Origin of the sequence: Flagellimonas okinawensis (assembly GCF_029194005.1) — a bacterium.
Classification (GTDB): Bacteria; Bacteroidota; Bacteroidia; order Flavobacteriales; family Flavobacteriaceae; genus Flagellimonas; species Flagellimonas okinawensis.
The window spans coordinates 1-115343 of record NZ_JARFVA010000002.1; the positions used below are offsets into that span (position 1 = coordinate 1).

The 115343-nt window shown below is 41.9% G+C and carries 110 protein-coding genes and 3 pseudogenes (1 of these 113 running past the window's edge); 51 read left to right on the forward strand and 62 right to left on the reverse strand.

The features are described 5' to 3' along the window. The 3 genes from PY091_RS05830 to PY091_RS05840 all read left to right on the forward strand — a co-directional run. The coding region (locus PY091_RS05830) for a gluconate 2-dehydrogenase subunit 3 family protein (RefSeq protein ID WP_275648775.1) at window positions 1-486 on the forward strand (486 nt) is incomplete at its 5' end. 1065 nt (window positions 487-1551) lie between these two features. Continuing rightward, a complete protein-coding gene (locus tag PY091_RS05835) occupies window positions 1552-2286 on the forward strand; it encodes a LytR/AlgR family response regulator transcription factor (RefSeq protein ID WP_275648776.1) in 735 nt (244 codons plus the stop codon). Between the two features lie 15 nt (window positions 2287-2301). Continuing rightward, window positions 2302-4269: a tetratricopeptide repeat-containing sensor histidine kinase gene (locus PY091_RS05840; RefSeq protein ID WP_275648777.1), complete on the forward strand. Its 1968-nt coding sequence runs from the start codon at window positions 2302-2304 to the stop codon at window positions 4267-4269. On the opposite strand, the gene PY091_RS05845 is transcribed toward PY091_RS05840, so the two are convergent. Beyond that, entirely contained in the window at window positions 4262-4831 is a 570-nt protein-coding gene (locus PY091_RS05845) for a DUF3109 family protein (protein ID WP_275648778.1), read from the reverse strand. The two genes, PY091_RS05840 and PY091_RS05845, sit on opposite strands and share 8 nt — an antisense overlap. A gap of 122 nt (window positions 4832-4953) precedes the next feature. Here PY091_RS05845 and PY091_RS05850 point away from each other — a divergent pair, with 122 nt between their 5' ends. Continuing rightward, on the forward strand, window positions 4954-5538 hold the full coding sequence (locus PY091_RS05850) for a MarC family protein (RefSeq protein ID WP_275648779.1): 585 nt from the start codon (window positions 4954-4956) through the stop codon (window positions 5536-5538). A gap of 9 nt (window positions 5539-5547) precedes the next feature. Next, window positions 5548-5748, forward strand: a complete 201-nt coding sequence (locus tag PY091_RS05855) for a hypothetical protein (RefSeq protein WP_275648780.1) — start codon at window positions 5548-5550, stop codon at window positions 5746-5748. A 1-nt stretch (window position 5749) separates the two neighbouring features. Here the strand turns inward: PY091_RS05855 and PY091_RS05860 are convergent, their stop codons facing one another. The 3 genes from PY091_RS05860 to PY091_RS05870 all read right to left on the reverse strand — a co-directional run bounded on the left by PY091_RS05860 (window position 5750) and on the right by PY091_RS05870 (window position 8501). Continuing rightward, the gene (locus tag PY091_RS05860) at window positions 5750-7378 is read right to left on the reverse strand and encodes a S41 family peptidase (RefSeq protein ID WP_275648781.1); all 1629 of its coding nucleotides are present in this window, start codon (window positions 7376-7378) and stop codon (window positions 5750-5752) included. A 15-nt stretch (window positions 7379-7393) separates the two neighbouring features. After that, a complete protein-coding gene (locus tag PY091_RS05865; RefSeq protein ID WP_127136188.1) occupies window positions 7394-7831 on the reverse strand; it encodes a deoxycytidylate deaminase in 438 nt (145 codons plus the stop codon). Between the two features lie 85 nt (window positions 7832-7916). Continuing rightward, a complete protein-coding gene (locus PY091_RS05870) occupies window positions 7917-8501 on the reverse strand; it encodes a HupE/UreJ family protein (protein WP_275648782.1) in 585 nt (194 codons plus the stop codon). Window positions 8502-8841: 340 nt separating this feature from the next. On the opposite strand from PY091_RS05870, the gene PY091_RS05875 reads away from it, so the two are divergent. Continuing rightward, window positions 8842-9993: a PepSY-associated TM helix domain-containing protein gene (locus PY091_RS05875; protein WP_275648783.1), complete on the forward strand. Its 1152-nt coding sequence runs from the start codon at window positions 8842-8844 to the stop codon at window positions 9991-9993. On the opposite strand, the gene PY091_RS05880 is transcribed toward PY091_RS05875, so the two are convergent. Then, window positions 9990-10727 carry a TerB family tellurite resistance protein gene (locus PY091_RS05880; RefSeq protein ID WP_275648784.1) on the reverse strand — a complete coding sequence of 246 codons (738 nt, stop codon included), beginning with the start codon at window positions 10725-10727 and terminating at the stop codon, window positions 9990-9992. The genes PY091_RS05875 and PY091_RS05880 overlap by 4 nt on opposite strands. A gap of 122 nt (window positions 10728-10849) precedes the next feature. Between PY091_RS05880 and PY091_RS05885 the strand changes: the two genes are divergently transcribed. From PY091_RS05885 to PY091_RS05895, 3 genes are all read left to right on the forward strand, one after another. Beyond that, on the forward strand, window positions 10850-11260 hold the full coding sequence (locus PY091_RS05885; RefSeq protein WP_275648785.1) for a BrxA/BrxB family bacilliredoxin: 411 nt from the start codon (window positions 10850-10852) through the stop codon (window positions 11258-11260). Between the two features lie 82 nt (window positions 11261-11342). Next, window positions 11343-12080, forward strand: a complete 738-nt coding sequence (locus tag PY091_RS05890) for a lysophospholipid acyltransferase family protein (protein ID WP_275648786.1) — start codon at window positions 11343-11345, stop codon at window positions 12078-12080. After that, window positions 12077-12736: an HD domain-containing protein gene (locus PY091_RS05895; protein ID WP_275648787.1), complete on the forward strand. Its 660-nt coding sequence runs from the start codon at window positions 12077-12079 to the stop codon at window positions 12734-12736. The genes PY091_RS05890 and PY091_RS05895 overlap by 4 nt, the downstream gene beginning before the upstream one ends. Before the next feature lie 11 nt (window positions 12737-12747). Here the strand turns inward: PY091_RS05895 and PY091_RS05900 are convergent, their stop codons facing one another. Further along, a complete protein-coding gene (locus PY091_RS05900; protein ID WP_417956729.1) occupies window positions 12748-14193 on the reverse strand; it encodes a glycosyltransferase family 2 protein in 1446 nt (481 codons plus the stop codon). A 189-nt stretch (window positions 14194-14382) separates the two neighbouring features. Here PY091_RS05900 and PY091_RS05905 point away from each other — a divergent pair, with 189 nt between their 5' ends. Further along, window positions 14383-15807, forward strand: coding sequence for a Gfo/Idh/MocA family protein (locus PY091_RS05905; protein WP_275648788.1), 1425 nt, complete (start codon window positions 14383-14385; stop codon window positions 15805-15807). A gap of 210 nt (window positions 15808-16017) precedes the next feature. Here PY091_RS05905 and PY091_RS05910 read toward each other — a convergent pair whose 3' ends face one another. The 7 genes from PY091_RS05910 to PY091_RS05940 all read right to left on the reverse strand — a co-directional run bounded on the left by PY091_RS05910 (window position 16018) and on the right by PY091_RS05940 (window position 28130). After that, window positions 16018-17091, reverse strand: a complete 1074-nt coding sequence (locus PY091_RS05910; RefSeq protein WP_275648789.1) for a PA0069 family radical SAM protein — start codon at window positions 17089-17091, stop codon at window positions 16018-16020. Between the two features lie 140 nt (window positions 17092-17231). Continuing rightward, window positions 17232-18788: a hypothetical protein gene (locus tag PY091_RS05915; RefSeq protein ID WP_275648790.1), complete on the reverse strand. Its 1557-nt coding sequence runs from the start codon at window positions 18786-18788 to the stop codon at window positions 17232-17234. A 24-nt stretch (window positions 18789-18812) separates the two neighbouring features. Then, window positions 18813-19595 (reverse strand): enoyl-CoA hydratase/isomerase family protein, encoded by a 783-nt coding sequence (locus tag PY091_RS05920; RefSeq protein ID WP_275648791.1) that lies wholly within the window; start codon window positions 19593-19595, stop codon window positions 18813-18815. A 43-nt stretch (window positions 19596-19638) separates the two neighbouring features. Continuing rightward, entirely contained in the window at window positions 19639-21051 is a 1413-nt protein-coding gene (locus PY091_RS05925; RefSeq protein ID WP_275649431.1) for a sensor histidine kinase, read from the reverse strand. Window positions 21052-21229: 178 nt separating this feature from the next. Beyond that, window positions 21230-21775, reverse strand: a complete 546-nt coding sequence (locus PY091_RS05930) for a CopD family protein (protein WP_275648792.1) — start codon at window positions 21773-21775, stop codon at window positions 21230-21232. Between the two features lie 18 nt (window positions 21776-21793). After that, window positions 21794-24919, reverse strand: coding sequence for a VPS10 domain-containing protein (locus PY091_RS05935; RefSeq protein ID WP_275648793.1), 3126 nt, complete (start codon window positions 24917-24919; stop codon window positions 21794-21796). 76 nt (window positions 24920-24995) lie between these two features. Further along, on the reverse strand, window positions 24996-28130 hold the full coding sequence (locus PY091_RS05940; protein ID WP_275648794.1) for a VPS10 domain-containing protein: 3135 nt from the start codon (window positions 28128-28130) through the stop codon (window positions 24996-24998). A 107-nt stretch (window positions 28131-28237) separates the two neighbouring features. On the opposite strand from PY091_RS05940, the gene PY091_RS05945 reads away from it, so the two are divergent. The 7 genes from PY091_RS05945 to PY091_RS05975 all read left to right on the forward strand — a co-directional run bounded on the left by PY091_RS05945 (window position 28238) and on the right by PY091_RS05975 (window position 35514). After that, on the forward strand, window positions 28238-29026 hold the full coding sequence (locus PY091_RS05945) for a 3-keto-disaccharide hydrolase (RefSeq protein WP_275648795.1): 789 nt from the start codon (window positions 28238-28240) through the stop codon (window positions 29024-29026). Window positions 29027-29036: 10 nt separating this feature from the next. Further along, entirely contained in the window at window positions 29037-30458 is a 1422-nt protein-coding gene (locus PY091_RS05950) for a Gfo/Idh/MocA family protein (protein WP_275648796.1), read from the forward strand. A gap of 12 nt (window positions 30459-30470) precedes the next feature. After that, window positions 30471-30977, forward strand: coding sequence for a DinB family protein (locus PY091_RS05955; protein ID WP_275648797.1), 507 nt, complete (start codon window positions 30471-30473; stop codon window positions 30975-30977). 5 nt (window positions 30978-30982) lie between these two features. Continuing rightward, complete coding sequence (locus tag PY091_RS05960) at window positions 30983-32113, forward strand: DmpA family aminopeptidase (protein WP_275648798.1); 1131 nt, start codon at window positions 30983-30985, stop codon at window positions 32111-32113. 61 nt (window positions 32114-32174) lie between these two features. After that, window positions 32175-33011 carry a DUF4328 domain-containing protein gene (locus tag PY091_RS05965; protein WP_275648799.1) on the forward strand — a complete coding sequence of 279 codons (837 nt, stop codon included), beginning with the start codon at window positions 32175-32177 and terminating at the stop codon, window positions 33009-33011. 104 nt (window positions 33012-33115) lie between these two features. Beyond that, window positions 33116-34255, forward strand: a complete 1140-nt coding sequence (locus PY091_RS05970) for an SPFH domain-containing protein (RefSeq protein ID WP_275648800.1) — start codon at window positions 33116-33118, stop codon at window positions 34253-34255. Between the two features lie 164 nt (window positions 34256-34419). Beyond that, window positions 34420-35514: a TFIIB-type zinc ribbon-containing protein gene (locus PY091_RS05975; RefSeq protein WP_275649432.1), complete on the forward strand. Its 1095-nt coding sequence runs from the start codon at window positions 34420-34422 to the stop codon at window positions 35512-35514. Window positions 35515-35518: 4 nt separating this feature from the next. Here PY091_RS05975 and PY091_RS05980 read toward each other — a convergent pair whose 3' ends face one another. The 4 genes from PY091_RS05980 to hemH are packed head-to-tail and all read right to left on the reverse strand — an operon-like array spanning window position 35519 to window position 39974. Beyond that, window positions 35519-36619: a lactonase family protein gene (locus PY091_RS05980; RefSeq protein WP_275648801.1), complete on the reverse strand. Its 1101-nt coding sequence runs from the start codon at window positions 36617-36619 to the stop codon at window positions 35519-35521. 53 nt (window positions 36620-36672) lie between these two features. Beyond that, the gene (locus tag PY091_RS05985) at window positions 36673-38049 is read right to left on the reverse strand and encodes an MATE family efflux transporter (protein ID WP_275648802.1); all 1377 of its coding nucleotides are present in this window, start codon (window positions 38047-38049) and stop codon (window positions 36673-36675) included. Window positions 38050-38104: 55 nt separating this feature from the next. Next, complete coding sequence (locus PY091_RS05990) at window positions 38105-38896, reverse strand: DUF3050 domain-containing protein (protein WP_275648803.1); 792 nt, start codon at window positions 38894-38896, stop codon at window positions 38105-38107. Between the two features lie 31 nt (window positions 38897-38927). Beyond that, a complete protein-coding gene (hemH, locus tag PY091_RS05995; RefSeq protein WP_275648804.1) occupies window positions 38928-39974 on the reverse strand; it encodes a ferrochelatase in 1047 nt (348 codons plus the stop codon). A gap of 147 nt (window positions 39975-40121) precedes the next feature. Here hemH and PY091_RS06000 point away from each other — a divergent pair, with 147 nt between their 5' ends. From PY091_RS06000 to PY091_RS06010, 3 genes are all read left to right on the forward strand, one after another. Next, window positions 40122-41195: a mechanosensitive ion channel family protein gene (locus PY091_RS06000; protein WP_275648805.1), complete on the forward strand. Its 1074-nt coding sequence runs from the start codon at window positions 40122-40124 to the stop codon at window positions 41193-41195. Between the two features lie 85 nt (window positions 41196-41280). Then, window positions 41281-42621 carry a hypothetical protein gene (locus PY091_RS06005; RefSeq protein ID WP_275648806.1) on the forward strand — a complete coding sequence of 447 codons (1341 nt, stop codon included), beginning with the start codon at window positions 41281-41283 and terminating at the stop codon, window positions 42619-42621. Window positions 42622-42736: 115 nt separating this feature from the next. Next, window positions 42737-43477, forward strand: a complete 741-nt coding sequence (locus PY091_RS06010; protein WP_275648807.1) for an N-acetylmuramoyl-L-alanine amidase-like domain-containing protein — start codon at window positions 42737-42739, stop codon at window positions 43475-43477. On the opposite strand, the gene PY091_RS06015 is transcribed toward PY091_RS06010, so the two are convergent. Then, entirely contained in the window at window positions 43463-44221 is a 759-nt protein-coding gene (locus tag PY091_RS06015; RefSeq protein WP_275648808.1) for a ThuA domain-containing protein, read from the reverse strand. The two genes, PY091_RS06010 and PY091_RS06015, sit on opposite strands and share 15 nt — an antisense overlap. A 10-nt stretch (window positions 44222-44231) precedes the next feature. Next, on the reverse strand, window positions 44232-45110 hold the full coding sequence (locus PY091_RS06020; RefSeq protein ID WP_275648809.1) for a helix-turn-helix domain-containing protein: 879 nt from the start codon (window positions 45108-45110) through the stop codon (window positions 44232-44234). A gap of 210 nt (window positions 45111-45320) precedes the next feature. Between PY091_RS06020 and hemA the strand changes: the two genes are divergently transcribed. From hemA to PY091_RS06080, 12 genes and pseudogenes are all read left to right on the forward strand, one after another. After that, window positions 45321-46577 (forward strand): glutamyl-tRNA reductase, encoded by a 1257-nt coding sequence (gene hemA, locus PY091_RS06025; RefSeq protein WP_275649433.1) that lies wholly within the window; start codon window positions 45321-45323, stop codon window positions 46575-46577. Next, window positions 46574-47501: pseudogene (hemC, locus tag PY091_RS06030) on the forward strand (hydroxymethylbilane synthase). The gene hemA and the pseudogene hemC overlap by 4 nt, the downstream one beginning before the upstream one ends. Next, entirely contained in the window at window positions 47479-48135 is a 657-nt protein-coding gene (locus PY091_RS06035; RefSeq protein ID WP_275648810.1) for a uroporphyrinogen-III synthase, read from the forward strand. Before hemC ends, PY091_RS06035 begins: the two are co-directional and overlap by 23 nt. A 2-nt stretch (window positions 48136-48137) precedes the next feature. Then, complete coding sequence (hemE, locus tag PY091_RS06040) at window positions 48138-49163, forward strand: uroporphyrinogen decarboxylase (RefSeq protein WP_275648811.1); 1026 nt, start codon at window positions 48138-48140, stop codon at window positions 49161-49163. Beyond that, complete coding sequence (locus PY091_RS06045; RefSeq protein WP_275648812.1) at window positions 49160-49651, forward strand: DUF6973 domain-containing protein; 492 nt, start codon at window positions 49160-49162, stop codon at window positions 49649-49651. The genes hemE and PY091_RS06045 overlap by 4 nt, the downstream gene beginning before the upstream one ends. Next, entirely contained in the window at window positions 49648-50550 is a 903-nt protein-coding gene (gene hemF / locus PY091_RS06050) for an oxygen-dependent coproporphyrinogen oxidase (protein ID WP_275648813.1), read from the forward strand. Before PY091_RS06045 ends, hemF begins: the two co-directional genes overlap by 4 nt. Window positions 50551-50578: 28 nt before the next feature. Next, window positions 50579-51367 (forward strand): PhzF family phenazine biosynthesis protein, encoded by a 789-nt coding sequence (locus PY091_RS06055; RefSeq protein ID WP_275648814.1) that lies wholly within the window; start codon window positions 50579-50581, stop codon window positions 51365-51367. 19 nt (window positions 51368-51386) lie between these two features. Further along, the gene (hemB, locus tag PY091_RS06060) at window positions 51387-52376 is read left to right on the forward strand and encodes a porphobilinogen synthase (protein WP_275648815.1); all 990 of its coding nucleotides are present in this window, start codon (window positions 51387-51389) and stop codon (window positions 52374-52376) included. Between the two features lie 12 nt (window positions 52377-52388). Next, window positions 52389-53696: a serine hydrolase domain-containing protein gene (locus PY091_RS06065; RefSeq protein WP_275648816.1), complete on the forward strand. Its 1308-nt coding sequence runs from the start codon at window positions 52389-52391 to the stop codon at window positions 53694-53696. A gap of 40 nt (window positions 53697-53736) precedes the next feature. Next, a complete protein-coding gene (locus PY091_RS06070) occupies window positions 53737-54858 on the forward strand; it encodes a CNNM domain-containing protein (RefSeq protein ID WP_275648817.1) in 1122 nt (373 codons plus the stop codon). Next, window positions 54858-55328 carry a methylated-DNA--[protein]-cysteine S-methyltransferase gene (locus PY091_RS06075; RefSeq protein WP_275649434.1) on the forward strand — a complete coding sequence of 157 codons (471 nt, stop codon included), beginning with the start codon at window positions 54858-54860 and terminating at the stop codon, window positions 55326-55328. The genes PY091_RS06070 and PY091_RS06075 overlap by 1 nt, the downstream gene beginning before the upstream one ends. A 9-nt stretch (window positions 55329-55337) precedes the next feature. Further along, window positions 55338-56051: a 3'-5' exonuclease gene (locus PY091_RS06080; protein WP_275648818.1), complete on the forward strand. Its 714-nt coding sequence runs from the start codon at window positions 55338-55340 to the stop codon at window positions 56049-56051. A 210-nt stretch (window positions 56052-56261) separates the two neighbouring features. Here the strand turns inward: PY091_RS06080 and PY091_RS06085 are convergent, their stop codons facing one another. From PY091_RS06085 to PY091_RS06095, 3 genes are all read right to left on the reverse strand, one after another. Continuing rightward, on the reverse strand, window positions 56262-58457 hold the full coding sequence (locus PY091_RS06085) for a S8 family serine peptidase (RefSeq protein ID WP_275648819.1): 2196 nt from the start codon (window positions 58455-58457) through the stop codon (window positions 56262-56264). A gap of 157 nt (window positions 58458-58614) precedes the next feature. Beyond that, a complete protein-coding gene (locus PY091_RS06090; RefSeq protein WP_275648820.1) occupies window positions 58615-59595 on the reverse strand; it encodes an endonuclease/exonuclease/phosphatase family protein in 981 nt (326 codons plus the stop codon). Then, window positions 59582-62233, reverse strand: coding sequence for a M14 family metallopeptidase (locus tag PY091_RS06095; RefSeq protein ID WP_275648821.1), 2652 nt, complete (start codon window positions 62231-62233; stop codon window positions 59582-59584). The genes PY091_RS06090 and PY091_RS06095 overlap by 14 nt, the downstream gene beginning before the upstream one ends. A gap of 237 nt (window positions 62234-62470) precedes the next feature. Here PY091_RS06095 and hflX point away from each other — a divergent pair, with 237 nt between their 5' ends. After that, entirely contained in the window at window positions 62471-63682 is a 1212-nt protein-coding gene (gene hflX / locus PY091_RS06100; protein ID WP_275648822.1) for a GTPase HflX, read from the forward strand. A gap of 265 nt (window positions 63683-63947) precedes the next feature. On the opposite strand, the gene PY091_RS06105 is transcribed toward hflX, so the two are convergent. From PY091_RS06105 to PY091_RS06150, 10 genes are all read right to left on the reverse strand, one after another. After that, window positions 63948-64880: a DUF3078 domain-containing protein gene (locus PY091_RS06105; protein WP_275648823.1), complete on the reverse strand. Its 933-nt coding sequence runs from the start codon at window positions 64878-64880 to the stop codon at window positions 63948-63950. A gap of 570 nt (window positions 64881-65450) precedes the next feature. Next, window positions 65451-65957 carry a DUF2480 family protein gene (locus PY091_RS06110; protein WP_275648824.1) on the reverse strand — a complete coding sequence of 169 codons (507 nt, stop codon included), beginning with the start codon at window positions 65955-65957 and terminating at the stop codon, window positions 65451-65453. A gap of 43 nt (window positions 65958-66000) precedes the next feature. Then, window positions 66001-66234: a TIGR03643 family protein gene (locus PY091_RS06115; protein ID WP_275648825.1), complete on the reverse strand. Its 234-nt coding sequence runs from the start codon at window positions 66232-66234 to the stop codon at window positions 66001-66003. Window positions 66235-66256: 22 nt separating this feature from the next. Beyond that, window positions 66257-66586: an iron-sulfur cluster assembly protein gene (locus PY091_RS06120; protein ID WP_100816841.1), complete on the reverse strand. Its 330-nt coding sequence runs from the start codon at window positions 66584-66586 to the stop codon at window positions 66257-66259. Window positions 66587-66593: 7 nt separating this feature from the next. Next, on the reverse strand, window positions 66594-67016 hold the full coding sequence (locus tag PY091_RS06125) for a SufE family protein (RefSeq protein WP_275648826.1): 423 nt from the start codon (window positions 67014-67016) through the stop codon (window positions 66594-66596). Between the two features lie 72 nt (window positions 67017-67088). Next, complete coding sequence (locus PY091_RS06130; protein ID WP_275648827.1) at window positions 67089-68315, reverse strand: aminotransferase class V-fold PLP-dependent enzyme; 1227 nt, start codon at window positions 68313-68315, stop codon at window positions 67089-67091. A 27-nt stretch (window positions 68316-68342) separates the two neighbouring features. Then, on the reverse strand, window positions 68343-69659 hold the full coding sequence (sufD, locus tag PY091_RS06135; RefSeq protein WP_275648828.1) for a Fe-S cluster assembly protein SufD: 1317 nt from the start codon (window positions 69657-69659) through the stop codon (window positions 68343-68345). Between the two features lie 115 nt (window positions 69660-69774). After that, window positions 69775-70527, reverse strand: coding sequence for a Fe-S cluster assembly ATPase SufC (sufC, locus tag PY091_RS06140; protein WP_275648829.1), 753 nt, complete (start codon window positions 70525-70527; stop codon window positions 69775-69777). A gap of 39 nt (window positions 70528-70566) precedes the next feature. After that, window positions 70567-72012, reverse strand: a complete 1446-nt coding sequence (gene sufB, locus PY091_RS06145) for a Fe-S cluster assembly protein SufB (protein WP_275648830.1) — start codon at window positions 72010-72012, stop codon at window positions 70567-70569. Between the two features lie 40 nt (window positions 72013-72052). Continuing rightward, window positions 72053-72382, reverse strand: coding sequence for a HesB/IscA family protein (locus tag PY091_RS06150; RefSeq protein ID WP_275648831.1), 330 nt, complete (start codon window positions 72380-72382; stop codon window positions 72053-72055). 248 nt (window positions 72383-72630) lie between these two features. Between PY091_RS06150 and thiL the strand changes: the two genes are divergently transcribed. Beyond that, window positions 72631-73677 (forward strand): thiamine-phosphate kinase, encoded by a 1047-nt coding sequence (gene thiL, locus PY091_RS06155; RefSeq protein WP_275648832.1) that lies wholly within the window; start codon window positions 72631-72633, stop codon window positions 73675-73677. 120 nt (window positions 73678-73797) lie between these two features. Here thiL and PY091_RS06160 read toward each other — a convergent pair whose 3' ends face one another. Continuing rightward, window positions 73798-74052 (reverse strand): hypothetical protein, encoded by a 255-nt coding sequence (locus PY091_RS06160; RefSeq protein WP_207028898.1) that lies wholly within the window; start codon window positions 74050-74052, stop codon window positions 73798-73800. 239 nt (window positions 74053-74291) lie between these two features. Between PY091_RS06160 and PY091_RS06165 the strand changes: the two are divergent. Beyond that, window positions 74292-75450: pseudogene (locus tag PY091_RS06165) on the forward strand (branched-chain amino acid transport system II carrier protein). On the opposite strand, the gene PY091_RS06170 reads toward PY091_RS06165, so the two are convergent. The 4 genes from PY091_RS06170 to PY091_RS06185 form a co-directional block, all read right to left on the reverse strand. Then, on the reverse strand, window positions 75447-76055 hold the full coding sequence (locus PY091_RS06170; protein WP_275648833.1) for a class I SAM-dependent methyltransferase: 609 nt from the start codon (window positions 76053-76055) through the stop codon (window positions 75447-75449). The pseudogene PY091_RS06165 and the gene PY091_RS06170 sit on opposite strands and share 4 nt — an antisense overlap. 10 nt (window positions 76056-76065) lie before the next feature. Beyond that, on the reverse strand, window positions 76066-77295 hold the full coding sequence (locus PY091_RS06175; RefSeq protein WP_275648834.1) for an alpha/beta fold hydrolase: 1230 nt from the start codon (window positions 77293-77295) through the stop codon (window positions 76066-76068). Window positions 77296-77508: 213 nt separating this feature from the next. After that, window positions 77509-77685, reverse strand: a complete 177-nt coding sequence (locus tag PY091_RS06180; protein WP_275648835.1) for a hypothetical protein — start codon at window positions 77683-77685, stop codon at window positions 77509-77511. Window positions 77686-77689: 4 nt separating this feature from the next. Continuing rightward, the gene (locus tag PY091_RS06185) at window positions 77690-78982 is read right to left on the reverse strand and encodes an aminopeptidase P family protein (RefSeq protein WP_275648836.1); all 1293 of its coding nucleotides are present in this window, start codon (window positions 78980-78982) and stop codon (window positions 77690-77692) included. Window positions 78983-79061: 79 nt separating this feature from the next. Between PY091_RS06185 and PY091_RS06190 the strand changes: the two genes are divergently transcribed. After that, complete coding sequence (locus PY091_RS06190; protein WP_275648837.1) at window positions 79062-79451, forward strand: DUF2721 domain-containing protein; 390 nt, start codon at window positions 79062-79064, stop codon at window positions 79449-79451. A 5-nt stretch (window positions 79452-79456) separates the two neighbouring features. Next, the gene (locus PY091_RS06195; protein WP_275648838.1) at window positions 79457-79735 is read left to right on the forward strand and encodes a hypothetical protein; all 279 of its coding nucleotides are present in this window, start codon (window positions 79457-79459) and stop codon (window positions 79733-79735) included. Window positions 79736-79743: 8 nt separating this feature from the next. Here PY091_RS06195 and PY091_RS06200 read toward each other — a convergent pair whose 3' ends face one another. After that, entirely contained in the window at window positions 79744-80712 is a 969-nt protein-coding gene (locus PY091_RS06200; RefSeq protein ID WP_275648839.1) for a RimK family alpha-L-glutamate ligase, read from the reverse strand. Window positions 80713-80806: 94 nt separating this feature from the next. On the opposite strand from PY091_RS06200, the gene PY091_RS06205 reads away from it, so the two are divergent. The 5 genes from PY091_RS06205 (at window position 80807) to PY091_RS06225 (ending at window position 85917) form a co-directional block, all read left to right on the forward strand. Then, the gene (locus tag PY091_RS06205) at window positions 80807-81472 is read left to right on the forward strand and encodes a succinate dehydrogenase cytochrome b subunit (RefSeq protein WP_275648840.1); all 666 of its coding nucleotides are present in this window, start codon (window positions 80807-80809) and stop codon (window positions 81470-81472) included. A gap of 2 nt (window positions 81473-81474) precedes the next feature. Then, window positions 81475-83478, forward strand: a complete 2004-nt coding sequence (locus PY091_RS06210; protein ID WP_275648841.1) for a fumarate reductase/succinate dehydrogenase flavoprotein subunit — start codon at window positions 81475-81477, stop codon at window positions 83476-83478. A 6-nt stretch (window positions 83479-83484) separates the two neighbouring features. Beyond that, window positions 83485-84231 (forward strand): succinate dehydrogenase/fumarate reductase iron-sulfur subunit, encoded by a 747-nt coding sequence (locus PY091_RS06215; protein WP_275648842.1) that lies wholly within the window; start codon window positions 83485-83487, stop codon window positions 84229-84231. Window positions 84232-84299: 68 nt separating this feature from the next. After that, a complete protein-coding gene (locus PY091_RS06220) occupies window positions 84300-84779 on the forward strand; it encodes a very short patch repair endonuclease (protein ID WP_275648843.1) in 480 nt (159 codons plus the stop codon). After that, the gene (locus PY091_RS06225; RefSeq protein WP_275648844.1) at window positions 84772-85917 is read left to right on the forward strand and encodes a methionine aminotransferase; all 1146 of its coding nucleotides are present in this window, start codon (window positions 84772-84774) and stop codon (window positions 85915-85917) included. Before PY091_RS06220 ends, PY091_RS06225 begins: the two co-directional genes overlap by 8 nt. On the opposite strand, the gene PY091_RS06230 is transcribed toward PY091_RS06225, so the two are convergent. From PY091_RS06230 to trhO, 8 genes are all read right to left on the reverse strand, one after another. Further along, window positions 85833-86285, reverse strand: a complete 453-nt coding sequence (locus tag PY091_RS06230) for a hypothetical protein (RefSeq protein ID WP_275648845.1) — start codon at window positions 86283-86285, stop codon at window positions 85833-85835. The two genes, PY091_RS06225 and PY091_RS06230, sit on opposite strands and share 85 nt — an antisense overlap. 202 nt (window positions 86286-86487) lie before the next feature. Beyond that, entirely contained in the window at window positions 86488-87006 is a 519-nt protein-coding gene (locus PY091_RS06235) for a GNAT family N-acetyltransferase (protein WP_275648846.1), read from the reverse strand. A 322-nt stretch (window positions 87007-87328) separates the two neighbouring features. Continuing rightward, window positions 87329-87982: a CoA transferase subunit B gene (locus tag PY091_RS06240; RefSeq protein ID WP_275648847.1), complete on the reverse strand. Its 654-nt coding sequence runs from the start codon at window positions 87980-87982 to the stop codon at window positions 87329-87331. A 2-nt stretch (window positions 87983-87984) separates the two neighbouring features. Beyond that, a complete protein-coding gene (locus PY091_RS06245; RefSeq protein WP_275648848.1) occupies window positions 87985-88686 on the reverse strand; it encodes a CoA transferase subunit A in 702 nt (233 codons plus the stop codon). Between the two features lie 98 nt (window positions 88687-88784). Then, on the reverse strand, window positions 88785-91109 hold the full coding sequence (locus PY091_RS06250; RefSeq protein WP_275648849.1) for a penicillin-binding protein 1A: 2325 nt from the start codon (window positions 91107-91109) through the stop codon (window positions 88785-88787). A gap of 2 nt (window positions 91110-91111) precedes the next feature. Next, window positions 91112-91600: a gliding motility lipoprotein GldH gene (locus PY091_RS06255; protein WP_275648850.1), complete on the reverse strand. Its 489-nt coding sequence runs from the start codon at window positions 91598-91600 to the stop codon at window positions 91112-91114. Further along, window positions 91590-92750, reverse strand: a complete 1161-nt coding sequence (locus PY091_RS06260; RefSeq protein WP_275648851.1) for a PSP1 domain-containing protein — start codon at window positions 92748-92750, stop codon at window positions 91590-91592. The genes PY091_RS06255 and PY091_RS06260 overlap by 11 nt, the downstream gene beginning before the upstream one ends. 102 nt (window positions 92751-92852) lie before the next feature. Beyond that, window positions 92853-93884 (reverse strand): oxygen-dependent tRNA uridine(34) hydroxylase TrhO, encoded by a 1032-nt coding sequence (gene trhO / locus PY091_RS06265; protein WP_275648852.1) that lies wholly within the window; start codon window positions 93882-93884, stop codon window positions 92853-92855. A gap of 274 nt (window positions 93885-94158) precedes the next feature. Between trhO and recA the strand changes: the two genes are divergently transcribed. From recA to PY091_RS06295, 6 genes are all read left to right on the forward strand, one after another. After that, window positions 94159-95166, forward strand: coding sequence for a recombinase RecA (recA, locus tag PY091_RS06270; RefSeq protein ID WP_275648853.1), 1008 nt, complete (start codon window positions 94159-94161; stop codon window positions 95164-95166). 95 nt (window positions 95167-95261) lie between these two features. Beyond that, window positions 95262-95702 carry a hypothetical protein gene (locus tag PY091_RS06275; protein WP_275648854.1) on the forward strand — a complete coding sequence of 147 codons (441 nt, stop codon included), beginning with the start codon at window positions 95262-95264 and terminating at the stop codon, window positions 95700-95702. A gap of 26 nt (window positions 95703-95728) precedes the next feature. Next, the gene (locus tag PY091_RS06280) at window positions 95729-96259 is read left to right on the forward strand and encodes an RNA polymerase sigma factor (protein ID WP_275648855.1); all 531 of its coding nucleotides are present in this window, start codon (window positions 95729-95731) and stop codon (window positions 96257-96259) included. Between the two features lie 10 nt (window positions 96260-96269). Continuing rightward, window positions 96270-97727 (forward strand): outer membrane beta-barrel protein, encoded by a 1458-nt coding sequence (locus PY091_RS06285; RefSeq protein ID WP_275648856.1) that lies wholly within the window; start codon window positions 96270-96272, stop codon window positions 97725-97727. Window positions 97728-97869: 142 nt separating this feature from the next. Further along, the gene (locus tag PY091_RS06290; protein WP_275648857.1) at window positions 97870-98160 is read left to right on the forward strand and encodes a hypothetical protein; all 291 of its coding nucleotides are present in this window, start codon (window positions 97870-97872) and stop codon (window positions 98158-98160) included. Further along, window positions 98129-99049 (forward strand): histidine kinase, encoded by a 921-nt coding sequence (locus tag PY091_RS06295; RefSeq protein WP_275648858.1) that lies wholly within the window; start codon window positions 98129-98131, stop codon window positions 99047-99049. The genes PY091_RS06290 and PY091_RS06295 overlap by 32 nt, the downstream gene beginning before the upstream one ends. Here PY091_RS06295 and PY091_RS06300 read toward each other — a convergent pair. Then, window positions 99029-99763, reverse strand: a complete 735-nt coding sequence (locus PY091_RS06300) for a lysophospholipid acyltransferase family protein (protein WP_275648859.1) — start codon at window positions 99761-99763, stop codon at window positions 99029-99031. The genes PY091_RS06295 and PY091_RS06300 overlap by 21 nt on opposite strands. Window positions 99764-99877: 114 nt before the next feature. On the opposite strand from PY091_RS06300, the gene trpS reads away from it, so the two are divergent. Beyond that, on the forward strand, window positions 99878-100846 hold the full coding sequence (gene trpS, locus PY091_RS06305; protein ID WP_275648860.1) for a tryptophan--tRNA ligase: 969 nt from the start codon (window positions 99878-99880) through the stop codon (window positions 100844-100846). Window positions 100847-101223: 377 nt separating this feature from the next. Here trpS and PY091_RS18690 read toward each other — a convergent pair whose 3' ends face one another. Further along, a complete protein-coding gene (locus tag PY091_RS18690) occupies window positions 101224-101424 on the reverse strand; it encodes a DprA-like winged helix domain-containing protein (protein ID WP_417956755.1) in 201 nt (66 codons plus the stop codon). Then, window positions 101393-102067 (reverse strand): annotated as a pseudogene (locus PY091_RS18695) (DNA-processing protein DprA). Before PY091_RS18695 ends, PY091_RS18690 begins: the two are co-directional and overlap by 32 nt. 357 nt (window positions 102068-102424) lie before the next feature. Between PY091_RS18695 and PY091_RS06315 the strand changes: the two are divergent. Together PY091_RS06315 and PY091_RS06320 are read left to right on the forward strand one after the other, a co-directional pair. Continuing rightward, the gene (locus PY091_RS06315; RefSeq protein ID WP_275648861.1) at window positions 102425-103369 is read left to right on the forward strand and encodes an HU domain-containing protein; all 945 of its coding nucleotides are present in this window, start codon (window positions 102425-102427) and stop codon (window positions 103367-103369) included. 58 nt (window positions 103370-103427) lie between these two features. Further along, window positions 103428-103940: an acyl-CoA thioesterase gene (locus tag PY091_RS06320; protein WP_275648862.1), complete on the forward strand. Its 513-nt coding sequence runs from the start codon at window positions 103428-103430 to the stop codon at window positions 103938-103940. A gap of 179 nt (window positions 103941-104119) precedes the next feature. Here PY091_RS06320 and PY091_RS06325 read toward each other — a convergent pair whose 3' ends face one another. The 13 genes from PY091_RS06325 to atpB all read right to left on the reverse strand — a co-directional run. Then, a complete protein-coding gene (locus tag PY091_RS06325) occupies window positions 104120-104956 on the reverse strand; it encodes an aldo/keto reductase (RefSeq protein ID WP_275648863.1) in 837 nt (278 codons plus the stop codon). A 4-nt stretch (window positions 104957-104960) separates the two neighbouring features. Further along, window positions 104961-106187, reverse strand: a complete 1227-nt coding sequence (locus PY091_RS06330) for a murein hydrolase activator EnvC family protein (RefSeq protein WP_275648864.1) — start codon at window positions 106185-106187, stop codon at window positions 104961-104963. A 1-nt stretch (window position 106188) separates the two neighbouring features. Further along, window positions 106189-106968 (reverse strand): lipoprotein insertase outer membrane protein LolB1, encoded by a 780-nt coding sequence (lolB1, locus tag PY091_RS06335; RefSeq protein WP_275648865.1) that lies wholly within the window; start codon window positions 106966-106968, stop codon window positions 106189-106191. Then, a complete protein-coding gene (locus tag PY091_RS06340; protein WP_275648866.1) occupies window positions 106968-107885 on the reverse strand; it encodes a tetratricopeptide repeat protein in 918 nt (305 codons plus the stop codon). Before PY091_RS06340 ends, lolB1 begins: the two co-directional genes overlap by 1 nt. A 40-nt stretch (window positions 107886-107925) precedes the next feature. Continuing rightward, window positions 107926-108942 carry a sugar phosphate nucleotidyltransferase gene (locus tag PY091_RS06345; protein ID WP_275648867.1) on the reverse strand — a complete coding sequence of 339 codons (1017 nt, stop codon included), beginning with the start codon at window positions 108940-108942 and terminating at the stop codon, window positions 107926-107928. Window positions 108943-109022: 80 nt separating this feature from the next. Beyond that, window positions 109023-109457 (reverse strand): dUTP diphosphatase, encoded by a 435-nt coding sequence (gene dut / locus PY091_RS06350; protein WP_275648868.1) that lies wholly within the window; start codon window positions 109455-109457, stop codon window positions 109023-109025. Continuing rightward, on the reverse strand, window positions 109447-110910 hold the full coding sequence (locus tag PY091_RS06355; RefSeq protein ID WP_275648869.1) for a lipopolysaccharide biosynthesis protein: 1464 nt from the start codon (window positions 110908-110910) through the stop codon (window positions 109447-109449). Before PY091_RS06355 ends, dut begins: the two co-directional genes overlap by 11 nt. A gap of 138 nt (window positions 110911-111048) precedes the next feature. After that, the gene (gene atpG, locus PY091_RS06360) at window positions 111049-111909 is read right to left on the reverse strand and encodes an ATP synthase F1 subunit gamma (RefSeq protein WP_275648870.1); all 861 of its coding nucleotides are present in this window, start codon (window positions 111907-111909) and stop codon (window positions 111049-111051) included. A gap of 101 nt (window positions 111910-112010) precedes the next feature. Further along, window positions 112011-113591 (reverse strand): F0F1 ATP synthase subunit alpha, encoded by a 1581-nt coding sequence (atpA, locus tag PY091_RS06365; RefSeq protein ID WP_275648871.1) that lies wholly within the window; start codon window positions 113589-113591, stop codon window positions 112011-112013. 2 nt (window positions 113592-113593) lie between these two features. Further along, window positions 113594-114133 (reverse strand): ATP synthase F1 subunit delta, encoded by a 540-nt coding sequence (atpH, locus tag PY091_RS06370; RefSeq protein WP_275648872.1) that lies wholly within the window; start codon window positions 114131-114133, stop codon window positions 113594-113596. 6 nt (window positions 114134-114139) lie between these two features. Beyond that, entirely contained in the window at window positions 114140-114640 is a 501-nt protein-coding gene (locus tag PY091_RS06375) for a F0F1 ATP synthase subunit B (RefSeq protein ID WP_275648873.1), read from the reverse strand. 95 nt (window positions 114641-114735) lie between these two features. Next, entirely contained in the window at window positions 114736-114927 is a 192-nt protein-coding gene (gene atpE / locus PY091_RS06380; RefSeq protein ID WP_053970734.1) for an ATP synthase F0 subunit C, read from the reverse strand. 31 nt (window positions 114928-114958) lie between these two features. Beyond that, window positions 114959-115343, reverse strand: the 3' end of a protein-coding gene (gene atpB / locus PY091_RS06385) for a F0F1 ATP synthase subunit A (RefSeq protein ID WP_275648874.1). Its footprint extends 755 nt past the window's final position; 385 of the gene's 1140 nt are visible here — the last part of the coding sequence; its start codon lies off the right edge, out of view; its stop codon occupies window positions 114959-114961.

The following is a 115343-nucleotide window of genomic DNA, read 5'->3' on the forward strand; positions in this document are numbered from 1 at the left end:
GATGTGATCCTTCCCAAGACAGATACCCCTTCCGCTACGGAAGTGAACGTGCACACCTTCATCGATGCATACCTCGACGAGGTCATGCCCTTGGAGCAAAGGGAGTTCGTGGTCATGAAAATGAACAAGTTCTACGACAAGGTCCTGGCCGATTCCGGAAAGGAAAGCTTGATGGACATAGAGCCCGCGGACATAGAACCTGCGCTGCAGGCCTATCTGAGGAAACGTTCCGATGAGGAGGAAGAGGCACATTCCGAGGCCATCATGAGCTATATGCAGGCCATTATGCAGGGAGGCGAGGCCAGTCTTGACGACGATATCGCGCGCTTCTCCTTTGCCAACGACCTGAGGGACCTGGCCACTTGGGCCTACAAGTCCTCAGAATATGTGGGCGAAGAGGTACTGGCCTATCTGCCCATACCAGGGGAGTACGTCGCCTGTGGCGACCTACAGACCCTCACCGGTGGAAAGGCATGGTCCCTATAGGCCCAAAGCATACATCAACAAAACAAAGCCTCCTCTACGGGAGGCTTTTTTTGTGCAAAAAAAATACCTCGGAATGTTCGAGCGTGGGGTGAACTTATCCGAGGTACTAAATCAATAAACACTATCACGTATACCGATAAACGGTACGATTGAACTTGCCGAACAACTTAAATCAAAACCATATACATTGTTTCCATTTCCGATTGACCGTCAATATATTGTAATCCCCAAAAATTAATTCTGGAATCAACAAAGCAAAGATTTAAAAAAGCCTTTACATCCTAAAGAAAAACAGGGCGTTGGAATCGCAAAGTTTTTAACATAAAATGTTGATATCTAGACCCAAGACCGACTTAAACAAATTTTTCAAACCTAATTGTAACAAACAAAAAAAGACCAAGAAGTATAACAATAATACTTACATGGTCTTGCTTTTATGATGAACAGGCACGTGGCCAAATATTACCAAAGAGTACGGCCTCTTCAAACATGAGGGTTATAAATCCATATTGTCCTAGGTAGTTCCCCCGAAACCTAAAATCAAATTAGATTTTGTCATGCAGAAGATTAATTGTGCAAGCGGTTAAACAATCGAAAAAGATTGGTTGCTGTGGCCGTACAATTTATCTGGTAATACAAAATTTCTAAGAGCTATTATTTTCTGATAGCAACTTCATTCCATTTGGAACCAAGTTCTTCACTACTTCTTTCAGATACCGCAGCAAAAATCAAAGCCGCTACAAGTATCAAAAATAAAACTGCACATTTTCTCATTTTCTGGCTATTTCAAATTGTGCCCAATTTTTGACAAGCCGAATATAATTAAGATAAGGGCGTGGGAGGAAGCTCTATGTATAAACTGTCCCTTTTTATGTATAATTGGTTTTTCAATTTTCCCATTTTGACGACTGTTTGACCATGAATGGTGTTTAGGTATTGAAAACCAAGTGCTTTTTCTCTTGATTTGACTTTTTATGCAAGTTATACGTACTAAATATCCATTAACACATAATTTTATTACCATCTGCAGAATAATCCTAAATTTGAAATTACCTATACTATATTATGCTAGAAGCCGTAATAGTCGACGATGAGATCAAGGCACTCCAGAGTTTGAGTTGGGAATTGACCAATTTAAGCGATGAAGTGGATATAATTGCATCCTTTACCGATGCACGGGAGGCCTTGGATTATCTTGAAAAAAACACACCGGACTGCTTGTTTTTGGATATTGAGATGCCTGCTATGGACGGTTTTCAATTTATCAAAAACCTTAAGAACAAGGACTTTCCCGTAGTTATTACCACGGCCTACAATCAGTATGCGCTCCAAGCCTTAAAAAATGAGGCCATTGACTATCTTTTAAAGCCCATTGACACGGATGATCTAGAGGAAACGATCGCCAAAATCAAAAAGTTCAATGCCAAAAACCTTACGGTAGAGCGACTCGAAAAAATCTTGCTCAACTTCAATTCGGAATCACAGAGCAAAAAAATCACCATCAATACCGACGGAAAATTGGTCTTTTTAAACAGTGAGGATATATTGTACGCTGAATCGGATGGAAATTACAGCACTATTTTCCTTACCGATGGACAAAAGATCCTGCTCACAAAAAAACTTAAAGAGGTGAATGCACTGTTACCCGAAAACAGCTTTTTTAGGATTCACAATTCGTACATTATCAATCTTAATAAGATAAAAGAGTTCCTTAAGACCGATGGTTATGTGGTCTTGGAATCGAACCATAAAATACCTGTCTCCAGGCAAAAAAAATCCGATTTTTTAGATATGCTCTAATCCCAAAATGTTCCCGTGCCTATAGTAAAGTTCCATCTTATCGAAAACCTGTATCGTAAGCAAAGAACCTTTTTGTTCAGTACTATCTTGTTTTCGTTTTTGGGCATATTATCGGCTCAGGAAATACCGGAAGAGTTTAAAGACAAGGCCGAAACATTGGTTCAGCTTCAACCTCGAACCTATGAATCGCTGGACGCAGAACTTCAAGAGGAAAAAAGGGACACTGTTCTTTTGCGATATTTTGTTAAGCTGAGCGAGGAATACGACTATCTAGAAGGTAAAGCTTATGCCCTGAACCATTTGGGTATGAAATACAGGAACATTTCCCAATACAAAAAGGCAGTCGGCTTCCACGAAGAAGCCCTGGCCGCCTCTGAGGAAGCGAACAATACCGATTTTAAGGTCCTAAGTCTCAATATGCTCGGTGTAGTGTACAGACGGACAGATGCGATAAAAACTGCCTTGGATTACAACCAAAAGGCCCTAGAGCTTGCCGAACAGGTGGAAGATCCATCCAACCACATTAAAAGAAGCATAAATGTGGCCCTGAACGGAATAGGGAATCTATACCAAACGTTGGAGCAATACGATTTGGCCATACTCCAATTCAAAAGAGCCTTGAAGTTGGAGGAAGAACTCGGGAACAAGCTGGGACTGGCAATCAACCACCAAAACATTGGCCATTGCATGGAGGAAAAGGGCGACCTGGAAGGTGCCTTGGAAAACTACCGAAAGTCCTTGGCTTACAATGAGGAAATCGATTCCGATATTGGCCGCGTAATCTGTAAAAACAGCTTGGCACAGATATACCTTAAGCAGGATATGCCCTATTTGGCATTGGTGCTATTAGAACCGCTACAGGAGGAATCCAAAAGAATTGGGGATTACTCAATTACCTCTGTAGTGTACATCAACACTGGTTGGGCACACACGAAATTGGGCAATTTTGATGAAGCCCAGAGCTTTTTGGAGGAAGGCCTGGAAATGGCCCAGAACAGAAACATCCCCAGCAATATCCTTTATGCCTATGAGCGTATGTCCGAACTGGAAAACACAAGGGGTAACTTTAAAAATGCCTATGAGTTATATAAAAAGGCTGACGAATACGACAAGCAAATTTCCAGTGCTACCAACCTTAGGTACATGAACGATATTATCGTTAAGTATGAAAACGACAAAAAAAACAACCAAATCGCTGTTTTGGCCAAGGAGAACGAAATTGTTCGTTTAAGACTAAAAAAGAACCAAACGACATTGTTGGTGAGCGCACTGATCGTAGGCCTTATTTCTTCCATCCTTTACATCCTATACCGCCAGTACCAGAATAAAAACGAAAAAAAGGTGCTTACCCTGGAGCAACAGATGCTTCGTAGCCAAATGAACCCGCATTTCTTGTTCAATTCGTTGAACTCCATAAAGCTTTACATCATCAATAATGAGCAAAAGAATGCAGTCCATTATTTGAACAAATTTTCCAAACTGGTCCGGAAGATTTTGGAAGCTTCCTCACAAAAGGAAATTCCCCTATCCGAAGAACTGGGTACCATGGAACTCTATATGAATATTGAAAATATTCGTTTTTCGAACGAGATCGATTTTAAGATCAATGTAGAAGAGGACATTAACATCGACAATATCAAAATTCCTTCGTTAACATTGCAGCCTTTCCTGGAAAACTCCTTATGGCACGGTCTGTCCCCGAAAGACGGTGACAAGAAAATTCAAATCAATGTAAAACACAAGGACAGAGGCCATGTGACCATTGAAATTGTGGACAATGGCGTTGGGAGGACCATGGCAGAGGTCAATAAGGAAAATAGGGTGCTAAAACGCAAATCGCTTGGTATTCGCATCACCAAGGAACGATTGGCCAATTTTGCCAAGGACTACCAGAACAAGTTCGATGTTGATATATTGGACCTGTTCGATGAGTATGGCAATCCAAACGGAACCAAGGTTGTGCTGGATATTCCTACTATTTAGAATTTTCTGCGGCCACCTCTTCAAGTTCTTGGTACCAGGCCTTTCCAAATTTTTTGATGAGTGCATCCTTCACAAACTTATAAATCGGCACTTTCAGTTCTTCTCCCAGCGCGCAAGCAGGGTCACATATTTCCCATTTATGATAATTTACCGCAGTGAATTCGGAATACTCCCTGGTCCGCACAGGATATAGGTAACAGGATATAGGTTTCTTCCATTTGGTCACACCTGCCTCATAAGCAGCTTCTAACCCGCATTTGGCCACTCCCTTAGCGGTAAATATAACATAGGCACATTCATTGTTGTTTACCAAAGGGGTTTCCCATTCTCCGTCTTCACCCTTCACAAAAGTGCCATGTTCCTCAATGGCCGCGATTCCTTCTGGCCTTAAAAAGGGTTTGACCTTATCATAGATGTTCAGGAGTTTATCGGTTTCGGAGTCCTCCAAAGGAGCTCCATACTCCCCACCTACACAACAAGCACCTTTACAGGCATTGAGGTTGCACACAAAATCGTTCTGCAATATTTCCTCGGACACAATGGTTTTTCCTATCTGGAACATAGTCGACCCTTAGTTTTTGGACAAAGGTAAACCAAAACCAAAAAATTGATGATTTCTAAACATTTTATATAGTCCAAAAGTATTTTTTACACGTAAATTTGCCGTCCGAAAAAAACAAGGGTATGAATTTTAACTTTAAGGAGATAGCTACCGCTGGGATGATATTGTTTGCCGTAATAGATATTTTGGGAAGTATCCCCATTATCTTGTCGTTGCGAAAAAAAGTGGGGCATGTTCAATCGGAAAAAGCTTCGATAGTAGCTACATCGATTATGATCGCTTTCTTATTTGTTGGTGAAAGCATTCTTTCCCTAATTGGTATCGATGTAAACTCATTTGCCGTGGCCGGTGCATTTATTATTTTCTTTTTGGCCATTGAAATGATCTTGGGGATTTCGCTTTATAAGGATGATGAGCCAGAAACAGCCTCCATAGTACCTATTGCTTTTCCTTTGATTGCAGGAGCAGGGACCCTGACCTCCATTTTATCGCTGAGGGCAGAGTATCATGTGGAAAACATTATAGTGGCCATAATTATAAACGTTATCTTTGTGTATATCGTGCTAAAATCGAGCGCTCGTATTGAACGGATTTTGGGCAAAAATGGTCTCAACATCATTAGAAAGGTTTTTGGGGTAATTCTTATGGCGATTGCCGTAAAACTTTTTGCCACCAATGTAAATGAGCTGCTCTCGCATACTGCTTAACATTCAGATATGAACAAGACATTTGCTATAGTTTTAATTATACTTGCCCTGGCACTTATTGCCTATAACGTTACCTTGGTGGATTTTCAGGACCCGATTCAAGGCGATAGCACCATTGCCCTTATCGGAATAGTGGCTTCCTTGTGCGCCATTGTTCTAATGTTGATTTTTATGACTTCTAAAAAAATCGACAAAAAACTAAAAAAGTAAGTTAGGGCTTAATATCTATCACCCCTATTTGTGATTGGTCGATTTCCGCCCTGTCCAAGGCTTTGACCCGTCTTAACATTGCATCAAAATCACCTTTGATCTGAGCGGAAAGATTAGGGGAATACAGCTGCTCGGCGATATTGGCCTTTAAATAAGCCTTTATCTTATCCTCATAGGCATAGAAATCCAACTTTACCTTGCGGTCAAGTACGAACTGGATAAACTTATCGAACAGGATATCATCCACGTGGAATTCATCCAAGAATTCATTTTGTTCATAGTGGTCATAAAGGGTTCTGTCCTCCTCCAAATGTTCAAAAACAAAACGTGCAAAAAACTGATAAGTGTCGTCCATGCTTTCAATGGCTTCTTCCTGATTGCTCCCGATCGGAACGAAAACATCGGGAATAATCCCCCCCCCTCCATAAACCACCTTGCCTTTTGGTGTCACAAATTTTAAGGAGTCGGCCACCTTGATACTGTCCGCTGAGCTAAGCTCACCACTGGCATATCGTTCCATGAACCGTTTATAGTAGTCATGGTTTCCATTCTTGTAGGATTTCTGGATGGATCGCCCCGTTGGTGTATAATACCTAGAAACGGTCAACCGAACGGCAGAGCCATCTCCTAAGTCCATTTCACGTTGCACCAATCCCTTGCCAAAGGAGCGGCGCCCTACAATGGTCCCTATGTCGTTGTCCTGTAGAGCCCCGGCAATAATTTCACTGGCCGATGCAGAACGCTCGTTGATCAGGACATATACGGGCTTATCCTCAAAATCACCTTTTCTTGTCGCATAGGCTTTGCTGATTCTTCCTTTCTTGTTCTTGGTGAACAAAATCAGTTTATCCTCTCCCAAAAATTCATCTGCCAACTTTTCGGCAATTCCCAAATAACCACCGGGATTGTCCCTAAGATCCAATGTCAGTTTCTCTGCACCGCGTAATTTTAATTTTCGGAGGGCATCCTTGAATTCATCAAAAGTGGATTCTGCAAACCGATTGATCTTGATGTAGCCCATGTCCTTGGTAAGCATATAATAGGCTTCCACACTTCTGATCGGCACCCTATCGCGAACAACAGGGACATCCATCATTCTATTATCGGTCTTCCTGAACACCTTTAAATTTACTTTGGTACCTATTTTTCCTTTTAATGTGGACACTACATCATCATTTGCAATTCTTCTGCCAAATAGAGTATCCTTATCGGCCATTAGTATGCGGTCACCCGGTTTTATACCACTGATGTAGCTTGGACCATTTTTAATGGTCCTGATCACGGTAATCGTATCCCTGAACATATAGAAACTTACACCGATTCCTGCAAAATCGCCCTTCATATTCTCAGCAACATCCTTCATTTCATCTTTGGGAATGTATACGGAGTGCGGGTCCAGTTTGCCCAAAATGTTGTTTACGGTAACATCTACAATGCTATCCGTATCCACATCATCAACATATTCATAATCTATATAGTCGATGAGCCTATTGAGCTTGTCCTTTTTTGAGTTGGTGGAGAAGAGTTTCTCAGGAGAATCGTTAAAATGCAGTTTGCCCCCTATAAAAATACCAATGGCTACTGCCAATGCCAGTAGGGTGGGCCAAATATATCCTTTGATCTTTTTCATATAGCAATTATGGTTTTAAACCATTTCTTCCAAAACGGGCATATGGACGATTTCAACTCCTGCCCTTTCTAGAAATTTAATACCAGAGTCATCTTTGTATGCACTTTGGTATACCACACGTTTTATGCCAGCTTGGTGAACAAGCTTACTGCATTCCCTGCATGGGGACAGGGTAATGTACAACGTAGCACCCACGCAAGATTGGGTGGAAGAAGCAACTTTTAGAATGGCATTGGCTTCGGCATGGAGCACATACCATTTGGTATACCCTTCATCGTCCTCACAAAAGTTCTCAAATCCAGTGGGCGTTCCATTGTATCCATCGGAAATGATCATTCTATCCTTAACTATGATTGCGCCCACCTGTCTTCGTTTACAATACGAAAGTTTGCCCCACTCTTGGGCCATTCGTAAGTAAGCCTTATCATATTTTTCTTGTTTGCTTGCCTTCATAAATGCAAAAAACGCTGATAATTAAATAAATATACCTGCTTTGGGAGACCCTTACAACCTTATTCGATAAATTTTAACGAAGGACCTACAATGGGAACGTCGCAATTAGCAAGGGTATTGTAATGGCAATGATCAAAATGGAGACGATCGTAATAAATATTGAACGCTTGACCTTTAATAGGTCCAAAACAACAAATGCTATGGCCAAAACGATCAAAATAATGGTAACCTGAGACAATTCGATACCGGCTGCAAATCCCAAAAGTGGTGTAATCTTGTCCTCCTCTTCCGCCATCAACATCTTAAAATAATTGGAAAAACCGAAACCATGTATCAATCCAAAAAAAGCAGTGGCCAAAATGTGGAGAAATAAACCTACATCCAATGCTTCTTTGTATACATAGGCGAAATTAAAAAGCGCCGTTAGTAAAATGGTGACAGGAATTAGGAATTCAATAAGACCCACATCCACGGTCACTACCTCATAAACCGAAAGAGCCAATGATGTACAATGTGCAATTGTGAAGATTGTGGCCAAGATGACCACTCGTTTCCAATATTTGAAGGTGAAGGGAACCGCTAGGGCGGAAAGGAACAAAATATGGTCGTACGCTCCAAAATCCAACACGTGGTTGAGTCCAAGTTTGATGTAGAACAGAAATTCCTGCATAAGCTTTTGATATCAAATTTAACCATTAAAAACCATTTGCCAGTGTTAAGAATAAAACTCCATTAATTTTATTTATATTTAATCCAAATAATAATTGTAATTTTTAAACCAGCCGTTATATTTGCAGTTCATTATCAAAAAGTGAATTGTTTATTTGGAATTTAGCGGCGTGTTACGATAGGAATCAATCTATTGCCTAACCAAAATTTTGTCGTGAATTCTATGAAAACACCGAACGAATCAACAATTATTAAACGATTCGATAAAAGTGGAGTCGTAATATACAGGATCGATTAAAATAATTTAAAATTGCCCCCACGGAACAGGGCACATAATACATATGGGAAAAAAGAAAAAATACGGTATACGAACTTTTATCAATGATGTACACCTTTGGTTGGGACTAGTGAGCGGAATAATTTTGTTCTTGGTCTGCTTAAGTGGGACCATTCTAACTTTTGAAAAGGAAATTGAAGGATGGTTCAAGGAAAAACTTACTGTGGAGGCTACAGGACCCAAAAAATCACTCAGCAGTTTGGTCAATGATCCTAACATCCGGGCTAAAGGGACCATTACAGGAATGACCATCCCTACCGCTGAAAATTCACCATATCAATTTTCCATCAAAGAAGATCCTAAACAACGTAGGGGAACCACCTATGAAGTGAATCCATATACCGCAGAGGTTTTGGCGCCAAAAGAAACCGGAATGGACAAATTTATGTTCAGCATGTTCCGTATGCACCGATGGTTGATGATGGACATAAAGTGGGGCAGGCCCATTGTTGGAATCGCCACGATTATTTTCCTTATTCTGGCAATTTCTGGAATAGTACTATGGTTCCCAAAAAAAGTAAAATGGAAAACTGTAAAATCTGGTTTTAAAATAAAGACCAATGCAAATTGGAAGCGTATCAACCACGACTTGCACAATACCTTAGGCTTTTATTCCTGTATTTTGATATTGATCATGGGGATCACCGGGCTTTGCTGGTCCTTTGAAGGATATCGTGATGGTCTAAGCGCCATTATGGGCACAAGGGTATTCGGCAATCGTGGTGGCCAGGAGGTAGACTTGGATAGTTTTGACAATGGAAGAACTATCAATCTTGAGGAGGCCATTGCCATAGCCAATAGAGAATTGAACTATGAAGGCACCCTGACCGTTAGTTTACCCAACGAAAAGAACCCCGTTTACGGTTTTAGAAAATTAGCGGACGATTCATGGTCCACCGTGGCACAGGACAGGCTAAACGTGCATCAGTCCGGACAAGTGATCAGCAAGGATATCTACGCGGACAAGCCACTGAACGTTAAAATAGCCTCGGCCATTAAGCCGATCCATACCGGAACTATATATGGGGGATTCAGTAAATGGCTCTATTTCTTAGCTTGCCTTATAGGTACCAGCTTGCCGGTCACCGGCACTATTATCTATATCAACAAACTTAAAAAGAAGAGAAAAAGAAGAAGAAGTTTGGCTACTGCTTAGGAAAGACCTCGCTCCCGCTGTATGGTCTCATAGGCTTTTTGGACCTCTTTGAACTTTTCTTCAGCACCGTTTCTGATGGCTTCGTTTTCGGTTACGACACGATCGGGATGGTACTTTTTGGCCATATTCCTATATGCCTTTTTCACCTCTTCATCGGTGGCACTCTTTTCTATTTCCAATATCTTATAGGCATTGTCGGCCGATTTGATAAACATTGCCATAATACTTTCAAAGTCGTGCCGTCCCACTCTAAAATATCCCGCAATCTCCTTTAATTTCTCCACTTCCGCTTTGCTAACGTTCCCATCCGACTGGGCAATGCCGAACAAAAAGTGAAGCATTTGTAAGCGCACCTCATAACGGGTCCGCTGAACCATAAAGTTGCATATCCGTTGCGTAGATATTTCCCGCTTTTTTATAACATCGTTAAAAGTCCTGAAGATGGCATTGGCCTTTTCCTTGCCGTACGTACTCAAAAAATATTGGCGTACATAATCCAGCTCACGTTGGTTCACCTGACCATCTGCCTTTATTATTATTGAGCAGAGCGACAATAGGTTCAACTCAAAATCAGCCGGTGAAACCGTTTGTTGGGTCACATTTTGAAATATGGAACCCGATCTTTTGCCAGAACTTCCAAAATTATCCAAAAAAGTACCCACTATAAACCCTAAAACAGCACCAGGAAATCTAAATAAAAAATAACCGAGAAAAGCGGCTATCCACTTGATCATATTTCAAAAATTAAAGCTCAAAGATAGGGGTTTGATAGATAAACAAAGCTTTAAGCTATGTTAAGGGTGATGAAAAAAACCCTATAATACATTATCTTTGTACAATAATCAAAAAGAAGTCTATGTACCCAGAAGAATTGGTAAAACCTATGCGCGAAGACTTGGCCGGAGCCGGGTTTGAAGAACTACATACCAGCGAAGCTGTTGATAATGCCCTAAAAAAGGACGGAACCACCTTGGTGGTCGTTAATTCCGTTTGTGGGTGTGCAGCGGCCAACGCTAGACCAGCAGCAAAATTGAGCCTACAGAACAGTAAGACCCCCGATAATTTGGTGACCGTTTTTGCAGGTGTCGACATGGATGCTGTAGCAACTGCTAGAAACCACATGGTGCCATTTCCTCCTTCTTCCCCAAGCATGGCTTTATTTAAGGATGGAGAATTGGTGCACATGATAGAAAGGCACCACATCGAAGGAAGACCTGCGGAACTTATCGCTGAAAACTTGATGGAGGCCTATAATGAGTTTTGCTAACACCAGTAAAATTTAGAATACGGAATACACCACCCAAAAGGGTGGTTTTTTTATTTTTACCCAAACCAATAAACTAGTTTACGTGATCAAACTGCTATCATACCCACTGACCGTCATCTTCTTTTTGCTTTTTGGATTGGTATTGGTCATATTCCATCCCATACAATGGATATGCCTTAATGTTTTTGGATATAATGCCCATAAAAGAAGTGTTTCTGTTCTAAATTGGTTCTTAATGCGATGTACCAATGTATTGGGAACCAGGTACAGTTTTAAGAACAGGCAAGATATTCCTGTGGACAGACCTTTGATCATCGTTACCAATCACCAAAGCATGTACGATATCCCTCCCATTATCTGGTATATGCGCAAGTACCATCCAAAATTTGTGAGCAAAATAGAATTGGGAAAGGGAATACCAAGTGTTTCCTTCAACCTAAGGCATGGCGGTTCTGCTTTGATCGATAGAAAAGATCCCAAGCAATCGATTGCAGAGCTTCAAAAATTGGCAAATTACATAGAGGAGAACAACCGAAGTGCCGTAATTTTTCCAGAAGGAACCCGAAGTCGTAATGGGGTACCTAAACCTTTTAGGACCACTGGAATTAAGGTAATGATGAAAAATGCTCCATCTGCACTAATTGTTCCCATCAGCATAAACAATTCCTGGAAATTACTACGTTATGGTAAATTTCCAATGGGATTGGGCTCACATGTAACATTTGAAGTACATCCCCCGATGGAAAACAACGGAAATGCCGATGACCTTATATCCAAAATTGAGAGCAAAATAGTATCTGGGGTGAAAACTGAGCAATGAAAGAAGAGCAACTACTACAAAATACCATAGATTTTGTCAAGAGCGAACTTAAAAACGCGGAAGGCGGGCATGATTGGTTCCATATAGATCGTGTTTACCGTACATCGCAACTATTATTGAAACATGAAAATGCGGATGGCATGGTCGTCCTATTGGCTGCACTGCTACATGATATTGCAGATCCAAAATTTCATGACGGGGATGAGCATATCGGGCCTGAAACGGCGAAAAAATTCCTGGTTTCACAAGGTGTTGAACAGGAAACCATTGACCACGTTGTTCTGATCATTGAACATATGTCCTTTAAGAACAGTTTGGATAAAAACAGGGCGTCCTTCAGCTCCAAAGAACTTGAAATAGTGCAAGATGCCGACCGATTGGATGCTATCGGCGCCGTAGGGATTGCCAGGGCATTTAATTATGGTGGTTTCAAGAACAGGGAACTCTATGATCCAAATGTGCCTCCCAACCTTAATATGAGCAAGGAGGAATACAAAAAATCATCTGCCCCGACCATTAACCATTTCTATGAAAAATTACTGTTGCTCAAGGATAAAATGAATACCGATACTGGTAAAAAATTGGCTCAAGAAAGGCATCGGTTTATGGAGCTTTTTCTTGAGCGATTCTTTAAAGAGACCGGTATTCAAAAATAGGTTGACCACTTTTATTTTTTATTCGACAGACTACGTGTCAGCCAACCTCTTTTATTGGCAGTCGCAATGGCATATGGTGTAATCCAAAATAGCCCGAACGTATAAAGGATACTGTAGGAATAGGCCCAGAAAGATTCTGACAATTCGTATCGTCTAGCATAAAAAATTACTGGAAATGAGGTAACCACCAAAATACTCAGTAAAGTGGAACTGATAAACAATAACGGATGTGTAAAAATAAAAAATAACATAAAGATCAAAAGTGGATAGCTCATGATAATTCTTAGAAACTGGCTCATGAACAAAAATCTTGTACCTGCTTTGGGTCCTTTCCGAAAATTCCGAAAAACATATTTAGACATTTCAATATTCTCCCTTACATTACTTCTTCCCCACCTGATAAACATTTTGTAGAGTCCTTTATATTTTTCCGGGACATTGGTATAGCAATATGCATTTCTTTGGAACAGTACATGGCAACCTTGTTTGAGGATCATATTGGTCATGGCCCTATCCTCCCCGATATCGGAAGGTTTGCCCATGAATGTTTGATTTATCCAATCCGGCAAACACGCAAAAACAGCGGTTCTTCTATAGGCTGCCAATGCACCCGGAGTACAAAGAACCGACTTTAGACTGCTCTCCGCAGACCTTACAAACTCAAAACTAAGCACAAAGCTCACATCCAACATTTTTGGCAACAAGGCCTTTTCATTGTTCAGGACGCGAATATTTCCGGCCACCGCACCACACTTTGGATCGGAAACAAAAGGACTTACCAAGCTCCTAAGTGTATCCGCTTTAACAATGGAGTCACTGTCAACTGTGACAAAAATTTCTCCCGAACCTTCATTGAAACCACGATAAAGGGCATGTCTTTTACCCATGTTTTTAGGCTGTCTATAAATAGATACACTTTCTCCCAGCTCTTTTTTTGCTTCCTGTATCCAATCCCAAGTATCATCTTGACTCCCATCATCTATTGCAAGAAGTTCCAACTTTGCCACGGGATAATCACTTTCTGCAAGGCTGATCAATGTATGATAGACCTGCTTGCCCTCATTATATGCCGGTACTATCACAGTACAACTAGGGAGTTGCTCGTCCGAAACGGAAGAAATCGGCTTATACTTAAAATACCTATAGATGGTATAAATAAAGAAGCTTATCTTAAAAACAAACAAGATAGCAGCCAAAATCATGAACGACCATCCAAATGTTGTCCTCATTCTTTCAATCTTGAACTGTTCAAAATCGACTTGTAAAATATAAACGAGATAGGCGGAACCGAGCATTGAAACAAAAGTACTGCCCATCACAAAGACCCCCCAAGCATCAGCTGTCTCAAAAAAGTTGCGTATGTAATTAAATAAGTTGACCTTGTTTTCAGCACCCATGGTCTTTGATCTAAGATTGTAGTTATTCCCCTTATTTTGACGCGAGTCTTTGTTTTTCATATAATTTAAATTCTAATCAGTGTTCTGGTCATTTACGATCAAAAAGGCTTTTTAGATTTGATTTAAAAATACTTTAACGCAATTCAAGATTAACTGGATAGAATGGTGCAACCGAATAGAAAAGTTTGAATGTTCCTTCTCCTTGAGTTTTTTGTATCTTGTGGTTTCACATAAATCAAACTAAACAAAATGCAAAGAAGAAAGTTCATCAAAAATGCCGCTGCTGCCTCAGCCGCATTTTCCATTGTTCCCAGCCACGTATTGGGCAAAAACCATATTGCGCCCAGCGATACATTGTATGTAGCCGGTTTTGGCGTTGGTGGAAGGGGAAACAATGTAATAAATGGCCTAAACGATACGGGAAGGGTAAAATTTGTGGCCTTTTGTGATGTGGATGATCGCAGGGCCCAACAAACCTATGAACAATTTCCGGATGTAAAACGTTATAAGGACTTTAGAAAAGTTTTTGATGCACATTTAAACGATATAGATGCCATAGCCGTCGCGACCCCGGACCATACACACGCAACGATTTCCCTGCCTTTTATGCGAGAAAAAAAGCATGCCTATGTGGAAAAACCATTGACCCACAATATTTATGAGGCACGATTGATGACCCAGGTCGCAAGGGAAAAAGGAATCGTGACACAAATGGGCAACCAAGGTGCTTCCAGTGATGGTAGCCGTATTGCACGCGAATGGGTCGAATCCGGAATCATTGGTAAAGTACATACCATAGATTGTTGGACCAACCGCCCAGTTTGGCCACAAGGCGTTCCTATGCCCACAAAAAAAGACCGTATACCGAGAGAATTGGATTGGGACCTATGGTTGGGGCCTGCAAAAATGAGAGATTACAACGACGCTTACCTTCCTTTTAAATGGAGGGGCTTTTGGGATTTTGGTACCGGCGCCTTAGGTGATATGGGATGTCATATCATGGAAACCCCGTTCAGTGTTCTGGACCTTGGTTATCCAAAAGAAGCTGAGGCAAGCTGCACTACTGTTTGGGTAGATGATTTTGTGGAAGCGGATTACAGTCATTCTTGTCCTCCCTCGTCCAAAATACATTTGAAGTTCGAGCATGAAGAGCATGGAGACATTGCACTTAATTGGTACGATGGCGGTTTAAAACCAGACCTTCCGGACGAACTTAAGGATGATGAGTCCATCGGAGACACGGGCGGTGGTACCGTAATGTATGGAGAAAAAGGAATTTTGGTATGTGATACCTATTCCCAAAATGCAAGATTGTTGCCATCAGAAATGATGGGCCTCTATAAATCACCAGCCCCCAAATACGACAGGGTTCCTGGAGGGATAGAGGGACATTTCGCCAACTTTGTAGATGGATGCCAGAACGGAACTCCGACTTCGTCCAACTTTGAAAAAGCAGGAAGACTAACTGAAACAGTACTTATGGGGAACTTGGCCGTGAAAGCTTATCAGTATAAGGAATTGAAAGAAGGGAAAAAGGTCGGCGATTGGGCACCCTATGCATTTCCTGGAAGAAGAAAACTGCTTTGGGACGGTGACCATATGAAAATTACCAACTATGACAAAGCGAACGATTGGGTGACCAGAGACTACCGTGAAGGTTGGGAACTGAAATAATCCTTGCTCGCTAATTAAAAAATGGCCCTAAAAAGGGCCATTTTTTATATTGATTCTTGGTTCGGCCTGAATTACAAATGATTTTCAGAAAGAACGACCATTTTATTCCAGATGGAATGAAGAATCTACTTATTGATATTTAAGATGGAAAGTTGATCGGTATTAAGCTTCTTGTAATGATGTACCTTGATCAATTATTGCCTTGGTAATTTAGAACAATTTCATCTGTCCATCCTTATATTCCTGATGAAGTCCGGTATTTAAGTCAGGGAAACTACGGTCTTTAAAATACCGCTTCCTTGCAATTTGGGCCATTTCGTGAATCTGTTGCGCTATTTTCCCTTCACCTCGGGTCCTTGTACCAAAACGACTATCGTTTAGGCTACCCCCATGGCAATCCTGTATTTGATGTAACACTTTCTCTGCCCGGTCGGGCATGGTCTTTTGCAACCAGTCCGAAAATATTTGCCCTATTGCTCCATTGAGCCTTACGACGGTTATGCCAAAAGAAAGCGCACCATGATCTGCCGCTGCCTTTGCCAACGAGAATATTTCATGAGAATTGATTCCTGGGATTATAGGTGCCAACATTGCATTTACCGGGATGTTATTTTCTGATAGTATCTCAATCGCCCGTAATCTTTTGTCTATGGAGGCGGTCCTGGGTTCCAGTTGTCTCCTCGTAGTTTCGGAAAGTGTCGTAATCGAAATATTTACACCGATCAATCCATATTTGTTCAACTCCTTTAAAATATCCAAATCACGCAACAGCAAAGAATTCTTGGTAATCAATCCAACTGGATGACGGTACTTAAAAAAAACTTTGAGGCATTCTCTGGTCAATTGGAATTTTTGCTCAGCAGGTTGATAACAATCCGTATTCCCGGACAAAACGATTGTTTGCGCTTTCCATTTTTTATGCTTGATCTTGGTCGCCAAAAGCTCGGGAGCTGATTTTTTGACCAATATCCTGCGTTCGAAATCCAAACCTGCATTGTAGCCCCAATATTCATGGCTATTGCGGGCATAGCAATATACGCAGCCGTGTTCGCAACCTTGGTAAGGATTCATAGAATATCCCATTCCCACATCTGGGCTATCCACTTTATTGACTATGGATTTTGGAAATATGGTGATATATTCTGTACGGTTACTTTCCGCTTCTTCACCTTCCAAACGGCAGAATTCCAAAAAATCTTCCCTCATTTCAAACACATGCCTTAAAAACCTATTGCTTGTGTTTTGTTGTGCCCCTCTACCTTTTAAAAATTCACCGGATTCCACAATATTGGATTTATTCCAAATATATGGATTTTTTCCTGTTTAGCTTTGCGATAAAATTGGAGTTATTGTGGCAGGATTAATCCCTGTCAAAAAGAAAAAGCCTCTGAAAAATAGGGGCCTCCAATTTTGTATCTAAGGGATTAACGCTTAAAATCAACTTTTACGAGCTGTTTACGACTGCCCCTTTTTGCATAAAACAACATTTTTTCATCCTTTTCGTCCTTGAGTGGCTTGGATACCATAAGAGGCAATCTTGCCTCTTGTTGATCAATGATTTTTTCGTAATCCATTATCCCGTTTTCATCCAACGAAATCATGAACACATTTCGGTTTCTACTAAAACCTTGTTTGAAGATCAAGCGTTCGTTGTTGATCAGTTGTGGGTTCTCTGCAGCAGTGCAGATAAAAAAGTATGTAGTACCATCTTTGCAAAAGGAACTGTAAGAAGCATAAGCCCCATCGCCTTGGGTCACCTCGGTCTTGTTGATATTTCTGGCCCACTCCATATTTCCATTGCCATCCAGTTTCACACTCACAATATCGTTATGGTGGAAACGCTCGATCTTTACCCTTTGACCCGCACCTGTGGTCTCCAATCCGATGCTCACGAAATATTCCTCGGCGTTGAAAAAGATTTGTTCATCATCGGTCACCTCAACATTTTTAAACACCAAGTTTTTGATGTCCTTGTCCTCTTCGCGTCCGAATTTATCATCCATGAATTGTTGTGAGAAGGGATTATATTTTTGAGAACGGATAGCCAAAGATCCAGGATCTACATTGAAATAAGCAATCCCATTATATCTATTGTCCTTTCTATCGGCGTAAAACCCAACACAGACCAATTTATCATCAACCATAACCGGGTATAGTGCTTCTGGATACTTCCCCGGGTCCACAAACGATTGCGTTACGTTGCCGAATTGGGACACTTTGATAAGTTCGTACTGAAATTTTCTTTCATCGACCCTAAAACGTCTCTTTTTAAAATAGGCCTTACCCACAATATAGGCTGTTTGCAAGTCCGTTGAAAATGCGACATTTTCAAAAGCATAGTTCTTCTCTTCGATTTCATCTGAGAAATCGTATTCAAACTTTTTATTGAGAGCCGTATCGAACATATGGATCATATGCTTGTTGCTTTTCCCCTTTTTGTGATGAGTACTGATCACAAATCCTTTCTTATCCTCATCAAAGAGAATTGCAGTAGTGAAACCACGGGAAAAATCCCGGTTATAATAATTTTTTCCTACGGGATCGTCCACTGCTTCCGAAGCTATGGACAACAACTTTTTCTCTTTAAAATTGAAATCTATAATTGGACTGGAATGTGCCCAATATTCATATTCACCTCTACCATCATTGTAGTTGAGGAACAATAGGTGCAATTGACCATTTTTTAGAAATCCATTTACAAAATCGAGACCTTTTATCTTATAATTATATTCGGAGACCAGTTCCAAATCCTTATTATATCTTTCTATGAGATAGCCCTTTGGTCTTAAAATCAAACCTTGATAATAGGCACGGACCAAAACATAACCACCGGAATCATCCTCATCGATGGCCATAAGATTGGAATATCGGTAACGGTCTTTATATTTTTCTCCAAAATCGTAGGAGACAGGCATTTTTTGTGCTGTAACCGACATACCGATGAGCACAAGACAAAATAGGAACAAGAGGTTTTTTTTCATGATTTGGCTTGGTTAAGCCGATGGTCATGACCCGGGGAAATCAGCTTTGCGTTTCTCCAAAAATGCAGAGGTACCCTCTTTAAAGTCATCAGTACCAAAGCAGCTGCCAAAAGCATCAATCTCCACCGAATAGCCATCAGCGTCATACATAAAACCAGCATTTACGGCTTTTATTGCATGCTTGATCGCCACAGTGGAATTATTCGATATCCTGCCTGCTATTTTAATACAAAAGGGCAACAGTTCCTCCTGGGAAACTACATGGTTGACCAATCCATAGCCAAAAGCCTTATCTGAATCGATCATTCCGGCTGTCATGATCATTTCCATGGCACGTCCCTTTCCAATTAATTGCGGCAGCCTTTGTGTACCACCATAACCAGGGATTACACCCAAGGAAACTTCCGGAAGTCCCATTCTGGCATTGCTACTGGCAACCCTAAAGTGGCAGGCCATGGCAAGTTCCAGACCACCGCCTAGAGCAAACCCATTGATAGCCGCGATCACTGGGGTCGAAAGGTTTTCCACAAAATCGAAAAGGTTGCGCTGCCCAGCAGCGGCCAACTGTCTGCCCTCCTTTACGGAATAATTCGAAAATTCAGAGATATCCGCACCTGCCACAAACGCCTTTTCCCCACTTCCGGTAATAATGATCACTTTGGTATCCTCGTCTTCGTCCAGTTCCTTGAAAGCAACGTGCAGTTCCTCTATGGTTCTCTTGTTGAGGGCATTCAGTTTTTTGGGTCTGTTTATGGTGATGGTGGCCAAATTGTTCTCCTCTTCAATGTAAATGTTCTCGAAATCCATATATACTGATGTTTGAGACGGTTTCCATGATCGTCCGCCATTATTATTTTAGTTCTTTAGGAAATTGGATACAAAACACCGTACCCTTCCCAACTTGAGAAGTAAAGTTAATGGTTCCTCCGTAGTTTTCCACAATGTTCTTTACCATTCCCAAGCCCAAACCGGTACCACTCGATTTTGTGGTAAACTTAGGTTCAAAAATTCTACTTTTATTTTCATCCGATATGCCCATTCCGTTATCGGCTATTGAAATTTTCACTTGGTCATCGGCCGAGGCGACCGTTACCAGAATTCGAGGTGATTCCACATCGGGCACGGCCTGTATTGCATTTTTGACCAAATTGGTAATAACCCTAATGAGCTGCGTACGATCCAGCTTTGCCACGATTTCTTCCTCATCGGCGATAAAATGAATATAGTCCTCATTAAAGATTTCCAAGGCCAATCGAACCACCTTCACCACGTTCAGGGTCTCATTCTGCTGTGCCGGCATGTCCGCAAAACTGGAAAAGGCCGTAGCGATATTGCTCATGGTATCTATCTGCTGAATCAAAGTTTTAGAGAATTCCTTCACCTTTTTGTGGATATCTGGATCTTCGGGATCGAATTTGCGTTCAAAACTTTGTACAGAAAGCCTTAAAGGAGTCAATGGGTTCTTTATCTCATGGGCCACTTGTTTGGCCATCTCCCTCCAGGCCTGTTCCCTTTCGCTACGGGCCAGTTTTACGGCGCTCTCTTCCAACTCATCGATCATTCGGTTGTACGAGTCCACCAACTTTCCGATTTCCTCACCGGGGCTCTCCAAATGGATCTTCTCATTTTGATGGGTCAAGTTGGTACGGTTGATCTTATCGGATATGGTCTGAAGCGATCTGGTAATGTATTTGGAAATAAAGTAGGCCAAAATAATGGCAACGATCAACATGAGCACATACACCAATCCCAACCTAAAGAGAAACTCCCGAAGTTCCATATTGTTGAAGGTGTTGTCTTCAAAATAGGGAAGGTGCAATATACCAATTGGCTTGAACTTAAGATCGTAGATATAAGTGTAAGTGGATTGATAGCTATCTCCAGCAGCTCTTTTCTCCTCAACAAAACGTGTTTCCCCACTTTCCCTCAAAAAATTTAAGATCTCTGCATCCAAACAAGTGGCTATGGAGTTGGACTCAAAAGAAGGTCTAGAGCTTTTGATCAGATTGCCTTCCAGGTCGTAAATATTAAAGTTTACGTTCTGAATATTGGCTATATCATAGATTTCCTCGCTAAAAATTAGGTGTAGATTTTCCGTGGATATGGGGTACGTAGTCTCCTTTAAGGTGTAATTGATACTCTTGATCAATTGCTCCTCTTTACGTTCCAGACGCTCGTTGTGATAATCGTTTCCCTGCTCTTTATATTGATATACCGTTACCCCGGCAATGAGCACAGAGGCAACTACTACCAAGGTGATCATGGCAAAGAAAATACGTGACCTTAAGGAGAGTTTTCTTAACAAGCTCGCTTGATTTAACGTTAAATTTAAGCAATTATCGAGCCAAATAAGATGGCAATTACCATGATCAAGTTCAAATCCAACTCATAGGACAAAATCGGTTTACCCAAACCTGGGCTCTATCTTGAGGTTGGATTTGCTATGCATTGGGATTCCGGTCCCTTACCTTTTTGTACCATCGAATGCCCAGCATCAACAAAACCATCAAAACAAACATACCAACAATACCGTATACCCAATTAAAGGCACTTTTCAAGACCACTAAAAATACCACCGCAAACAAGATAATGGTAGCTACCTCATTCCATAACCGCATAAACTTTGAGGTGTATTTTACCTCATCGCGTTGCAATTGTTTAAAAATTTGATGACACTTAAAATGATACCCGAAAAGCAACAGTACAAAGGCAAGTTTTACGTGCATCCAAGGCTGCTGTAACCAGGCGGGCATCAAAATCAATAACCAAATCGCGGTCAAGGTGCATAAAACAGCCGATGGCCATGTGATAATATACCACAAGCGCTTGGTCATCAACTTTAATTGGTCCGTAAGGATTTCCTTATCCGGTGAAGGTTTCTGCCAAGACTCGATATGATAGATAAAGAGTCTTGGAATATAGAAAAGTCCTGCAAACCAGGTCACTACAAAGATTAAGTGCAACGATTTTATATATGGATAAAGCAATGTATTGACTTTTAGATGTTACATACGAATGGCACCAATGCCATTTTCCCAAAGTTTGGTATTAAAATTAGGTATTTCTGAATTCATCAAGGTCTCTGCTCTTTGTTTTAATCCAATCCATTGAGCATCCAGTTCAGCCTTTCTATCTTTTGATGGTTTATTGATTTGGGGCAGTGCGCTATTGCTATGGTTCATCACAAACATATATTCCGCAGTAAACTTATTGGGAAAGTTCTCCACGTCGTCATATGCCTGGGATTTTCTTTGGACCATTTCCCCATCCCATTCCTTTAGTTTATCCAACAACGCTTGACCTTGTTTTTTAAGATCCTCATCTTTTAAATCCTTTAGGATAGATTCCAACTGTCCCTGAACCTCTTTTAACTTGTTCACCTTGTTGTGCATGTCGGTGAGCTTGGTTTCAAAATCCATCATAATCGCATGGTGTTCTTCAAAACGTTCTTGGGTCATATCAGTGTTTGGAGTAGGTACAATGACACCTTGTGTTGCCACCTCTTTATCCCCTGTCTTGATCTTAATAGTATAGTAGCCAGGTGGCACCTTATGGCCTGTAAAATCTGCCTCAATATACACACCGGGTATACCAGGTACTATAGGTGTTTTTAGGTCCCAAACAAAACGGTTCAACCCTTTGTCCATACCCAAAACTGGTTTTGGAGGAGCTCCACCTCCATTGTGCGGAATATAGCTTTCATTTTTTTTGGAACTAAAACTACGTACAGCCCTGCCCTTACTATCCGTAATTTCCATGGTTACTTCTGTGGAATCCATTTGTTCTGGTAGGTTGTAATAAATGACCATACCATTGGCGGGATTTACCCCTTCGAACGGATTGGTACCGGTAACAATTTTGGAATTGCTGTTGAGCTGACTCCCCCAATATCCGTGAATGGCTTCCTCTGGCTTATAAACTTTCAATGCATCCGTTTTTCCCTTATACTGTGCAAGAGTGGTGATGTTGTCCAATATCCAAAAACTCCTTCCTGATGTTGCCACTATCATATCTCCCTGGTGCACCTTTAGGTCAGTGATGGGAGTTTTTGGCAAATTCAATTGTAGGGGTTCCCATTTTTTGCCATCGTTCCACGATACATAAAGTCCTTTCTCCGTTCCAGCGTAGAGCAGTCCTTTTTGGTCTTGGTCTTCACGTACTACCCGGGTAAAAGCCCCATAAGGTATTCCATCATTAATGTTAGTCCAGCTTTTCCCATAATCGGTACTCTTGTAAATTCCAGGAGTATAATCGTTGAATTTATATCTAGTGGTGGCAATGTAAAAAGTGCCTGGATCGTGTGGAGATACTTCAATGGCGTTCACCAAACATTCCTTTAGGCCTTTTGGGGTAATTTCTTCCCAGGATGTTCCTCCATTTTTTGTGATGTATACCAAACCATCATCACTACCGGTAATCAAAACTCCTGCCTCATGTGGTGATTCAATCAGGTAGGCCAAGGTTCCATAATTCTCCGCACCTACAGCCTCGTTGGTATAAGGTCCGCCACCTTTCCCTTGCAATTCATCTTGGTCACGCGTAAGGTCCGGGGATATTTCTTCCCATGTTACGCCATTATCCCTTGTTCGTAGTACCAATTGAGCTCCATGGTAAAAGGTTCCTGGCTCATGTTTGGACCAGATTATGGGTGCATTCCAATTGTACAGGTATTTCATGTCGCGGGCATCGCGTCCCAAATATTGAATGGGTGCAGCCATAACGTTACTGGACATTTTGGATTGCATATCCAACAATTCAATAGTCCCCAAATAACTACCGCCCATAACATATTGCGGATCATCAGGGTCAAAGCCCAAAAATGCGCTTTCTCCTCCAGCGGAATAATGCCAATCTTCCCTTCCTATGCTCCATCGGCCTAAGGATAGGCTCGCAATTTTAACAGAAGTATTGTCCTGTTGGCCTCCGTAAATGTTATAAGGAAAAAGGTTATCGGTATTGATGCGATAAAACTGTGCGGTTGGCATATTGTCCTGTAATGTCCAGGTTTCCCCATAGTCATAGGAAATAGTGGCGCCCCCATCATCGGCCAAAAGAATGTTGTTGGAATTGTCCGGATTGATCCAAAGATCATGCGTATCTCCATGGGGTACGGAAATGGTCTCCCAGGATTTACCCCCATCTTCCGAACGGAACATGGAAGCACTGAGAACGTATACCGTATCCTCATCATTGGGGTCTGCAAACACTTCGATGTAGTACCATGCACGCTGTACCAATCGGTTGTCACCGCTCACCATATGCCAGCTTTCACCGGCATCATTGGAAACGAAGAGACCTCCCTTATCTTGATTGGAATCACTTTCAACAACCGCATAAACCTTATCCGAATTTGCGGCACTTACCGCGATGGCCATTTTACCTTTTTCCTCTGGAAGACCTTTGGTCATCTCTTTCCAAGTATCTCCGCCATCGGTGGATTTATATAGACCGCTTCCCGGTCCACCACTAATTACTTTATTGGGTTTACGCTGATGTTCCCACATGGCCGCGTAAAGCACCAAAGGGTTGTTTGCATCCATGGAAAGTTCAGCAGCTCCGGTTCCTTCATTTACATATAGGATCTTCTCCCATGTTTTTCCGCCATCCATGGAACGGTACACGCCTCTTTCTTGGTTTGGAGCGTACAATGCTCCCTGTGCGGCCACATAAACAATGTCCGGATTTGTTGGATGGACAATGATACGTGAAATATGCTGTGTTTTCTCGAGGCCCAGCTTGATCCATGTTTTTCCTGCATCGTTGGATTTGTACATACCATCACCGTAAGATGTCATTACCCCTCTCGGAGCGTGCTCACCCATACCACAGTATACAATATTTGGACTTGATGGTGAAACAGTTACGGCTCCCACCGAACCCATCTCAAAAAAACCGTCCGAGATATTCTCCCATTGTCCTCCGGCATTGGTGGTTTTCCAAAGCCCTCCTCCAGTGGTTCCCATATAATAGGTAAGTGGGTCGCCCACAACACCGCTTGCCGTCACGGAACGTCCACCCCTATACGGGCCAATGTTCCTAAACTTCATCGGGTTAAAATAATCGTTGGCTGTTTGTGCAAAGGTGAGTGTTACAAAAAATACACTCAACAAAAAAAGAAATCCTTTTTTCATGGTGATGGTTGGTTTGTATAAGAAGTGATATTATCTAAAAAACAAGCCCCTATGCAAAGCATAAGGGCGTTTTAATTTACTCTTCGATGCTCAAATAATCGAGTTTGAGTTGATTGAATTCTTGGTTAAAGTCCGAAATTTCCTTGTCCACCAAGGTGTCAAAAGCTTCCAATTGCTCTATAATTTGGGCCCCGATCTCGTTTTTCACAGCGATATCCTGATCGGTTGGAGGGAAATCATCAATAGATACCAAACTGTTCAAGTGAGCCAACTTATTGGTCAATTTGATGGGGAAGTTCAATGGATCTTGATTACTTCTGTTCTGTGTCTGGTACAATTCCTTTTCAATGGAACCAAACTCCTCTTTCATCTTTTTGGCCTTTTCTACCAAAGCTTTGGTTGCATCTTCATCTTTGTACTTTTTAATGAACTCGTCCAACTTGCCGTTAATGGCCCTGATTTTTTTGATGGATTGGTGAGCTCTATCCACCGTCTCGTTCACCTCGGTGATAAAGTCGTACTGTTTTTGCATATCAGCGATGGTCACCTCTGCTCTTGGGTCGGGAAGTATGGTAAAGTTTTCCGTCTGTGTTTCACCATTTACGTTCAATGTCACCTTATATGTTCCGGGCACGGCTTTAGGCCCGTCCAAATTGGCCCACCATAAGATCATTCCTTCCAATCTTTCGGCTCCTTTGCCACGGGTATCCCAAACGTAGGTGTTACCACCCTTTTTGGCCTCGAGTTTTTTGCCTCTTTCCTTGGAATAGGTGCTATAGGTTTCCAAAGTATCACCGTTCATTTTTGAATAGGTCAATGAAATACTGTCCTTTTCCGAGAAATCCTTAAGGTAAAAGTGAGTGATTACACCATTGGGCAGGTTTTCGCCTTCTGTTTTTGAAGGCCTTCTCGCCGCCCTGCCTTTAGTTCGGTAGCTATCCCTTGGCTTATACAGGATGGCATCGGCAGACTTTTTTGCATCATTTAATTGATGTAAAACGGTAAGGTCATCTATCACCCACAAGCTCCTTCCCTGTGTGGCCACGATCAAATTATCATCCTTAATGGTTAGATCAGTGATCGGAACAATGGGCAGGTTCATTTGAAACTTTTCCCATTTTGCACCATCATTAAATGAAATGTACATACCTGTTTCGGTTCCGGCATACAAAAGTCCTTTTCTTTTCGGATCTTCCCTGACCACACGTGTAAAATGCTCATCCTCTATTCCACTGGTGATCAAAGACCAAGATTCCCCGTAATCGGTGGTTTTATAAATATATGGGGTAAAATCACCCAACTTATAACGTGTTGCTGCAACATAACATGTCCCTTCATCAAAAGCTGAAGGCTCAATACTATTGATCATGTTCCACTCTGGCATGCTTGGAGGGGTTACATTTTCCCATGTCTGTCCTCCGTCCTTGGTTACGTGAATTAAACCATCATCACTACCTACCCAAAGCAAACCTTCTTTTAATGGACTTTCGTTTGCGGCAAAAATGGTACAATAATATTCTACACTGGTGTTATCCTGTGTAATGGGCCCTCCACTGGAGACCAATTTTGTTGGGTCGTTCCTGGTCAGGTCATCGCTCAACAGTTCCCAACTCTGACCCTCATTGGTGGTCATATGAACATGATTGGAGAAAGTGTACAGTTTATTGGGATCGTGCTTACTGAACATAATCGGGAAGTTCCACTGAAAACGGTATTTCATTCCCTCTGCTCCATGTCCCATCGGGTTATCCGGCCAAACGTTGACCGCCCTAGCTGTATTTCTGGCATGGTTCACGCGGGTCAACAATCCACCATAGCTACCGCCATAAACGATATCATCATTCTTTGGGTCAACGGCAATATGGGCGGATTCACCACCCGCTGTTTCTTCCCAGTCATCCTCACCTATGGAACCATCGTCACTTCGGTAATTTATCCTTAGTGTAGAGTTGTCTTGCTGCGCAACATAAATTCTATATGGAAAAGCATTGTCCGTAGTGACTCTATAAAATTGTGCGGTTGGCTGATTGTTCATGGTACTCCAGGTTTCTCCACCATCGTAGCTAACTTGTGCTCCACCATCATCGGCCATGACCATTCTGTTGGAATCTTCTGGAGCTATCCACAGATCATGATGATCGCCGTGAGGGGCGTTATTGGATTCAAAAGTTTTTCCTCCGTCGGTACTCTTGTGGTAACGCACGTTTAAAACATATACTACATTTTCATCATTGGTATCGGCGTATACCCTTGTGTAGTACCAAGCACGCTGCCTTAAACTTCTATCACTATTGATCAGGGACCATGTATTCCCGCCATCTTCCGAACGGTACAGACCGCCCTTTTCCTTGTTCTCCACCATTGCCCAGACCCTATTGCTGTTCTGGGGTGAAACGGCCACACCAATAATACCTAGGGTATCGGTTGCAAAACCATCGTTCTTCGAAATTTCCGTCCAAGTTTCACCACTATCGGTACTCTTCCACAGTGCAGACCCTTCGCCCCCACTGTTAAGACTATACGGTGTACGCTCAATTCTCCAAGTGGAGGCGTATAAAATTCTAGGGTTGTTCGGGTCAAAGGTAAGATCCACTGCCCCGGCCATGTCATTGGCATAAAGGACTTTTTTCCAAGTCTCTCCTCCATCCGTACTTTTATAAACTCCTCTTTCGGTAGTTGGTTTGTACAAGTTGCCCATTACTGCAGCATACACGATATTATGATCCTTCGGGTGAATTCTCATTCGGGAAATATGTCGGCTTTTGTCCAAGCCCAACGATTTCCATGTTTTACCTGCATCCTCGGTCTTCCAAATACCGTATCCCGAAGAAACATTACCTCGAACGGTCTGCTCTCCTCCACCAACATATATTACATTGTGATCGCTCTGGGCCACTTCAACGGCACCTATACTCCCACCGAAAAAACCATCGGAAATATTATCCCATGTTATGCCACCATCCATAGTTTTCCAAACACCACCTCCCGTGGCCCCGAAATAATAAAGATTAGGTTCGCCAGGAACGCCAGCAACGGTGCCGGAGCGACCTCCTCGGAAAGGACCAATCAATCGGTACTCCAAACTGGAATAAAGTTCTTCTGGATATTCTGGTGCGCTTTGTTTTTTATTCCTGCGCTGGGAATGCATGGGGGTAATAAACAATGTTGCGGTAAGCAAGAGCATACCCATCTTGAAAAAGCAAGTCTTCATTTTTAAAGTGTTGAGTTAGTCAGCCTTAAAAGTAGTGAAAATGGCGCAAAAAAAGTTATCCAATATTTTGTACTTTAACCAAGCATATAAAACTCAAAAATCAAACCATGCTCAAATTTCTTAAGCTCGCGATTTTAATTCTCATCCTTGGAGCTTGCAAAGATCAATCAAACAAAAAAGAAGAAACAACAACTTCCGAGCCCGAAGTAAAACAATCCGAATGGACCTATCTTTTTGATGGCACCAGTCTTGAGGGGTGGCGTGGTTACAATATGGATTCCCTCCCACCAGGATGGACCATTAAGGACAGTATACTCACCTTTGATACCGAACTGGGTCTTGAACAGGATTATAGTGGAGGAAAGGACATTATCTATGGGGCCGAAGAGTTCGATAACTTTGAGCTCTATTTGGAATGGAAAATTCCCGAAGGAGCCAATAGTGGTATTTTTTACCATGTAAAGGAAGGGTATGACGGTCCACCCGAAGTAGCTCCGGAATATCAGATCATCGATGATGAAAACTATGCCAACATCCACGATTTGGTCGGCTACAATTCCCAATTCGGGGCCGAACATCCCGAACTGCTACAAGATTGGCAAAAAACCGGGGCGGATTACGCCATGCACACTGCGGATGAATCACAAAAACAACTGAACCCTGCTGGCGAATGGAATTCCTCTAAAATTATTTTCACATCCGAAAAAGTAGAGCATTGGCTCAATGGCAAAAAATTGTTGGAATTTGTGCCTTGGTCCACTGAATGGAATACAAAAAAAGCCTCGGGTAAATGGGACAATGCTCCCGATTACGGAAAATACAAATCAGGTTACATTGCCTTGCAAGATCATGCAAGTCCTATTTGGTTCAGAAACATAAAAATTAAAAAACTATAACCTCCAGACCATGAACAAAAGAGAATTCATCAAGAAAAGTAGTGTTGGGGCACTCGGTATTATGCTCGCTCCTTCGATTTTAAAGGCAGGATTTCCAAAAGACAAGCTTAGAACCGCCCATATCGGGGTCGGTAATATGGGAATGGAGGATTTAAAGGCAGTTTCATCACACGGAGCGGTGGAAGTAGTGGCTCTCTGTGATGTAGATGCCCTGAACCTTTCCGCGGCGCACAAAATGCATCCCGGAGCGCGGATATTCTTTGATTACCGTGCCATGTTGGAGGATATGGGAGATGAAATCGATGCTGTGATCGTTTCAACACCGGACCACACCCACGCACCAGCTTCTTTGATGGCCATGCACATGGATAAGCCGGTATACTGCCAAAAACCACTGACCCACTATGTATCGGAATCCAGGGAGATGAAAAAACTGGCCGCAGAAAAAGGATTGGTTACCCAAATGGGTATTCAGGTACACTCGTTTTACGATTATAAATTGGCCACACTCCTTATACAATCCGGAATTATTGGTAAAGTGCATACCGTTCATGCATGGTCCCCTAAAAACTGGGGTTATGATGGACCACTGCCAGAGGGCGAAGACCCTGTTCCTGACCAATTGGATTGGAACCTTTGGTTGGGCACCTCGAAAAAACGACCATTTAAAAAAGACATGTACCACCCTGGCAATTGGAGAAAGTTAATGGATTATGGTTGTGGTACCTTGGGCGATATGGGAGTCCATATTTTCGATACTCCCTATAATGCCTTGGAATTGGATGTACCCAGAACCATAATGACCGAATGCCGACCATCGAATGGTTTCGGTTTTCCTGAAAACAATACAGTTACCTATGAGTTCCCGGGAACTAAATACACAGGAAAATCCCTAAAATGGATTTGGTACGACGGCCCTGGAGCACCAGAGATGCACGAAGACCTTTTGTTGCCGGGCATGGAAATGAACGCCAAAAAAGCAGACAAGAAAAATGATGGAAATAGTATTTCCTTGGATGCCGGAGTAGCGGCTGAAAACGAATTGCCTGAACAAGGCGCAATGTTCGTTGGTGAAAAAGGACGCTTACTTTTGCCCCACTTTATGCAATTGCCAAAGAAGATTCGAAGAGGAAAATATGTGGATATTTCCAAAGAAATCGCCAAGGTTTCCGAAGAGCATAACCTAGGGGAGCCTATCCGAAATTACGCAACGGAAGGACCTAAGCACTATCACCAATTTGTGGATGCCTGTTTGGGAAAAGATACCACTACCGCTCCATTTGATTATGCGGCCAGATTGACTGAAACCATTCTATTGGGCACCATTGCAGGTCGTTTCCCGGGCGAAACATTACATTGGGATGCAGAAACGGCAAGGTTCCAAGAGGAGAAAGCAAATAAATACCTGTCCGGCAATTACAGGGATTTTTAGCACCTAGATTTTATGTCTTCTGAACAAGAATATTGGTTGAGCGGCCCCATACCTGATGTACCTGCATTATTGCAGCCAGCGGCACATGCGCTGCTACAGTCGGTACGGGAAATCAAAAAATATGTTTCCGACTTTCCAGAAGACAAACTCTGGGAGAAACCATATGGCAGAGCTTCGGCAGGATTCCATCTTAGGCACATTACCGGGGTTCTGGACCGTATGCTCAGCTATGCCGAAAAGAAGGCATTGACAGCGGAACAGTTTAATTTTTTGAAGAATGAAGGCAATGGTGAGAACGCACCCTCTTCTGAAAAACTGATACATGATTTTGAAGAAAAAGTGAATGAGGCCTTGGAGTATTTTAAAAACACCCCCGAATCTATTTTAACCGAAGAACGTTTTGTGGGCCGTAAAAAACTTCCATCAACAGTGATAGGATTACTGTTTCATGCTGCAGAGCATAGCCAAAGGCATGTTGGGCAATTGTTGGTAACAGTAAGTGTTTTAAAAAATCGATAGGAAGAATGGACAAACGGATCCAACGTTGTTTTTTGTTGTTTTACATATTCCCAGTGGTAATGCTTGCACAAAATAGACTTAGGGACCATGGTGTTGAAATTGGGGTATTACATCCAGGCACCTTGAATGCCATCACAGACGTACCCGGGGTAAAAGTCGGTCACTATACATTGAACAAAGGAGCAGATATCCGTACCGGGGTCACTGCAATTATACCACATTCGGGTAACCTTTTTCAAGATAAGGTTCCAGCAGCCATCTATGTGGGCAATGGGTTTGGAAAGCTTGCAGGATATACGCAGGTAAAGGAGTTGGGCAATCTCGAAACCCCGATTATTCTGACCAACACTTTGAGTGTCCCAACAGCAATGAATGCCCTTATCAGTTACACCCTCAATCAGCCTGAAAACGAAAATGTACGTTCCGTAAATGCAGTGGTCGGCGAAACCAATGATGGTTATCTCAATGATATCCGGGGTAGACATATCACTGAAGAGGATGTGCTTAAAGCAATCAAGAATGCTGAAACCGGACCAGTAAAGGAAGGTAGCGTTGGAGCCGGAACAGGAACTATTTGCTTTGGATTCAAGGGTGGTATTGGCACTTCTTCCAGAGTGCTTCCCAAAAAGTCTGGAGGTTATACCGTTGGGGTTTTGGTACAGACCAACTTTGGAGGGGTTTTGCAAATTGCAGGTGTAGAGGTTGGTAAAAAACTGGGACATTATTCCGATAGTTTTAAATATTCTCCAGATGGTTCCTGTATGATGGTAGTGATCACCAATGCCCCATTGGACTCCAGAAATTTGGAGCGTTTGGCCAAAAGGGCGATGTTGGGCCTTTCTAGAACGGGCGGAATTGCCAGTAACGGTAGTGGTGATTATGTAATTGCGGTTTCCACAGCTGAGGAATGTAGAATTCCGTATGAAAGTGAGAAAACCATTCAAAATGTACCTAGTTTACGGAATGAAGCAATGACCCCACTCTTTTTGGCTACTATTGAAGCCACTGAGGAAGCAATTCTTAACTCCCTATTTGCAGGTGAGACCATGATCGGGAGGGATGGTCACAAGATCGAAGCGCTTCCAAAAACAAGAGTGTTGGATATGTTAAGATCTAGCGGAGCCATCAAGCAGTAAGGAATAGCAAATAACAATATCAAAAAACCAACCTCGTTTATATAAACACTAACCATTATTAATGACACGAGAAGAAAGACTGGTTTCTTGCAAACAATGCAACAACCGCCAGCTGGATTTTAACAAAGGACTCCTATGTAAGCTTACAGGAAAAGAAGCAGATTTTGAAGGGGAATGCCCTGATTTTGAACACGATGCTTACAATACGTATATAAGGAAGGTCAAAGAAACCATCCGACCCAATAAAAAAAGGGCACAATGGGCAGAGTATCTCATCTGGATACTTTTAGGTTTAGGTCTCATCTCCTTGTACTCCTCCTATTTGCAATATGATCTATTGTTAAAAATACAAGAGGGATTTTATGTTTCCGACCATGAAATAACCAGTAACGATCTAAGGGAAGGCATCATAGGTGTCGTGATAACAATTTTATATGTGGTATCGGTCATTACTTTTATTAGATGGTTCAGAAGGGCCTATTACAATCTGAGCAGCAGAACCGATATAAGATATGATGAGGGTTGGGCCGCAGGAAGTTGGTTTGTTCCCATTCTGAATTTGTTCCGGCCATATCAAATCATGAAAGAAATTGATGACGAGAGTTCCAATCTTATTGAAAAGCATTCTCAAGAACCCATTTCCGATAGTACCGCTCTGATAGGATTTTGGTGGGCCCTTTGGATTATCTCCGGGGTTGTGGGGCGTTATGTTTTTAGGACAAGTCTTAATGCAGAAAGTTTGGAAGAACTGATGACAAGTACACAGGTGGACATGCTCGGTGTTGCTTTCGATGTGCCTTTGTCATTGATAACGGTATTTATGATCAGGGCCATTTCCAAAAAAGAAGAGCTCTTGCTTAAACTGGAATCAAAATCAAAGGAAGAAGATCTAAACTAGTTTTTGAGAAAATCCGTAACATTTCTGCTCGATTTCACACTAATCTATCGGAAGCAAGCTTCTTTTTTTATAATTTGAACTTCAAATAAACAAAAAACACTACCATGGATATTTTTGGAAAAATCAAAGAAAAACTGAGCAATGAGTTCATCGACATCATTGAATGGCTAGACTATACCGATGACACCATTGCCTATCGGTTCGAACGGTATCAAAATGAAATAAAAAACGGTGCAAAACTTATCGTGCGCGAGGGGCAAACCGCTGTTTTCATCAACGAAGGTCAATTGGCCGATGTATTCGAGCCCGGCACCTATGACCTTACCACACAAAACCTACCGATTTTGGCGACCTTAAAAGGTTGGAAATACGGTTTTAACTCTCCATTCAAGGCCGAGGTGTATTTTGTAAACACCCACCTTTTTACCGATGAGAAATGGGGAACCAAAAGCCCCATCACTTTAAGTGATGACCGATTTGGACTTGTGGAAATACGTGCTTTTGGAACCTATGCCTTCAAGATTTCAGATGCGGGCATGTTCATAAAGGATATCGTTGGCACGGATAGCAACTTCACCAATTTTGAGATCAACGAGCACTTAAAAAGTTTGATCGCCACTCGATTTACCAACACCGTGGGCCAAGCAAATCTGCCCATTGAACTCTATGCAGCCAATACCACCGAGCTATCGGACACTTGCCGTGAAGTCATGTCACCGGAATTTGAAAGTGTTGGGATATCCTTGGAGAAATTCTATATCGAGAACGTTTCAATGCCCGAGGATCTTAAGAAAGAAATCTTCGAGTACAGCCGTATCGACAAACTTGACCTGGATAAATTGACCAAGTTCAAAACGGCGAAAGCCATCGAAGCTGCTGCCCAGAACGAGGGTGGTACTGCTGGGGCCGGAATGGGAATGGGAATGGGATTTGTACTGGCCCAACAAATGGGAGGAATGATGGGCGGAACCGCTCAAGCTGCCCCACAACAAGCAGCTCAACCTGTTGGCGGTGCGGTACCTCCCCCAATGCCTGCCCAGACCATGTATTACTATGCTTCCAACGGGGTACAGCATGGACCTGTGAACTTTGAGCAAATGCAATCGCTATTTGCGTCCAGAGCTATCAATCGTGATAGTTTGGTGTGGAAACAAGGTATGTCCGCATGGACCGCATTGAAAGAAGTAGAGGAATTGAAATCCTTTTTAGGTGGCAATACACCCCCACCCTTACCAACGGAATAAAAATATCCAATGTCAATCTGAACGTAGTGAAGCATCTATTCTTTTCATGATTGTGAGATACTTCACTTCGTTCAGTATGACATATTTGTAGTCCAATATCAGTCAATCCCATTTTACGGGAATCCTAAACCAGCATGGATTTCCATCCTCACGGAAATGAACGCATGGAAGATCAAAAAATCCAAAAAACCGAACTCAAAAAAGCCTGCACCAATTGTGGGGCCGAATTAAAATATAAACCTGGCACCACGAACATCACATGTGAATATTGTGGTCATGAAGAGGCTATTTCAATAGATGAGAATGGATTTCAGGAACTAGAGCTTTATCCATACCTCAAAGAAATGGGCGCCCAAAAGCACAGTGAAGAAATTTCCATGCTCAACTGTAAAAATTGTGGCGCGGACCAACATGTGGAGGAAAACTATAAATCCCTTCATTGCGTGTATTGTGGTCAACCTTTGGTTATCGAGGATGCCTACAAAGAAAATTGGATCTTGCCCGGAGCGGTCTTACCGTTTCAGATCGATCAAAAAAAATCCTTTCTCATATTTAAAAATTGGGTGAAACGGTTGTGGTTTGCTCCGAACAACTTAAAAAAGGCAGCTTTGGACCCTCAATTTACCAAAGGACTTTATCTGCCCTATTGGACATTTGATGCACAACTATACGCCTCCTACATTGGTCAACGGGGTGAATATTATTACGAGACCAAAAGGGTCAGGGATTCCAATGGTAAAATGGTGACCCAAAGGGTCAGGAAGACGAGATGGTATCCAGCAGCTGGACAGGTTTCAGGATTTGTGGACGATACATTGATTAAAGCTTCACACCAAAAAAAAGGCCGGATTCCAGGTAAAATTGCCTCCTGGGACTTAAAAAAACTCCAACCTTTCAACAGTGGATTCCTATCGGGTTTTGTTACGGAAAAATATACCATCCCATTACAAGATGGACACCTGCATTCCAAGGAAGTGGCCCGTGAAATAGCTGATACTTGGTGCCGACGCGATATTGGTGGGGATACCCAACGTGTAACCAGCATGGACATGAAATTGACCGAGGAGACCTTCAAGCATATCCTATTGCCCGTGTATGTGAGTGCATACCGTTATAACGGAAAGGAATACAACTTTTTCATTAATGGGGACAATGGCCGCATCTCCGGAAGTCGCCCATATAGTTTTTGGAAAATCTTCTTTACCGTACTAGCTGTACTTGTGGTTATTGGTATCATTGTACTCTTTGCCAATAAATGATGCCTTAATCCAAAAACACCAAACAAACAGGATTTGGATGCTTGGTCTCGTTCAAGAATGTCAAAGTTCCATTTTCCATATCCCTTTTAAAAACAGCAATATTGCTTGTTTTCTTATTCGCGACCAACAAAAATTCGCCTGATGGGTCCATGGAAAAGTTTCTGGGCCAATCCCCGTGAACCGATTCCCTGCCCACCAATTTCAATTGACCTGAAGTGGCATCCACAGCAAAAATCACTATGGTATTTTCACCTCGATTGGAACCGTACAAAAATTTGCTGTCTGGGGATAGATGAAGGTCGGCGCAAAAGCTTTCCCCTTCAAAATCAGCAGCCAAGGTCGGAACCACCTGAACTTCTTGATAGTTTCCATCAGCATCTTTTTCAAAGACCGAAATGGTGCTGTTCAATTCATTGATGACGTAGAGCAATTGACCGTTCTTACCAAAGGCAAAGTGACGAGGACCGGCACCATCTTCGAACGGCAAGGAATATTGTCCTGCAGGGACGAACGCTCCATCCTTTTGATCGTATCTTTTTACTGCATCCAATCCCAAATCGGTTACCATTAATCCATCCGTATTGAACTGGGCCATATGGGCATGCGATGTTTTCACGGAGTCCAAGGGTTTATGATCGATGATTTGTGGGTTTTCAGCAAGAGAACCATCATCTTTCAAGGAAAATATAGAAACATTACCTCCGGTGTAGTTGGCAACGGCCAAATGCCCTTCTCCTGAAAGGGAAACGTGACACGGGTGCGCTCCTTGGGTTCCCATACTGTTCTGTAGCTCCAAAACCCCTTCTTTCAATTTAAAGGCGGTGACTCCTCCTCCCAAACTATCAAAATCATCTGTTTCCTGAACGGCATAAAGGTTTTTTTTATCCTCCGAAATGGCCAAATAAGATGGATTGGCCAACTTTGCCGCCAATTTTTGATTAGAGAGGGTACCGGTATTCGTATCAAAAGTGTAGGTATAGATACCTTCACTTTCACCATCGGTATAGGTTCCAACAAACAGGTTGTACATAGGCTTTTCTTCAGGTTTTTCAGAACAGGAAAACACCAAAACAGCTGTAATGCCCGCTAAAACAAATTTTTTCATGGATGTTTAGTTAAACCACCCAAATTAAACATTCTAAATCAAAGAAGCAGTATTTAGGACAGTTCAGCCTTGATTTCTCGTTGAAGAAAAATTCCGGTAACAATGGTCGAAAGTACATCAGCAATACAAAAGGAGAGCCAGACCCCCATTTCCCCCATAAAATGGGGAAGTATTAAAATCAAAGGGATAAAAAAGAATCCTTGCCGGGTCAATGTCAGCAATAAAGCAGGAATTGCCTTTCCGATGGCCTGAAAATAGGCTGCACCTATCAACTGTATGGCAATTATCGGAGTTGCTGCAAACACCAATCGCATGGCCATTGGGGTATGTTGCAGGACAAAGTTGTTGGTCTCCAACTCCTCTGGGGAGAGACCTGGACGATTGCTCAAGAACAAAGACGCGATTTCTGATGGAAAAACCATGAGCACCACAAAAACGAGCGTCGCAACTAAGGATGCATATTTAATGGCCGTGTAGATGGATTGCTTTACCCTATCGAACTTTATAGCCCCATAATTGTATCCTGCTATCGGTAAAAATCCTTGCGTAACCCCGAACACAGGGAATAGGGCGAACATCAACATTCTCCCAATAATGGCATACACCGCTACCATGGCCTCACCTCCCAAATTGAACAATATATTGTTCATCAATAAATACGTGATGCTTGTTACCGCCTGACGCGCCAAGGTCACAAACCCCAATGAACCGATTTCACGAAGTATGGTACGGTCCAATCCGAAGTGGGAAACATCAATCTTTAATTCAGAGTTTTTCGACAGGAAGAAATACAATACATAAAAGAAGCACAACAAATATCCTACCGTGGTGGCCCATGCCGCCCCATGCATACCCCAATCGAACACATAAATGAAAATATAATCCATGAGCAGGTTTCCAATCGATGGAATGATCATGGCTATCATGGCAAAGCGGGGTTTCCCTTCAGCACGAATTACCGTGTTACCCATCATACAGAGCGCCAAGAAGGGAACCCCGTACAAAATGATGGTATAATAAATTTTGGCCGGATCAAAAATGGTTCCTTTTCCCCCAAATGCCGGAATAAGTGTATCCACATAATATAGGCCCAGGGCAACCATGGTTACGGTGACTAATAGGGTAAGAGTGATTTGGTTACCAAAGGTCTTACGGGCCTTTTCGCGATTATTGGCACCAAGGGCACGTGAAATAATACTGGAACCACCAATACCAATGGCCATTCCCAAGGCTGCAATGAAGAAAGAAACCGGCAATACCACATTAATGGCGGCTATTGCGATGGAACCGATCCAGTTACCCACAAAGATGGAATCCACCAGAACGTTCAAGGACATCACCAAAATACCGATGGATGCGGGTACGGCCTGTTTGATCAGCAATTTTCCAATGGGTTCCTGCCCAAGTTCATCAGAGGTGATTTTGGCCATGCCAGCGGGTATTCTTTGGATTTAAATTAAAGTGAACGGTAATTCTGACTCAAAGCTACGACGCATTCACCAAATTACCTTTGTTCTCTTTTAGTTTTTCGGCGATATTGTCCCATAGCTCGATTCGATATTGCAGTGCCTGTTTGCTGTACTCCAAAACATCGTTCCACTTTTGCTCATCAGCACCGCAAAGTGCCTTGATCATGCGCAAGGCCAATGGTCCGTGTTCGTCACCGTCCAATTCAATGTGCCTTCTTAGGTAGTATTCCAGTTTTTTGTATTTGCCCGGTCCTTCTTTTCCTGATTGTTCTATAATTCCCAAGAACATATCCGGAATCAAATCTTCGCGGCCAAAGGTAAATGCCGCAGCAATGATGTGTGGCTGTTGACTATTGATGACCTTGAAAGTAAATTGGAGGAAGTTCTTTTCAGCTTGATCGAGTTCAGCCACCTCAATTTGACTTGAAATGGATTCTAGATCGGTAAAAGATGTGATAGTAGCTTGTACTTTTTGGGAATCTGCTCTTACTTCTCCCATCGCATCCAAATACATTTCAAAATGGCTTTTTGCCTCTCCATTTTCATTGAAATCGCTCTCTTCTTCCAACACGATCTCGTTGATAAAACGCGCCACCGACGTGTCTGCTGCAGGATGCCAAGGTAGCCCAACACAGGTTAAATGTTGCTGTAGGGCCTTCAAAAGCGACATAAAATCCCAAACGGCATACACATGGCTCTCCATAAAGGTTTTAATGTCATCAACCGACTCCAATTGGGCATACATCGGATGGTTCTTGAGTTGTTCGCGCATGGGTTGAAGCTCTTGCTCCAAGTTTTCAATTTTCATAGCAATTTTTATTCTCTTCTTTTTACGGAATTTATCGGATGTTGGTTTCAGGCAAAGCGTCTTTTTCTTCCCATTCCTTGATCCACTTGGCCATAAGTTCGGCCCAATCGTCCCGATCGTTCAAACAAGGGATATGGATGTAATCCCCTCCTCCGGCTTCTTGGAATTGCTCCTTGCCTTCCATGGCAATCTCTTCCAGGGTCTCCAAACAATCACTCACAAATGCTGGGGTAATCACGGCCAATTTTTTGATGCCTTCCTTTCCCATTCGTTCAAACTCCTTGTCGGTGAATGGTTGTAGCCATGGGTCGCTGCCCAATCTGGATTGAAAAGAGGTACTTACCTTGTCTTCTGGCAACCCAAGCTCCTTTTTCACCAATTCGGTAGTATCATAACATTGGTGACGATAACATGTTTGGTGCGCAACGGAATTGGTCTTGCAACATTCCCCGTTCAATTGACAATGGAACTTGGTCGGGTCCGATTTTCTGATATGCCTTTCCGGTATTCCGTGATAGGAAAATAGGATATGGTCGTAGTCAAAGCCCTTTAGGCCTTCGGCAATACTTTTTGATAATATTTTGATGTAATCCGGATTACTGTAAAACGCAGGCAATGTTGTCACATGCATTTCTGGAAAATCTTGCTGCTGCACCTTCAACGCCTTGACCACTACGGTCTCATAGGAAGACATGGCATAATGCGGATATAAGGGGACCAAGAACACCTCATCAACTCCTTTATGCTTCAGTTCTTGAAAACCTTCCTTTATGGACATGGAACCATATCTCATACCTAGAGCTACGGGCAGGTCCGTGTGTTTTTGCACTTTTTCCGTAAAACGTTCGGATAACACGATCAATGGTGAGCCTTCCTCCCACCAAATTTTAGAATACGCCTCGGCCGATTTCTTGGGACGTGTATTTAAAATGATGCCACGTACAATGATGTTCCTTAAAACAGGGTTTACATCGATAACTCGTTCATCCATCAAAAATTCGTCCAAATAAGGCTTGACATCCTTTGCTGTAGGGCTGTCCGGTGAGCCCAAATTGACCAATAAAACTCCTTTTTTCACGGTTTTTCAGTTTAGGCCGCTAAAATACAACACGAAGTGGACTTCGCCTTTTCCTCATTAAAATACTTTCTTATGATGAAATAATCTTTCTCGATTTTGTTCAACCATTCTGTGCTCTTTGGGGTTTTCTATCTTATTTTTGTTGATATGGAGTCCTTTTACGACAATGTTTCCAAAGAATCCTTGATTTATTTGGGTATCGCCCTTCTTGTTCTGATCATCCTTTATTGGGGAACTTCCCTTATTTTAAAGCGATTGGGAAAAAACCCAAAATACCTGCTACCGAAAAGTGCGTTCAAAAAATTGGCATTTCCATTGGTCTTGATCTTTGTATCAGTGCTTTTGCGAATGAACGCCCTACGGGACCTCTTAAATCTTGAAGAAGCCGGATACTGGTTTAAAAAGGCAAGTACCATCCTTTTTATCTTTGCTATGGCCTGGGTAATGATTGCCCTGATCAAAATTGTGAAGAAGGTCGTCATAAAAAATTATGACATCGGTGTAGAGGATAATCTTAAAGCGAGAAAGGTCTATACCCAATTCACCATACTGGAACGTATCTTTATCTTTATCATCATTTTGCTCGGAGTAGGTTTCACGCTGATGAGCTTTGAGGAAATCCGGGAAGTGGGCATCAGTATATTTGCCTCGGCAGGTGTTGCGGGAATAATCATAGGGTTTTCTGCCCAACAATTTATTGGAACTATTTTAGCGGGCATTCAAATTGCCATTGCCCAGCCGATCAAACTGGATGATGTGGTAATCGTTGAAGGTGAATGGGGCCGCATCGAGGAGATTACCCTGACCTACGTTGTGGTAAGTATCTGGGACAAAAGACGCTTGATTGTTCCCACTCCCTATTTCATCAACCAACCTTTTCAGAATTGGACCAAGACCTCATCGGACTTGATGGGCACCATATTTTTGTATGTAGATTACAATGTGCCTTTTGATAAGATTCGGGAAGAACAAACACGTATATTGAACGACACCGATCTCTGGGACGGCAAGGTTGATGTGGTTCAAGTAACGGACACAAAACCCAATTATGTAGAAATAAGAAGCTTGGTCAGCGCCAAAGATTCCCCTACCGCTTGGGACCTAAGAGTGCTTGTACGCGAAAAACTGATTGTATTTTTACAACAAAATTATCCCGAAAGTATCGCAAGAACTACAAGATTGACGGTTGAACACAAAGACAACCAACAAAACAACGCTTAAATTCAACATTGATTTTTGCAATTTGACAGATTATTCCCTGCTCTTTTAATTTGATGCATATCTTTAGTACAACTAAACGATGCACATGAAAAACCTTTTCCCAATCTTGTTGGGTATCCTTTTGTTTGGTTTTGGATGCTCCTCTGAAGAGCCCCAACAACCCGACCCTAATCCTTCCGGGGAAGAAGAACCTACAAATGAAAACCCACAGGAACAAGAGCCAGAAATGGTCACCTATTTTACCTTTGAACCTTTTCTGCCCACATCTGAAACAGATGATTGGATTATTATCCATGATAGTGATGGAAATTTGTTGGATTACATGCCATATGAGTACGATGACGTATTGGAGTTTCAAATACTTGAAGGAAATGACATGCCCAATGATTTGACCATTACCCTATTTAGATATGAGGGTATTCTTGAAGGTCATATTCAACATTTCATCAAATCATATCCCGAAATCCCAGCCGGATCAATTTGGAAACAAACATCCGACCCACAGAATATAAATGGCCATACCAGAGCAGATGCCACAGGTAGTTTCAACATTACGACCACTAATTTGGTCTCTCCAAAATATCAGACTATTTCGGATAAAAATGGACCGATTATGACACGCTCAGGTCCAGATATGGAAGGTTATATTACGGATGAAACTTTTAACAACGTTCCCATCTATACTGAAAACGAATTTTTCTATTCCATTTATGACTCCGAAGACGAATTAAAATATCATGTAATTGAAGAGGCTTATGATGGTGATGACATTGTAGTTGATTACTCAGAATTTAAACCCTATGATAGTATTTTGGAAGTGGAAATTCCAGATCACCCTTCTTATTTTGTTTTATGCATAATTAGCGCATTCGAGAGTGATCAGCCTATAAATTTTACTGGCGGCAAATCTCTTTCCTTTATCATTTCAGAAATTGCCGCCCCCAACCCACTTAAAATAGGATTTCTTGATACATACAATAAATATCATTGTATATTCAACTTCAATAACGAGGAATACGCTTACAACTATATAAAATATGGTGATAAACCCAATGCCATTACCATTCCCGACACCCCGACCATCACCGTTGAAGATTCATCTATTTCCAATTATCGATTTGAGACCAATTTGGATTATCGGATGAAAGATGTCTTTTGGGAAGTTTCTGAAGGTGAAAATTTTGTTGATTTAATAAAAACAACCTGGAATGTTTATTCCTCGCCAGAATTTGTTGGACCCATTGGTGAAATACCCGATGAAATCCAAGAAACTTATCCTGATTTAAGAATTAATGATTTGATGCTTAAATCTACAATGTTACATTTGGATTTTATTTCATATCCGGAGCTGATTCAAGAAGAGTTTGTCAATCCAGATTTAAAAACTTATTACAGATCTCGTGAAACATTACAGTTTAAACACTAAATATATAATAACATATTGTTTGCTATTGGTGCTAAGTATTCCAACAAACATTTATGCCCAACAAATCACGTGTTCTCCAGAAGACAAAACACTTTTTGAGGTTAAAATAGCCGATTTGGAACATACTAAAGGTACCAGCTTGGGCGATACAATCGCCTTGGTAGGGCAATCCTTCCTTGGGACTCCATATGTGGAAAAAACCCTAGAAGTAGGTGATACAGAAACCTTAGTGGTTAATTTCGGCGGATTGGATTGTACCACTTTTGTGGAAAACGTAATGGCTTTTAGCCTGATGCTGCAAAACCAGCAAAAAGACTTTGAAGAATTCACCGAGAATCTTGAGACCGTTCGGTACAGAAATGGTGATTTAGACGGTTATCCATCCCGCTTACATTACTTCACGGAATGGATTAGAAACAACGAAAAAAAGGGATTGGTAAAAGACATCACTGCCGAACTTGGCGGGGTGGAATTGGAAAAACCCATCAATTTTATGGGCACGCACCGCAACCTTTATCCTTTTTTGGCCAGCGATGAAAACTTTGAGGCCATGTTGACCGTGGAAAAACAAATTGCGAAAGAAAAATTATGCTATCTACCTAAAGATCAAATTGAAAGTAAGGAGCACCTGATTAAATCCGGTGATGTTCTTGCTTTGGCCACTTCCATAAAAGGCTTGGATGTCACCCATACGGGCATTGCCATTCATCAACCTGATGGCAGGTTACATTTGTTACATGCCTCCAGTAAAAATGGTGAGGTGGAAATATCGGAATTGCCCTTGGCGGATTACCTTAAAAACATCAAAAGCAATATTGGGATTATTGTCGCTAGACCAACCCTACTTTCGCTTTAAACACCACTCAACAGCACCTAAAAGATGTTGCCGGAACATAGGTTCATCGTATGCTTCCTTGGTGTGCCCACCACCAGTATAAAAGGCTCTTCCGCCATCATACTCATGATACCAGGCTATGGGGTGATTGGACCCGTTGGTTCCTCCTTCATAGCTGCTCTCATCCAAATTCAACAGAACGGTTACTTCGCGATTTAAGTTCTTATAGTTGTACCATTCATCTGATCTTACCCAAGAGTCGTTCAGGTGTTCCGTGGACGGATGCGATTTGTCTATTACAGCGATGGTTGCTTCACGCACGTTAGGGTCGTTTGGATGGGAGTCAAAATAACCTCCTACCAATTCCCCATACCAAGGCCAATCATATTCTGTATCACATGCAGAGTGGATTCCCAAAAAACTTCCTCCTTTCTTAATGTATCCTTCAAAAGCTTTTTGTTGTGCATTGTCCAACACATCCAAAGTCGTATTCAAAAACACAACCAATTTGTAGTTGTTCAGATTCTGTGGGGTAAAGTCCTCCCCCGATTCCGTTTGCAATGCAATAAAACCAGTTTGCCTACCCAATTCCCTTAAAGTTTGCACTCCCTTTTCTATGGATTTATGCCTCCAGCCCTTGGTTTTGGTGAATACCAGAACCAATTCCGGCATTTTTTGTGCTTCTGTCTCTGTTGTAGGCTCATCCTGTGCCGAAATTTGAATGACAAAACAGAGTGCAATTAGGGATAGTACAAAAGATTTCATAGTCATGGTTTTAGACGTTTGAAGTTAAATATTTTTTAGGGGTGGTACCGAATTTCTTTTTAAACGAAGCTATAAAATGACTGGCGGTACTGTAACCAACCTTTAACCCGACCTCATTGACATTGTGCTTTCCGGTTTCCAACATTTTGCGGGCATATTCCATTTTGTAATCGAACAAAAATCCGAATACGGAATCCCCATAGATCTGTTTAAATCCTTCCTTCAGTTTTTTAAGGCTTAATCCAACTTCCTGGGATAGCTCTGCCAAAGTAGGTGGCTCGGCCATCCGGGATATCATTATTTCTTTAGCCATACGAATCCGACGTACATTGTCCTCATCGGCCAAATAAGGGCATTGTTCCAGGTCGGCATCTTCCGTTTTATTGAAATAAAGGGAAATCAGTTCATAGACCTTCCCTTTTAGATATAGTTTTTTGATGGATGGATGCAAGTTGTAGTTCATCAACTGACTCAAAACAACAGCGGTTGCCGGCGAAACCATTTCCTGGGAATAGTATTTCTTCTCCTTGTTCTCTTCACTTAAGAATGGAATATAGTCTGCTTCATCCGAAAACAGCGAATGGAACTTCCTGATGGTCATCACCACCGAAAGCAACCATGACCCTGGTGAAACTACCAAATCGAGCGGTAAATCCTTTTGGGTGTTATAAAGCAACAGGGAATTTTCCTCATTTACCTCCAAATAGTAGTTTCCCTCATTAAAATTGAACTTTGACTTGCCCTTTAAACAGAAATGAAACTGGATATAGGAACTGTCGATATCCCTTTCGATAAGCGTTGGTTCTTTGGTGTCGTTTTGTATTTTAAGGATATAAATCCCGTCTTCGACCAAAATTTCGTCATAAGAACCTCTAGCGATATTTTTCATATTGATTTTCAACCTGATTTTGCTTTTAAATTAATTTAGAATCGCTCTAAATTGCATTGTGTAATATCAAATTTATCAATAATACCAATGCTTTCCGTCATTTTTATCAAAAATAAACCATAAAATAACATCTGTGGTTATTTATAGTTCCGCTAGCGTTATTTTTTGAAACATAACCCTTTTATTTTTGTGCTGCGATTTATATCCTTTATGAGGGACTACCATATTTCAAAACATAATTCCTTCTATGCCGTTGGTTTGAGTTACAAGAAGGCGGATGCAGAGGTTAGAGGAAAGTTCAGTCTGGATGTTCCTGCCATTGACCATATATTGGGCAAGGCCAAGGAAATTGGGGTTGATGGCCTTTTGGCCATTTCCACATGCAACAGGACCGAGTTATATGGTTTTGCACAACATCCCTACCAACTTATCAAACTACTTTGTGACGAGACCAATGGAACCGTTGAAGAGTTTCAAGAGGTAGCCTATGTCTATAAAAACCATGATGCCATTTCGCACATGTTCAAAGTAGGCACAGGACTCGATAGCCAAATTTTAGGTGACTTTGAGATTATAAGCCAGATAAAGCAAGGATTTTATCGCTCCAAAAAACAGGATATGGCCAATCCGTTCTTGGAACGTTTGTGCAATTCAGTTATTCAGGCCAGTAAACGCATCAAAAACGAAACAGAGCTTTCTTCGGGAGCTACCTCTGTGGCATTTGCTTCGGTAAAATATATCCTGGATAATGTCGATGACATTTCCAAGAAGAACATCTTGTTGTTCGGAACTGGTAAGATTGGAAGAAACACCTGTGAAAACCTGGTAAAGCACTCCAATAATTCCCATATTACCCTAATCAACAGGACTAGGGAAAAGGCAGAGGATATCGCCGGGAAATTTCAATTAACGGTAAAAGATTATGGAGATCTACAAACCGAAATTCGTAAGGCAGATATTTTAGTAGTGGCCACAGGTGCTCAATTGCCAACTGTTTCCAAAGCATTGATCTATCCTAAAAAACCATTACTTATCCTTGATTTGTCCGTTCCCAAAAATGTATCTGACGATGTAAAGGAACTAGACAATGTGACCCTGGTACATCTTGATGAACTTTCCCAAATTACCGATGAGACCTTGGCCAAAAGAAAGGAATATGTTCCAAAAGCCGAAGCCATCATAGAAAAGGTAAAAAAGGACTTTTTAAAATGGTTGGAAACCCGCAAGTTTGCCCCAGTGATCAACGCACTAAAGGACAAACTAAATACCATGAAGGCTGAAGAAATCGATTTTCAGACCAAAAAAATCGAAGGTTTCGACCAAATTCAGGCAGAAATCATCTCGGACAGGATCATTCAAAAAATTACAAAGCAGTTTGCCAACCACTTAAAGAGCAACGAGGTCGATACCGATGATAGTCTGGAACTTATCCAGAAAGTATTTCAGCTAGAACTACACTCCAAATGAGCAAAATAATCCGCATTGGAACACGCGACAGCGAACTGGCGTTGTGGCAAGCAACTACCGTACAACAAAAGTTGGAAGCACAGGGATACGACACCATTTTGGTGCCGACAAAATCCATGGGGGACCAAGTTCTTGACAAACCGTTGTATGAGCTTGGAGTTACTGGAATATTTACCAAGACCTTGGATATTGCATTGCTCAAAGGGGATATCGATATCGCGGTACATTCCATGAAAGATGTGCCAACACAATTACCCAAAGGGATTGTTCAAGTGGCCGTTTTGGAACGTGCCATAACTCACGATATATTGGTCCACAAAGGTTCCGATTTTTTAAATTCCGATGGTCCAGCGACTATTGCCACGGGAAGTTTGCGACGAAAGGCCCAATGGCTCAACAAATATCCCAAACACAAAGTGGTCGACCTTCGTGGAAACGTGAATACCCGTCTACTTAAACTCATCGAGAACGATTGGCAAGGAGCCATTTTTGCCCAGGCAGGATTGGAACGTATCAAGCTATTGCCCAAAGACGCCATTCAATTGGATTGGATGATTCCAGCTCCCGCTCAAGGCGCCATGTTGGTAGTTGCTAAAGAAGAAGATGATTTTACCAAAGAGGCATTGGCAAAATTGAACCACTCCGAAACCGAAATCGCCACAACCATTGAACGTGAGTTTCTACGCACGCTGGAAGGCGGTTGTACAGCTCCAATCGGTGCCTTGGCACAAATAAAAGATCAAACCGTTTACTTTAAAGGAGTCGTTTTCTCTTTGGATGGAACAAAGAAAATTGACATCAAAAAAGAAATAAAACTGTCCAAGGCCAAAGACCTTGGAAAAACCTGCGCCAATGAAGTATTGCAAAAAAGGAGGCGACAAATTGATGCAAGAGATCAGAAATGAGAACAGTACTGTCCACTAAAATGTTGAGTTTGCCCCAAAAGGAGCTGTTTCTAAATTCCGGTTTGGGATTGGTGGAGTACGATGCCCTAAAAATTGATTTTCTTGATGTGAAAATCCCATTCACCTACAACAACTACATATTTACCAGTAAAAATGCCGTAAAGGCATTTTTGCAGCAAACCAAAAATTTAGATTTATCCAAATTTCACGCGTTTTGTGTAGGTGAAAAGACAAAATCGCTTTTGGAAGAAAAGGGTCTAATAGTTTTGGAAATGGCCGAAAATGCTGCAGAATTGGCTGAAATTATATTCAAAAAGTACCAAAATAAGTCTTTTTTATTCCTGTGCGGCAACAAAAGAAGGGATGAACTCCCAAATATTTTGACTAAAAATAACGTTCAGTATAAAGAACTGGAAGTGTACCAGACAAATCTAAACCCAAAGGCATTTCAACGAGATTTTGATGGTATTATGTTCTTTAGTCCCAGTAGTGTCCGAAGCTATCTTTTGGAAAACAGTTTAGGGAACAGCACAATGTTCTGTATTGGAAATACCACCGCTTCCGAAGCTCAAAAACATTCAAAAAATATTATTGTAGCCAACAAACCAACTGTAGAAAATGTGTTGGTGCAGGCGATAAATCACTATAAGTAATTATGATAAAAAACGACTTGTTCCTGAAGGCATTAAAAGGTGAAACCGTTGAACGTCCTCCCGTGTGGATGATGCGACAAGCAGGGCGCTATTTGCCAGAGTTTATGGAACTCCGTAAAAAATACGATTTCTTCACCCGTTGCCAGACACCGGAATTGGCTTCGGAAATTACCGTTCAGCCGATACGCCGATACGGAATGGATGCCGCCATTTTGTTCAGCGATATTTTGGTAATTCCCCAGGCCATGGACATCGAGGTGCAGATGAAACCTAATTTTGGTCCATATTTACCCAATCCAATTCGCTCACAAGAAGATTTGGACAAAGTAATCGTTCCAGACATTCAGGATACTTTGGGGTATGTGATGGATGCCATTACCATGACCAAGGAAAAATTGAACGACGAAGTACCCCTGATTGGATTTGCAGGTTCGCCATGGACACTTCTTTGTTATTGCGTGGAAGGTCAAGGGAGCAAGAGTTTTGATAAAGCCAGAGGATTTTGTTTTACTCAGCCAAAGGCTGCACACGAATTGCTCCAAAAAATAACGGATACCACCATAGCGTATCTTAAAGCCAAGGTGAAAGCAGGTGTAAATGCCGTTCAGATTTTTGATTCTTGGGGAGGAATGCTGTCTCCACAAGATTATCAAGAATTTTCATGGAATTACATTCAGCAGATCGTGGATGCATTAAAAGACGAGGCCCCCGTCATCGTTTTTGGAAAAGGATGTTGGTTCGCACTCAAGGAAATGGCGAATTCAGGTGCTTCGGCCGTTGGTGTCGATTGGACATGTTCCGCTCAAAATGCTAGATATTTAACGGGAGGCAATGTTACCCTTCAAGGTAATTTTGATCCAGCTCGCTTGCTTTCGCCTCCAGAGAAAATAAAGGAAATGGTGACGCAAATGATTCGTGATTTTGGCAAGGACAAATATATCGTGAACCTGGGCCATGGTATTTTACCAAACATACCTGTAGAAAATGCAAAAGCATTTATTGATGCAGTAAAAGAATACAAGGAGTGAACCTTTTTGCAATAGCAAAGCGGGTCGATTTTAAAAATATACTGAAAGGTTTGCTAATTGGACTGAGTCGACCTCACTTTATTTGGCCTACCATCAAGGCGACAAAGGATTGCATTTCCATATCAACCAAAAACTATGGCAAACTGCATCATAAAAATGGTCCAGCGAATGCCTTCAGACATGCCTTTTGGAATTATTTGATAGCCAAACGTTGTTTTAAATGGCAAAACAATGAAGAAACTGTCTTGAATTGGGCAAAAAAAGTAACCGATTGGCATGAAGATTCATTTCCGAACAAACAATTGCCAAAGGCAATGGATTTACACAATAATGGAGTGGGACGCTTCATTTTTGAGCAGCATCCTGAAAAATCGGAGGATGAAATCGTTGGGCTGTTAGGGAAAATGGCGTCTGAATCCATCAAAATTGATGAAAGTTCAGCGCTTTCTGAACATAAAAACCAAATGGTACATATTTTAGAACAATGAAGGATAAGTTTTACCAATACATTCAACAACTACAAGACACCATCACCAATAAACTGGAACAACTTGACGGGACCGCCAAGTTCAAGCAAGATTTTTGGGAACGAGAAGAAGGCGGTGGTGGTAGAACCAGAGTCATCGAAAATGGTGCTGTTTTTGAAAAAGGAGGTGTAAACATTTCCAAAGTCCACGGTCCATTACCAAAAAGTATGCAAAACTATTTTGGAGTAGAGGATGTGGATTTCTTTGCATGTGGTCTCAGTTTGGTGATTCATCCAAAAAGCCCGATGGTGCCAACTGTACACGCCAATTGGCGCTATTTTGAAATGTACGACAAGCAAGGCAACATCGTAGATCAATGGTTTGGTGGTGGACAAGACCTTACACCTTATTATTTGTTCGAGGAGGATGCCACACATTTTCACGCGATTTGCAAAAAGGCCTGCGATGCCAATAATCCAGAATTTTATCCAACTTACAAAAAGAAATGCGACGAATATTTCTGGAATTCACACAGAAATGAAGCTCGTGGCGTAGGTGGATTGTTCTTCGATTATTGCAAAGCAACCGAAGAAACCAGTATGGAAAACTGGTACCATTTTGTGACCGAGGTTGGGAACAGTTTTTTGGATGCCTACGCACCCATTGTTGAAAAAAGAAAAAATCTCCCTTATACGCAAGAACAACGCAACTGGCAAGAAATTCGTCGAGGGCGTTATGTAGAGTTTAATTTGGTACACGATAAGGGCACTCTTTTTGGCCTAAAAACAAACGGTCGTATAGAAAGTATCCTGATGAGCCTGCCGCCACATGTGCAATGGCGATATGACCATCATCCAGAAAAAGGAAGCGAGGAAGAGAAATTGATAGCAGTGTTACAAAACCCAAAAACTTGGGTTTAATGCGTAGTTTTGTCCTGAAACCAAATCAATGAGACAGAGAATTTATCAAATAGATGCATTCACCAACCAGACTTTCGGGGGCAACCCTGCAGCGGTCTGCATTTTGGATTCGTGGTTGAACCCAGAATTGATGCAACAAATTGCACAAGAAAATAACCTAGCCGAAACAGCCTTTGCCGTAAAAAAAGATGATTTGTACGAAATTCGATGGTTTACCCCCGAAGTGGAAGTGGACCTTTGCGGACATGCGACCTTGGCTGCTGCCTTTGTTCTGTTTCATTTTTATGAACTGGAAAAAGATACCATTCAGTTTTATTCCAGCAGAAGTGGAAATCTAACCGTAAACAAGGCGGATAATGGATGGTTAACCATGGATTTTCCAACGGACAACTTGGTTGCTATTCAAAATATTGAGGAGTTGGACACCGCTATTGGGAAAGCCCCGGTAAAAACCCTGAAGGGCAAAACCGATTATATGATGGTCTATAGCTCCCAAAACGAAATTGAGGAAATTGAACCCAACCATCATTTATTGGCGCAATTGGACGTTCGAGGGGTAATTGTTACAGGACCAGGGGACGAAGTAGATTTTGTTTCCCGCTTTTTTGCTCCTGCCTGTGGAATTCCTGAAGACCCTGTGACAGGTTCTGCCCATACTTCATTGACTCCCTATTGGACCGAAATATTGGATAAAACCAAAATGACAGCTAAACAGCTTTCCAAACGAGGTGGCGATTTGGTCTGTGAATATTTAGGCGAGCGTGTTAAAATTTCAGGTAAGGCCGTACTTTATCTAACAGGAGAAATTGATATTTAATTCAGCTTAAAACTAAAATATGTATCCATTAATACGAAATAGAAGACTACGTGCATCCGAATCCATCAGAAGGTTGGTTCGGGAAACTACCTTGACCCCGGATGACTTTTTGGTTCCACTTTTCGTAACCGAGGGAAAAGGAATTAAAGAAGAAATTCCCTCAATGCCCAACTATTTTCGATTGAGTTTGGACAATCTCGAAAAAGAAGTAAAGGAACTTTGGAAAATGGGATTGTGCTCTGTTCTTCTTTTTGTAAAAGTTGATGATAAACTTAAGGACAATAAGGGAACGGAAGCTTTGAATCCCGATGGTTTAATGCAACGCGCCATAAAAACCGTAAAAAACGCCTGTCCACAAATGTTGGTGATGACGGACGTGGCCCTTGACCCATTTTCCGCTTTTGGACACGATGGTATTGTGGCTGAAGGGCAAATCTTAAATGATGAAACCGCTGAAGTACTAGCTGAAATGAGTGTGTCGCACGCCAAGGCCGGGGCTGATTTTGTGGCACCCAGCGATATGATGGACGGTAGAATCCTTACCATTCGCGAGGCATTGGAAGATGAAGGGTTCATCAACACCGGAATTATGGCCTATTCCGCAAAATACGCAAGTGCCTTCTATGGTCCTTTCCGTGATGCACTGGATTCAGCCCCTGTGGATATTGCCGATGTGCCTAAGGACAAAAAAACCTATCAAATGGATTATGCCAATCGGTATGAATCCATTCGCGAGACACAAATGGACATTGATGAGGGTGCTGATATTGTAATGGTAAAACCTGGTCTTTGCTATTTGGATATTGTTCGTGAAATAAAAAATGAAGTAGAGGTTCCCGTTGCAGTGTACCAAGTTTCCGGAGAATATGCCATGGTAAAAGCTGCAGCTGAAAAAGGGTGGTTGGACCACGATGCGGTAATGCTGGAACAACTGACCGCCATTAAGAGAGCCGGAGCCGATATTATAGCCAGTTATTTTGCGAAGGATTTTATCCGTACTTTGGGATAAACCTCAACCTACATGAAAAAGCTAGCGGTTTCGTTTTTCTTTACCACTTTAGTGATGCCCTTTGGGTTTGCCCAACGAGAACTTATTCATGCCTATCCGCACAAATTGGGTTTTGATGAAGCTTACATCAACCAAAAAGTGGATTCCATTATGGAAATGGGCATTGATAGTTTGGCCTTTCCAGGAGCACAATTGTTGGTCGCCAAGAACGATACCGTTATTTTTCACAAGGCTTATGGTTTCCATACCTACGATAGTATTCAGCCAGTCGCATTGAATGATTTGTATGACCTAGCCTCCGTCACCAAAATATCGGGACCGTTGCCTGCGCTGATGAAGTTGGTAGACGAAGGCAAACTAGATCTCGATAAACCTTTCAGCACCTATTGGGAACCATGGAAACATCGAAAAGACAAAAAGGACCTCACGCTCCGTGAGATTTTGGCACATCAGGCAGGTTTAGTGCCCTACATTGTGTTTTTACAGAAAGTGCTTCGGAAAAATGGAAAAATTAAAAGGAGGTTTGTCCACCATTCAGCGGATAACAGATTTCAAGGTCAGGTATACAATGGACTCTACATCAACAATCGTTTTGAACGGAAAATGAACCGAATCATCAATCGGTCCAAAGTCTCGGACGAAAAGAAGTACAAATACTCCGGTCTCACTTTTCTGATTTTTCCAACGTTGATAGAGCAACTCACAGGAACCTATTATCAAACCTATTTGGATGATAATTTCTATCATCCCTTAGGTTGTCATACATTGGGGTATCTCCCCAGGGAAAATAAATATGTGAATGCCATTGTTCCCACCGAAGTGGATACGCTCTTTAGAAAAACATTGGTCAAAGGTTGGGTGCACGACGAGAATGCATCACTTAAAGGAGGGGTTTCCGGAAATGCTGGATTGTTTGGTACAGCAGACGATTTAGCCAAATTGATGCTATTCTATCAAAATTATGGCAATGTGGATGGCAAACAGATTATCTCCCAAGAAACTGTGAAAGAGTTCACTACCGTTCAATATCCCGAAAATGAAAATTATAGAGGTTTAGGTTTTGATAAACCCTTATTGAACAATTCCGAAATCCCTTTGGAAGAATCCTACCCTTCGCCTTTGGCATCACCGGAAAGTTTTGGGCATTCTGGATTTACAGGAACATTTGTTTGGGCAGATCCCGTCAAAAAATTGACCTTCATTTTTCTTTCCAACCGGGTATACCCCTCACGAGACCATCGAAAATTATATAGTTTGGATATTCGACAGGCGCTTCAGGATGTTTTTTACAAAGCAGAAGGATTAAACATTCAAAATTAATTCCTATTCCCTATCTTGGTACTAAACATTCTGCCATTCTATGGGACTACTACTATTTTATGCCCTTATTTCCATTTTCTTTTCATTTCTATGCTCCATTTTGGAGGCGGTGCTGTTAAGTATCACACCTACCTTTATCAATGTAAAAAAGCAAGAGGGAAAAGATTATGCGGTCACCTTGGAAACCCTTAAGAAAGATGTTGACAAGCCGCTCATCGCCATACTAACCCTAAACACCATTGCGCATACAGTTGGTGCTATTTTGGTTGGGGTACAGGCAAAGGCCGCTTATGCGGAAATGTATGGAAGTACCGAACGTACCATTTTTGGTTTTCCTTTGACAGAAGACCTTATGGTGGGCATTGTTTCCACTCTTATGACGATATTGATTTTGGTAGCCTCTGAAATCATTCCGAAGACCATTGGAGCGACTTTTTGGAAGCAGTTGGCCAACTTTACCAGCAAAGCACTAAACATTATGGTGTTCATCCTAAAATGGACAGGACTGCTATGGTTGCTACAATTGTTTACTAAACTGGTCGGTGCCAAAGGAGAACATGGAAGTGTGTTGAGCCGTGAGGATTTTAGTGCGATGACAGAGATTGCACATGAAGAAGGGGTGTTTAAGGAATCGGAATCAAAAATGATCAAAAACTTGCTCTATTTTGATGAAATCCTGGCCCGCGATGTGATGACACCAAGAACCGTTATGAAAATTGCATCGGAAGATACACCTATAAAAGAGTTCTTTGAAAAAAATAGGCCCTTGCGCTTCTCTAGGATTCCTCTTTACAAGGATCGTATGGACAATATCACAGGTTTCTTTTTAAAAGATGAGTTGTTGGAAGCAATTGTAAATAAAAAAGGAAATGAAACCTTGGCGACCATTCGAAGAGAACTATTGGTCACCAATCGGAGCAAATCCATTAATGACCTTTTCAAAAAATTTGTCCAAAAACGGGAACACATTTCTTTGGTGGTGGATGAGTATGGTTCGGTAAGTGGTTTGGTTACAATGGAAGATGTAATCGAAACCTTGCTCGGATTCGAGATTATGGATGAAAGTGATAATGTGGAAGACCTTCAAAAGCTCGCTAGAAAGAACTGGCATGCCCGAGCAAAGCGATTGGGAATTATTGAAGATGAAGATGAAATAGAGTGATGGAAATTGCTTATGTACAGACACCTATAGGAACAGCTGAATTAAAAGGCAATGAAGAAGGCCTTGCTTCAATCACTGTTTTAGAAAACAAAATACCAAACGGTACAATTCCAGAAGTTCTAAAGGACGCCGCTCAGCAATTTCAAGAATATTTTAAGGGAAACCGAACGGTATTTAACCTGAAATTAAATCCGTCCGGAACCGATTTTCAGAAAAAGGTGTGGGATGCCTTGTTACAAATTCCCTTTGGAAAAACTATTTCTTATTTGGAACTTTCCAAACAACTCGGTGACGTAAAGGCCATTCGTGCAGTAGCCTCGGCCAATGGCAAAAATCCACTTTGGATTGTGGTTCCTTGTCATCGTGTAATAGGAACCAACGGAGACCTCACAGGCTATGCAGGTGGACTGCATAGAAAAAAATGGTTATTAGAACATGAGAGTCCTGCAAAGCAGACGACTCTTTTTTAATTTGCTACCATGCTATATAAACTTAACCTGGAACATATCCTCTTTTTGGATATCGAGACCGTACCCCAAAAACAACATTTCTCCGACTTGGATGAAACCGCCCAGCAATTATGGGAACAAAAAACACAGTACCAGCGAAAAGAAGACTTTACGCCTGAAGAGTTTTACGATAGGGCAGGTATTTGGGCTGAATTTGGCAAGATTGTCTGTATTTCGGTGGGATATTTCACTCACAAAGGAGAAAACCGAAATTTTAGGGCCACTTCCTTCCATGGAGAAGAAACCAAAATTTTAAAAGAGTTCAAACAACTACTCAAAGAGCATTTTAGTCAAACAAAACACTTATTGTGTGCCCATAATGGCAAAGAGTTCGATTTCCCTTTTATTGCCCGAAGGATGGTGATAAACGGCATCAATCTTCCATTTAAACTGGACCTGTTCGGAAAAAAACCTTGGGAAGTCCCGCATTTGGACACTATGGAGCTTTGGAAGTTTGGCGACTACAAACATTATACTTCTTTAAAACTATTGGCCTATGTGCTAGGAATCCCCTCTCCAAAAGAAGATATGGACGGCAGTATGGTAAAGGATGTGTTCTACAAGGAAAAGGATATAGACAGAATTATTACGTACTGCGAACTGGATGTAGTGACCACGGCACAAGTATTCCTTCGTTTAAGAAATGAAGAGCTTTTGAACGATGATGAGATTAAAAAAGTTTGAGCATTTCAGTCGAAAGGATAAGGGTAAATGGCGAATGCTAGAAAATTGACATTCTGAAAGGAACAAAAATTCCCGTCACCCTGATCTCGTTTCAGGGTCGCACCCAATGGACATGGATTTTCGGACAACAGGGATTTCTCAATCGATGCTTTGCATCTCATCTTGAAATGACAATATTTGTTTTGAACTTAGATGTCTTGAGTCTTTGTTTTAATTCTTGTAAAACTTCGTACTCTTTATTCCAGCGTAATCTTGGACTACCAAAACATACAATCCTGAAGAGAGGGAGGAAACATTAACGGTCCCTTCGGCCTTTCCTTTTTTAATAACGTTTCCTGAAGTGGTTACGATGGAGAACTCTGCATCTTTGGACAATTCAGCATTGATATTTAAATAATCAACTGCAGGGTTAGGAAATACCGATATGTTCAATTCTTGAGGCACGAACATTGGGGCATTTTCGATCAGTGAGGTTTCTTCTCCATTAAATTCGAACTCAATAGTTTCTGAGAATTCGGATAATGCACTTTCTGTACAAATGGAACGCACGCGGGCCTCATAAACTTTACCTTCTTGTAAATTTGAAAGTTCAAAGCTATTTTCCCAAATCAATTCACTGTTCCAGTTATCGGAATCAATACTTTTATACTGCACTTCAAACAAAGTTTCCTCGGCTTCGTTCCAAGATATGGTTGTAGCATCGATGGTTGAGCTATCCAATTCAAACTGTGAAGGTATCTCAATGGAGCAATTGGACACTTGGGCTCCCGTTACTACCAAGGAAAAGTCTTGAATTCCATTTTTAAGACTTCCCTTATGGGAAATAGTAATGATATAGCTGCCAGTTGCATTTTCCACTTCTACCCGTTCAAAGGGATCGACTTTGTTGTCTCCTCTAGTGGCTGCATCGTTTGCTCTTGCAGGATTTAATTTCCAAGGAAAAAAGGTTTCTCCATCTTTAGAAATTCTAATATCCAAATCGTTGACCAAAGCCGCTATAGTACTGTTAAGATCTCCACGGTTGATGTTTTCCGCTTCCGGGTCGGTCCAAGAAATCGAAGCAATCAGTGGAGCACCTTCAATTGCATTTACCGTTATGCTATATGTTTCACCATTTGATATACGTTCTTCGTTTACCAAACTAGTATAATCTTTGTTCTGAAGAGTTTCGGCCGCTGCTTTGGCGTTCATGACACCCCATCCCATTTTGTAATCAGGTCCCTTGGCATCAACATCATCGGCCGTATGAAGGGCAAGTCCTTTTAAAGTTGCTGCTTTCATGTAATTGCCAAAAAGTTCTTCGTGATATTGTTGCAACAACAAAAGCGTTCCTGTTACTCCTGGCGCGGCCATGGAAGTCCCGGCAGAAACTTGGTAACTACTATTGGTTATCGAGCTTGTTGATAGGATGTTCCCGCCATCACCTGCAAGATCGGGTTTTACCCTGCCATCGTCAACAGGACCAAAACTACTATATCCGGCGACGGAGGCTTTTTTTAAATCACCATTGCTATCGATTTCTGTGTTGGCACCGGCAATGGTCAGTCCATTTTTAGTGGTAGTAAAACCTAGGAGCAGGTCGAAACCATCTGCTGTTTTTCCAAAAATTGGAGCATCATTATCATAAGACTTTTGGGCATTTCCTGCTGCTGTCACCATTAAATAATAAGGAGCATTGTACATAATCCTATCCCAGTCTTGTGTGACTTTTATATATGCACCAAAATACCAATCAGGTACCCTGTCGGACAGAATACCGTAAGAATGATTGCTCAACAACATTCCATTGGCAGCTGCCTCTGCAACTTCAATTTTATCACGACTCCAATCATGAGTCAAGGCCTGAGCTTCATATGCAACACCTTTGGCGTTTGGTTCTACACCGGCAGAAATTAGATTGCCAGTTACCAAGGTTGCATGCAAGCTTACTTCATCAGCATTATCAGCATTTTTTGCACGGACATCAAATTCTTGATGTGAAGATAGTGCGACACCTGAGTCCCATACACCCACTTCCATATTGGTACCGGTCAATCCTAAATTCAAAAGGCCCTTGTCGTAGAGCGTATGTGCCCGAGAGGTCTGTGAAGCTGGATCATTAAGTGTTGTATAATATAATGGGGTGCCATCGGTACCGATATCCTTAAGGGCTATTTGATTTCCATTGCTTTCTTTCTCTGTTGCTCTAAGACCTTTTGACTTGATCAACTCGGCAATTTTCTTCAGTTTGGATTGATGCTCGATTTCCATTTCGTAAATAAAAGAGGACATTTGCCCTTGATCGTAGGAAAATCGAATCTGTTCTTTTAATGTTTCGGATTGGGCAAATGTGGTAAATACGCCTAAAATCGCGAATATAATGGAGAAGATCACTCCCTTGGCCCCTAAAGGAAATCTGTAGTCCATAATTAAGTTTAGGTAAGATTCGGACTACTAAAGTATGATTTAATGTAAGATTCATCGATAAAATTCTTACTTTATTCGATGAAATGCATAGTGTATTACCTCTTTATGTTGTGAAAATATACTTTTACGTTGTGTATCTTTTTTCTTACTTGTCAATTTAATTTTCATCCAATACGATATACACAGGAAAATGGTCGCTATAGCCACCCAAATATTTTGAGCCTGCAAAGGTCCTGAATGGATTGCCTTTAAATCTGCCTTCCCATTCTTTAAGAAAACGTGGTGAAAATATTTTTGCCTTGACAAAACTGTGCGTACCCTTTTTGTAGTTTAAAAAGCTGTGGGAAATCAATATTTGATCGAACAAACTCCATTCTCCCCTGTAATTCGCACTTCCAGATTCGGGAGACAATAACTTTTGCATTGGGTTTATAAACATGCCCGAGCCCATAAGCGTTTGAATGCTCTCCGAATTAGGGTCGTCATTAAAATCTCCCATGATAATTGTATTGGGCTCCTTGGATTTAACATCTCTAATCCTTTGTAAAATGGTTTCGGCTGCCTTTATCCGTTTATAACCGGTTTCTTCTGCTCCCTCTCTTCTAGATGGCCAATGATTTACAAAAACATGGATTTCCTCTTGGTGCAACTTACCGTGTACATACAAAATATCCCTTGTAAAATCACGTTGGCCATTCGTATTTTGAACCATCAATGGTATTGTTTCTGAATGCAGCACCAAAAAATGGTCTTTATCATATATTAAGGCCGTATCAATTCCTCTCTCATCAGGTGAATCAAAGTGTATCACATCATAATTGAAATTCCGAAGTTTTTTGGAGTGTAATAAGGCCAGTACCACATCTTTGTTCTCCACTTCGGCCATTCCCACCAAAACTGGGGGATGATCAGAATCGTCCAATCCAATTTTGGAAATCGCTTTAGAGATCTTTTTGACTTTTTTCCCAAATTTGGAATTGTTCCATTTTCTAAATCCCTTTGGAGTAAAATCGTCATCCAATAAGTAGGGATCGTCCTTGATATCAAAAAAGTTTTCAAGATTGTAAAATGCCAAGGTAAATCTTCGCCTACTTTTCTCCAATGTTGATTCTATTTTTCGTTGTTCAATCTTTACCATTGGTTTTCTCCCCACTGCGTTGAGAAGGTTTGGAGAACCATTCACCGGATGTCTCTCTTTCCACTTTTGGGAGAGCATTGGTAAATAACACCGCATTGAACAATGTTCTATAAGTTCCCATGGGCTGTCCGCGCCATTGGGGCTGGAACCCAAAGAGGAGCACATGGCCCTTTCCATGCTTAACATCCAATGCCGCTGCATTTCCGTTCATGTATTCTTCTCCGACCAAGAACCCCGACATTAATGGAGATCCATTTTTTTGGTATTTGGCCAATATCTCCCCTTCAAAACCTTCCTGAGTACTAAAAATAGGACTATTATAGACAAATACATTGGCTTTGGGCAACATGCCGGCCATTATAGGGTGATTTGGGTTGGTCTCAACCTGTACAATAGAGCCACCCGTAAAAAATTTAGCCCTATCCACATGGTCAACTACATTTTTAACAGGAAGATGTAAGGCATTTATGGCAAAGTTGGAACTTCGGTTTAGCGTGATCAGTGTCCCACCTTGTTCTACAAAAGCGTTTAGGTTACGTATACCCAATTCTCCCAATCCCCCTGTATATTCTGGAGGTGCTGATCCGGGCTCCAAACCATTTTCAATAGATCCAGACCACTCAGATGCCATTACGATCACATCAAAACGGTCCTTTAAATTATTGGATTTAAAATCTGAATCCCGAACAGAAGTATAAGGGAGTCCAAAATTATCCAACAACCAACGTGTCCATCCCATATCCATACTCGCGGTCCATTGACGATATACACCTATTCTTGATTTTATAACGGCATCTCCAGAACCCGAACCCATGCTTGCATTTATCGCATAATCTTTGATCCATTGATTGATTTTGCCCCGAGAAACCCCGCGCACTCCATACTTCTTGTTGTCAATATCATAGCCAACACTGTATCCTGATTTCATGGCCTCTGCCAAAACTCGAAAAATGTTGTTCTGTGCTGGGTCTAACCACAAAGTACTTCCGCTTCCTCTAAGCTGTCCTGCCAATGGCTTTATGCCGGCGGCAACTCCATCGGTATCAAAACCTGCCCCTGGGGCAAAATCCACTTTATTCAAATCACCCTTTTCGTCGTCCGTGGTGTCCAGCGGCGTCCCTTCTACCGGTTTTAGTGCTTCTCTAAAGGCATCGCTCATTGGAACAGTACCGGATACTACATCCACCTCCATTTGAAAAGGAAGGGTCCATCCAGCGGCATCGTAGGGTTGTTCCAAAGGGCCATCCGGAGACTCCCTTAAATCCGGATATACTTGCACATCCATAACCTGGCGTACCATTTCGGCAAATTCTTGATCCATGGGTATAACCCACGTGCCTTTTGGATATGTGACCCCCGAATACTCGATAGGCTCGGTCAATTGTGAAATGTCGACCCCATTAAAGGCCAGACGCTTTAAAAGTTCTACCGGACGTACTGGGTCACGCTGTGCTTGCGGTATAATATAGACATAGGGCGGCTCATTTTTATATTTTTCAATTGTGGTCGTTGCAGCCTGATATTTATTGAACAACAAGGTTTCTTTGTACTTGGAGGCATAATCCAAAACAGCAATTGAAGCGGTTTGCATATACTGCATGGCATCGCTCAATCTCCACCAACCACCTTTCCATGGACTGTTGTATAAAGATTCTACCCTTAAATCCTTCCTGTGCTCCGGAAAATCCCGAATGGTATAAAAATAAGGGGTTGCATATCGGTACAAAGCGGTTTCTGTCCAAAAGGAAGGTATGTTTTGCATGGCGGGCAAATAATCGATGTATCCCGGGTACCATGCGTCAAACCCTTTACCCATATGTACGGCTCCGGGCAGACCTTCGGTCTCCAATTCCTGGGCCATGGCCATTCCGATCATATTAACTTCCCGGGCTACAATCGGTGGTGTTTGGGGTGCAATGGGTTCAGCAAAAGGGGGTAGCCATATCCGTGTAGGAAATGGTGAGGATTGATGATGGACATGTATGATATTTGGCTCCCACTCGCGCCAAGTACGTCCAACCACACGTGATTCCAACATGTTCAGCATGTATGCGTCCCTATTGTTATCATGGCCCACATATTTTTGATAAAGCCATGGTGTTCTTGCCGTTTCATAAGGTGTTCCAACATTGGACATGTACCAATTTGCAATTATATCCTGTCCATCAGGATTCAATGACGGCCATAGGACCAAAATCACATCATCCAATATGGGTTTGAACTTTTTTGAATCCGCTTCGGTTATAATTTGATGCGCCAATGTGATGATATGTTGTGCTCCGGCAACTTCAGAAGCGTGCAGTCCTCCACTTAAGTCTACAATGGCCTTGCCTTCTTCCGATAACCTTTGTGCTTCCTCTCGGGTCATCCCTTTAGGATGGGCCAATTTTTGGGAGATTTCCTTGTAATGGTCAATTTTTGCCAAGTTCTCTTTGGAAGAAATCAAAACATAGTACCACGTTCTCCCTTCGGAGGTTTTCCCGGTTTCACGCATTTCCACCAAATCACTGGCAGCGTCCAATCTTTTAAAATATTCTATGGACTGCTCATAAGTGGCGAGATGGAAGTCCGAGCCTACTTCGAACCCAATAACTTCATCAGGATTTGGAACGGATGTCTTTTGTGCAAGTGAGGACACAGGAATTAGGATTGCCAGTAAAGATGCACATGTTAATAAATTTGAAAGCGTACACCTTTTTGAGTGGGGGAAAAATTGGAAACTGAACATTTTTTTGGTTTAGGTTGGTTTTTGGGTTCAAGATAGGGAACAATACAATTAAATAATAGATTTTTCCCCTGTTCATCGGGGTTTAAGACCAAAATGCTCCAAATAGCTTCCAAAACATTGCGTAGATTTGTATTCTAAATCCGTTTAATGCTAGAAAAGAAGTCAATAGAATATGAAAAGGCGGTACTGATAGGGGTTATGAACCAGTACCAAGATGAAGCGAAGGTCAAAGAGTACCTGGACGAACTGGAATTTCTGACCTACACGGCCGGCGGCGAAGTGGAAAAAAGATTTGTTCAACGTATTGACGTGCCAAATCCAAAAACCTATATCGGTAGTGGAAAAATGGAAGAGGTACGCCAATTTGTTAAGGAAAACGAGATTGGCTCCGTTATTTTTGATGATGAACTTTCCCCCGCACAGCAGAACAATATTGAGAAATTATTGCGCTGTAAAGTGCTGGACAGAACAAGTCTGATTTTGGATATTTTCGCCCAAAGGGCCAAAACAAGTTACGCACGAACACAAGTTGAGCTGGCTCAATACGAATACCTATTACCTCGATTAACCGGTCTCTGGACACACTTGGAGCGCCAACGTGGTGGTATCGGTATGCGAGGACCAGGGGAAACCGAAATCGAAACGGATAGACGAATTGTTCGTGACCGTATAGCTTTGCTCAAAAAAAAGCTTGCCAAAATAGACCGTCAAATGGAGACCCAAAGGGGTAATCGTGGTTCGTTGGTACGGGTAGCTCTGGTAGGATATACCAATGTAGGGAAGTCCACCTTAATGAACGTAATCAGCAAGAGCGATGTTTTTGCGGAAAACAAACTTTTTGCCACCTTGGACACTACGGTTAGAAAAGTGGTATTGGGCAACCTTCCATTTTTATTGAGTGATACTGTTGGATTCATCAGAAAATTGCCCACCCAATTGGTTGAAAGTTTTAAGAGTACATTGGATGAGGTGCGAGAGGCCGATCTTCTGTTGCACGTTGTAGATATTTCGCACCCGAACTTTGAGGAGCACATCAATTCAGTAAACCAGATTTTAGATGAAATCGATAGCTCTGATAAACCCTGTATCATGGTTTTCAATAAGATTGACCAATATACACCGGAGACCATTGATGAGGACGATTTGGAGACCGAACGAACTACGGCCCATTTTACTCTTGAAGAATGGAAAAACACTTGGTTTAACAAGATTGGGGACAAAGCTCTGTTTATCTCTGCCCTGAACAAAGAAAACATGGACGAATTCAGAAAACGAGTGTACGACGCTGTTCGTGATATTCACGTTACCAGGTTTCCTTACAACAACTTTTTATACCCTGAACATTTGGACGAATATTAGGCCTGTTCGGTCAATGCAACGATATCTTGGGCAAAACGTAAAATAATGTTGACTTCACAACATATTTTATGGCATTCACAACAAAAGTTTAGGGATTTACCACTGATAAATTACTTTCACATTGTTTTTAAGTCATTTAGTGTCGAACGCAGATCTTACGGATCTTAACCTACTTAGACATGGTTTTAAAAACACAGAAAAACATTTTTCACCCCACAAAAAAGCCCTCATTATTGAGGGCTTTTTTTGTTAGTCAATTCGTTTCTTAAAACTTATAGCTCAATCCCAGGGTCCAGTATGTTTGCAGTTCATTGTCAATTGTATCGAATGTAGCATCCGGATTTGGAGTTGGCGCATTGTTCACAATGTAGTTCAAGGTCTCCTGCTTGTTGTTTCTAAGACCAAAATCAAATCCGACCCCGATCATTTTCCACAAAGTATAACTAAAAGAGTTGGTCCATGTCCAGTTGCTCAGATTACTGCTTTTATAACTTTGGAACATGGAAAGGTTACTTTTAAAGTTAATATTTCCTATTTGTTTGGTGTAATCAGCAACAATCTTTGCACCCATTGAAGATTCGAAAATAGTGTCCTCACTACTGAATACGAAATTATAGTTAAGAGGGTGTATCACCACAACCAAATCGGAAATTGGGGTCCAAGTGGCACCGACACCAAGATCTAGGTATCCCGGATCATTGAAATTACTCAAAATGGTGGTTCTATATTCAGCTAAGGTAGATACGGCAAATTTCTCCGATAATTTTCTTCCGTATAGGGAAGTGATGTTGAACACATCCGTTGCTTGTCGAAAACTATCATCGTCGTTAGGATCGTCCTTGTCGTCCAATTTTACCCACGAAAGGTTGAGGTTTGCGGCATTTCTCCAAAAAAACTTTTCTTCTTTTAGATTGGCATAAGCATTTACGGTAAACCCAATATTTCCGGAAGAGTTGTTAGGGATTCCTTGTGCAAACCAATTATTGAACTGGGAAATACTACCTCCTATCGTTCCAAAGGCACCAATTTTCCAACCTGGCAAAGCGTCCAGTTGTGACTGAAGTGCATCAACCCGCTTTTGTATAGCCTTGATAGAATCTTTTTTGGGAGCAATTTGAGCCTTGAGCTCTTCTTCTGTCTGAGCTGTTGCAGAAACCACAAAAAGTAGCCCCATGGCAGCAAAAAGCAATTTTTTCATAGTATGGAGTTTAATGTTTAGAAATGCTAAAATAAGAAATGTCGCACCCTTTTTCATTGAACAATTAAAAATTGGCCACAAGTCAATCCCATTGTCATTTGGAGATGAGGTACAAAGCATCGATTGAGAAATTCCTGTTGTCCGAAAATCCATGTCCTGATCTAGCTAGCCATAAGATTGGTAATTCAGGTTCATGTCCTCAATATTTCTTTCAGACATTGGACGTAACCCAAGTATATTGCATAAGCCAGGCTTCATACACCCTAAAAGAGATTCGTGAAAATTGCTATAATTCGTGTCAAACCTTTCCAACCTTTCACCCTTTTACCTAGACAGATTCTTCACTCCGTTCAGAATGACATCAAGGACCCATTTGTCATTTCGAGATGAGATGCAGACCACATATTGAGAAATCTCTTTTATCCGAACATCCATATCCTGACGGCACTTGGCTTTACATTGGAAATTGTTATTCCATGCCTATTGGGTGCGACCCTGAAACAATTCTAGAAAGGCGAGATTTGTGACTTCGTTCGGAACGACAACAATCAGAAAATAAAACTCTTACAATTACTTTCTTTTCTTATAAAGTGGTACTGAAGAACAAGCTTCGCCATACATTACACTTTTGGCCACTTCTTGTATTTTGGTCACAGCCATCAAATAAGCATTTTCAGGAACAGGTTTATTGGCACATCCCTTTATAATAACCGGTTTATCAGTAAACTCAGAAATATCCAAATTCTCCAAAATGGATTGGTAAAGGGCTGTTTCCAAATCTTCAAGATTACCATGCACCACTTTTTTAGCAAAAGGATGCAACTTGGATGCAATTAGCATGAATGCCCATCCCGGAATAATAGCATCAGTGGAACATTGGAGAGCCACATAAGAATCTTGGTAAGTGGACCAGTCTTGCTCATCAACATGGGCGCGAAATTCCTTCTCACGCAAAATAAAGCCTTCGTACAACCAATCCTTGATGTCCAACACCTTTCGCTCTCCTTTTGGGTAATAATCCTCTAGGTTGAAGGTAATCAACTTGCTTTGGGCTACTCTATTTACAATTTCAGACATAAGTTTTCAGATTTCGGTGAAAAGTCACAATTTTCAGAATCCACTATAATTTTTGGTTCTGAGACCTAAATCTACTGGCTGGAGATGTTTTTTGATGCTTGGTTTTTCTACCCTTAACCCGCTTTCTCCACAACTCAAATGAGGATCGTTTAAGGTTGTTCCTCATCACTTCCCTCACATCATTTTCCTTAAGGCCAAACTGGTATTCTATAGCCTCGAACGGGGTCCTATCCTCCCAAGCCATCTCAATAATCCTATCGATTTGTCTTGTGGTCATTTCATGAAATTTTCCGGGTTAATCACAAGAGTCCGAGTTCCAATTTAGCTTCTTCGCTCATCAGTTCTTGGGTCCAAGGAGGGTCAAAGGTGATTTCCACCTCCACGTCCTTTAAAACATCTATTGATTTTACCTTCTCCTCTACCTCCACGGGCAAGGTTTCAGCCACAGGGCAATTGGGAGAAGTAAGGGTCATTAAAATTTTTACTTCGTATTCCTCATTTACGAATACATCGTAAATCAAACCAAGCTCATATATATCCACAGGAATTTCTGGGTCATATATGGTCTTGAGCACCTTTACGATTTTCTCGCCCAGCTCTTGTGTATCTATGGTAGTTTCTTCGCTCATTCTGAATTTATTTTAACTGTGTTTGATAAGCAACTGCGTACAATTTCAATTGCTTGATCATACTTACCAATCCGTTTGCACGTGTTGGCGACAAATGTTCTTTAAGACCGATTTCATCAATAAATTCCACATCTGCATCGATAATATCCTGTGGTTTTTGATTACTGAACGCCCTGACCAATATGGCAATGATTCCTTTCGTAATAATGGCATCACTATCCGCGGTAAACACCAATTTATCACCATCGAGTTCGGCATGCACCCACACCTTACTCTGACATCCTTTGATCAGATTGTCATCCGTTTTGTATTGTTCCTCTATCAACGGAAGTGATTTTCCAAGTTCTATCATGTATTCATAACGCTGCATCCAGTCGTCGAACATGGAAAACTCGTCTATTATTTCTTTCTGAATCTCTTTTATGGTCATGCGATGGTTTTATTCAAAAATACAACTCGGTGGGTTGCCATTCAAGTCTTTATGGTAAAGATAACGGTTTGCCTATAGCAACATGTTACTTGCTCGCTTTATGCCTTCTACCAGCTTGTCCACTTCTTCCTTGGTGTTGTAAAAGCTAAAACTGGCCCTTACCGTTCCTGGAATCTGGTAAAAATCCATTATGGGTTGTGCGCAATGATGACCTGTTCTAACGGCAATACCCAATTTGTCCACAATGGTTCCAATGTCATACGGGTGAACGCCTTCTATGTTAAAGGATATCACCGAAGTCTTCTTTGCAGCGGTCCCATAAATCTTTAAACCATCAATGTCCAGCAATTGCTCCGTGGCATATTGCATCAACTCATCTTCGTACTGGGCAATGGCACCAAAACCGATTTTGTTCATATAGTCCAAAGCCGCTCCAAAAGCGATTCCACCGCAGATATTGGGTGTCCCGGCCTCAAACTTGTGTGGCAATTCGGCGTAAGTGGTCTTTTCAAAAGTAACCTCGGCAATCATTTCCCCTCCTCCTTGGTAAGGAGGCAGTTTCTTGAGCCATTCCTCTTTTCCATAGAGCATTCCAACTCCTGTTGGTCCACACATTTTGTGGGCGGAAACGGTATAAAAATCCACATCCAAGGCTTGTAAATCAGCTTTAATGTGTGCTGCTGCCTGAGCCCCATCAATCAATACGGCAGCTCCCACTTTGTGGGCGGCCTCGATAATTTCTTCTATAGGATTGATCGTTCCCAGTGCATTGGATACATGGTTACAGAAGACCAACTTCGTCTTATAGGACAATAGCTCATGGTATTTCTCCATGACCAACTCCCCTTCCAAGTTCATTGGAATTACCTTAAGGTTCGCACCAGTACGTTCACACAACATTTGCCAAGGAACAATATTGGAATGGTGCTCCATGGCGGACACAATGATTTCATCCCCTTCCTTTAAAAAAGAAGTGAAACCGGTTGCCACCAAATTGATACTTTGCGTGGTTCCCGAAGTGAAAATAACTTCATGGGAATGGGCAATGTCAAAGTGCTTTTGGATTTTTTGGCGTGCCACTTCGTAGGCATCGGTTGCCTCCTGAGACAATGTATGTACTCCACGATGGATATTAGCATTATACCTTTGGTAGTAATCCACAATGGTATCAATTACCTGCCGTGGTGTCTGCGAGGTTGCTGCATTGTCCAAATACACCAACGGATGTCCGTTGACCTCTCTTTGGAGGATGGGAAAGTCTTTACGAATGGCCTGTATGTCCAAAGTGGTCTCTGTCATGGTAATATAATGGTGAAAATCTTCAGCTTAGAGGTCAAACCCCATACGTACGCCCAATTTTTCAGCAATAATCTTGTTGATTCGTGACTTTAACTCAGGAATACGGACACTTTCCAAAACGTTATTGGCGAAAGCATACATCATAAGTGCCTTGGCCTCCTTTTTTGGAATACCTCTTGATCTTAAGTAAAAGAGCGCTTCTTCATCCAACTGACCAATGGTACATCCGTGTGAACATTTTACATCGTCCGCAAAAATTTCCAATTGTGGTTTTGAGTTGATGGTAGACTTATCGCTCAATAAAATATTGTTGTTTTGCTGGAAAGCATCGGTCTTCTGGGCAATTTTATCCACAATGATCTTACCATTAAAGACCCCTGTAGAACTATCGCCAAATATACCCTTGTAATCTTGATGGCTCTCGCAATTAGGTTGCGCATGGTGTACCAGTGTATGGTGATCCACATGCTGTTTGTCTCCTAAAATGGTAACTCCCTTTAAAGTAGAATCGATTCGCTCCCCATTTTGATAAAAGTTCAGGTTGTTTCGAATGAGTTTTCCTCCCAATGAGAAGGTATGAACCCTTACCACACTGCTATTCTTTTGCGAAATATAGGTATTGTCCACAAGGGAGGCTGTTGGGGCATCGTTCTGTACTTTGTAATAATCCACAATGGCATCCTTACCAGCAAAAATCTCTGTTACTGAATTGGTAAAAACTTCATTGCCGGTCAAACTTTGGTGCCTCTCAATAATTTGAACCTCCGCGTTGTCCTCTGCAACGATCAGGTTACGTGGTTGCAGCATCAAAGCTGCCTCGTTACCCGTTGCCAAATGCAATATCTGGATGGGCTTCTTTGGCATTTTGTTCTTTGGGATGTAGATATATGCACCTTCCTTACTAAAAGCGGTGTTCAAGGTTGTCAAAGATTCCTCTTTTGAAGCGGCCTTGTTAAAATATACCTCAATAACCTGTTGGAACATGGGTTTGCTGAAGGCAGAGCTCATCAAACATACGTCTACACCATCATGCGTCGTCTCCGACAAGTACGAGCTATAAACCCCATCAACAAAGACTATTTTATAAGTGTCAATTTCATGAAGGAAATACTTTTTGACATCCTTGTACTCCAAAGCTGATTCTTGCTTTGGAAATATGCTGAAGTCTATTTTTTGTAGGCTCTTCAACGACGTATATTTCCAAGCCTCTTCCTTTTTGGAGGGAAACCCTTTTGTCTCAAAATTTTTGATTGCCCTTGACCTTTCTTCGTGCACCGGATGATCCAGATCCAGACCGTCTTCAAAGGCCATAAAAGAGGAGACTAATTTTTCCTTTAAATCCATTCGTTTTTAATTGTCATTCCTGCACTTCGTTTAACTCAGTATAAACTCCAGCAGGAATCTAATTAATGATTCTTTTTCATTTGGATTCCCATTTTCATGGGAATTACAATACTGGTTATACCGCAGCTTCTTCCTTTAACCAATCGTAACCCTTTTCTTCGAGCTCCAAGGCCAATTCCTTGGTTCCCGATTTTACGATCTTACCATTGTAAAGTACATGTACAAAATCGGGTACGATATAGTCCAACAACCTTTGGTAGTGCGTGATAACGATGATTGCATTGTCCTTGCTCCGCAGCTTGTTTACACCATTGGCCACGATACGGAGTGCATCGATATCCAAACCTGAATCGGTCTCGTCCAAAATGGCCAATTTAGGCTCCAACATCGCCATCTGGAAGATTTCGTTTCTTTTTTTCTCACCACCGGAGAACCCTTCGTTCAATGAACGGGAGAGAAATTTCCGGTCAATTTCCAGCAACTCGGATTTTTCACGGATCTTTTTCAACATTTCGTTCGCCGGCATATCCTCAAGCCCTTGTGCTTTCCTGGATTCATTGATGGCCGTTTTCATAAAATTGGTCACTGACACCCCTGGTATCTCGACCGGATACTGGAACGATAAGAAAACCCCTTTATGAGCTCTTTCCTCTGGAGAAAGTTCTTCCAAATCTTCTCCTTCCAAAAAAATATTTCCTTCTCCGACCTCAAACTCTTCCTGACCAGCGATTACCTCGGCCAAGGTACTTTTACCTGAACCGTTGGGGCCCATAATGGCGTGTACCTCCCCTGCATTCACCTTAAGATCGATACCCTTAAGAATTTCTTTATCTTCTACGCTTGCGTGTAAATTTTTGATTTCTAGCATGCTATTTTTCTTCAAATATTATTTTATGATGGTGTTTGTTTATCCAACGGATCCTTCCAAACTGATTTCCAACAGTTTTTGTGCCTCAACAGCAAATTCCATGGGTAGTTTGTTCAATACTTCCTTGCTAAATCCGTTAACGATCAAAGCAATTGCCTTTTCCGTATCAATACCTCTTTGATTACAATAGAAAATCTGGTCCTCACCAATTTTACTGGTCGTTGCCTCATGCTCTATCTGCGCGGTCTTGTTTTTTGCTTCGATGTAAGGGAAAGTGTGCGCTCCACAACGGTTGCCCATCAAAAGGGAATCACATTGCGAAAAGTTCCTTGCATTTTCTGCCCGGCTGTTCACTTGCACCAATCCACGGTAACTGTTCTGCGACTGACCTGCTGAAATACCTTTTGAAATTATGGTACTCTTGGTGTTCTTGCCCAAATGTATCATTTTGGTCCCTGTATCCGCCTGCTGAAAATTGTTGGTCACTGCAATGGAATAAAACTCACCTATGGAGTGATCACCTTTCAATATACATGATGGATATTTCCAAGTTACGGCAGAACCTGTTTCTACTTGGGTCCAAGAGATTTTTGCGTTCTTTTCGCAAAGCCCGCGCTTGGTCACAAAGTTGAAAACTCCACCTTTTCCTTCATCATTACCTGGATACCAGTTCTGGACAGTTGAATATTTGATCTCTGCATCGTCCAAAGCTATCAACTCCACTACGGCTGCGTGCAATTGGTTCTCATCTCTCATAGGAGCTGTACAGCCTTCCAAATAACTCACATAGCTTCCTTCATCCGCAATTACAAGGGTCCTTTCAAACTGCCCTGTACCCGCTTGGTTAATACGGAAGTATGTGGAAAGTTCCATAGGACATCTTACACCTTTGGGAATGTAGCAAAATGATCCATCCGAGAAAACCGCAGAATTCAGTGCCGCATAAAAATTGTCTTTTTGGGGCACTACGGTTCCCAAATATTTCTTCACCAGCTCGGGGTGCTCTTGAATGGCTTCGGAGATGGAACAGAAAATAATACCTTTCTCTGCCAGAGTCTTTTTGAAAGTAGTGGCCACTGAAACGGAATCCATGACGATATCAACTGCAACCCCAGCCAATTTTTTCTGCTCATCCACAGAGATTCCAAGTTTTTTAAATGTATCCAACAATTCTGGGTCGACTTCGTCCAAGCTATTGTATTTCGGCTTTTTATTGGGTGCCGAGTAATAGGAAATATCTTGAAAATCGGGTTTCTTGTAGGTTACGTTCGCCCATTCGGGCTCCTCCATTTCCTTCCAAGCACGAAAAGCCTCCAATCGCCACTCCGTCATCCACTCGGGCTCTTCTTTCTTTTTGGAAATGGCGATTACGATTTCCTCGTTCAACCCTTTGGGAAGGGTGTCCGATTCAATATCCGTATAGAAACCGTACTCGTACTCTTTGGTCTCCAGTTCTTTTTTTAATTCTTCCTCTGTATAAGCCATATATCTTTAAGTTAGCCAATTACAGGCTTTTTGTCAATGTTTATAGTGAAAAACTTTCTCCACATCCACAGGTTCTTTGGGCGTTGGGGTTGTTGAACACAAATCCCTTTCCGTTTAAACCTCCAGAATATTCCAATGTAGTGCCTACCAAGTACAAAAAGCTTTTTTTGTCGACAATGATTCTTACATCATTATCTTCAAAAATCTTATCTGTATCCGTTGCAGAATTGTCAAAAGTCAATTCATAAGACAATCCGCTGCACCCTCCGCTCTTTACGCCAACACGCACATAATCCGTGGCCGCATTAAAACCTTCCTCGGTCATAAGCGACACCACTTTGTGCCTTGCTGATTCTGAAACCTTAATCATCTTAATTGAATTTAATCTAAATAGCCCACAAATATACTGTATATGTAGGGTTTTACCATAGTAACTAACATTATTATAACGAATGATTCCATAGGTGTTTCCTATGGAAAAATGGGACCATTGGATCATATGGCCCGACACACTTGTGACAGCAGGTATTCCGGAGGATTTTTGACAATGTAATATCTGAAAAATTTTAAGTGCGTTCGAACACCAAAATTTACGATTATCCTCATTATTTTTGCAAAATGCTAGAAGACAAGAATCAAGAACGTACATCTTTGGAAAAATTGGGCGAATTCGGCCTAATCGAACACCTTACCCAAAACTTTGAACTCAAACAACCATCCTCCCTGATCGGGGTTGGCGACGATGCCGCCGTTATGGACTATGGAGGCAAAAAAACCATAGTTTCTACGGACATGCTTGTGGAAGGTGTCCATTTTGACCTAGCTTATATGCCCTTGAAGCACTTAGGCTATAAATCGGTAATGGTAAACCTTTCCGATATCTATGCCATGAACGCCATGGCAACCCAGGTTACGGTTTCTTTGGCCATTTCCAATAGGTTCCCTTTGGAAGCATTGGAAGAATTTTACGAAGGTGTAGCTCTCGCGTGCAAGCTTTACAATGTGGACTTGGTCGGGGGAGACACCACTTCTTCCACTAGGGGAATGATTGTTAGCGTAACGGCAATAGGTGCTGCAGATGAAAACGAGATTGTTTACCGAAAAGGAAGTAAACCGAACGACCTTTTGGTGGTAACGGGAGATTTGGGCGGTGCCTACCTTGGACTTCAAGTATTGGAGCGTGAAAAAGAGGTTTTCAAGGTAAATCCAAACAGTCAGCCCGATCTTGAACCCTATTCCTATATCGTTGAGCGGCAATTAAAGCCGGAGGCTCGTAAAGATATTGTGGAACTGCTCAAAAAATTGGAGGTAAAACCAACTTCCATGATCGATATCAGCGACGGCCTTTCGTCTGAAGTTATCCACTTGTGCAAACAAAGTGATATCGGCTGCAATGTTTTTGAAGATAAGATTCCGTTGGATCCAACGGTAATTTCTGCATCCGAAGAATTTAAAATGGACAGTACCATGATTGCCTTGAGCGGAGGAGAGGATTACGAACTATTGTTTACCATAGATCAGTCCGATTTTCCAAAAATAAAGGGAAACCCCAATTTAACCGTGATCGGTCATATGACGGAAAAGAACGAAGGCGTTCACTTGATTACAAGGGCTGAGACCAAAATTCCCATTACGGCACAGGGATGGAACTCGTTCAACGAATAAAAAAATCCCGAAAATCAAGGGCATCCCTACATCATGGCATTGGGGCACGCAACCATTAGCAGTAGGCAATTACTTAAGTTTCCGGGATAAGATTTGGGCCTTTCCTAAAATAAAAAAGGGTTATGCCACTTGGTGCACCACCCTACTTTTTCTTTTTCTGTACATGTCTTCCAACGTACTGTTGATCTCTTGCATTTGAGGCGTTAGTGCGGAAAGTTTGCCACTAACATCCGTTGTGACCTCTTTTTGACAATGAATACATTTGTACTCTTTAATATGCTGGGTCACTTTTTTGGACACCACATAGTGATGACCGAATAGATTGCAAAAGAAAGATGAAAATTTGTTGCCATGTTGCGTAGTAGTTGTCTTCATAAGCTGGTGTTGTTTGGAGAAAAGCAATGATTACGAAATGGGGCTTCGAAAAATGCTTAATTTGGTTAGTAGTTTTTTATTATGGATTCAATTTTAGAAGGTTCATTTTTAATAGGAACGGATGTTGATAACTTTTTATTTTGCTGGTGTCTCGATAAAACTTTTTTTTCGATGAAATACCATAAAATCGACAAAAAGTAGTCTTTTTCCGCCCAAAAACGCTTTTGTAATATACCACATTGAAAACAAATTATCAACAACACACAAATAAAAAATCGTTAACCGTTACCGCCTTCGCTCTTTTTTCCCTTTTTTTTGGAGCGGGCAACCTGATACTCCCCCCATTATTGGGCTTTAAATCGGGAAATTTATGGTGGGTGGTCACGTTAGGTTTCTGTATTTCGGGCGTACTTGTGCCCATATTGGGAATAATGGCACATGCAAGATTGCAGGGCACCCTATTTGACTTTGCCAAAAAGGTATCCCCTTTGTTCAGTCTTGTATATTGCTACCAAGGTTTTGGATGCTTTGGGCAAACTGTTGACGCCGGGAATCCTTATCATATTATTGATAATGATATTGACCGCCGTATTTACAATGGACTTTGATTTTATTCCTTCCAAAATTAGTCAACCGTTCAGTTCGGGAATATTGGAAGGCTATCAAACCTTTGATGCCATTGGTGCCGTTGTAGTGGGGGCAGTCATAATAATTTCCATAAACCTAAAAGAAAAATCCGCATCTTTTGAAGAGAAACGAAAAATAATTGCGCTTGGAGGACTATGGGCCGGTATAGGTTTACTTCTAGTATATGGCGGACTGATTTTGACTGGGGCGCTTTTCTCCAATTCTTTTGATCCAGAAGTATCGAGAACAGCCCTTTTGCGAGGAATAAGCACATACACCTTGGGCGGAACCGCGAATATTTTGCTCAGTATATTGGTAAGCTTGGCCTGCTTTACAACAGCCGTGGGAATTGTAACGGGAACTGCCGATTTTATAAAAAGTCGCTTTAATGATTCTGTTTTGGCATATCGAATAACCGCATTTTTGGGGTGTCTCTTGGGAGTGCTCATTGGACAATTTGACGTTGGCTACATTATCGTGGTGGCAGTGCCTTCGTTAATGTTTATTTACCCGATCACCATTATTTTGATATTACTCAATGTGGTCCCGGAAAAATGGAGTTCTCCAAAGGTGTTTAAACAGGTTGTCGCTGTTACAATTTTGTTCAGTATTCCAGATTTCTTGGGGAGTATCGGTTTTGGCGAGCAAATCGCTCCTTTTGTTGATTGGGTTCCGTTGAGCCAGCATCAAATGGGATGGGTGCTGCCCGCACTGGTTGCATTTATTATGTCCAACATCATCAAGAGCAATAAAACACCAGCATTAAGCTAATCCCGCATTCTTTTAAAACGGCAGAAAACAAAATTCTGAGAAGTGGAGAACGGAGTAATATGATCCTCGGTTTTACATGCAATCTTATTGAAAGACCTGAAGGTCTCCTCCATGGTGTCCTCCGTGTATTGTTTAATATCGAGACCGCTGCATTTTTTGGGGCCATTTTCCGAAAAGGTACCGATAATCACATATCCATTTACCGCGTTATTGATCAAATCTACATAGGTTTGAATTTGTCCAGGTTCGGTTAAAAAATGAAAAGCGGCCCTATCATGCCAAAGATCATACGTCTCTTGTGGTCTAAAACTAAGGACATCACTTTCTATCCACTTTACTTGCTGTGCTTTGTCGCCAAGCCTTGCTTTAGCGCGTTCCAAGGATTTTCCAGAGATATCGAGAACTGTAATGTCCTTAAAGCCTTCATTGAGTAAATGGTCCACCAATTTACTGTCGCCACCGCCCACATCTATAATTTTAGATGCCTTGTCCAAATTACAGGAACGAATAAAATCCAATGAGGTCTGTGGAACCTCTTGGGTCCAACTAACCTCATCCGGTTTTTTGGTGGCATAAACGGTTTCCCAATGACCTTTTTTGTCCAACAGTAACGATTTAATAAAAAACTGAATCAAAAAAGGATTTCATCTCGGCAGCATAGGGAACTCCATACTTTGCAAAAGTGTCCCTGGTTTGCGCATCGGGCTTCCAATCAAAAAAGGCATGCCCTGCTCCTTCCACTTGGATATATTCAACGGTCTGACCGTTCTCTTTTAATTCTTCCACATAGGGTTGAACAACCTCATGGCTTATCAGTGGGTCCTCCGTACCCCTGACAATAAAATGAGGTATCGCCCGGTTACCCACATCCGGCACATGTTGTGCCGGAGAAACGGCATCAAGATACCCTTGTTTGGTCTGTTGTATAAATTGCTTAAAATCCGATGCACTGAAAGGACCATAACTTGGCGCTGCCACTTTGATGGCGTCCATAATTTCTTCTTTCACCTGGTCAATTGATTTTCCTTTTGGCATATAGGTGGGCATATATTCATAAACCCCTTGGCTTTCACCAAATCCTGCATCCCCGATCAAACTGCTAAGTACTGCGGCAGAGGCCGATAAATGACCTCCTGCACTATCTCCGGTAACTGCTATTTTTGAAGGGTCGCCCCCATAATCTGCTGCATGTTCCTGAATATGGGCAATGGCGCCAAAAACATCTTCAATAAGTTTGTGCATGTAATTTGGCTCCTCATCACCATCCAAATTGTTCACCCATCTGTAATCGATACTACATACCACATATTGGTTGCCTTTGGCAAGTTCACGGGCAAGACCTCTCATAATATCCTCATTGTTGGACGACCAGCCCCCACCATGGACAATAATTGCCAAAGGGAGGTTTTTTGTTCCTTTTGGAGCGTAGACATCATATTTTAATGGCTTAACTCCCGGCTGGGCATAAACAACATCATGGGTAACATTTAAATTGTCGACGAGGTTACTTTCCACAAAAGTGGCTCCAACGGACATATCCTTATCTACTGTTATTTTCATGGTCGATGTAAAGTTTTCCACACTGGTGGTGCCCCACATACCCCCTTTAAAAGTGTAATAAATTGCGTCCAAGCTAAATCCTTCGTCCGGAGTAGCTGAAACGGTCAACTCCGTGCCCGGCTCGACCATACCATCTTTTGGCAGCTCGGGAGAAACGGTATAGGAACCATTTTCCGGGGCAACCAAAGTTACCATGTACATATTTTGATCAATTGTTTTATTTGTTAAGGCCTTTGTAGTACCAATTACCATTAGTACCATGGAGAAGGTCAATGCTGTCCTCATTATATTTAAGTGCTTTAAAGTTTGTTGAGTTACTTTTTGAAACAACTAAAGTTAGGGCATTTTTTTAGTCACGGCAAACTTGTCTGTCGTTGCCATTGTACCACTGCGGGAAAATCCAAAATGTAGCTTTTAAAATGCCCACTAGATCTTCGTGAACTTTAAATTGGTTACCCTTCCAGCGTCAATTCTTATTATCTCATAATGTTTCAAGGATTATTCCGAGCCCCGCTTCTTTTTATTGTAATGGTAAATGCCATAGGCAATACCTGCCAAGACGACAAAAGGAAGGTAACTCCCGATTACCACACCTATTTCGTAGGCGCTATCGGGAGCTTCCTGTAGCTTTTTTTCAATATCGGTCTGTTGGTATAAGAACAGTAAATATTTCATGACCCTATTTATTCATCAACTCTTCTATTTCTTCTATCTCAATGGGGATGTTGCGCATTAGATTGAAAGGTTCCCCTTTTTCTTGAATGACCACATCGTCCTCCAATCGGATCCCCATCCCTTCGGCAGGAATATAAATTCCCGGTTCCACTGTAAATACCATATTGGCTTTCATCGGCTTTTTCAATTCGCCGTAATCGTGCGTATCCAATCCTATATGGTGACTTGTACCGTGCATAAAGAATTTCTTGTAAGCCGGCCAATCGGGATTTTCATTTTGTACATCCGCTTTATCCAAGAGTCCCAGACCAATTAGTTCGGAGGTCATTATTTTGCCCACTTCCTTATGGTATTCTGCCCAAATGGTTCCGGGAACCAACATTTTTGTGGCCTCATCCTTAACTCGTAAAACTGCACTGTATACCTCCTTTTGCCTTGGTGTAAACTTGCCATTGCCCGGAATGGTTCGGGTCATATCACTGGAGTAATTGGCATATTCGGCCGCTAAATCCATTAAGATCATATCCCCATCCTTAACCTGCTGGTTATTTTCCACATAATGCAAAACATTGGCATTTCCCCCGGATGCGATAATCGGTGTGTAAGCAAACCCTTTGGAGCGGTTACGCACAAATTCATGCAGATATTCCGCCTCGATCTCATATTCCCAAACGCCAGGTTTCACAAATTCCAATATTCTTCTGAACCCCTTTTCGGTAATATCGCAGGCCGTTTGCATTAGTGCAATTTCTTCCGGCTCCTTTACCCCACGAATATTTTGCATAATAGGATTGCTCTTCGCCCATTGGTGCGCCGGGTACTCCTTTTTTACCTTTTCAATAAATCGATCCTCTCGCGTTTGCGTTTCAACGGCTTGTCGATAATGTTCGTTGGTGTTAAAATAAATGGTATCCGCTTCGGTCATTAAATCAAAGAAAACCTTGTCAAAATCCGTTAGCCAGTAAACAGTTTCAATTCCCGATACTTCAGTGGCCTTGTCTTTGGTCAACTTTGCTCCTTCCCAAACGGCAATATGGTCGTTGGTTTCCCTTACAAATAGAATTTCCCTGTGCTTAGGATCAATGGCATCCGGAAAAAGCAGGAGAATGGTTTCTTCTTGGTCCGCACCGCTCAAATAAAAAATATCACGAGCCTGTTCAAAGGGCATGGTACTATCAGCCCCAATAGGATAAACATCGTTGGAATTGAACACCGCTATGCTTTTTGGCCGCATCTGCGCCATGAATTTTTTTCGGTTCTTTACAAAAAGATTACTGTCTATTTGGAAGTATTTCATATCTATATTTTGATTTGTCCAAATTTAGGTAATTGCGATACCGATGACAAATTCTTACCTTACCTATTAAATCCTTAAAATGCAGCTCAACCTTAGTATCCCAGCTCTTCTTTTTCCTGCCATTTCTTTGACTATGTTAGCTTATAATGCTCGGTATTTGGCCATAGCGGCATTGATCCGGCAGTTGCACAAACAGTTCGAGGAAACATCTGCCCAGCCCCTTAAGCAACAGATCAATCAACTTCGAACACGATTGGGAATAATCAAAAACATGCAGGCCTCTGCGATCATTAGTTTTTTATTGGCTGCGGTAACCATGTTTTTAATTTATGTGGAAATGAGGGTGTGGGCCAATATTATTTTTGGTATCAGTTTAATATTCTTGATGATTTCACTGATCCTATCCTTCTTGGAGGTTCAATTATCCACAAAAGCATTGAGCATTCAATTAAAGAACATGGAAAAATAATAAAAGTGGCATACGAGGTTCTCGGAAAAAGCAAGCCCATTGCCTACATAAGCAACCGAATCAACAATTATTCAGTTGTTCCCACAGACTGGTTAAAGTTCTACAAGCACCGACACCAATTGGAGTATTACTCCATAGTGGCCTACAACAGTAGTGGATTGGCCAATGTAGTTTTGGAGAAAATGTTCTTCCCTAATAAAATCAGGCAATTCTCAAAAGTTGAAGATGCCATAAAATGGGGCTTGGCCAAAGTGAACGAAAAAAACATTGACTTATCGGCTTAAGGTTAGGGCTATTTCCTATTTCGCCTTCCGTTCCTTTCCACCAACTGCACTATGCTTTTGGCTACATTGACACCAGTGGCCGCCTCAATCCCTTTTAATCCCGGAGATGCATTGACCTCAATCAATAACGGACCATTCTTGGAGCGAATCAAATCCACTCCGGCGACTCCCAATCCTAGATATTTGGTTGCATTTAGGGCTATGAACTTTTCCCTAGGGGTTAGTTGTACTTGTTGGGTTTCAGCGCCGCGGTGTACATTGGACCTAAAATCGTCCAGCTCACTGGTGCGTTTCATGCTGGCAACAATCTTGTTGCCCACTACCACAATTCTAAGATCTTCCCCATTGGCTTCTTCAATAAACTCCTGTAATAAAATACTGGTGTTCATGTTGTAAAGTGTATCAATCACCGATTTTGCGGACTTCTTGCTTTCTGCCAGAATCACTCCCTTTCCCTGGGTTCCTTCCTGTAGTTTAATAATGACAGGTGCTCCTCCCAAAAGTTCAATTTGATGTTCCACATTGTTCGGATTGATGGAAAATACGGTTTTTGGTATCGGGATTCCTTTTTTCGACATCATTTGAAGCGTTGAGACTTTGTTCCGTGCACGAATAATCCCTAGTGACTTGGCCGTGCTGAAAATATCGTTCATCTCGAACTGCTTTACAATAGCTGCGCCGTGTCGGGTAACTGTCGTCCCGATTCTGGGAACGATAGCATCGAACTCATCGGTAATGTTCTCCGCACCAAAAAAAATTTGCGGCCTTTCGCCCCCAAGTTGAACCGAACATTTGGTGTGATCAATGTGTTCTACATAATGCCCCGCCTTTTCAAATTCCTCTGCAATCCTGGAAGTGGAATATACATTAAGGCTTACGGAAAGAATGGCAACATCCATGTTACGGGTAATGGTTTCAAATTCTATCCTAATATCGGCAAAATTCCCAAAATAAGATCCTGATGCTCTAAATCCCAATAGCTTAAAATGAGTCTAAATAACTGGTTTTACAATGTTGAAAGCTTGTTAAAAACTCATCCGTGCTTTATTTTTGTTGAAAAACTAACTTCTAATGAGTTTGATTAAATCTTCATTGGCCCGAAAATATGTAATGGCCCTATCGGGTCTTTTTTTGGTCATATTTTTGATTCTTCACGTGACCATCAATTTGGCCTCTGTGTTTTCACCGGAATTTTTTAATGAAGCGTCCCATTTTATGGGTTACAATCCGCTGGTTCAATTTTTAATGCAACCCATATTGATCATAGGTGTGGTCGTACACTTTGTGATGGGCTTTGTTTTGGAAATTCAGAACAAAAAAGCTAGGGATGTAAGCTATGTAAAGTACAAGGGAAGCGCCAATGCTCCATGGGTATCCAGGAACATGATCTATTCAGGTTTGGTGATCCTTGCTTTCTTGGCATTGCACTTCTACGATTTCTGGGTACACGAAATGGCCTATAAATATATTGAGGCCAATCCAGAGGACCCAACACGTTATTACCACGAAACCGTTGAGAAATTTGCTCCATTCTGGAGAACCGTTCTCTACGTGGTTTCCTTTGTGTTGTTGAGCCTGCACTTGTGGCACGGCTTTGCCTCATCTTTCCAATCCATGGGTGTGAACAACAAGTACACCACTGGATTCAAAAAATTTGCTAAAATATTTGCGGTAGTGGTACCCTTGGCGTTTGCATTTATCGCCCTTTACCACCACCTTAACCCAATAACACATTAAGTATGGGCATATTGGATTCCAAAATTCCATCTGGGCCATTGGCCGACAAATGGACCAAACATAAAAACGACATCGATCTTGTTAACCCTGCCAACAAAAGGAACATCGACATCATTGTCGTAGGTACAGGACTTGCAGGTGGTGCCGCGGCAGCCACTCTGGCCGAGTTGGGTTACAATGTAAAAACATTCTGTTATCAAGATTCTCCTAGAAGGGCACACTCCATTGCTGCCCAGGGAGGTATCAATGCAGCTAAGAATTATCAAGGGGATGGTGATAGTAACTACCGTCTTTTCTATGATACCATTAAAGGGGGCGATTATCGTTCCCGCGAAGCCAACGTTTACCGTTTGGCCGAGGTGTCCGGTAACATTATCGACCAATGTGTAGCTCAAGGGGTTCCCTTTGCTCGAGAATATGGCGGTATGTTGGACAACCGATCTTTTGGCGGGGTGCTCGTGTCGAGAACCTTTTATGCAAAGGGTCAAACAGGCCAGCAACTTTTGCTAGGGGCATACTCTGCTATGAACCGTCAAATAAACCGAGGTAAGATTCAAGCATTCAACCGTCATGAAATGATGGATTTGGTTTTGGTCGATGGTAAGGCAAGGGGCATCATAGCAAGGGACTTGGTGAGCGGTGAGATTGAAAGGCACAGTGCCCATGCCGTTGTTTTGGCGACCGGAGGCTACGGTAACGTATTCTTCCTATCGACCAACGCTATGGGAAGTAACGTTATGGCCGCTTGGAGAGCGCACCGTAAGGGGGCATTCTTCGCCAATCCATGTTTTACCCAGATTCACCCGACCTGTATCCCGGTGACCGGGGACCATCAATCCAAATTGACCTTGATGTCGGAGTCCCTCAGAAACGATGGACGTATCTGGGTGCCGGCTAAAAAAGAAGATGCCATCGCCATTCGAGAAGGTAAATTAAAGCCAACGGAACTGGCCGAAGAAGATCGCGATTACTATTTGGAAAGAAGGTACCCTGCCTTTGGTAACCTTGTGCCACGTGATGTGGCATCGAGAGCTGCAAAAGAGCGTTGCGATGCCGGTTTTGGTGTAAACAAAACAGGAGAGGCGGTTTTCTTGGACTTTGCATCCGCCATTGAGCGTTATGGAAAAGAAAAAGCCTTGACTTCAGGTATCAAAAACCCGGACAAGGCAACCATAACCAAATTGGGTGAAGAAGTTGTAGAGGCCAAATATGGTAACCTTTTCCAGATGTACGAGAAAATCGTAGATCAAAACCCGTACAAAACACCCATGATGATCTATCCTGCGGTACACTATACCATGGGAGGTCTTTGGGTTGACTATAATTTACAGACCACGATTCCAGGTTGCTACGCAGCAGGGGAAGCCAACTTTAGCGATCACGGTGCCAACCGTTTGGGCGCTTCTGCATTGATGCAAGGTCTGGCCGATGGATATTTTGTACTGCCGTATACAATCGGTGATTACTTATCCGATGATATTAGAACAGGTGCCATTCCCACAGACTCCAAAGAGTTTGATGAAGCTGAGCAACAGGTTCGTGACCGCATGGAAAAACTGATGGGCGGTTCCGGTATCCACTCTGTGGACTACTATCACAAAAAACTGGGCAAGATCATGTGGAACAAATGTGGTATGGCCCGTAACGAAAAGGAACTTAAGGAAGCTATCGAAGAAATCTCGGCGCTAAGAAAAGATTTCTGGGAGAACGTTAAAATTCCAGGAAGCATCGATTCCAAAAACCAAGAGTTGGAAAAAGCTGGACGTGTTGCCGACTTCTTGGAATTGGGTGAATTGTTCGCGAAAGATGCCCTGCACAGAAACGAGTCCTGTGGAGGACACTTCCGTGAAGAGTACCAGACCGAAGAGGGTGAAGCGCTCCGAGATGACAAAAACTTTAAATATGTGGCCGCTTGGGAGTATAAAGGCGAGCCAAAGGATGCCGAATTGCACAAAGAAGATTTGGTATACGAAAATATTGAACTGAAGACAAGATCCTACAAATAAGAAGCTATGAAATTATATCTAAAAATATGGCGTCAAAAAGACGCATCCACACCTGGAAAGATAGTTGATTATACCCTTGATGGTGTTGAAGGAGATATGTCTTTCTTGGAGATGCTCGACGTTTTGAACGAAGAATTGGTCTCCAAAGGAGAAGAACCCGTTGAATTCGACCATGATTGTAGAGAGGGTATCTGCGGAACATGTTCCCTGCAGATCAATGGAGAACCTCACGGACCGGACCGATTGGTGACCACTTGCCAATTGCACATGCGAAAGTTCAACGATGGGGATACTATTGTTATCGAGCCTTTCCGTGCAAAAGCATTTCCTGTGATCAAAGATTTGATCGTGGACAGAAGTGCATTTGACCGCATTCAGCAAGCAGGAGGTTATATCTCTGTAAATACTTCTGGTAATACTGTGGATGCCAACACTATTCCAATCAACAAATATGATGCGGATGAGGCCATGGATGCCGCTACCTGTATTGGTTGTGGAGCCTGTGTGGCCGCTTGTAAAAATGCAAGTGCCATGCTCTTCACCTCTGCTAAGGTTTCCCAGTTTGCCTTATTACCACAAGGTAGAGTGGAAGCCGTGGAACGTGTACAGAATATGGTACGCCAAATGGACCTGGAAGGTTTTGGTAACTGTACTAACACCGGAGCCTGTGAAGTGGAATGCCCCAAAGGTATTTCATTGACCAATATTGCACGTATGAATCGTGAGTACTTATCCGCTACATTGAAAGGATAAACACATCACATTCCAATATACAAAACCCAAATTCCAAAAGGAGTTTGGGTTTTTTGTTATCTTACAGTATGCCCAAGGAATACCCTAAAGAACGGATCAAAGTACCACGTTTCAATGAGGAATCGGGTTTTTACACCACTCCCGAACGTTCCAAGATCATGGGGAAAATACGCGGCAAAAACACCAAGCCGGAACTTGCGTTTAGAAAAGCGTTATGGCAAGAGGGATACAGATATCGGGTAGATTACAAAAAACTCATAGGAAGGCCTGATATTGCATTGCAAAAGTATAAAACCGTCATATTTATTGACGGGGAATTCTGGCACGGGCATAATTGGGAGGAACGAAAAGAAAAAATCAAAACCAACAGGGAATTCTGGATTCCAAAAATTGAACGCAATATACAACGGGACCAAGAAGTGAACGAAGCTTTGGAGCAAATGGGTTACACCGTGTTCCGGTTTTGGGAAACAGAAGTGAAAAAAGACTTGGAAAGTTGCCTGGAAAAAGTCCTTAACACTTTAAAAGAACATCACGCCAATGATTGAACCACTATCCAAACTACCTCATGTGGGTACTACCATTTTTACAACCATCACCCAACTGGCCCATGCCCACAATGCCATAAACCTATCACAGGGATTTCCAAACTTTGACCCCGAGCCGGAACTTCTAAGACTCATGAGCAAAGCCTATAAAAAAGGAAACAACCAATATGCACCTATGCAAGGTACGCTCTCCCTTCGTGAAGCCATTTCAGAAAAAATTGAGCGTTTGTATGGCACCTATTATCATCCTGAATCTGAAATCACCGTTACGGCCGGTGCCACCCAAGCGATTTTCACTACTATTGCCGCCTTTGTGCACCCAGAAGATGAAGTCATTGTTATAGAACCCGCCTTTGATTGCTACGAACCCGCTATATCCCTTTTTGGTGGTAAAAGTATCGCGATGCCCTTAGAGGGAAATGATTTTAAAATGAATTGGAGCGCTTTTAAATCGGCCATAACCCCAAAAACCAAAATGGTCATTTGTAATACTCCGCACAATCCTACCGGTATCATTTGGTCAGAAAACGATATGCTACAGCTTCAAGAAATTTTAAGGGATACCGATATTATCTTGTTGAGTGATGAGGTTTATGAACATATTGTGTTTGACGGCAAGTTGCACGAAAGTGCAACGAAATATCCAGGCTTGGCTGCCAGGAGCGTCATTTGTTCTTCGTTTGGAAAGACATTTCATGCCACTGGTTGGAAAATGGGTTATTGCGTAGCCCCAAAACCCCTGATGCGAGAGTTTCAAAAAGTGCATCAGTTCAATGTATTTTCGGTAAACCATCCGCTACAGATTGCACTAGCCCAATACTTGAATGACCCCCAGCATTATCTGAATCTCGGTAGTTTTTATCAAGAGAAGCGAGATATTTTCTTAAATGGCATCAAAGGCTCCAGATTTAAAATGGTCCCTTCGGCCGGCACTTATTTTCAATTATTGGATTATTCTGAGATCACAGAGGAAAAGGACACTGTCTTTGCTGAACGTTTAATCAAGGAACATAAGCTTGCGAGTATTCCTGTCTCTGTATTCTACAAGGCGGATTATGACAAGAAATTCCTGCGGTTTTGCTTTGCGAAGACCAACGATGTTTTGGACAAAGCCTCCCAAATATTGAATTCAATTTGAGTATTGGAAGGCAAAAGTTGCTCTTTCACTGTTTTGAAAATCTGAAGAACATCATTCAAAGGCAATTCAAAGTCCCGAAATTCTGGGGAGGTATTTAAATTATGGCACATTAGGGTCCTTCGCTCCTTATTATAGCCTATAATCTGTTTACAGATAATCCCGTTACAAACAATTATATAGGATTGGTTCCGTAGGGTTTCCTTGTTTCGCACCAAGGATTCCTTTATTAGCTCCCATCCAAGAACATATGATTTGTTTGGAATAGATTCCCTATTATCGTTCATGGGGTCGCCAGAGACCTCGAAGATATGATGGGTTTCATCCGATAGAAAATCAATAATAAACCCAACTTGGAACGAATTGCTCATACTTTCATTCTGCAGGCCCGAAATGTATTTTTATGCCATTCAAACGAAGCTAAGTTTTTCGACCATTCGTGATGTGGTTTATCGCACTAATAGTCTAACAAAACTGAATGCCAAAGCAATTACACTTTTACTGCAAACGGCCATCAAAAATTCAGTGGACATAAAATTAAAGGCAGAGGAAGATTTTAATTTTCTTGAAGGCTTATTGAAGCACTAACTTCATAAGCCAATCTGTTTGTTCGTCCGAGCCTATAAAGTATGGGTGCTCTCCTATCTTTGTAAAACCATGACGCTGGTAAAAACGAATAGCGTTGGGATTCTTCTCCCAGACCCCTAACCACAAAAAATCTTTATTAAGGCCCCTGGCAAGCGATTTAATTTCTTTTAACACCCAAGAGCCAATACTTTTCCCCTGGTGTGAACTCAATACGTATATGCGTTCTATTTCCATGCCTCTAGAATCATGCAAATCGGTTTGGGCAGATGCAATATTGAGTTTGAAATAGCCCACTACTTCTTCTCCATTCAAAATAAAATAAAAGAAACTGTTTGGATTTAACAGTTCGGAGAGCATCTTATCGGTATGAAACGCTTGATGTAAATAGCTGGCAAAATCGTTGGGATCATTGGCACTCTCAAAAGCATCCCTAAATGTTACCTTGGACAAATTAACCAGAGTGCCTAAATCGGCTTTGGTACACTTTTGAATAGAACAGGACATGTTTTGGGGGTTTTGCTAAAATTATCGCAAAAAAAAGAGCCTAACACTATGTTGGCTCCATATTTTTCAGGGGGATAATACTGATCTATAGCATGAAAAGCTTTTTGATCAAAAGCATAAAACCTGTGAAAAAATCGTTTCGGTAAACTTGTACGTTTTCGTCCATCGTAGTGTTTGATTTTAGTGCCATGGTTAATAGGTTTTAACGTGGTTAATTTGGGTAAAATTTTCGATATAACCAAATATATTATCGATGAATGGTAATATAAAACTAATGTTGTGTAATAGCTCGAATATGTTGTAAAAACAGGGTCGATATTTATCAAATATTCATTTCAGGAATCTCTCCTTCAACGATCAAGGTTCCTTCAGTAGCCTCCTTAATTTCCTCTACGGATACCCCGGGAGCTCTTTCCAATAACTTGAACCCGTCTGCCGTCACTTCCAACACTGCAAGATTGGTAACGATGGTGGTAACACATCCTACACCCGTTAAAGGCAAAGTACAACGCTTCAACAATTTGGATTGGCCGGCCCTGTTGGTGTGCATCATGGCAACTATTATATTCTCGGCGGAAGCTACTAGGTCCATAGCTCCTCCCATACCCTTTACCATTTTACCCGGAATCTTCCAATTGGCTATATCCCCGTTCTCGGCAACTTCCATGGCTCCCAAAATGGTAAGGTCCACATGTTTCCCCCTTATCATGGCAAAACTGGTCGCAGAATCAAAAAAGGAGGCACCCGGCAAGGTAGTGATCGTCTGTTTGCCCGCATTAATAATGTCGGCATCCTCTTCCCCTTCAAATGGGAACGGTCCCATGCCCAGCACTCCATTTTCACTCTGAAACTCGACACTTATATCGTCACGTACAAAGTTGGCGACCAAGGTTGGTATTCCAATACCCAGGTTCACGTAATATCCGTCCTTGACCTCTTTTGCAATTCGTTTTGCTATTCCGTTCTTGTCCAACATATCTATGCTTTCTGTCTAACTGTTCTTTGTTCAATTCTTTTTTCAAATTTTTCCCCCTGGAAAATACGCTGTACAAATATTCCCGGGATATGGATTTCGTTTGGGTCCAAACTACCTGCAGGCAATAGTTCCTCGACCTCGGCCACGGTAATGGTCGCAGCTCCACACATACAGGGATTAAAATTGCGTGCCGTTCCCTTGAATATCAAGTTTCCGGCTTCGTCCCCCTTCCATGCCTTTACGAAAGCGAAATCAGCTTTAAAAGCAGGCTCCAGTACGTACATTTTTCCATCGAACTCACGGGTCTCCTTGCCCTCGGCAACCTCGGTCCCATAACCAGCTGGGGTATAAAAGGCAGGGAAACCAGCTTGTGCGGCTCTACATTTTTCCGCCAAGGTTCCCTGTGGGGTCAATTCTACTTCGAGCTCACCGCTCAGCATTTGCCTTTCGAATTCATCGTTCTCCCCAACATAGGAAGATATCATTTTCCTTATTTGATGGTTTTGCAAGAGCAGTCCAAGACCAAAATCATCTACCCCGGCATTGTTCGAGATGCAAGTGATGTCCTTGATGCCCAAACGGACCAATTCGTCAATGGCATTTTCGGGTATTCCACATAGGCCAAATCCTCCTAGCATAAAGGTCATGCCGTCTTCAACTCCCTTTAATGCCTCTCCTACATTGGCAACAGTTTTATTGATCATAAAATTCTCATTTATTTGCCCTGAAATTACGATTTAAATAAAAAAGCCCCAAGCAAAATAGGATATGCTTGGGGCTTTTTTACTCTCTTTTGATTTATCTAGAAGTCCAGGTCGTCCAAATCGTCTTCAGTATCAACTTTAACCTCTTCTTTCACTTTTGAACAATCTATGTTGATGCTCATTTCTTCCGGAGCTTCAAATTCGTCCTTGGATACCCCTATTTCCTCATCCGCATAGTTCTTTTTCATGTACAGGGCCCAAATGGGCAATGCCATGGCGGCCCCTTGTCCGTAAGTAATGCTGGAAAAATGAATAGAACGATTTTCTCCTCCCACCCAAACTCCGGTGACCAGATTAGGTACCATGCCCATAAACCAACCATCACTTTGGTTTTGCGTAGTCCCCGTTTTACCTGCGATTGGATTTGTCAGCTCGTAAGGATAACCAGTAATAATTTCCTTATAAACTGTTGTTTCTTTCGCTCCTGAATGGCGTAATCTTGCTCCAGAACCGGATTGTGTAACCCCTTCCAACAGGTTGACCATGGCATAGGCCACTTCTTTACTTAACACATCTTTAGTTTCGGGAGTATACTCATACAGTACAGATCCGTTTTTGTCCTCGATGCGGGTCACCATCACGGGCTTTACATATACCCCTTGATTTGCATAGGTGCCAAAGGCGCCTACCATATCATATACACTTACATCCGCCACACCCAATGCAATAGAAGGTACTGCAGGGACATCTTTTGTAATACCCATGTTTTTGGCCAATGAAACAACTGCTCCAGGCCCAACCCGATCGATAAGTTGTGCCGTAATAGTATTTACCGAATTGGCCAATGCATTTTTCAGCGTCATATCCTCACCTGAATACTCGCCGTCGGAATTTTTAGGTTGCCACGCCTCCATATTTCCATGTTTTCCAGGTTCTATACTATATTGGTTGTCAGGTAATGTAAAACAGGGGGAGTATCGCAATTGATCAATGGCCGCCGCATACACAAATGGCTTGAACAATGAACCTGCTTGTCGAGCACCTTGATATACGTTGTCGTATTGGAAATGTTTGTAGTCGACTCCACCTACCCAAGCTTTCACGTGGCCAGTTTGCGGCTCCATTGACATCATTGATGTCCTAAGGAATGTTTTGTAATAGCGAATGGAATCCATCGGAGTCATAATGGTGTCCTTCTCGTATGAATCACTGTTCCAATCAAACACGGTCATTTCCGTTTTTTCATGAAAAGTGGCTTCGATTTCCTTTTCGGATAAGCCTTCTCGCTTTAATACTCTCCATCTTGGAGATGCTTTCATTGCACGCTCCATAATGGTGTCGATCGCACCCCGCGAAATATCCAAGAATGGGGCCGTTGGATTTCTTTGCGGCGTATTTTGATGAAAAAACTTGGCCTGTAGGTTGCTCATATGCTCCTGTACGGCTTCTTCGGCATTGCGTTGCATTCTGGAATCCACTGTGGTATAAACCTTGAGTCCATCCAAATAAATATTCCATTTTTCACCGTTTGGCTTTGGGTTGTCTTTTACCCAATTGTTCAACCAGCGTTGAAGGTACATCCTAAAATAGGTGGCCAATCCTTCCCTATGGGACTCTGGATTAAAATTGATCTTCATCTCCAAAGTCTGTAGGGAGTCTTTTTCCTTTTCGCTGATATACCCGTATTTGGCCATTTGACCAAGGACCGTATTTCTTCGGTTGAACACTAATTCCTCTCGCCTGATCGGATTATAAAGAGAGGAGTTCTTTAACATTCCAATCAATACTGCGGACTCCTCAGTTCTTAACTCATTGGGCTCTTTTCCAAAATATATCCTGGAAGCTGAACGTATGCCATCGGCGGCATATCCAAAATCATAGATATTGAGGTACATCGCTATGATCTCTTCCTTTGTATAATTACGTTCCAGTCGAGTGGCTATTACCCACTCCTTAATCTTTTGTGTAACCGCTTCAAAAAGGTTCCTGGATCGGACTCCTACGAACAATTGTCGGGCCAATTGCTGTGAAATGGTACTGGCACCTCCCTTTGTTCCCAAATAGGCCAATGCCCTTGCAAAACCTCTTGCATCGATTCCGGAATGTTCGTAATATCTTGCATCCTCGGTGGCCACTAGTGCATCCACGATGTTTTGGGGAAGGGTTTCATAATCGACCCAAGTCCTGTTATCATCTAAATAAAGTTTTCCCAAGGTTTCGCCATCGGAAGAAATAAATTCTGTGGCCAAATTGGTTTCGGGGTTCTCCAAACGTTCAAAAGTGGGCATTTCACCAAAGACCCCCCAAGAAGCCAAAAGAAAAATAAGAACGACGGACAATACTCCTGTTCCAAATAAGATCCAAAACCATTTAATGAAGGGGAAAAAGTTCTGTTGCTGTTTTTTTTGACGCTTTTTTGCCATTACTATTTGGGTGCTTTTTCTATTTCCAAACCAACATCGGTAATTCCTTTCAGCTGATGAAGGCCTCCCACATCGCCATTTTTACGCATGGCATGTGAAATATTTACCTTATATACGCCAGAATTCGGAAAATCGATGTTTTCCTTGTACCATAGCTTGTTTTCCTTGACACTTCCCATTCCTTTTCCCAGCCATTCGCCATTGGGTTCTGCCATTCTATATTCCAATGTATCCTTAACGGTATTTCCATTGGGATATTCTAATTCGGTTATCAGGAATAAATTACTGAAGGCAAAGTGGTCATCGTTCCTGATATTGATGAACATGTTATAGGTCGATGTGGAATCCAACTCTGAAAATTGAAAATCGACGGCTTGGCCCATTTCCCATTCTCCTTCTTTGATGGGCCTATAGTCCGAATAGACCAGCAACTCGTTGCAGGAGGATAGCGCAAGGACTGCAATGAGCAAAAACAAAGACTTATTTCGCATTTGGGGATGCTTTAGATTTTGGTTTTCTTCTTTTTTTCTTTCTTCTTCTTTTCTTGTTCGGTCTATCAAAACGGGTAAGACTGTCTTGACCGACTACATTTTCGAAAGTTGTTTTTTCCTCGCTGATATTGTCCGCTGCATAATCTTCCAGGCTTTCAACTTTCTCGTTCTTTTTGTTCAATTCCAAGATTTCGAGTACCTGGTCTTTGGTCAATGTATGCCAGGTCGCGGGTTCGTCCTTATAGGAAAACCAAAGGGTTTCCTTAAAAATATCGGCCTTTTGGCAAAATGCCAATCCCTTTTTGGTCTTTAGCTTACAATCGGATGGTGGAAAGTTTTTGAGGGCTTCGAGGTACATATCCAATTCGTAGTTGAGGCAACACTTTAGTTTGCCGCACTGCCCTGCCAATTTTTGTGGGTTCAAGGCCAATTGCTGGTACCTGGCAGATGCCGTGCTTACAGACCTGAAATCGGTGAGCCATGTGGAGCAACAAAGTTCTCGGCCACAAGAACCAATGCCTCCCAAACGCTGGGCTTCCTGTCGATATCCTATTTGGCGCATTTCAATTCGGATTCCAAAAGCCTTGGCCATATCCTTGATCAATTGTCGAAAATCGACCCGATCATCGGCCGTGTAATAAAACGTAGCTTTGGAACCATCACCTTGAAATTCAACATCGCTGAGCTTCATTTGGAGTTTTAGGGAAATGGCAATTTCCCTGGAGCGCTTTTTGATCTCTTCCTCCTTGTCCCTACATTTTTGCCAAATATCTATGTCCCGTTGTGTGGCCTTTCTGTAGACCTTGGGGAGATTTTTATCGTCAGCAGAAACTTTTTTACGTTTCATCTGAATCCTTACAAGCTCACCCGTAAGCGTTACGACACCTACATCGTGACCGGATTTGGCTTGAGTGGCCACTACGTCCCCTATGGAGAGTGTGAGATTTTCCGTGTTCCTGAAAAATTCCTTTCTGCTATTCTTGAAACGCACCTCAACGCAATCAAAAGGTTTTTGACCGTTGGGCAACGACATATTGGAAAGCCAATCAAAGACTGTCAGCTTATTACAACCATCAGTGCCGCAAGTACCATTGTTCTTGCAACCACGCGGTTGTCCATCCTTGCCGGTTGAACAACTGCTACACGCCATATATAATATCTTGATTTAAGGAAACTTAAAACATTTCCTTAAAAAGGGTTCATAAAAATTACTAGTTGTAAATATAACACAATTTGTTGCAGCATTGAAATACTAGTTCTTGTATTTCAATACAGGGGAGCGGCCTTTTTTGAATATTTTGTTGCTGGCCCCTTTGCCCTTGCGCAAACGTTTTTGTTCCTCATAAGGCAAAGCATGTACTTCCATACAATCCACCGAACAACAATTGTTCATTTTTTCTGCACATTCCTCACATTGGATAAACAATAAATGGCAGGCTTCGTTGGCGCAGTTCACATGGGTATCGCACGGCTTTCCACATTGGTGGCAATGTGCGATCACTTCCTCGGAAATACGCTCCCCTCTACGGTGGTCAAAAACAAAGTTTTTTCCCAAAAATTTATTTTCCAATTGCTTTTCGCGCACTTGTCGGGTGTATTCTATAATACCGCCTTCCAGCTGGTAGACATTTTTAAAGCCTTTGTGTTTGTAATAGGCACTGGCCTTTTCACAACGGATGCCACCAGTGCAGTACATGACCAATTTTTTATCTTCTTTGTGTTCAGCGAGATCTTGCTCAATGATGTCCAATGAGTCCCTAAAGGTGTCAACATCCGGGGTAATGGCATTTTTAAAATGGCCGATTTCACTTTCGTAGTGATTGCGCATGTCGACCAGAACGGTGTTTTCGTCCTCAATAAGTTCGTTGAATTGTTCGGCGCCCACATGAATTCCCTTATTGGTCACATCAAAGGTATCGTCGTTAAGGCCGTCGGCAACAATTTTATCGCGCACCTTTACCTTAAGTTTCAAAAATGACTTATTGTCCTGTTCAATGGCAATGTTCAATCTCACATTTTCCAAAAATGAAATACTGTCCAGATGTTCCTTGAACACATTGAAATTATCCGCAGGAACCGAAAGTTGGGCATTTATACCTTCCTGGGCCACATAAATACGACCAAGGACTTCCATGTCGTTCCAGGCCAAGAAAAGATGGTTCCTCAAAATCTGAGGGTTACCTATATGTGCATATTTATAGAAAGAGATGGTAAGCCGATCTTTACCGGCCTCCTCAATTAGGGCTTCCCTTTCTTTTGCACTTAATGTATTGTACAGTTGCATGCTATACCTGATTAAGTTAAAGAATGGTTCTTTGAATTCTGGGGCAAAGATAAAAATTAATGGGAGGGTAAATCAAAAGGGCCTGTTAAAGGCCCCTGTGATCCATTGAATTCCTTTTCATAGCTAAATTTTCTCCCTCCTAGCAATTCCGAGCCGTAATCGACTCTATATATATGAGTTAGTACACTTAAGATGTTATGTTATTAAAAAGGTTGCGTGGCCTTTGTAGCGTGTTGAAAGAAATGGTATTTTAGCCTTCCTAACATTTTTTACCATGAGCAAAGAAAAAGAAGCAAAATTAAAAGCCCTCAAACTTACATTGGACAAGTTGGACAAAACCTACGGAAAAGGTGCTGTCATGAAAATGGGGGACAGTGTTGTTGAAGATGTAGAGGTGATTTCTTCTGGCTCATTGGGACTGGACATTGCGCTTGGCGTTGGTGGCTACCCTAGAGGAAGAGTGATAGAAATCTATGGACCTGAATCTTCCGGTAAGACTACTTTGACACTGCATGCCATTGCCGAGGCACAAAAAGCTGGTGGTATTGCTGCATTTATTGATGCGGAACATGCCTTTGATCGCTTTTATGCCAAAAAATTGGGCGTGGATATCGACAATCTTATCATATCACAGCCCGACCATGGTGAACAAGCGCTGGAAATAGCGGATAACCTTATTCGTTCTGGAGCCATTGATATCGTTATTGTGGATTCTGTTGCCGCATTGACCCCTAAAAGTGAGATAGAGGGCGAAATGGGGGATTCCAAAATGGGATTGCACGCCCGTTTAATGTCCCAGGCCTTGCGAAAACTGACTTCGACCATCAGTAAAACAAAATGTACGGTTATATTCATTAACCAGTTAAGGGAAAAAATCGGCGTTATGTTCGGTAACCCCGAAACAACCACCGGTGGTAATGCTCTTAAATTTTATGCGTCCGTTCGTTTGGATATTAGAAGATCCACGCAGATAAAGAGCACGGATGGTGATGTTCAAGGAAACAAGACCAGGGTAAAAGTGGTAAAGAACAAAGTAGCTCCCCCATTTAAGACCGCAGAATTCGATATCATGTACGGTGAGGGCATCTCAAAAATTGGAGAAATCCTGGATTTGGGGGTCGCTTACGAAATCGTAAAGAAAAGTGGTTCTTGGTTCAGTTATGGAGATACCAAGTTGGGACAAGGTAGAGATGCCGTAAAAGCACTTTTATTGGACAACCCGGAACTTTCCGAAGAACTAGAGGCCAAAATCAAAGAGGCCATTGCCACGGTAAACGAGTAACCGCTTATCGATTTTTCGTGAAGATTAACTTTTGGTTGTGATAATCCCACGCAACCCTTGTTTGTAGCATACATCTAAGGAATAAAAGGATTATTATGAAAAAAGTGCTGATGCCTCTAATATTGCTAGTGGCATGCTCATGGTTCACTGCATGTGAGGTGGACGATGATTCCCCAAATTTTTACTTTACCGCCTTGACCACCGTTGAGGCCAATGTACCAGAATCTTTTGAATTTGGTGAAACCTATGATATTGAAGTAACTTACCTTAGGCCAAATGGTTGTACCTTCTTTGAAGGTTTTGATGTAATGCAAACAGCCGAAACCGATAGAGATGTGGTGGTAATAGGCTCTGTCCTCACAGATGAAGACCGTGCATGTACCCAAGCAGTGGAAGAAGTTGTGGCCATTTTAAAGTTCAATGTAATCTATACCGAAGAGTATAAATTTAGGTTTTACGCCGGTGACGATACGGATGGCAATGCGACCTATTTGGAATATACAATCCCGGTAGCTGCGCAGGCATCCACTAATTAAAACAACAATCCAGAATTGACCAACATTTGGATCTTGAAGAACTGATACATAAGTGTAAAAAGGGAAACCGACAGGCCCAGGCCGAGCTATATCGGAGATACTCCGGTGTGCTTTATGGCATGTGCCTAAAATATTCCCGTAATAAAACCGAGGCAGAAGACAATCTGCACGATAGTTTTATGATCATATATGATAAGGTCGGGCAGTTCAGTTTTAAAGGGTCTTTTGAAGGGTGGATCAAAAGAATAACGGTAAACACAGTACTTCAGAAATACAGAAAGGACCAACACCTAAATTTGGTTTCCGAAAATACAGAAGACCAGATAGAGGTCGAAACAGAAGATGCAGATATTAGCCTGCCTACCCTTTTGGGATACATTCAAGAACTACCGCACAAGTATCGGCTGACATTCAACCTTTACGTGCTGGACGGTTATAGCCATAAAGAAATCAGTGAAATGTTGGGGACATCCACTGGAACTTCAAAATCGAATTTGGCCAGGGCCAAGGCAATTTTGAGGGATAAAATTGAAAAAGCGAAAATAAACATTGCTTAAATAGATAACGATGGGGAAAAAGAATTTAGAGCAATTGTTCAAAGAAAGTTTTCAAAACTTTCAGGAAACTCCAGATGAGAAAGTCTGGTCTTCCATTGAAGCTTCTTTGGACAACAAGAAACAAAAAAAACGGGTCATACCCATTTGGTGGGGCCTTGGCGGAATTGCAGCCGCGCTTGCTGTCCTGTTGATGATCATCAACCCATTTGAAAATGGACCAGAACAAGAACAGATCATTTCCGATACGGATACCATAGAAGTACCTGAAGGATCTAGTGATTCTGAAAAAATGAACAGTGAAACTTTTTCGCCACCTTCCAACTCTCAGAAGGTTCAAGAAGGAATTGCGAACACTTCAAAAAGTGATGATTTGGACGACAACAGTGTTCGTACAAACGCAAGGAAACAGAGCGGAAATGGCAATTCACCACTAGTCAATAAGTCTTTAGTGGCATCCAACAACAATGATTCTCCAAAAGAAGATGAAAAAAACAAGGGCGGCAATCTCACTACCAACGTTATTTCTTCCGATCAAAATGGCGAATCATCTAATACGGCACTTGCAAAAAACACTGTCAAAAAAAATACACCAAAAGAGGGTGGAATATCTGGTGCCGAGACAAATGAGACCCTAATTGCACAAAATAAGGAGAACAAGGAAGAAGCTGAAAAACAATCCATTTATGATGCAATTGAGGAACAAAACGAACTAAAAGAAGCCATAACAGAAAACAAGAATGGCAAATGGTCCGTTGGGCCATCTTTGGCGCCAGTCTATTTTGATGCTGCGGGTACCGGATCTCCTGTAGGCTCGGATTTTACTTCCAACTCAAAATCGGGAAAGCTTAATCTGAGTTACGGACTTACGGTGGCCTATGAATTGGGCAAAAAGCTAAAAATCCGTTCTGGAGTACACAGAGTGGATTACGGCTACAACACCAACGACGTTGTTTTTTCTTCCACCTTAAGAGCAGCATCCACGGACAAGATTGCCAATATTGATTACAACACAACCTCTACCTCCATTGTAGTACAGAGTAAGGACAATGCTAAAAACTCCCCCTCATTGGCCTCTAAAGAAATTGCTTTGAGCGAAGCCCCTTCGTTGGATGGCAAAATGGTACAGCAGCTAGGTTATATCGAGGTGCCTCTGGAATTAAACTATGCCCTAGTGGACCGTAAGTTTGGGGTGGACTTAATAGGAGGGGTCAGTTCACTTTTCCTTGTGGATAATGCAGTTTTATTGGAATCCAATAGCCTTGTCACGGAAATGGGAGAAGCCAATAACATAAACTCATTGAATTTTAGTGCGAACTTAGGAATGGGACTTAACTACAAGTTTTCTCCTAAAATTAGAATCAATGTAGAGCCTGTTTTTAAATATCAATTAAATACATTTTCGAATGTCTCCGGAAACTTTCAGCCCTACACGATTGGAGTGTATAGCGGGTTTAGTTTTAGGTTTTAATCATAAAGAAGTTGGTTAGGAAGATTGCTCCTTAATGCAATCAATTGAGCGCTCTATTAAAATAGGGCGCTTTTTTTAGGCAATTTCATTCGCATATTTTTCTTACATTCAGGTTCTAAACACTAACCAACTTATTGATACTGTGAAACATCAGGAGTTCGAAGACATTCTTATTTACTTTTCCAAATCCCTTATGGGGCAGGAAAATGAAGAGGATATTCTTTGGGATGTTGCCAAAAATTGTATTTCCAAATTACGCTTTGTGGATTGCGTTATATATGTGATCGACAGCGATAATAAAAAACTGATTCGCAAGGCAGCATACACCCCAGAAAAACCGAAAAATCAAAAAAAAACCAGATTTAACCAATATCCCATTTGGAGAGGGAATAACAGGACACGTGGCAATTACCGGCAAAGCGGCCTTGGTTAGGGACACATCCAAAGATCCGCGCTACATAGAAAATAATATTGCCGGACTTTCCGAAATATGTGTGCCGATCATTTGTGAAGATATCCTATATGGGGTAATTGATTGTGAACATCCAGAAAAAGGCTTCTTTACAGGCCGCCACCTTAAACTACTTTCCGCCATAGCCTCCATTTGCGCCATCAAAATCAAAAGTGTTAGGGCCAATAAAGAACTTATAGACAAACAAGCTAAACTGATTTCCATTAATGAGGAAATGTTAGAACTAAAGCTTAGTGCTTTAAACTCACATCTCAATCCCCATTTTGTTTTCAACTCGCTAAATGCCATCCAATATTTCATTACAACACAGAACACAAAATCGGCATTGGATTATTTCTCCACTTTTAGCCGGCTTATCCGTTTTTATTTAAATCAACTTGGAAAAGACACCACACCGCTCTACAACGAAATCGACACCTTACATTGGTACCTAAAGCTTCAAAAGTTACGGTACAATGACTCATTTGATTATAGCATTTCCATTGATAGACCTAATAATGAAAATAAGGAAGCGACCATTCCTTCGTTCGTTGTGCCAATGCTTTTTGAGAACATTGTGGAGCAATCCAACAAAAACAATGTTACCAATCAGCACTTCGACATTTCTATAGCAGCTTTAAAGAATATTGTGAAGATGGAGGTAAAATACCAATGCAAAGGTTTGGAGAAAGAAGAATTGGAGAATGATGGCTACCGGGCCGACATTTTAAAATGGAACAATCAAGTTGAATTGCTCAACACTGTTAAGGGTTATAATATATCACACGAAACTTCCAGTTTTTTCAAAGATGGTGTTCATCAAAAAAATATAGCATTGGAACTTCCCAATCTAGTGGACCAAATCCTGTAATATTACATCCCTGACCTCTTCCCTTAATGTGGATGTATCTTCAAAACTTAAAATACCAGTTTCAAAAAAGGGATGAACAATAGCGCGAATTCTACCCGGGCTTCCGCTAAAAAAAGTAAAGGAAAAACGTTTTTTATTGTCTACAAAGGTCATGGGAACTACTGGAATCTTATGGGCAATGGCCATTTTAAAGGCTCCATCTTTGAACTTGTCCAAAACAACATCTTCTTCTGGCACACCACCTTCCGGAAATATACAAATACTCAATCCTTGATCCAATCTCCTCTGAGCACGCCGGTAGACTCCTGTTCTGCTCCTCACACTGTCCCTATCCACCATAATACATACCCTTTTGTAGAAAAAACCAAATATTGGAATGGTCTCCAGTTCTTTTTTCCCAACAAAAACAAAAGGATTTCTGCTTACAACCAACATCAACATAATATCCAGCATACTCGTATGGTTGGCAACTAGCATATAACTTTTGCCGCGCTCCATCCGCTGCTCCCTTCGAATTATGGGGATACAGCCCATACCGTACAAAATGGGTCTGGCCCACAGGTTACGTGCAAGCCAGAAAAATTGTGGATAGGTTTTCTCCGAAATAGTGAAAACAAGCAAAAAGGGGAAAAACAAAAGAATGGGAACGGTAACCAAAATATAGAACCATACCCTGTACACTGCGTGTCCCACATTTTTAATTATTCCAAGCATCTATCAAATGTAAAGTATTTCAAAATTTAAACTTTAATGGCACCTGATCTTTTAGACAAGGTGCTGCTTTTTTTATAAGTGAGGGATGCTTACTTTTACGGGCAAAAATTAGGCATGGCCCGAATTCTCACTGGAATACAAAGCACAGGAACACCTCACTTGGGTAATATTTTGGGTGCAATTGCACCAGCTATTGAAATGGCTCAGGACCCAAAAAACGATTCTTTCCTGTTTATTGCAGATATGCACTCACTGACCCAGATTAAAGATGGTGAGCTGCTAAGAAACAATACTTATGCCATTGCTGCTGCTTGGCTGGCCTTTGGCTTGGATATAGAAAAAACTGTTTTTTACAGACAGAGCGACATTCCACAAACTGCAGAATTGGCCTGGTACCTCAGCTGTTTTTTCCCATATCAACGTTTAACACTGGCCCATTCTTTCAAGGACAAGGCCGATAGGTTGGACGATGTAAACGCTGGACTATTTACCTATCCCATGTTGATGGCCGCCGATATTTTATTATATGATGCGGACATTGTTCCTGTAGGGAAAGACCAGCTCCAGCATTTAGAAATGACCCGCGATGTAGCCTCACGCTTCCATAATCAAATGGGAGAAACTTTTATTATGCCGGAAGCCAAGGTGCATGAACAAACCATGTATGTTCCCGGAACGGATGGTGAAAAAATGAGTAAAAGCCGAGGCAACCTTGTCAATTTGTTCCAAACGGACAAAAAATTGCGCAAGCAGATCATGGGTATCGTTACGGACAGCACCCCAATGGAAGAACCGAAGGACCCGAGCAAGGATAATGTATTTGCTTTATATAAATTATTGGCCAGCCCTGAACAGGTAGAGGAAATGAGTGCTAATTATTTGGCCGGAAACTACGGATACGGACATGCCAAACAAGCTTTATATGAACTCATCTTGGAAAGGTTTGAAGAGCCCCGTGAAAAGTTTGAATACTACATGAACCACAAAAACGAAGTGGATGAAGCTTTGGCCTTTGGTGCAGAAAAAGCACGTAAAGTTGCCGATAGCGTACTGGCAAGGGTGCGTGAAAAGTTGGGCTACTAGCCCTTAATCGTACTATTAATAATCCTAGCTTGTTCTTTTTACGTGGTCTGAAATCTTTAAAAGCCCTTTTTTTAACCTAAAATCAAACAAATCCTCGATTTTTTGTGGCAACCTCCCGTTGAACTACGCCTAAAAATAGAGTGACTGTTCTGTTATGGCTTGCATCGATGAGCTGCTGTCTTGCAACACTTCAAACCGTTTATGTTACTGTTTTTTCAGATGAGCGACAGACACTAGTGCCTATTTTAAGCTGATAAGATGTTTCTTTTGAAAAAAAATCATTGTTACAGTTTCCAACAATCGAGAAATCCAATTATCCAATACAACATTTATCCTTTTACCTGTAACCTTCTACCTAAACTCAACAATGACATTAACTACACCACCTCGAACATTTTACCGGGCAATGGTCGGATCAAGCTCTTCATTTCCATGTTCAATAAAGTGGACGAAACCTTAAAAATTGGCAAATTGCACTCCAAAGCAACGGTGTCTAGCAACTGTTTTCCGTTTAACTGCAAGGACGAGTAGATTGACTGTTCTGTTTCATCCAAGTCGATGAACAGCTGTTTCTGCACTGTTTTTTTTCTGTGCTTCCGTCTCAATTTCCCAATCCAAAAGGTAAATTAGCTCGGCCGCGGAGGTCAATAAGTGCGCTTTTTGACATTTGATGAGGTCGTTACAGCCTTTACTCCACTTATCGGTTGCCCATCTGGAAACTGCAAATACTTCTCTGTTATAACCATGGGCCAAATCCACAGTCACCAAACTGCCGCCTTTTTCCGCAGACTCTATTACAATGGTGGCTTCACTGATTCCAGCGATAATCCTGTTTGGTTATAGGAAGTTTTCCCGTTTGGGTCGGGCATTGCTCCAAAATTCCGTCATAAAACCACCATTCCTTTCCATCTTGGTTTGATATTAGGCATGTACCCTCGGATAAATTTTATTAAGTCCATGTGCCATACAAGCAATGGTCTGTAATCCGCGGTCCATTGCGGCTTTAAGGACAGCAATATCCACCCCGTAGGCCAAACCACTTACAATAACGGGGGTCAAGGGGGCTAATTCCTCTATACATTGATTATAAAATGAAGTTCCGTAGTTGGTAACGTTTCTCGTACTTACCACACTGATGATTTTTTGGCTCTTCAAATCGATGTTTGCCCGCTGGAACAGCAAAACACAATGCTTTAATCTGGCAGGGTAATCCTCCTCCATAAAAAAGAAATGGCAATGTCCTCTTTGGATAAAAAATCGAACTTCTTTTGGGCTTATTCCAAATGAATGGTGTCCAAAAGTCCCTTCAAGGTTACTTTTCCAATACCATCAATCTTTAAAAGGTGGTGCAGTTTATCCTCAAAAACGGCAGATGGGCTTCCACAGTGGGGCAATTAATTTTTTGACTGTAACATATCCGACATTCGGAATGTTCTGCAGCCGCAAAGCTGCAATAATTTCAGGTTCAGTCATTTGATTCGGGCGTCAAAGTTGTCCACAAAATACAGATTTTCAAATGTTAATAAAAAGTTATCCGGCTTATTTTGTACTGTCTCATTTTTTACAATATTTGTGGCTATGCGGATAGATTCATACATAGAAAAATTGTTGTTCGATTACAACTGTGTTGTTGTACCCGGTTTTGGTGCTTTTTTGGCCCATGGTACATCCGCTGAAATTGATTTGACGACCAACACTTTGGTTCCGCCGAGCAAGACCATTTCCTTTAATGCCCAACTTTCCAAAAACGATGGACTTTTGGTATCGCACATTTCCAAAGAAAAGAACTTAGGATACGAGGATATGCTCCAAGAAGTGGAAAACATTGCTCAGGATTGGAACACCAAATTGGCCCAAGGCGAAAGCATTGAGCTTTTTGGAATTGGAAAACTGTGGCACAACAGCGAACAGCGTATCCAATTTCAGCCTGAGGAAAAAATCAATTTTCTAACATCTTCTTTTGGACTGTCCACATTTGCGGCAACGCCAATCCAACGTGAAGTGATCAAAGAAGAGGTGGAAGAATTGGAAGAGCGTATTCCATTTATCATCACTCCTGAAAAAAGGGAGCAAACCTCCTTTAGACCTTGGTTAAAGTATGCCGCTGTAATTCTATTGGCCGTTTCTTTGGGTGTGACCTCGTATCGCACATATGGCGACCTGCAACAAAAAGAAGTTGCAGCACAGCAAGATGCCCAAAAACAGGTGTCGCGTTTGATACAAGAAGCTACTTTTTTTGAAAGCGCCCCATTGGAACTTCCTGCGATCAACCTTAACGTGACCAAAAAGCAATTGGGCAAGCACCATATTATTGCCGGCGCCTTCCGAGAAGAACAAAATGCCGGCAAAAAGGTAGATCAATTAAAAGATAAAGGCTACAATGCCTTTTATTTGGGAGTTAACAAATATGGGCTACACCAAGTGGCTTATGACAGTTTTGACGACCCCAAGGAAGCGCTTGTGTTTTTAAGAAAGGTAAAAGCAGAGGATTCAAGAGATGCTTGGATGCTTTCCGAGAAATAATTCCGCTTTCCTTTAAAACCATTCCTCACTTCAATATCTTTGCGCAAAATTTTAAGGTATGCGCTCTAAAACTCCCAGTGAATCACGCACGGTCATGACCGATTTGGTATTGCCAAGTGAGACCAACCCGCTCAACAATCTTTTTGGTGGGGAACTCTTGGCCCGAATGGACCGAGCTGCCAGTATTTCGGCCCGTAGACACAGCCGTCGTATTACGGTGACCGCCTCGGTAAACCATGTAGCCTTTAACAGGGCAGTCCCTCTTGGTAGTGTTGTAACGGTGGAAGCATCGGTTTCCAGAGCCTTTAAAACATCAATGGAAATTTTTATAGATGTTTGGATCGAAGATCGTTTTACAGGTGAACGCACCAAGGCCAACGAGGCCATCTACACCTTTGTAGCGGTGGACGATACGGGAAAACCAACCGAAGTACCGCCATTGGAGCCTGAAACCGACCTGGAAAAAGAACGCTTTGCCGCGGCTTTGAGACGTAAACAGTTGAGTTTGGTGCTTGCTGGTAAAATGAAACCAGCAGAAGCCACGGAGCTTAAGGCACTTTTTACTTCTTAAAGAGGCTGTTCTGTTGAATTCTGGTTTGTTGTAGATTTTTAATCCATTGTCATCTTGAGCGAAGTCGAGAGGTTATGGTGATTTCAATTTGAACGAGGTCCGGACTACGCTCGACCTGACATTATCTGCTCTAGAAAAAATTATAAAGGAAAATAGGTCGAGCGTAAATTTCTCAGATTTTAAAAATCAAAATTGTCGGGGTCGGGACCAAAACGTTTGCCATTATCCAATCCATCAAGAAGGGCTACATCCTCTTCTGATAATTCAAAATCGAACAAGTCGGAATTGGCGATGATACGTTCTTTTTTGGATGATTTAGGAATGGTGACCACCCCTTTTTGTAAATCCCAACGCAAAACGATCTGTGCAATGGTCTTATCGTATTTGGAGGCCAAATCCTTCATGATATCGAGCTCAAAGACATTTCCCTGCATCAACGGAGACCATGCCTCGTATTGAATGCCTTTGGAATTGCAGAACTCGATCAAATCTTGTTGTACCAAATACGGGTGGAACTCCATTTGGTTCACCATCGGCACAATCTCGGCAGATGTCAACAAGTCCTCCAAATGATGCTGTAGAAAATTGCTCACCCCTATGGCCCTTACCTTCTTTTCCCTGTATAATTTCTCCAAGGCCCTCCATGTGTCTTTGGATATGTCTCCCTTAGGCCAATGCACTAGGTACAAATCGAGATAATCGGTTCCCAAACGTTCCAAACTGGCATCAAAAGCTTTAAGTGTGGAATCATAACCCTGATCGGTATTCCAGACCTTGCTTACCAAAAACACGTCCCTTCTATCCACATTACTTTCACGGATTCCCTGCCCAACACCTTCTTCATTATTGTAGATTGAGGCTGTGTCTATGTGCCGATAACCGTGGTTCAGGGCATCTTTTACTGCATTGACCACTTCACTTCCATCTTTGGAAAGATAAACGCCCAATCCAAAATAGGGCATCTGGACCCCGTTGTGCAATTCAAAGGAACCCTGCAAATCTGTTATTTTCTTCATAATGTTACAATTGATAGATCCAATCTTCGGGATTCAAGCGATTGGAGTCCTTATAAAGATAAAACTTCAATTTGGTAGTACCGTCCAACCGATTGGTGTTTATTTCTCCCAACACTTCTTTGGCGGCTACTTTATCTCCCTTTTTTACATACAGATTGGAAAGGTTATAATAGGTGCTGATATAATTTCCGTGCTTTATTTGGACCCCTTTATTGCCACCGGGAACGGAGAGTATGGCTATGACTTCGCCTTCAAAAATGGCACGGGCCTTACTACCCGCATCGGTTGTAATGGTCACACCATTGTTCCTGTGCTTTATGCCAGGATACAATTTGTCCGCATACACCCCATACCCTTGACTTTTAATTCCTTTTTCCACTGGCCATATCAATCTACCCTTGTTGGAAGAAAAGTTGTCTGCCAACAATTTAGCTTCTGGCGTAAGGGCAAAAGTTGCACTGCTTGAAGAATTTCCTGAACTTTTATTGGAACTGGCTATGGCACTTTTGATCATTCTCTCTATCTCTCGATCAATTCTACGGGCCTCCTTTTGCTTTTCGGCAATAGCGGCGGTGTATTTCGCCTCGTTTTGTTTAATGCTGGTTAATAGGCTCCTTTGGGATTCAATTTCTTTGGACAACTCCGTCTTGGCTTTTTGATTTTCTGCGATAAGCTGATCCTTTTCCTTTCGCTGTCGGACCAGATCTTGGTTCAAGGCCTTCAGCTCTTCGGTTTTTTGTACAATTCCTTCTCCTTGCTTTTTTCGGTGTTTTGCATATTGCTGCATATACTGTAACCGCTTGTACGCCTGAAAAAAGTTTTCGGCAGAGAGCAAAAACATCAGACGGTTGCTTTGTGATTTGTTCTGATAGGTTTTCTGGATCAGTTCTGCATAGTCCTCCTTCAAAATCTTCAAATCTTCCCTAAGCTTGCTAATGTTTCTTATGTTGACATTGATTTGTCTATTGAGCAGATTGGATTGTTGGTTAGTGACACGAATGAGTTCTTGACGGACATTTATTTTATTGTCCAGAGCCTCCATTTGATCTAGAACAGACCCCTTTTCCTTACGTTCTGCAAAGAGCAACCTATTGATTTCCTTGATTTCCTCTTGCAAGCGCTCCCTTTTGGCCTCAAGGACCTTTTGCTCACTGGTTTGGGCTATAGCACCAAAAGAAGTTAATAATATAACTATCAGAATATATTTACAATATGAAGTTTTACCTTTCATATTACTTTAATGTAATTTTATCATAACCCTTTGGAACCTTATAGGGAAAATTCATGGGTTTATTGAGTTCCAAGTTGCGAAAACTCAAGTCTATAGTGGTTAGCTCTCCCGCTTCTTCAGCAACTATCTTAATGTCCTCAGGCAAAACATTTCCAGAAATATCCTGATAGGTATATTTAGCTAATAATTGTCTTGCATTTTCAGGTTGGGATATTTCCTGGGTATCAATCTTAAAGTTTTTGGGCTCCAATTGAAATAAAATCTTGAACAGTTCCCTGGCCTTTTTTGGCTTTAATTGATAGTTGCCATTATACACTTCGGAATTGAATTTCTCCTTTCTTAAGTCCAAAACGGCATTACCTAGAAGAAGGTTCTGTACCTTTTCGAAATCCAGTTCTGTTCCGAGTAAATCGCTTAAGTAACTAAAGTCACCATCGAAATATTCGTTTTGGAGTTTATTGTAAAATGACACTTTATTTGGTGTAATATGAGCTTTAACAACGCCGAGAGGTGCGCTCATCCATATGACCTTGTCCTTTTCCATACGAAGGCTCACATTTACTCCTTGTGAATCATCGCCATTGGCATAGTCGATTTTAACGCGTCCCCTTAACGTTTTAAAATTTGGCTGGTTTGAGTAATGGGCACTGATGATATTTTTTGCCGAAAGTTTTGAGTTGACCTCCCCTCCTGATATCGACTTGGTACTTTTACAAGCACCAAAAGTCAATAGCATTGCTAATATCACGGCAATTTTAGATATGTTTTTATATAGGCTCATTATAATCCCGAATTGATCTTGTTCAAATATTCATTTGCCTTTTGTGTATTCCCAATTTGGGAATACCCTTCAGAAAGCTGCCTAAATATTTTATTCTGCAAACTATCGTCCTCCAAGAGGTAATCAAGGCCGCTTTCCAAAACCTCTATGCCCTTATTTGGATTACCTGTATTGTTCAAAGCAGTTCCGTATGCATAATAAAAATATGGTTGTAGCGGATAGGTATCCAATGCCTCTTGGGATTGCTCCAGCAACTCTTTAAAATTGGAATCGGCAATGTATTGCTCCATCTGGGCTTTTAAAACTGCTGCAGGATCGTCCGAATCCGCTTCCCTCTTTACAATTGGGGCCGTTTGTGGGTCAGCATCCTTATTTAGTGAGTCATTTATCTTTCGGGCTAAGTCCGATTTTAATTGAGAATTCTCCAAATCATCCAGCACCCTTGAAACGTCTCCATATTTTTTCATTTTAAAAAGGGAAACTGCCATATTTTGCTGTAACTTCTTGTTGTCGTAGGGTATACGCTGTTTAATACTTTCCAATGGACTTCCTTGCTTGTCCAATATAGTAAGAACGTTGTCCAAATACCAATAATCCTCGGGTTCCGAAAGCAAGGCAGCAACCGCATAGTCTTGGGCCTGTACATATTTTTTATCCAACATATAGGCTTTGGCCAATTCATAATCCACCACACTATTTTCGGGTTCCAGTTGCTTGCACTTGAGCAACAAATCAACAGCTCTGTCGTAGTTTTGGATGCCTTTCTGCTTTAGTGCTTCAAAAAAGTTTTCTTGAAACTCATCGGTATATTCTTCAAGGTAGACTTCGGCGCTTTCCTGTTCTTCTTGGGCATAGGTATTGTAATGCATCATAATTGACACTCCTAAAACCATCCAAACAAGAAGTTCCTTTTTCATAACATCCTATGTCCCCATCGAACTAAAAACCTATTTAAAGTTATTCCAAAACGGAATAATCTCCAATACTAATGGCTTCAAAATTACCGTCGTATACCACATGATTGCCAATCATGGCGTTATCCAAATTGGCATTACTGATCTTACTATTGCTCTGGATCAGACTGTTTTTTACCGTAGAGTTCTCTATAACGGTATTGGCACCGATTGAAACATAAGGTCCAACCGTAGTGTTTTTGAGCACAACATTTTCGCCGATAAAACAAGGCTCAACTATATTGGCATTTTCTTGATTTACAGAATCGGAAATCATTTGCTCTCCTTCCTTCTCTAAAAAGCCCAACATGCGTTGATTCGTCTCCACGGTCACATTTTTGTTGCCACAATCCATCCATTCGTCCACTTTACCTGGAACAAATTTCATGCCCTTTTCCATCATTCGTTTTATACCATCATTAATTTGGTACTCCCCGCCATGCTTTATATCATGGTCCAATACATGTTGCAGCTCATTTTTGAGTACTTCCACGTCTTTGAAATAATAGATGCCGATTACGGCCAGATCGGAAACATATTCTTTTGGCTTCTCCACCAACTCAACAATCTCTTTGTTATCGTTCAACTGGACCACTCCATAAGCTTCCGGGCGTTCCACTTGCTTAACCCATATAACACTATCAGCTGATTTGTCCAAATCAAAATCTGCTCGGATAAGAGTATCGGCATATGCAATTACCGCGGGCCCGCTCAAGGATTCTTTGGCACTCATAATGGCATGTCCTGTCCCCAGGGGTTTGTCCTGTCTGTAAATGGACCCCTTCGCCCCTAGTTCGCTGGCCAGTTCCATTAGGCTCTCTACCACATCGTCCCCGAAAAAGGCAGGATCTCCGAGAATAAAAGCGACCTCTTCGATAGGTTCTCCCAACACCTTGGCAATATCACTTACCAATCGGTGCACGATAGGTTTACCCGCGACAGGTATTAACGGTTTTGGAATTGTTAATGTGTGTGGTCTTAAACGGGATCCTCTTCCCGCCATTGGAACGATTATTTTCATAGATATGCCCGCAAAGGCGGGTTGCTTTTAATGGTTATACATTCATAAGGTCTCGACTGCGCTCGACCTGACATAATTGATTATTTGGTGCCTGTACTGCCGAATCCGCCTTCGCCCCGATCTGTGCTGGAAAGGGTTTCAACCTCTTCCCATTCGGCACGTTCATGTTTAGCGATGACCATTTGTGCAATGCGCTCACCATTTTCGACGGTAAAATCCTCATTGGAAAGATTGACCAAAATAACCCCTACGTTTCCTCGGTAATCAGCATCGATAGTACCAGGCGCATTGAGCACCGTTATTCCTTTTTTGGCGGCCAATCCGCTGCGTGGGCGAACTTGTGCCTCATAGCCCACTGGAAGCTCCATAAACAATCCTGTGGGGACTATGGCCCTTTCCAATGGTTTCAATGTTATCGGTGAATCTAGATCTGCCCTTAAATCCATCCCTGCAGAGGCAAGAGTTTCATAATGCGGCAATTTATGGCCCGATTTATTGATGATCTTAATTTTCACGCTTTATAAAAATTCTTTTAAGTTTATCTGCTTCCATCTTATACACTAGCCCCAAAAATAACAAAAACAGTGTGCTGCCCGCTATTAAATTTCTATTAAAAACATAGAACGAAAGTATTGAAAACACGAGCGATACGGACAGATAGAAAACAATCTTCCGCATATTATACGGAACGGGGTAATATTTTTTCCCAAAGTGATAGGACAACAGCATCATGCTGCCATAGGCCGCCAAGGTAGCAAGCGCCGATGCCATATAGCCAATTTTTGGAATCAGACTTATGTTTATGACCAATGTGATGATGGCTCCAATAGAGGAAATGTAGGCCCCGAACTTAGTTCTATCGGTTACCTTGTACCATACGGATAGATTGTGGTAAATACCCAAGCAGAAACTGGCCAAAAGTATGATGGGAACCACGTCCAAGGCTTCCCAAAATGCTTGGTCGCGGACCAATAATTTTTTCAAGGGGTCGATAAACACCATGACACCCAAGAAGATAAGACTACCCATGATCACAAAATAGTTGGTAATCTGAGCATAGGCCTTTTTCGGGTTTTCCGTATTGGCATGACTGAAAAAGAACGGTTCCACCCCTAATCGGAAGGCAGTACCGAATAGCGTCATGAATACCGCCAGTTTATAGCAGGCTGAATATTTCCCTATTTCCGCCTTGGCAATGTCTTCGGGCAATAACCTATCCAGAAGGATACGGTCAAACACCTCGTTGACCGTAAATGCAAGTCCAGCTATCATAATGGGCAAGGAATATTTGAGCATTTCCTTCCACAATTGCTTGTCGAACTTGTATTTGGTATCAAAATAGATGCCACTAATCCAAAGAAAAGCCACGCCGCTGGAAATAACATTGGCGATAAAGACATATTCTATCTGAAAGTCTTCTTTATAGATTTCCGACCAAAATGGCTGTCCATTTTCGGCCATTTTTGGCAACAGGGTCAAGAAGAAAATGTTCAGCAGCAAATTGATGGCCACACTGGTCACTTTTACAATGGAATACCGAAGAGGTCGCTCCTTTGCCCTGAGCCAAGCAAAGGGAACAATGGCCAGTGCATCCAAAACCAGAATCAGGATGATGTAGATGATTAATGACTCTTTGACATCAATAAGCGAAGCAAACGTCTCTTTGAACATCAGTGCCGCCACAAAAAACAACAAGGAAGACAGTAACAATGACAGCAAAGAAGTTGAAATTACATGCTCTTTATTCGCGTGCTTGTTGAAAAATCGGAAAAAGGCCGTTTCCATACCGTAAGCGAGCACCACATTAAAAATGGCAAACCATGAGAAGATCACTGAGATCTCACCGTAGGTTTCAGGATTCATTACGGAGGTGTACAACGGTACCAATAGAAAAGAGAGCACTCTTGGCAATACAGTGGCCAAACCGTAGATAAACGTTTGTTTAAAAAGCCTCTTAAGTGGATTCAATAGGTGTTGCTTCTTTAAAAACCTTGATTAGGTGGCTACAAGTTACGCAAAAGCCATTAGTAGCTAAACCATAAAATCCTAAGAAAAACAAAAAGGCCACCGAATGGGTGGCCTTTGTTCTTATAAAAGTAAATAATCTTATCCGTTCAAGGCTTCCGCTCCACCAACAATCTCCAGGATTTCGTTGGTAATCGCTGCCTGACGTGCTTTGTTATAGGTCAATTTCAATTCATCCCTTAGTTCCGCAGCATTGTCCGTTGCCTTGTGCATCGCTGTCATACGGGCTCCGTGCTCACTCGCAAAAGAATCCCTTATAGCTTTGAACAACTGGGTTTTCAAGGATTTCGGTATCAATTCTTTTACAATTTCCTCCTTGGATGGCTCGAAAATGTAATCAGCTGCGATGGCATCATCCCCTTCAGCACCAACTATGGGCAAAAATTGCTCGGTCATTACAATCTGCGTGGCGGCATTTTTGAACTTGTTGTAAACCAATTCGATTTTATCGTAATCCCCTTTGGTAAACAAACGCATCAACAATTCGGCGATCTCGGCAACATTCTCAAATGTCAAATCATCATACACCTTGCTTTGGTCGCCCAAAATGGTATGCTTCTTTCTCAGGATGTCATGACCTTTTTTACCAATGGTATAAAAATCGACCTGCTTACCTGGGTACTTGTTGGATACCAAGTTATTGCTCTGTTTGATGATGTTGGAGTTGAATCCACCACAAAGACCTCTATTGGAAGTAATGGCAACCACCAAAACTTTGTTCACGGGTCTTTTGTCAGCATACTCACTTCCGCCGTCTCCTTCCAAACTGGCGCTAAGCCCTTGCAAGAGCTCCGTCAGTTTATCCGAATAGGGACGCATAGCTGTAATAGCATCCTGAGCCTTTTTCAACTTTGCGGCAGAAACCATTTTCATGGCACTGGTAATCTGCATCGTTGATGAGATGGATGATATCCTGTTACGTATTTCCTTTAGATTCGCCATATTCTACTTTGTCATTCCGCTATGATGCGAAATCATTTTTGTTATGGATTCCTGCAGTGCCCTTCGACTACGCTCAGGGCCCTTCAGAAATGACAATTGTGTTATGCTTTGTACTTGCTTGAAAGATCCTTGCAAACAGCAGTCAATGTTTCAGTCACTTCGTCGGTCAATTTACCCGCTTTAAGCGTATCCAAAACATCTCTGTGCTTAGCGTTCAAGAACTCCAAGTAATCTTTTTCAAACTCTTTTACCTTATCTACAGGAACATCCCTCAACAAGTTCTTGGAACCTGCAAAGATGATGGCTACCTGATCTTCAACGGTAAATGGATCGTTCTGACCTTGTTTCAAGATCTCCACGTTTCTACGTCCTTTTTCGATCACGTTCAAGGTAGCGGCATCCAAATCGGAACCAAACTTGGCAAAAGCTTCCAATTCACGGAACTGGGCTTGGTCCAATTTCAATGTACCTGCCACTTTCTTCATGGACTTGATCTGCGCGGAACCACCCACACGAGATACGGAGATACCTACGTTGATCGCAGGACGAACCCCTTGGTTGAACAAGTCTTGCTCCAAGAATATCTGACCATCGGTAATGGAAATTACGTTGGTCGGGATATAAGCGGATACGTCACCTGCCTGAGTTTCAATAATTGGAAGTGCAGTCAAAGAACCTCCACCTTTTACCATTGGTTTCAATGATTCAGGAAGGTCGTTCATGGTCTTCGCGATGTCGTCATCACCGATAACCTTAGCGGCACGCTCCAACAATCTTGAGTGCAAGAAGAAAACGTCTCCAGGGTATGCCTCACGTCCCGGTGGTCTTCTCAAAAGCAAAGAAACCTCACGGTAAGCAACCGCTTGTTTTGACAAGTCATCATAAATAATCAAGGCTGGACGCCCTGTATCCCTGAAGAACTCACCAATTGCAGCACCGGCAAATGGAGCATATACCTGCATTGGTGCAGGGTCGGAAGCGTTGGCAGCTACAATGGTTGTATAGGCCAATGCACCTCTTTCTTCCAAAGTCTTGGCGATTGCGGCCACCGTTGATGCTTTCTGACCTACGGCAACGTAGATACAGTAAACCGGTTCACCTGCATCGTAAAATTCCTTTTGGTTTAGGATGGTATCGATACAAACGGTGGTCTTACCTGTTTGCTTATCACCGATAACCAACTCCCTTTGTCCACGACCTACCGGAATCATGGCATCGATTGCCTTGATACCTGTTTGCATAGGTTCGTCAACAGGTTGTCTAAAAATTACACCAGGAGCCTTACGTTCCAAAGGCATCTCGTAGGTTTCACCTGCGATAGGTCCTTTACCATCGATTGGTTTACCCAAAGTGTCCACCACACGGCCAACAATTCCTTCACCAACGTTGATGGAAGCAATACGCTCGGTTCTTTTAACAGTTGCGCCTTCCACAATCTCTTTGGATGGGCCCAACAATACAACACCTACGTTATCTTCCTCCAAGTTAAGAACGATACCTTGCATACCACCCTCGAACTCTACCAACTCCCCGTACTGCGCATTGGAAAGTCCATATACACGGGCAATACCATCACCTACTTGTAATACGGTACCCACTTCATCCAAAGAAGCGGATGCTTCGAAACCTGATAACTGTTTTTTCAAAATTGCTGATACCTCAGCGGCTTTTACTCCTGCCATTTTTATAGACTATTTGTAAATTCTCTTTTTAATCCGTTCAATTTGTTTGCGATGCTAGCATCGTATTGGGTATCTCCTACCCTTAGCACAAATCCTCCGATGATACTCTCATCGATTTTATTCTCAAGGGTAACCTTGTTTCCGGTTGCCTTGGTGACCGTTTCCAAAATTTTCTTCTCCAAATCGGAAGTCAATGGAACGGCAGTTGTTACGTAAGCTACTTCCTCGCCCTTCAATTTTTCGTGAAGAATGATGTACTTATAGGCTACTTCCTGCAACATCGCAATTCGCTTGTTGCTGATCAAGGTTTGAAGAAGACCTTTTGTGATTTCGTTGGCTCCTTTAAAGATTTCCAACAAACTGTTCTTCTTCACCTCTGATTTTATGATCGGGCTCTCCAATACATTTTGAAGCTCCTCGTTTTCGGAAATGGTCGCAGCTATCTCCCGCATATCTTTTTCAACGGCATCGGCCGCTTTCTTTTCGACTGCGAAATCCAAAGTTGCTTTTGCGTAGCGTATGGCTGCCCTGTTTTGGTTCATGTTACCTTAGTTCAGTTTAATATCGCCCAACATGTCCTCGACCAACTTTTGTTGTTTGCCTTTATCGGACAATTCTTCTTTGATCACCTTTTCCGCAATTTCCACGGATAGGTTCGCCACTTGTGCCTTAATGTCGGCAACAGCAGCCTTTTTCTCAGCTTCGATAGTAGCTTGAGCTTGCTTGATTACCTTATCGCCTTCAACTTGGGCTTGCTCTTTGGCCTCAGCAATGATGCTTTCTTTGATTTCCCTGGCCTCTTTCAACAAAGCGTCTCTTTCAACCTTTGCTTCTCTCAAAAGCTTTTCGCTGTCGGCAGTAACGTTCTGCATTTCTTTCTTTGCAGCTTCCGCAGCTTCAAGAGCATCTTTGATTCCTTCTTCCCTTTTTTCTACAGCTCCAAGAATGGGCTTCCATGCATACTTTCTAAGCAACAACAAAAGTCCAACAAAAAGCAACAACTGCCAGAAAAACAATCCTAAGGAAAATTCCTCTAATAACTTTTCCATTTATCTTAAAATATAAATTCTTTAAACTCTATCACTTTAAATCAATGAAGGGCCATAGCCAACCGCTATGGCCTTCATCAATGTTTTTACGGTTATTAAGCTGCAAAAAGAGCTGCGAAACCGATACCTTCAATAAGGGCTGCTGCAATCAACATTGCTGTTTGGATCTTACCAGAAGCTTCAGGTTGACGAGCAATGGCTTCCATTGCCTGACCACCGATTCTACCGATACCCAATCCTGCTCCGATTACGATCAAACCAGCACCTACGATGTTTGGAATTGTCATGATATATGAATTTAAATATTAAACGTTCTAATTAATGATGATCTTCTTCTACCGCCATACCAAAGTATAGGGCGGACAACATAGTAAAAATATATGCCTGTAATGCGGCTACCAACAATTCCAACAAGGAAAGTGCGAATGCCAACAAGAAGGACAATGGGCTTCCTATCCAGTTCTTAAATATGAACATCAACCCGATAATACTCATCAATACTACGTGACCCGCAGTAATGTTGGCGTACAAACGAATCATCAACGAAAATGGTTTGATGAACGTTCCCAACAATTCGATGGGTGCCAATATAATTTTCATGGGAACTGGTACACCTGGCATCCAAAAGATGTGCTTCCAGTAGTTTTTGTTCCCTGTAAATGTTGTAATGAAGTAAGTAATCATTGCCAAGGCAAAAGTAACA

Excerpts from the sequence above, each read along its gene's own strand:
- PY091_RS05835 (WP_275648776.1), top strand. The coding sequence starts at position 1,552 with ATGCTAGAAGCCGTAATAGTCGACGATGAGATCAAGGCACTCCAGAGT.
- PY091_RS05845 (WP_275648778.1), bottom strand. The coding sequence starts at position 4,831 with ATGTTCCAGATAGGAAAAACCATTGTGTCCGAGGAAATATTGCAGAAC.
- PY091_RS05850 (WP_275648779.1), top strand. The coding sequence starts at position 4,954 with ATGAATTTTAACTTTAAGGAGATAGCTACCGCTGGGATGATATTGTTT.
- PY091_RS05855 (WP_275648780.1), top strand. The coding sequence starts at position 5,548 with ATGAACAAGACATTTGCTATAGTTTTAATTATACTTGCCCTGGCACTT.
- PY091_RS05860 (WP_275648781.1), bottom strand. The coding sequence starts at position 7,378 with ATGAAAAAGATCAAAGGATATATTTGGCCCACCCTACTGGCATTGGCA.
- PY091_RS05865 (WP_127136188.1), bottom strand. The coding sequence starts at position 7,831 with ATGAAGGCAAGCAAACAAGAAAAATATGATAAGGCTTACTTACGAATG.
- PY091_RS05870 (WP_275648782.1), bottom strand. The coding sequence starts at position 8,501 with ATGCAGGAATTTCTGTTCTACATCAAACTTGGACTCAACCACGTGTTG.
- PY091_RS05875 (WP_275648783.1), top strand. The coding sequence starts at position 8,842 with ATGGGAAAAAAGAAAAAATACGGTATACGAACTTTTATCAATGATGTA.
- PY091_RS05880 (WP_275648784.1), bottom strand. The coding sequence starts at position 10,727 with ATGATCAAGTGGATAGCCGCTTTTCTCGGTTATTTTTTATTTAGATTT.
- PY091_RS05885 (WP_275648785.1), top strand. The coding sequence starts at position 10,850 with ATGTACCCAGAAGAATTGGTAAAACCTATGCGCGAAGACTTGGCCGGA.
- PY091_RS05895 (WP_275648787.1), top strand. The coding sequence starts at position 12,077 with ATGAAAGAAGAGCAACTACTACAAAATACCATAGATTTTGTCAAGAGC.
- PY091_RS05900 (WP_417956729.1), bottom strand. The coding sequence starts at position 14,193 with ATGAAAAACAAAGACTCGCGTCAAAATAAGGGGAATAACTACAATCTT.
- PY091_RS05905 (WP_275648788.1), top strand. The coding sequence starts at position 14,383 with ATGCAAAGAAGAAAGTTCATCAAAAATGCCGCTGCTGCCTCAGCCGCA.
- PY091_RS05915 (WP_275648790.1), bottom strand. The coding sequence starts at position 18,788 with ATGAAAAAAAACCTCTTGTTCCTATTTTGTCTTGTGCTCATCGGTATG.
- PY091_RS05920 (WP_275648791.1), bottom strand. The coding sequence starts at position 19,595 with ATGGATTTCGAGAACATTTACATTGAAGAGGAGAACAATTTGGCCACC.
- PY091_RS05925 (WP_275649431.1), bottom strand. The coding sequence starts at position 21,051 with ATGATCACCTTGGTAGTAGTTGCCTCTGTGCTCATTGCCGGGGTAACG.
- PY091_RS05935 (WP_275648793.1), bottom strand. The coding sequence starts at position 24,919 with ATGAAAAAAGGATTTCTTTTTTTGTTGAGTGTATTTTTTGTAACACTC.
- PY091_RS05940 (WP_275648794.1), bottom strand. The coding sequence starts at position 28,130 with ATGAAGACTTGCTTTTTCAAGATGGGTATGCTCTTGCTTACCGCAACA.
- PY091_RS05945 (WP_275648795.1), top strand. The coding sequence starts at position 28,238 with ATGCTCAAATTTCTTAAGCTCGCGATTTTAATTCTCATCCTTGGAGCT.
- PY091_RS05950 (WP_275648796.1), top strand. The coding sequence starts at position 29,037 with ATGAACAAAAGAGAATTCATCAAGAAAAGTAGTGTTGGGGCACTCGGT.
- PY091_RS05955 (WP_275648797.1), top strand. The coding sequence starts at position 30,471 with ATGTCTTCTGAACAAGAATATTGGTTGAGCGGCCCCATACCTGATGTA.
- PY091_RS05960 (WP_275648798.1), top strand. The coding sequence starts at position 30,983 with ATGGACAAACGGATCCAACGTTGTTTTTTGTTGTTTTACATATTCCCA.
- PY091_RS05965 (WP_275648799.1), top strand. The coding sequence starts at position 32,175 with ATGACACGAGAAGAAAGACTGGTTTCTTGCAAACAATGCAACAACCGC.
- PY091_RS05970 (WP_275648800.1), top strand. The coding sequence starts at position 33,116 with ATGGATATTTTTGGAAAAATCAAAGAAAAACTGAGCAATGAGTTCATC.
- PY091_RS05975 (WP_275649432.1), top strand. The coding sequence starts at position 34,420 with ATGGAAGATCAAAAAATCCAAAAAACCGAACTCAAAAAAGCCTGCACC.
- PY091_RS05980 (WP_275648801.1), bottom strand. The coding sequence starts at position 36,619 with ATGAAAAAATTTGTTTTAGCGGGCATTACAGCTGTTTTGGTGTTTTCC.
- PY091_RS05985 (WP_275648802.1), bottom strand. The coding sequence starts at position 38,049 with ATGGCCAAAATCACCTCTGATGAACTTGGGCAGGAACCCATTGGAAAA.
- PY091_RS05990 (WP_275648803.1), bottom strand. The coding sequence starts at position 38,896 with ATGAAAATTGAAAACTTGGAGCAAGAGCTTCAACCCATGCGCGAACAA.
- PY091_RS06000 (WP_275648805.1), top strand. The coding sequence starts at position 40,122 with ATGGAGTCCTTTTACGACAATGTTTCCAAAGAATCCTTGATTTATTTG.
- PY091_RS06005 (WP_275648806.1), top strand. The coding sequence starts at position 41,281 with ATGAAAAACCTTTTCCCAATCTTGTTGGGTATCCTTTTGTTTGGTTTT.
- PY091_RS06015 (WP_275648808.1), bottom strand. The coding sequence starts at position 44,221 with ATGAAATCTTTTGTACTATCCCTAATTGCACTCTGTTTTGTCATTCAA.
- PY091_RS06020 (WP_275648809.1), bottom strand. The coding sequence starts at position 45,110 with ATGAAAAATATCGCTAGAGGTTCTTATGACGAAATTTTGGTCGAAGAC.
- hemA (WP_275649433.1), top strand. The coding sequence starts at position 45,321 with ATGAGGGACTACCATATTTCAAAACATAATTCCTTCTATGCCGTTGGT.
- PY091_RS06035 (WP_275648810.1), top strand. The coding sequence starts at position 47,479 with ATGAGAACAGTACTGTCCACTAAAATGTTGAGTTTGCCCCAAAAGGAG.
- hemE (WP_275648811.1), top strand. The coding sequence starts at position 48,138 with ATGATAAAAAACGACTTGTTCCTGAAGGCATTAAAAGGTGAAACCGTT.
- hemF (WP_275648813.1), top strand. The coding sequence starts at position 49,648 with ATGAAGGATAAGTTTTACCAATACATTCAACAACTACAAGACACCATC.
- PY091_RS06055 (WP_275648814.1), top strand. The coding sequence starts at position 50,579 with ATGAGACAGAGAATTTATCAAATAGATGCATTCACCAACCAGACTTTC.
- hemB (WP_275648815.1), top strand. The coding sequence starts at position 51,387 with ATGTATCCATTAATACGAAATAGAAGACTACGTGCATCCGAATCCATC.
- PY091_RS06065 (WP_275648816.1), top strand. The coding sequence starts at position 52,389 with ATGAAAAAGCTAGCGGTTTCGTTTTTCTTTACCACTTTAGTGATGCCC.
- PY091_RS06070 (WP_275648817.1), top strand. The coding sequence starts at position 53,737 with ATGGGACTACTACTATTTTATGCCCTTATTTCCATTTTCTTTTCATTT.
- PY091_RS06075 (WP_275649434.1), top strand. The coding sequence starts at position 54,858 with ATGGAAATTGCTTATGTACAGACACCTATAGGAACAGCTGAATTAAAA.
- PY091_RS06080 (WP_275648818.1), top strand. The coding sequence starts at position 55,338 with ATGCTATATAAACTTAACCTGGAACATATCCTCTTTTTGGATATCGAG.
- PY091_RS06085 (WP_275648819.1), bottom strand. The coding sequence starts at position 58,457 with ATGGACTACAGATTTCCTTTAGGGGCCAAGGGAGTGATCTTCTCCATT.
- PY091_RS06090 (WP_275648820.1), bottom strand. The coding sequence starts at position 59,595 with ATGGTAAAGATTGAACAACGAAAAATAGAATCAACATTGGAGAAAAGT.
- hflX (WP_275648822.1), top strand. The coding sequence starts at position 62,471 with ATGCTAGAAAAGAAGTCAATAGAATATGAAAAGGCGGTACTGATAGGG.
- PY091_RS06105 (WP_275648823.1), bottom strand. The coding sequence starts at position 64,880 with ATGAAAAAATTGCTTTTTGCTGCCATGGGGCTACTTTTTGTGGTTTCT.
- PY091_RS06110 (WP_275648824.1), bottom strand. The coding sequence starts at position 65,957 with ATGTCTGAAATTGTAAATAGAGTAGCCCAAAGCAAGTTGATTACCTTC.
- PY091_RS06115 (WP_275648825.1), bottom strand. The coding sequence starts at position 66,234 with ATGACCACAAGACAAATCGATAGGATTATTGAGATGGCTTGGGAGGAT.
- PY091_RS06120 (WP_100816841.1), bottom strand. The coding sequence starts at position 66,586 with ATGAGCGAAGAAACTACCATAGATACACAAGAGCTGGGCGAGAAAATC.
- PY091_RS06125 (WP_275648826.1), bottom strand. The coding sequence starts at position 67,016 with ATGACCATAAAAGAGATTCAGAAAGAAATAATAGACGAGTTTTCCATG.
- PY091_RS06130 (WP_275648827.1), bottom strand. The coding sequence starts at position 68,315 with ATGACAGAGACCACTTTGGACATACAGGCCATTCGTAAAGACTTTCCC.
- sufD (WP_275648828.1), bottom strand. The coding sequence starts at position 69,659 with ATGGATTTAAAGGAAAAATTAGTCTCCTCTTTTATGGCCTTTGAAGAC.
- sufC (WP_275648829.1), bottom strand. The coding sequence starts at position 70,527 with ATGCTAGAAATCAAAAATTTACACGCAAGCGTAGAAGATAAAGAAATT.
- sufB (WP_275648830.1), bottom strand. The coding sequence starts at position 72,012 with ATGGCTTATACAGAGGAAGAATTAAAAAAAGAACTGGAGACCAAAGAG.
- PY091_RS06150 (WP_275648831.1), bottom strand. The coding sequence starts at position 72,382 with ATGATTAAGGTTTCAGAATCAGCAAGGCACAAAGTGGTGTCGCTTATG.
- thiL (WP_275648832.1), top strand. The coding sequence starts at position 72,631 with ATGCTAGAAGACAAGAATCAAGAACGTACATCTTTGGAAAAATTGGGC.
- PY091_RS06160 (WP_207028898.1), bottom strand. The coding sequence starts at position 74,052 with ATGAAGACAACTACTACGCAACATGGCAACAAATTTTCATCTTTCTTT.
- PY091_RS06175 (WP_275648834.1), bottom strand. The coding sequence starts at position 77,295 with ATGAGGACAGCATTGACCTTCTCCATGGTACTAATGGTAATTGGTACT.
- PY091_RS06180 (WP_275648835.1), bottom strand. The coding sequence starts at position 77,685 with ATGAAATATTTACTGTTCTTATACCAACAGACCGATATTGAAAAAAAG.
- PY091_RS06185 (WP_275648836.1), bottom strand. The coding sequence starts at position 78,982 with ATGAAATACTTCCAAATAGACAGTAATCTTTTTGTAAAGAACCGAAAA.
- PY091_RS06190 (WP_275648837.1), top strand. The coding sequence starts at position 79,062 with ATGCAGCTCAACCTTAGTATCCCAGCTCTTCTTTTTCCTGCCATTTCT.
- PY091_RS06205 (WP_275648840.1), top strand. The coding sequence starts at position 80,807 with ATGAGTTTGATTAAATCTTCATTGGCCCGAAAATATGTAATGGCCCTA.
- PY091_RS06210 (WP_275648841.1), top strand. The coding sequence starts at position 81,475 with ATGGGCATATTGGATTCCAAAATTCCATCTGGGCCATTGGCCGACAAA.
- PY091_RS06215 (WP_275648842.1), top strand. The coding sequence starts at position 83,485 with ATGAAATTATATCTAAAAATATGGCGTCAAAAAGACGCATCCACACCT.
- PY091_RS06220 (WP_275648843.1), top strand. The coding sequence starts at position 84,300 with ATGCCCAAGGAATACCCTAAAGAACGGATCAAAGTACCACGTTTCAAT.
- PY091_RS06225 (WP_275648844.1), top strand. The coding sequence starts at position 84,772 with ATGATTGAACCACTATCCAAACTACCTCATGTGGGTACTACCATTTTT.
- PY091_RS06230 (WP_275648845.1), bottom strand. The coding sequence starts at position 86,285 with ATGAGCAATTCGTTCCAAGTTGGGTTTATTATTGATTTTCTATCGGAT.
- PY091_RS06235 (WP_275648846.1), bottom strand. The coding sequence starts at position 87,006 with ATGTCCTGTTCTATTCAAAAGTGTACCAAAGCCGATTTAGGCACTCTG.
- PY091_RS06240 (WP_275648847.1), bottom strand. The coding sequence starts at position 87,982 with ATGTTGGACAAGAACGGAATAGCAAAACGAATTGCAAAAGAGGTCAAG.
- PY091_RS06245 (WP_275648848.1), bottom strand. The coding sequence starts at position 88,686 with ATGATCAATAAAACTGTTGCCAATGTAGGAGAGGCATTAAAGGGAGTT.
- PY091_RS06250 (WP_275648849.1), bottom strand. The coding sequence starts at position 91,109 with ATGGCAAAAAAGCGTCAAAAAAAACAGCAACAGAACTTTTTCCCCTTC.
- PY091_RS06255 (WP_275648850.1), bottom strand. The coding sequence starts at position 91,600 with ATGCGAAATAAGTCTTTGTTTTTGCTCATTGCAGTCCTTGCGCTATCC.
- PY091_RS06260 (WP_275648851.1), bottom strand. The coding sequence starts at position 92,750 with ATGGCGTGTAGCAGTTGTTCAACCGGCAAGGATGGACAACCGCGTGGT.
- trhO (WP_275648852.1), bottom strand. The coding sequence starts at position 93,884 with ATGCAACTGTACAATACATTAAGTGCAAAAGAAAGGGAAGCCCTAATT.
- recA (WP_275648853.1), top strand. The coding sequence starts at position 94,159 with ATGAGCAAAGAAAAAGAAGCAAAATTAAAAGCCCTCAAACTTACATTG.
- PY091_RS06275 (WP_275648854.1), top strand. The coding sequence starts at position 95,262 with ATGAAAAAAGTGCTGATGCCTCTAATATTGCTAGTGGCATGCTCATGG.
- PY091_RS06285 (WP_275648856.1), top strand. The coding sequence starts at position 96,270 with ATGGGGAAAAAGAATTTAGAGCAATTGTTCAAAGAAAGTTTTCAAAAC.
- PY091_RS06300 (WP_275648859.1), bottom strand. The coding sequence starts at position 99,763 with ATGCTTGGAATAATTAAAAATGTGGGACACGCAGTGTACAGGGTATGG.
- trpS (WP_275648860.1), top strand. The coding sequence starts at position 99,878 with ATGGCCCGAATTCTCACTGGAATACAAAGCACAGGAACACCTCACTTG.
- PY091_RS06315 (WP_275648861.1), top strand. The coding sequence starts at position 102,425 with ATGCGGATAGATTCATACATAGAAAAATTGTTGTTCGATTACAACTGT.
- PY091_RS06320 (WP_275648862.1), top strand. The coding sequence starts at position 103,428 with ATGCGCTCTAAAACTCCCAGTGAATCACGCACGGTCATGACCGATTTG.
- PY091_RS06325 (WP_275648863.1), bottom strand. The coding sequence starts at position 104,956 with ATGAAGAAAATAACAGATTTGCAGGGTTCCTTTGAATTGCACAACGGG.
- PY091_RS06330 (WP_275648864.1), bottom strand. The coding sequence starts at position 106,187 with ATGAAAGGTAAAACTTCATATTGTAAATATATTCTGATAGTTATATTA.
- lolB1 (WP_275648865.1), bottom strand. The coding sequence starts at position 106,968 with ATGAGCCTATATAAAAACATATCTAAAATTGCCGTGATATTAGCAATG.
- PY091_RS06340 (WP_275648866.1), bottom strand. The coding sequence starts at position 107,885 with ATGAAAAAGGAACTTCTTGTTTGGATGGTTTTAGGAGTGTCAATTATG.
- PY091_RS06345 (WP_275648867.1), bottom strand. The coding sequence starts at position 108,942 with ATGAAAATAATCGTTCCAATGGCGGGAAGAGGATCCCGTTTAAGACCA.
- atpG (WP_275648870.1), bottom strand. The coding sequence starts at position 111,909 with ATGGCGAATCTAAAGGAAATACGTAACAGGATATCATCCATCTCATCA.
- atpA (WP_275648871.1), bottom strand. The coding sequence starts at position 113,591 with ATGGCAGGAGTAAAAGCCGCTGAGGTATCAGCAATTTTGAAAAAACAG.
- atpH (WP_275648872.1), bottom strand. The coding sequence starts at position 114,133 with ATGAACCAAAACAGGGCAGCCATACGCTACGCAAAAGCAACTTTGGAT.
- PY091_RS06375 (WP_275648873.1), bottom strand. The coding sequence starts at position 114,640 with ATGGAAAAGTTATTAGAGGAATTTTCCTTAGGATTGTTTTTCTGGCAG.
- atpE (WP_053970734.1), bottom strand. The coding sequence starts at position 114,927 with ATGACAATTCCAAACATCGTAGGTGCTGGTTTGATCGTAATCGGAGCA.